This is a genomic window from Paraburkholderia sp. JPY465 (genome assembly GCF_050436725.1).
GTDB classification, from domain to species: Bacteria; Pseudomonadota; Gammaproteobacteria; order Burkholderiales; family Burkholderiaceae; genus Paraburkholderia; species Paraburkholderia youngii.
Window position 1 is genome coordinate 1,420,211 of record NZ_JBNDMT010000006.1, and the last position, 115,343, is coordinate 1,535,553.

A 115,343-nucleotide genomic window follows, 5' to 3' on the forward strand; every position below is an offset into this window, starting at 1 on the left:
GAAGTGCAGACCCTTGCGGCGAGGAGCTTCGCCGTATCGCAGCACGCCGACGAGGGGGCTCGAGCCTGCCTTCGCCATCGCGCCGAGCGCCTTTTCCTCGACCGTCGTCAAGCCGCCTTTCTTGTTGTCGGGCGACGGCTGCGATTCGCGCATATCGACGCCCCGGTCGATCGCGCCTTGCTCCATGTTGCGCACCGCGGAGACGAATGCCGCCTTGACCGTTTCGTCGATGGCCCGTGCAGCGAACAGATGCTCGGCGCCGATGAACTCCGAGGTCTCCGAAATGATGACCGTGCCGCCCTCGGCGATGATCTGGTCGGCCATCCGGCCGATCGTCGGGTTGCAGCTCAGTCCGGAAGTCGTATCGGACCCACCGCACTCGACGCCCACGACCAGTTCGGAAACAGGACACGGCTCGCGGCGCAAGCGGGATGCGGCAATCGAAAGGCGCATCGCCTTGCGTGTGCCTTCCGCAATGCAGGCGATGGTGCCGTTCGGCTGCAGATGCACCGTTTCGACCGCTTTCCCGGTGGCGCGGATGCGGGACGCCACTTCTTCGGTGGACGATTCTTCCAGTCCCACCAGCAGGACGCTTGCGATATTCGGGTTGCGCCCGAGACCGGCCAGCGATTCATAGGCGAAATCGAGATCCGCGCCGAACTGCCCGCGCACGAACAGCGTCGTGACCGGGATCGTGCCTTCGACCGCCTCACTGATCGTGCGCGTAACGGGATTGCAGTTATCCATGACGGAAATCACCGCAACCCAGTTGCGCACGCCAACGGCGCCGTTTTCGCGTCGATAGCCAAGGAATGTTTTCATCACGTAGTTACCTCGTTTTCAGATCACCGCGAGCGCGGGTGGAATCGACGTTATGAACATGGGTGTGCTCGCCAACCCGGAGCGCGCGGCGAGCAGTACCGATGACCTGGCCGTACTTGAGTACCTTGGCGCCTTCCGTAGTCGGTGCGATGCAGACTTTGTGGCCAAAGGGGACGTCCTGCGTCAGGGTCACCTGGCCGGTTACTTCTCCCTGCAGGACGCAGGTTTCCCCTTCCTGTCCGGGGTCCAGCAGTGTTGCCACGTTGTCGGTGGCATGAAGCACGATGGCGCGAGGCATTGGTTAAACTCCTATATAGATCTATGAACTAGCGTAGGACCGGTGGATCCAGCGAATCGCGTTTGAAATTGCGCGAATCCGTGGAAACAGAATAGGTCGAGTTCGCGAAGTCCTATATAGGTATTTTCCATGGTCCTATATATAAGTTGTTGACACTCGAAGGGGGCGCGACTATCTTTGACTCAACGAAAGCAATCCGCCGACTGCGTCAACGAGGCGCGAATATTCGTCGGAAAAAAGCGCTAGCGGGTCGCAAAGCGGACCAGACAGAACGAGTTCTTCAAAGGAGACGACGTCGATGAAAGCAGTGCGTGTAATACCGGCCCCGTCGGGCGGCATCGTGGAGGTGCAAGACATCCCGGTCCCGGTCGTTGGCGCGGGACAGGTTCTGGTCAGGGTGCGCGCGGCCGGCCTGAATCGTGGCGAGATCAATCAGGCTCGCGACCTGCGCTCGGGCAATACGATCATCACGGGCGTCGAATTTGCCGGGGAAGTGGCGGCAGTCGGAGAGGGCGTCAGCGGCTGGCGCGAGGGCGATCGCGTGATGGGACACGGCAAGGGTTGCCAGGCCGAGTACGTGCTCTCTGATCCCCGGGCCTTGATGGCGGTGCCGGAAGGGCTTTCCTGGATCGAAGCGGCGGCTTTCCCGAACGTGTTCATCACCGCGCACGACGCCGTGATCACCAATGGGGAACTGCGCGCAGGCGAGTCGGTGCTGATCAACGGCGCCTCGGGCGGCGTTGCGATGGCGGCGATTCAGATCGCGTCCGTATGGGGTGCCAAGCCCGTGATGGCCCAATCGCGCTCGGCCGCGAAGCTCGATCGGCTGGCCGAATTCGGCGTCGACGTAGGCATCGACTCGTCGCACCAATCACAGCTCGATGTGGTGATGGCCGCCACCGACAAGCGAGGGGTCGATCTGATCATCGACACCGTGGGCGGACCGGTCTTCGAGGCGAACATGCAAAGCCTCGCGGTCAAGGGTCGGCTCGTCAACATCGCCCGACTCGGCTCGGCCACCGCTCAGATCGATCTGAGCCAGCTCTGGCTCAAGCGTTTGAAGCTGATTGGCGTGACGTTCCGCACCCGTACCGAGGAGGAGCGGCTGCAGTGCATCGAGGCATGCGCGCGCGACTTGCTGCCCCATCTCGCAGCGGGCCGCATCGGCCTGCCGATCGATCGCACCTTCGCAATGGATGCGATCGGCGAAGCACATGCCTACATGCTGCTCGATCAACATATCGGCAAGATTGTCCTCACCACAAACTAAACCTCAAGCAGAGGAAAAGGAGATATTCATGGGTATCCAGATCACTCCGCTCACCGGTTCGGTGGGCGCGCGCGTCGAAGGCATCAACCTCAACGAACCGGTCGACGTGACGAACTTCGAAGTGCTGCATCGCGCGTTTCTCGACTACGGTGTGCTCGTATTTCGCGGCCAGCGGCTGCAGCCTTCGGCTCACGTCGAGTTCGCCAAACTCTGGGGCAAGCCTGCGCAAAACAATCCGCTCGATCCGAGCGTGCCGGGCTTTCCGGGACTTATCCAGGTAACCAAGATTCCGAAGGAAACGGCGTCGACCGAGGCGTGCCACTCCGATTCGATCTATACACCGGTGCCACCGAAGATCTCGATCCTGTCGGCAGTCGTGGTACCGCACGGCGGCGACACGATGTGGTGCAATCAATACCTTTCGTACGAGCGCTTGTCTCCGACCATGCAGCGCATGCTCGAAGGTCTGCGTGCGCGGTTCACGGGGCTGCGACTGGCCAGAATGCGAGGGATCGACAAGATTCCCGAGGCGGTCCACCCGATCGTGCGCACGCATCCGGAGACGCGCCGCAAGGCCCTCTACGTCGGCCACCGTGAGACCGCCCAGCAGATCGAAGGGATGACCGTCGCCGAAAGCCGCCCGTTGCTCGACTTCCTGTACGAACACTCGACCACGCCGGACAACGTATACCGCCATATGTGGCAGGAAGGCGACGTCGTCATGTGGGACAACCGCTGCACCATGCACTACGCGGTGCACGACTACGGCGAGGCTGAACGCGTGCTCAACCGCATCACCCTCGAGGGCGAAGTGCCGGTCTGACAGGAGCCGATGTAGAACGAATGCGCTTTCGACATCAATTTATTTCGGACGTCGAATGATGAGACGTGCGGCATATCGCGCGCCGTTCCCGGCGCGCGAAGACCGCATCGTCAGGTGAACCACAGAGACTATCGGCGCAGGTAAGCGCAAGGTGAGGTCTGAAATGCAGATTGGAGTGCCCGCCGAGTCGCGGGGTCAAAAATCGCTCGTCGCGGCAACGCCTGAGACGGTCAAGATGCTCGTGTCGCAAGGACGCAGCGTGACCGTCGAGTCGGGTGCCGGTGAATGCGCGCACTACACGGACGACGCTTACCGCAAAGCGGGCGCGCAGATCGGGGATGCGGCGGCGGCCTTCGGCGCGCAAATCGTGCTGAAAGTTGCATCGCCGACTGAATCCGAACTGTTGCTGATGAAACGCGGTTCGGTGCTGGCGGGCATGCTCGACCCGTTCAATACCGACAACACCCGCCGTCTTGCCGACGCGGGGCTGACTGCGTTCGCGCTCGAAGCCGCGCCCCGCACGACGCGCGCGCAAAGCCTCGACGTGCTGTCGTCGCAGGCGAACATCGCGGGCTACAAGGCGGTCCTCGTCGCGGCGGAGCACTATCCGCGCTTCATGCCGATGCTGATGACAGCCGCGGGCACGGTGAAAGCCGCACGGGTGCTGGTGCTCGGTGCAGGCGTCGCGGGACTTCAGGCGATTGCGACGGCCAAGCGCCTCGGCGCGGTCATCGAAGCGTCGGACGTGCGCCCCGCAGTGAAAGAGCAGATCGAATCGCTCGGCGCGAAGTTTCTCAACGTGCCCTACGAGACCGACGAAGAGCGCGAGGCTGCGGCAGGCACGGGCGGCTATGCGCGGCCGATGCCGGCGAGCTGGCTGCAACGCCAGACGGCGCTCGTGCACGAAAAGGCGAAACAGGCCGATATCGTGATCACGACGGCGCTGATTCCCGGGCGCGACGCGCCGACCTTGATCTCGTCCGAAACGGTGCAGGCGATGAAGACGGGCTCCGTCATCGTCGATCTTGCCGCGGGACGCGGGCCGGCCATCGGCGGACATCGAGGCGGCAACTGTCCGCTCACCGAGACCGACAAGGTCGTCGTCACGGAGAACGGCGTGAAGATCGTCGGCTACACGAACCTGGCGGCGATGGTGCCGACCGATGCGTCCTCGCTCTACGCGAGGAACCTTGTCGACTTCCTGAAGCTGATCGTCACGAAAGACGGCACGCTCAATATCGATCTCGCGGACGACATCGTCGCGGCAACCCTGCTCACGCACGAAGGCGTGGTCAAGCGCAACGGATGAGGGGAGCGCAATGGAAGTTATCAATCACACGGTGATCAACCTGATCATCTTCGTGCTGGCGATTTATGTCGGCTACCACGTCGTCTGGAACGTGACGCCGGCGCTGCATACGCCGCTGATGGCAGTCACGAATGCGATCTCCGCGATCGTGATCGTCGGGGCGATGATTGCCGCGGGCCTCACGCTCGGCGGCGCGGGCAAGTTCTTCGGCACGGTCGCCGTCGGGCTCGCCGCGGTGAACGTGTTCGGCGGCTTTCTCGTCACGAGACGCATGCTCGAAATGTTCAGGAAGAAGGAACCGAAGAAACTGGCCACTGGCGGCAAGGAGGCCGTATGACGTCCTTTGATTTCGTGAGCGCGAACGTCGTCACGCTCTTTTATCTGCTCGCGTCTGTCTGCTTCATTCAGGCGTTGAAGGGGCTCTCCAACCCGAAAAGCGCACGCGCCGGCAATGCATTCGGTATGGCTGGCATGGCGATCGCCATTCTGACGACCGTCGCGCTGATCGCGAAACAGGCCGCATCGCTCGGCTCCAACCTTGCTTTGGGACTGGCGCTTCTGTTTGCCGCGTTAGTCATCGGCGGCGCGGTCGGTGCGTTCGTCGCCGCGCGGGTGGAGATGACGAAGATGCCGGAGCTCGTCGCCGCGATGCACTCGCTGATCGGCGTGGCCGCCGTGTGCATCGCGTACGCGGTCGTGTCGGAACCCGCGGCATTCGGACTTGGTGTCCAGGACGCGCCGCATGCGGGCTTCATCCCCTACGGCAACCGGATCGAACTGTTCATCGGCACGTTCGTCGGCGCGATCACGTTCTCGGGTTCGGTGATTGCGTTCGGCAAGCTGTCGGGCAAATACAAATTCCGCCTGTTTCAAGGCGCACCCGTCGTCTATCCGGGCCAGCACCTGATCAATCTCGTGCTCGCGCTGGCGATGATCGGCTTCGGCGTGATGTTCTTCCTCACGCAGTCGTGGCTGCCGTTCATCGTCATGACGATCATCGCGTTTGTGCTCGGCGTGTTGATCATCATTCCGATCGGCGGCGCAGACATGCCGGTGGTCGTGTCGATGCTGAACTCGTACTCGGGCTGGGCGGCGGCGGGCATCGGCTTCTCGCTGAACAATCCGATGCTGATCATCGCCGGCTCGCTGGTCGGGTCGTCGGGTGCGATCCTGTCGTACATCATGTGCCGCGCGATGAACCGCTCGTTCTTCAACGTGATCCTCGGCGGCTTCGGCAACGAGCCGGGCGCGGCCGCGGGCGGCGCGGCGGAGCAGCGTCCGGTGAAATCGGGTTCGGCCGATGACGCGTCGTTCATGATGGGCAACGCCGAAACCGTCGTGATCGTGCCGGGCTATGGGCTGGCCGTGGCGCGCGCGCAGCATGCGTTAAAAGAGTTGACCGACAAGCTGGTCGAGAAGGGCATCGAGGTGAAGTACGCGATCCACCCGGTGGCCGGCCGCATGCCGGGGCACATGAACGTGCTGCTCGCCGAGGCCGAAGTGCCGTACGACATGGTCTACGAGATGGAGGACATCAACGGCGAGTTCGGCCAGGTCGACGTGGTGCTGGTGCTCGGCGCGAACGACGTGGTGAATCCGGCCGCGAAGAACGATCCGAAGTCGCCGATCGCGGGCATGCCGATCATCGAGGCGTACAAGGCGCGCACGGTGATCGTCAACAAGCGCTCGATGGCGGCCGGCTACGCCGGGCTCGACAACGATCTCTTCTACATGGACAAGACCATGATGGTCTTTGGCGATGCGAAGAAGGTGATCGAGGACATGGTCAAGGCCGCGGCGTGACGGATCGGACGAGGAAAACTCATGGCAGAACTTTATCTCGTGCGTCACGGCCAGGCATCCTTTGGCGCGAGTGACTACGACGTGCTGTCCGAGGTCGGCGAGCGTCAGGGGGTCTGGCTCGGCGAATACTTCGCGCAGCTCGATCTGAACTTCGACCGCGTGATGACGGGCGGCATGCGCCGCCACAGACAGACACTCGACGCAATCTGTCGCGGCATGGGTCGTTCGTTCGGGCCGGTCGAGCAGCATGCCGGCTTGGACGAGTACAACTTTCAGGCGCTCTTCGACGGACTGGATGACTCACATCAGGATTTGAAGGCGTGGCGCGGTGCTTCCCGGCAAGAGTTCTACCGGAGCCTGAAGCGGGTGCTGCAACTGTGGTCGAAGGATTTGATCCGCAGTCCGATTCCGGAGACATGGCGGGAGTTTCAGCATCGCGTCGAAGCGGCGAGGCAGGCGATCCAGCAGAGCCCGGCTGAGCGGGTGCTGGTGGTGACCTCGGGCGGTGTGATGGCGGCCATCGCGCAACAGGCGCTGCAGGCGCCGGCCGACGCCGCGATTGCGCTGAATCTGCAGATCCGCAACAGCAGCTTTTGCCGGTTCTTCTTCAATCGGGATGCGTTTCACCTCGCCAGCTTCAACAGCGATCCGCACCTCGATCGCGCAGACCGGCGCCGCTTCCAGACTTTTGGTTAATTGAGAACAGGGTGAAACGATGACGAACGACGCCATGCAAATAGATGTGGGAACACTTGCCCCGTATCTCGAGCGGACGATCGAAGGGTTCAACGGGCCGGTCAGTGCGCAGAAGTTCGCGGGCGGTCAGTCGAATCCGACCTTCCTGCTGAAGGCGGCCAGCGGCAACTACGTGTTGCGCCGCCAGCCCGGCGGCCCGCTGCTGAAGTCGGCGCATGCGGTGGATCGCGAGTTCCGCGTGCTCGAGGCATTGACGAAAACGGACGTGCCGGTCGCGCGCGCATATCACCTGTGCACGGATCGCGATGTGATCGGCACGATGTTCTACGTGATGAGCTTCGAGGAGGGACGCATTTTCTGGAATCCCGCATTCCCGGAGATTTCGCGTGACCAGCGAGGCGAGTATTACGACGCGATCGTGCGCGCGATGGCGACCTTGCACGACGTGGACGTCGATACGGTCGGTCTGTCCGACTATGGCCGGGCCGGAAATTACTTCGAGCGTCAGATCAATCTGTGGACGAGGCAGTACCGGGCGTCGGAGACGAGCCGTATCGACGCGATGGAGAAGCTGATCGCGTGGCTGCCGCTTCATTACCCCGCCGACGACGGAACCCGCTCGCTCGTGCACGGCGATTTCCGCGTCGACAACCTGATCTTCGATTCGCAGCAGTGCCGGATCAAGGCCATGCTCGATTGGGAATTATCGACGCTGGGCAATCCGCTTGCCGACCTGGCTTACTTCTGCATGTGTCTGCGGCTTCCCGCCAATGGGCCGGTCGCGGGCCTTCAAGGAATGAACCGGGCTGCGCTGGGTATTCCGGACGAGAAGGCGATCGTCGCGCGGTACTGCGAATTGCGCGGCATTCCGGGAATCTACGGCTGGTCCTTCTATCTCGCGGTCAGCTTTTTCCGCCTCGCCGCCATCGCACAGGGCGTCAAGAAACGTGCGATGGAGGGCAACGCTTCGCATGCCAACGCGGGCGCAGTCGGCGAAATGGTGGAACAACTCGCGCAGATGGCAGTGAGCGCGCTGGAAGAGCAAAGCTGACAGGCTGCGGAGGAGCGCACTGCGCAAACGGGTGACGCCCCAACGAACATGAATCATCGACAGGAGTACGGAGCAGCATGAGCACCAAACTTTTCGATCTGAGCGGAAAAATCGCGCTCGTCACGGGGGCCAGCCGAGGCATCGGTGAAGAAATCGCCCGGTTGCTGGCGGAGCAGGGCGCGCACGTGATCGTGTCTAGCCGCAAGCTGGAAGAGTGTCTGGCCGTCGCGGAGAAGATCCGCCGCGAGGGCGGCAACGCCGAAGCGCTGGCCTGCCACGTGGGCCGCATGGAGGACATCGCAAGAACGTTCGACTACATTCGCACGCACCATGGGCGCCTCGACATACTCGTGAACAATGCGGCGGCCAACCCGTATTTCGGGCACATCCTCGATACCGATCTCGCGGCATACGACAAGACCGTTGAAGTGAACATTCGCGGCTATTTCTTCATGTCCGTGGAAGCCGGCCGATTGATGCGCGAGCATGGCGGCGGCGCCATCGTCAACACCGCTTCGGTGAATGCGCTGCAGCCGGGCGATATGCAGGGCATCTATTCGATCAGCAAGGCGGCGGTCGTCAACATGACGAGGGCGTTCGCCAAGGAGTGCGGCCCATTCGGGATTCGCGTCAATGCGCTGCTTCCCGGCCTGACGCGGACGAAGTTCGCCAGCGCGCTGTTCGAGACCCCGTCGATCTACGAAGAGTGGATGAAAAAGATCCCGCTTCGTCGTCACGCTGAGCCGCGCGAGCTTGCCGGCGCGGTGCTGTATCTCGTGTCCGATGCCGCGAGCTACACCAATGGGGAATGCCTGGTCGTGGACGGCGGGCTGACCATCTAGTGAAAGGAGTCGCCGCCGCTATATCGTCGCGACCGGATCGGTGCACGGTTTTGACGCGGCAGGCGAACGAAAGGAGACACGATGCAATTCGATTACACACCGAAGGTCCGAGAGCTGCAGTCGAAGCTGCTCGATTTCTTCGAGACTCATATCTATCCGAACGAGCACCGGTACCAGGCCGAGATTCAGGCCAATCGGCAAGCCGGCAACGCGTGGATTCCGACGCGCATTATCGAGGAACTGAAGCCGCTCGCACGCAAGGCCGGACTTTGGAATCTGTTCCTGCCGCGCTCGCCACGCGCGCCGGAAGGTCTTTCGAACCTCGAATACGCGCCGCTGTGCGAAATCATGGGACGGGTGCCCTGGTCGCCCGAAGTGTTCAACTGCTCGGCACCGGACACGGGGAATATGGAAACGCTCGAGCGTTACGCGAGCGAGGCATTGAAGGACCGCTGGCTGGAACCGCTGTTGCGCGGCGAGATTCGGTCTGCGTTTCTGATGACGGAGCCTGCAGTCGCCTCGTCGGATGCGACGAACATCTGCTGCCGCATCGAGCGCGACGGCGATCACTACGTGATCAACGGGACCAAGTGGTGGTCGTCGGGCGCCGGAGACCCGCGTTGCAAGATCTACATCGTGATGGGCAAGACCGATCCGGACGCGGAGCGTCATCAGCAACAGTCGATGATCGTGGTGCCGGCCGATGCGCCGGGTATTACGGTCAAGCGCTATCTGCCCGTGTTCGGGTACGACGATGCGCCTCACGGCCATATGGAAGTCGAACTGAAGGATGTGCGCGTGCCCGTGGCGAATCTGCTGCTCGGCGAGGGCCGCGGCTTCGAGATTGCACAAGGCCGGCTCGGGCCGGGCCGCATTCACCACTGCATGCGCAGCATCGGCGCCGCCGAACGTGCGCTCGAATTGATGTGCGAACGCAGTCTCAGCCGCGTGGCGTTCGGCAAGCCGCTGGCCGAGCAAGGCGTGACGCAGGAACGCATCGCCGAAGCGCGCTGTGAGATCGAAATGGCACGCCTGCTCACGCTGAAAGCGGCGTGGCTGATGGACACGGTCGGCAACAAGGCGGCGCGAGCCGAAATCGCGATGATCAAGGTCGTCGCGCCGAACGTGGCGCTGAAGGTCTTGGACTGGGCGATCCAGTTGCACGGCGCCGCGGGGGTATCGGACGATTTCCCGCTGGCCTATGCGTGGGCGAACCAGCGCACGCTTCGGCTGGCGGACGGCCCGGACGAAGTGCATCGCAACGCGATCGCCCGGCTCGAACTCCAGCGGCATTCTCGACGAGACCGCAGTTGACGGGCGCTGTAAAACAGTTCTGATCTCAGGAGTCGGGCATGCAAAGGGAAGTGGTGGTTGTCGGCGGTGTGCGCACCGCGATTGGAAAGTTCGGCGGTAGTCTCAGGGATCAGCCGCCCACCGCGCTCGGCGCATTCGTCGCACGCGAGGTGCTGGCGCGCGCAGGCGTACAGGGCCAGGACGTCGGTCGTGTGGTGTTCGGCAACGTGATCGCCACCGAGCCAAGGGATCTCTATCTGGCCCGGGTCGCGGCGCTGGATGCCGGCGTCTCCGAGGAGACGCCGGCAATGACGGTGAACCGTCTGTGCGGCTCGGGACTGGAAGCGGTCATTTGCGCTGCTCAGGCGATTCTGCTCAGTGACGCCGAGGTCACGCTCGGCGGTGGTGCGGAGAATATGAGTCGCGCGCCTTATCTCGCGACAGACGCTCGTTTTGGCGCGCGGATGGGCGACAGCCGCCTCGTCGACATGATGCTCGGTGCGTTGCACGACCCGTTTCATTCGATTCACATGGGCATCACCGCCGAGAATGTCGCGCGCAAGTACGGCATCACGCGAGAGCAGCAGGATGAGCTCGCGCTGGAGTCGCATCGGCGCGCGGCGCGGGCCATCGCGGAGGGACGTTTCGCAGATCAGATCGCCGCGTTGAAGAGAACCGTGAAAGGGCAAACCACGGTGTTCGATACCGACGAGCACGTGCGCGCCGACCTCGGATATGACGAGCTTGCCGGTTTGCGTCCCGCGTTCGTCAAGGAAGGCGGCACCGTGACGGCAGGCAATGCCTCGGGCATCAACGACGCGGCAGCGGCGCTTCTGATGATGGACGCCCAAACCGCCAGCACGCGCGGGATCAGCCCGCTCGCGCGCCTCGTTTCATACGCGCACGCGGGAGTGGTTCCGCAGTACATGGGCATCGGTCCCGTGCCCGCGACGCTCGCTGCGTTGAAGCGCGCGGGGCTGCATGCGTCGGATCTCGATGTGATCGAGTCGAACGAGGCGTTCGCGGCACAGGCGTGTGCGGTGACGGGGATGCTCGAACTGGATCCGCAGAAAGTCAATCCCAATGGGTCGGGCATCTCGCTCGGCCATCCGATCGGCGCCACCGGTGCGCTGATCACAGTCAAAGCCCTCCATGAGCTCGAACGAATCAATGGACGCTATGCGCTCGTGACCATGTGTATTGGAGGCGGGCAGGGGATTGCGGCGATATTCGAGAATCTTCGGCGCGCCTAGGCTCGTCGATCGCAGGGGAACAACATGTCAATCGAAACGATCAGCGTGATCGGTGCAGGTGCGATGGGCAGCGGTATCGCCCAGGTGGCCGCCGTTGCCGGCCTGGATGTCGTGGTCATCGACGTAACCGAAGCCGCGCTGGAAAAAGGTCTTGCCGCAATCAAAGCTGGCCTGGAGCGGCTGGTCAGCAATGCGAAGCTAGACCACGCAGCGCGAGAAGCCGCTCTCGCGCGCATCCAGATATCGACCGACTATGAGCGGCTCGCGAACAGCGATCTGGTTATCGAGGCGGTCACGGAAAACGTCGAAATCAAGCTCGGCATTCTGAAGCGAATCGAATCGGTCGCCAACGGGAAGGCCGTTATCGCCACGAACACCTCTTCGATATCGATCACGACGCTGGCCGCATCGCTAGCGGATCCTACACGGCTCGTCGGGATGCATTTCTTCAATCCGGTGCCGACCATGCAGCTCGTCGAGATCATCTGCGGTCTGCAAAGCAGCGCAGCGGCCGCTGAAGCTGTCGTCGATCTGACGCGACGTCTCGGCAAGACCGCGGTTCGAGTCAAAAATTCGCCGGGTTTCGCCGTCAATCGAATTCTCGTTCCGATGATCAACGAAGCCTTTTTCGTACTCGCGGAGGGCGTGGCGACCGCGGAGGAAATCGATGCCGGAATGCGGCTCGGCGCCAACCATCCGATTGGTCCGCTTGCGCTCGCGGATCTCGTGGGGCTCGACGTGTGTCTTTCTGTGATGGATGTCCTTCACAGCGACATCGGCGATCCGAAGTACCGCGCATGTCCGCTTCTGAGAGAACTGGTTCGTGCCGGACGGCTCGGTCGAAAGACCGGTCGCGGCGTGTTCCAGTACGACTCATCGCCCCCGGAACGACGCTCGCGTCTCGTCAGCGACCCGAACGACTCGGTGCGGCCGGACGTAGAAGAAGTCATGAATTGATGGCTTTTTGCATTCTTTTGGAGTTCGCTAATATGAAGCAGTCCACGATCAAAGCCACACTATCGTTCAGCGATAACTCGCCGAGCGTTGAAATGCCGATTTACAAGGGCACGATTGGCCCGGATGTCATCGACATTCGCAAACTGTACGGCCAGACCGGCAAATTCACGTACGACCCGGGCTTCATGTCGACGGCGGCGTGCAATTCGGCGATCACCTACATCGACGGCGACAAGGGCGAACTGCTCTACCGCGGCTACGCGATCGACAACCTCGCGCAGAACGCCGACTTCCTGGAAACCTGCTATCTGCTGCTGAAGGGCGAACTGCCGAACGCGCAGCAGAAAGCCGAGTTCGAGAACACCGTCAAGCAGCACACGATGGTGCACGAGCAGATGCAGTTCTTCTTCCGCGGCTTCCGCCGCGACGCGCACCCGATGGCGATTCTGGTTGCCGCGGTCGGCGCGCTGTCGGCGTTCTATCACGACTCGCTCGACATCAATAACCCGCGTCACCGCGAAGTGTCGGCGATCCGCATGATTGCGAAGCTGCCCACGCTGGTCGCGATGGCGTACAAGTACAGCATCGGCCAGCCGTTCGTGTATCCGAAGAACGACCTGTCGTACAGCGCAAACTTCATGCGCATGATGTTCTCGAACCCGTGCGAAGAGTACGTGGTCAACGACGTGCTGGTGCGCGCGCTCGACCGTATCCTGATCCTGCACGCGGACCACGAGCAGAACGCGTCGACGTCGACCGTGCGTCTCGCCGGTTCTTCGGGTGCGAATCCGTTCGCGTGTATCGCGGCCGGTATCGCATGTCTGTGGGGCCCGGCGCACGGCGGCGCGAACGAAGCCGCGCTGAACATGCTGGAAGAAATCGGCTCGGTCGACAACATTCCCGAGTTCATCAAGCAGGTGAAGGACAAGAACTCGGGCGTGAAGCTGATGGGCTTCGGCCACCGTGTGTACAAGAACTATGATCCGCGCGCGAAGCTGATGCGCGAAACCTGCCACGAAGTGCTCGAAGAACTGGGCCTGCACGACGACCCGCTGTTCAAGCTCGCGATGGAACTCGAAAAGATCGCGCTCGAAGACGAATACTTCGTGTCGCGCAAGCTGTACCCGAACGTCGATTTCTACTCGGGTATCGTGCAGCGCGCGCTGGGCATTCCGACGTCGATGTTCACGTGTATCTTCGCGATGGCACGCACGGTCGGCTGGATCGCGCAGTGGAACGAAATGATCGCCGATCCTGAGCAGAAGATTGGTCGTCCGCGTCAGCTGTTCGTCGGCGAGGGTAGGCGTGTGGTTGGCCAGTGCGGCGAAGCTCGGGCAGGTGATCAAATGCGGCAACCGGGTGAGAGTGAGTAACGCCAGGATGTGCGTGCGATGTGCTGGCAAGCGGCAAGCCGCTCGGCCGCAACGAATCTTTGAGTGCAGCGTCGTGAGATGGAACCGGCGCACTGACATTCTGGCCTCGATAGAGGAAGCGTCGGTCAGGACGCTGATCGGTTGGCCGCCGTTGTGCGCCAACCCATTTGGCGTCAACAGGAGAGAACTATGCTAGGGAAAAAGCTTCTTGTCGCTGCGGCCGGTGTGCTCGCACTAGCGGCGACCGCAAATGTCTTCGCACAGGCAAGCGACGCCGGCACGGCGGCATCGAGCGCCAAGTCGGCAAAGCAGGCCAATCGAGCGCTCGCCAGGGAGGTCCGCCGCGCTCTGTCCAGGACGAAAAACCTGAACATCAGCAACATCAATGTGCGGGCGAACAATGGCGCGGTCACGCTCGCGGGTACCGTGCCAGACGCTACGATGATCGATAGGGCTGGCGAGGTTGCCAAGGGAGTCGCCGGAGTCAGTTCCGTGAAAAACACGGTTTCCATCCGCCCGCCAGGGCAGTAGCAGGTCCGAGGGTGAACGTGTCCGTGTGCATTGGCGCACACCACCCTTGACCGGCAGTCGCACGGCACTAGGACGTCAAGACGATCGCCGACTTCAGACGAGATAGCGGCCAGGCCATACGCAACGATTGCCGGCAATTTGTGATGCTTCGGGTTAACGCCGGTTGGCGCGAAAACCTAAAACCATGGCGCCTGATCATCAAAGCGCATCGCGGGATTGCCTTATCGTGTGTGTGACCGAATCGCCGATGTTTCGAGCGGTATTTCATAGGCGCCCGCGTGTCCCGTTCTTGCAGCGACGAACCATCACATGCCCGGGCACGCGCGCTTCTGCCGGGATGCGAGCGCCGCGCCCCGTCCCGCTGACGCTGAGTTATTCGATGAGCCGGGACTTCCTGAGTACCGGGTATGCAGATGGAGCGCGCCGGCATGATCGTTGACGCGCGGTACTAACGAGTTTGGGAAACTATACGAAATGATTTTGTGTTTCACACGGACCAGCCTGCTGGGCCACGCCGATCGCGAGGATACTCCTCGATGACCTCTTCTGACCAAATCCTGAATGAGAAAGGCTGCAGTGAAGGAGGCGAGCGATCCGTCCTCAAGATCGAAACGTTCTTCGACTTCGTTTGCCCCTGGTGTCTGATCGGCAAGCGCAATCTGGATGTGGCCGTTTCGCGTTTCGAAAGCTCGCGGCCCGATGTGCGCGTATCGGTGCAGTGGCGTTCTCACCAGTTGCTGCCCGGCATGCCTGTCGAGGGTTTGCCCTACCAGGCGTTCTATCGCGATCGTCTTGGGAGTGCGGAAGCCGTGGCGGCGAGGCGTGCGCAGGTGCAGCGAGCAGGCGATGACGCGGGCATCAAATTCGCCTTCGACCGCATCGAGGTGATGCCGAACACCGCCGCTGCGCACGAACTTGTGACCTTCGCGGCGAGCCGTGGAACCGGCGTGCAGACGACGGAATTGATCGACCGGATTCTCACCGCCTACTTCATGGAAGGCGAGAACGTTGGCGACAGCGAGGTCCTCGCGCGCCTTGGCCTCGAATTCGGCCTCGAGTACACGAGTCTGACGGCACACCTGACGGCGTCAAAGCGTGCCGCGAATCTCGCCGGCCAGCGACGCTCGTTCGGCGACGCGAAGGTGAGCGGCGTGCCGCATTTCGTGTTCAACACGCACTACTCGCTGTCGGGCGTCTATTCGCCAATGGCGTTGGCAAGTGCCATGACGCTTGCCGTCGCGAATTGAAGTCGTACGGCAACGTCGCGCGCATACGTTTTGATCCCGTCTGCGTGGACCGCAAAAAGGCCGGAGTTATCCGTCATGAAAGTGCGGATAGCGGGGCGGGCCATCGCGACGCTGCACGCGGCGCGCGCTTGCGGCGGACAAGCTCCCGGGCACCGCGCTCGATGTCTTCGAGCACCACCTGACGGCGGCCGACCGGGAGCGGCTTCATGCCGAATTCATCCATGCATGCCTCACAGGCGACGGCCCGAACGAGGCGGACCGCAATGACCTGGGCGGTGCCAGCTCATAGCGTTCCGGCCGCCGGCGACGACTCGGGTTTGCCCCTAGTTCGCGATAAACAAATGGAATTGCTTTTCGACGAATTTTGATTGGATTTCCAACGGATGCGGACATATCGTGCGTCAGTCCAATGCCGCAATGCGTGCGTTCGGATCGAAAAACGGCCTCGCCGATAGAACAAAACATCCAGGAGACTTACCTTATGGAGCAATCCTCTACGGCGCCGCGTGTGCCGGAGTCGGGCGCTAGTGGCGCTCAGAACATCGCTTCCAACGACCAGGCTTCGCCAAGGGTGCGGCGAATTCAGCGTACCGCGCTTGTTTTGCTCCTCCTGAGCGGGGTCATCAACTATATCGATCGCGCAACGCTGTCCATCGCGAACCCGCTGATCCGGCACGATCTTGGACTCTCGGTCGCGGAAATGGGCCTGCTGCTTTCGGCGTTTCTCTGGGCTTATGCGTTTGCGCAACTGCCAGCGGGCGCGCTGGTCGATCGCTTCGGCGCGCGCGTCATGTTAACCGTCAGCCTGGCGACATGGTCGGTGGCGCAAGCGTTCGGCGGCGTCGTGAACAGCTTCGGCCAGTTCTTCACCGCTCGCATGGTGCTGGGAATAGGGGAGGCACCGCAGTTTCCAACGGCGGCCAAAGTCGTTCGCGACTGGTTCGGCAAAAAAGAGCGCGGCGCCGCGACCGGCATCTGGAACAGTTCGTCGACGCTTGGCACTGCAATATCGGCGCCTTTGCTGACGGTCTTAATGTTGACCGTGGGATGGCGATGGATGTTCGGCATCATGGGAATCGCGGGCCTCCTCGTTGCACTGTGTTTTTTCCTCGTGCATCGCGACCCGCATCACGTCGACTTGACGCCGCGGGAGCGCGCGCATCTATCCGACGTCGATGGGGAAGCCCAGAGCCGTCCGACATGGCGCGAGTGGCGCCGTCTGTTCGACTTCGGCACCACGTGGGGCATGCTGCTTGGATTCTTCGGCACGATCTACGTCTTATGGCTTTACAACGCGTGGTTGCCGACGTATCTGCAAATGGAACTTCACCTGACTATTGCGAAGTCGGGATGGGTGGCTGCGGTTCCCTATCTCTTTGGCGTGGTGGGCAGTCTCTCTGGCGGAAAGATTTGCGATGTGCTCGCGCGGCGAGGGGTATCGGCAATCAACAGCCGGAAGTACCCAATGGCGGCCTCGCTTGTCGGTGTCGCCGTGTTCACGGCACTGACCGGTCTCACGCACAGCGCAACGCTGGCGGTCGTGTTCATCTCGATCTCGATGTTGCTGCTGTATGTCTCTAGCAGTGCGGCCTGGGCGACGGCGTCCGTTGCTGCGCCCGCCAATTGCACCGCGTCCATCGGCGCCATGCAGAATTTCGGGGGCTACTTCGGGGGCGCGCTGGCACCGGTGGTCACGGGCTTCATCGTGCAGCAAACACACTCGTTCCAGCCCGCGCTGTTCGTAGGGGCGGGTGTTGCCGCTGTCGCGGTGATCGGCTATTGGCTACTCGTACGCGGCCCAATACCGCCGGCCGCGCTTACCCGTGATGTGTAACGGCAAAACGACGCTACCGCGGGCGAGGGTCTGGGGCTCTCGCTCTAATCAGTCAGGTAGTGCGGCAGGAAGCCGGATTTCATAGCGCTGCGCGCAGGCCTCAAGCGCCGGGGCGATCGTCGGGTGCAGTGCCACTCCGTCGCGCAGTTGCTCGCGCTTGAGGCTGAGTCCGCGATCTCCCGGCATCCGCACACCTGCCGTTCCGGGGCGCGGCGGATTATCTCTGCATGCATCGCCGAGCCAGTCCATCTGCCGCGCGAACGCTCCGAGACCGCCAAAAGCCGCCGGATCGTATAGCGACAGAAACACGGTGGCGCCCCATCCATCGGCAGGATCGGCTCGACCGTGGCCTGCCAGGCCTCCCGTCAGCGCCTCGATCAACAACGCCAGCCCGAAGCCCTTATGCCCCCACGTCATGCCGCCAATCGGTAAGATGGATCCCGGGGGCTCAGCGGAGAGCACGCCGGGATCTCGGCTGGGCTGCCCGTCCGCATCGAGAAAGCATGCTTCCTCGAAGAGTTGTCCCGCTTTATGTTGGCGCGCGGTCATGCCGTTCGTCACGGTCGACGAGGAGATATCGATCAGAAACGGCGTGCCCGAGGTTGGAATGCCCGCCGCGATCGGATTAGGTGTAAATACGGACCGCGTGCCGCCGTGAGGGGCCACGCTTTGCACCGCCGGGTCGGAACTGCTGAGCAAGATCATGAATCCTTCGGCAGTGGCGTTCTCCAGATAACTGGCAAGGCATGCGATGTGGTGGCTTCGCCGAATCACCAACGTCGCGCTGCCATACTTCCTCGCCCGCGGCGCCAGCGTTTCGATGCCATTGACAACCAGCCACGGGCCCGGAAGACGCCGACCGTCCCACAACACGCTGCCGCCCCGGTCTGAAACGACCTCGGGCTCGCCGTAGCAGGTCATCGTCGCGTTTTCGATCTCACGGATATATGCGGGCAGCAACGCAAGGCCGTGCGTGTCATGTCCCATCAAGTCACCGTCTACGAGCGTACGAGCGACTGTGCGCGCTTTGACGTCCTCCATTCCGACCCTGACCAGCAGACGCTGTGCGAAGTCTTGCAGTTCATCGGCGGAGTAGCGGACTGATGTATTCATCGTGATTGGGTCAGTGAGGGTGATTGTTCGAAGATTGCCGGGTCGGAAATGCCCGACGCGCTTCGGATTGTCGTTTGAGCTTTTGATAAGCGTCCAATTGCGAATTGAGTAAAATCAATTCCATCTGGTTATGAGTTTGTCTGTGTTTACCCTATGCCGCAAGATTGCACCCTCTCCGTTACCCAACTGCTGACAAAGCTGCGCTTCAGGCATCTCCAGTTGCTTGAACTGCTCGGGCGTAGCCGCAACCTCCGTATCGCGGCTGAGCAGATGCACGTCACGCAGCCGGCCGCCACGAAGATCCTGAGCGACCTGGAGGCGATGTTTGGTGCGTCGCTGTTCGACCGGCTACCGCGCGAAATGCGGCCGACCGATCTCGGTACGCTGTCCGTGCGCTATGCGAGCACGACGCTGTCCGCTCTGGGCAAGTTTTCGAGCGAGTTCGCGACATTGAAGAATGGCGGCTATGGTCATCTCACGGTCGGCTTCATTCCGGCTTCCGCCGCACAACTCGTCACCACCGCCATCAAGGAGATCCAGCGCCGACGCCCGAGACTCGTCATCAAGCTGGTCGAGCAAAGTAGCGATCAACTCGCGACATGGCTTGAGGAAAGGCGACTAGATGTGATGATTGGGCGCCCGACAGAGCCACGACATGAAGCGCTTTTCAATGTGGTCGATTTATTGGCGGAGCCGGCGCGTGTGGTCGTCGGGCAGCATCATCCGTTGCTAAAGCAGCGGCGCATCGGGATCGCCGACCTGGGCGAGTGGCCGTGGATCTTGTATCCGCAAGGCACAGCCATGCGGCAGCTGTTCGAAGAGACGTTCGCGGCGGCTGCCATGGTCGCGCCTGTGGGCATCGTGGAAACCCCCTCGATTTTTTCGACGCTAGAGTTGCTGCAGGCCACCGACATGATCTCCCTTCAACCAAAGGCAGCGATGGACAGGTACGTCAAGCATGGCCTTCTAGGTTATCTGGACGTGCCGATACGGCGGACAATGTCGAACTACAGCGTCATTACACGAAAAGACGAAGCTGCTTCGCAAGCGGTGAACGAATTCGTTGCCATCCTCTTCGCAATAGCCGCGCAATGCTAGGTTGGTCAACGTGACGGTCGTGAGAGTACGTTTCCCAATTGCGTAACCAGGCACAGTGTCGGCATTATCTTCATGTGCTTGCTGGTAAACCTCGGGTGTCACGGTCTCAGCATCTAGCTGCCTGGTGTACGACGCAGTTCGGCCTCACGCTCGCGAAGTCGGCGAGGTGGACCGCTGCATCGGTTTTCGGCGTACCGGTTGCCATCTGAACCCACCTTCGTCACGTATCAGATGGGCGCGCTCATTAATCGATCCAACGACCGTTGTTCAATCGACGGGTGCCACGATTCGCGGACGGCACGAACGGTTGAATCCGCATCGTCATTCGGCCGGCGATCGCGCTCCACTCGCTCGCAGGATCATGCTCACCACTTCTTCCGTAGTCGCCTCGAAGCGCTTCGTCGCTAGCGCGCGCTTGCCCGAGAGCGCGCATATCTGTGCCTCGAAATCGGCATAGTGCTGAGTGGTTGCCCAGATCATGAACAGTAGGGTCGGCGGATCGACGGGCGCGAGCAAGCCTTTGGCAATCCATCGCTCGATCAGCTTCACACGTGTGTCCATCCACGGCTTCACGCGTTCGAGCAGGATCTCCTGCATATGCGCCGCACCGCTGATGATTTCGTTGGCCCACACCTTCGAGCCGAGCGGGCGGCGCCGTGACAGGGCCATCTTGGCGCGTACGTAGCCGCCTATCGCCTCGACCGGATCGTCGCTTGCATCGAACACGTTGGCGGCCGCGTTCCATTCCTCGAAAACATCGTCGAGTACGCGCCAGTAGAGCGCGAGTTTGGTCGGGAAATAGTAGTGCAGATTGGCCTTCGGCAAGCCCGCGCGCTCGGCGATCAGCGCCGTGCTCGCGCCTTCGAAACCGCGTTCGGCGAACACGGCTTCGGCACATGCGAGCAGGTGAGATTCATTCGACGCGCGAATCGCGGCTTTGCGCCGGCCGGGCCTATGCGTTGCGTCAGCGGTTGGCTGCGCCAGCGCCGTGCCACGCGTCCCGAAGGGCACGGGTCGCGCGGTGGGTTCGTCGTTGCGCATAGTGTTCGGTCCATTCGAAAGAAATGAGAAGCGCGTCGGCCGCGCGCGTGCCGGCTTCATTGTAGCCACGATGCAAGTGCGTCGCGTATTCACCTGCGTCGGCAGAAGCGCGCAAGTCGGACGTCCGCGTGCTTTTCGCGCACTGCAGCATCGATGGCACGGTTCTCGCTCGTAACTCCGCATTGAATTAGCGAAGTTTATCGTCTAAAACCTGTCCAATCGGACAGGATTCGAAGGGCGGGATTTCAGGAGCCGCATAGTGCTATCCAGGCGTGCACCGCGATGGCTCTTCGCGCCCCAAACGGTGGCGTGCAGGCACGTTTGACGAACACGGACAGGAGGACACGTATGAACGCAGTAAGCGAAGCCGCGCTGACGACCGCGATCCACGTGAACGGCCAGCGCTTGTGGGACAGCCTGATGGCGATGGCGAAGATTGGCGCGACCCCCAAGGTCGGCGTGTGCCGTCTCGCGCTGACCGACCTCGACAAGCAGGGCCGCGATCTCATCGTGCAATGGGCGAAAGAGGCGAACTGCACGGTGAGTGTCGACCAGATGGGCAACGTGTTCATGCGCCGCGCGGGGCGTGACAACGACCTGCCGCCCGTGATGACCGGCTCGCACGCCGACTCCCAGCCGACGGGCGGCCGCTTCGACGGTATCTATGGTGTGCTCGGCGGGCTCGAGGTGATTCGCTCGCTGAACGATTACGGCATCGAAACCGAGCGGCCTGTTGAAACGGTGATCTGGACCAACGAAGAGGGCTCGCGCTTCGCGCCGGCGATGGTCGCCTCCGGCGTATTTGCCGGCGTGTTCACGCTCGAGTACGGGCTTTCGCGCAAGGACGTCGACGGCAAGACCATCGGCGAGGAATTGCAGCGGATCGGCTATGCGGGCGCAGTGCCGTGCGGCGGTCGCAAGATTCACGCTGCGTTCGAGCTGCACATCGAACAAGGGCCAATACTCGAGGCCGAAAACAAAACGATAGGCGTGGTCACCGACGCGCAAGGCCAGCGCTGGTACGAAGTCGTGCTCACGGGGCAGGAGGCGCACGCGGGGCCTACGCCCATGCCGCGCCGCCGCGACGCGTTGCTGGGCGCCTCGCGTGTGGTGCAGCTCGTCAATGAAATCGGCCTGCATCACGCGACGCTCGCGTGCGCGACAGTTGGCATGATGCAGGTGCATCCGAACTCGCGCAACGTGATTCCCGGCCGCGTGTTCTTCACCATCGACTTTCGCCATCCGCAGGACGAAGTGCTCGCGCAGATGGACGCCGAACTGCGCGAAGGCATCGCGAAGATCGCGCAACAGGGCAAGCTGGAAGCCGAAGTGGAGCAGATTTTCTACTACGCGCCCGTGCCGTTCGACGAGGCGTGTGTGAAGTCCGTGCGCGCGGCGGCCGAGCGCTTCGGCTATTCGAATCGGGACATCGTGTCGGGTGCAGGTCACGACGCGTGCTATCTCGCGACGGTCGCGCCGACCTCGATGGTGTTCGTGCCGTGCATCGACGGCATTAGCCACAACGAAGTCGAGGACGCGACGATCGAATGGATCGAAGCCGGCGCGAACGTGTTGCTGCACGCGATGCTCGAACGCGCGAGCGAACCCGGCTGACGCACGACGATTGAACGCTAGCGGTCTCAGCGCCGCGCTGTCTTTCCAACGATTCCCCTGTACCGGCCGCGCGCATCACGCGCACGGCCGGCGGACCCGTGTTTTGCCTCGCAAGGAGCACCCGGATGTCCCAGACCACCTCGAATGCCGCCGACGGCATCGCCGCAGGCCGTCTCAGCGCCGAGCAGCTCGGCTGCAATTTTGCCGACGTCGCGCCGCCGCTTTCCGCGAACGCGGCCGTGATCGCGGCCGACCGCTGTCATTACTGTTACGACGCACCCTGCGTAAACGCGTGCCCCACGGGCATCGACATTCCCGGCTTCATCCGCAAGATCGGCAACGGCAATCTGAGGGGGGCGGCGCGCGACATTCTGAGCGCGAACCCGCTGGGCGGCATGTGCGCGCGAGTGTGCCCCACCGAAATTCTCTGCGAAGGCGCCTGCGTGAGAAATCATCAGGATGGCGAGCCGGTTCGGATCGGCGCGCTGCAACGTCATGCCACCGACTTCCAGATGGCGCGCGAAGCCGCCGGTGCGCCTGCGCTCTTCAAGCGCGCGAGCGACACGTGCCGTCAGGTCGCGGTGGTCGGCGCGGGTCCCGCGGGTCTTGCCTGCGCGCACACGCTCGCGCTGGCCGGGCATCGCGTGAGCGTCTTCGATGCGGGCAAGCATCCGGGCGGTCTGAACGAGTACGGCATCGCGGCGTACAAGACCGTCGATGATTACGCACAGCGCGAGGTGCGGTGGCTGCTTTCAATCGGCGGGATAGAACTGCGCCAGGGCCAGCGGCTGGGGCATGACATGACGCTAGAGGAACTACGCGCAGCGTACGACGCGGTGTTCATCGGCGTGGGACTCGGCGGCACGCACACGCTGTCCGTCGAAGGCGAAATGCTCGACGGCGTGCTCGATGCGGTGGATTTCATCGCAAGCGTTCGCACGGCCGACGATCTAGCCAGCGTGCCCGTCGGCCGCAAGGTGGTGGTGCTCGGAGGCGGCAACACGGCAATCGACGCCGCCGTGCAAAGCCGCAAGCTGGGCGCGGAGCGGGTGACGCTCGCCTATCGTCGCGGCGCAGCGCAGATGAGCGCCACCTGGGCCGAACTGGAGTTCGCGCGTAGCCAGGGTGTGGCCGTGGCCGAATGGATGAAGCCGCTGCGAATCGTCGGCGACACGCAGGTGCAGGCCGTGGAATTCGAGCGCACCGAGCTCGATATGGCCGGCGCGTTGCGCGGCAATGGGGAGATCGTGCGCGTGGAGGCCGACATGGTGCTGAAGGCCATTGGCCAGAAGCTCTTACCCGCAGGCCTTGATGGGCTGCAACTGACCGACGGAGCCGGGCGCATCGCAGTGGACGCGAACGGCGCCACCTCGCTCACGGGCGTTTTCGCAGGCGGCGACTGTGCCGGCCACGCCGGAACCGATCTGACCGTTCAGGCCGTGCAGGACGGCAAGCTCGCCGCGCACGCGATCGACCGCTTCCTTGCGAACCTGTCTGCGAGAGCCGCCTGAGCCGCGCGAAAGCTACATTGAATCAAGCTAAAACGAAGGAGTCGCATCATGGCCGACTTGCGCTGCACGATTGCCGGCATTCAATCGCCGAACCCGTTCTGGCTCGCTTCCGCGCCGCCCACCGACAAGGCCTACAACGTCAACCGCGCGTTCGAGGCGGGTTGGGGCGGCGTGGTCTGGAAGACGCTCGGGCTCGACCCGCACGTCGTGAACGTGAGTTCGCGCTACGGTGCGACCACCTGGCGCGGCCAGCGCATCGCAGGCCTGAACAACATCGAGCTGATCACCGACCGGCCGCTCGACGTGAACCTCAAAGAGATCGCGCAGGTGAAGCGGGACTGGCCCGACCGCGCGCTGATCGTCTCGCTGATGGTGCCGTGCAACGAGCATGACTGGAAGTGGATCCTGCCGCAGGTGGAAGCGACCGGCGCGGACGCGGTGGAACTCAACTTCGGCTGTCCGCACGGCATGAGCGAGCGCGGCATGGGCGCAGCGGTCGGACAGGTGCCCGAGTACATCGAAATGGTCACCCGCTGGGTGAAAGAAGGCACGCGCCTGCCTTGCCTCGTGAAGCTCACGCCGAACGTCACCGACATTCGTCAGGGCGCGCGCGCGGCGATGAAGGGCGGGGCGGACGGCGTCTCGCTGATCAACACGATCAACTCGATCGTAGGCGTCGATCTCGACGTGATGGCGCCGCTGCCCACTGTGGACGGCAAGGGCACGCATGGCGGGTATTGCGGTCCCGCCGCGAAGCCGATTGCGCTGCACATGGTCGCGGAGATTGCGCGCGACCCGCAAACGCATGGCTTGCCGATCTCCGGCATCGGCGGCATTTCCGACTGGCGCGACGCCGCGGAATTCATCGTGCTGGGAGCGGGCAGCGTGCAGGTTTGCACCGCCGCGATGCACTACGGCTTCCGCATCGTCGGCGACATGATCGACGGCCTGTCCAACTGGATGGACGACAAGGGCTACGCCAGCCTCGACACGATTCGCGGCCGCGCCGTGCCGAACGTCACCGACTGGCAATACCTGAACCTCAACTACGACATCAAGGCACGCATCGATCAGGACCGCTGCATCCAGTGTGGGCTCTGCCACATCGCCTGCGAAGACACCTCGCATCAGGCGATCACCGCCATCCGCGATGGCCAGCGCCACTTCGAGGTGGTCGATGCGAACTGCGTCGGGTGCAATCTATGCATGCATGTTTGCCCGGTCGATCAATGCATCACGATGGAGCGCGTCGATTCGGGCGAGCGCTACGAGAACTGGACCACGCACCCGAACAACCCGGCGCGTGTCGCCGACCCGAAAGCCGCCTGACACGTTGAAGCCGGACCGAGCCGAACCCACGACAAGCGACGGAGAACCCACTTCATGAGCCAGCCCTTAGCCGTCGACGCCACTGCGCGCCGCGCCGAAAGCGATCTATACAACGATGACCTCGCGCCCACCGGCGTCGCGCAGCGCACATGGCGCTGGTATCACTTCGCGGCACTATGGGTGGGCATGGTGATGAACATCGCCTCGTACATGCTCGCCGCCGGCCTCACCGAGCAGGGCATGTCGCCCTGGCAGGCGGTGCTCACCGTGCTGCTCGGCAATCTGATCGTGCTCGTGCCGATGCTGCTGATCGGTCATGCGGGTACCAAGTACGGCATTCCTTATGCGGTGCTGGTGCGAGCATCGTTCGGCACCCAGGGCGCGAAGCTGCCCGCCATGCTGCGCGCCATCGTGGCGTGCGGCTGGTACGGCATTCAATCATGGCTGGGCGGCAGCGCCATCTATACGCTCGCCAACATCCTCACGCACAACGCGCTGGTGGGCAACGCAATGCCGTTTCTTGGCATTTCGATCGGGCAGGCCAGTTGCTTTCTCATCTTCTGGGTGCTGCAGCTGTACTTCATCCTGCACGGCACCGATTCGATCCGCTGGCTCGAAAGCTGGTCCGCGCCCATCAAGGTGGTGATGTGCGCAGTGCTCGTGTGGTGGGCCTGTTCGAGGGCAGGCGGAGTGGGCTCGATGCTGTCGCAATCGTCGCAGTTCGTTGCCGGCGGCAAGAAGGCGGGCCTGTTCTGGGCGACGTTCTGGCCGAGCCTCACGGCCATGGTGGGTTTCTGGGCCACGCTCGCGCTCAACATTCCCGACTTCACGCGCTTCGCAAAAACGCAAAAGGACCAGTTCGTGGGCCAGGCGATCGGCCTGCCCATTCCGATGGCATTGCTCTCGGTGGTCTCCGTGGTCGTGACGTCGGCAACGGTCGTGATTTACGGCAGGGCGATCTGGGACCCGATCGACCTCACGAGTCGCATGGAGGGCGTCGGCGTGGGCATCGCGCTCGTGATCCTCACGCTCGACACGATGTGCTGCAATCTTGCCGCGAACCTCGTCGGCCCAGCCTACGATTTTTCGAGCCTGTGGCCCAAGGGCATTTCGTACAAGACGGGCGGGCTCATCACCGCGGCCATCGCCATCGCGATGATGCCGTGGAAGATCCTCGCGACCACGCAGGGCTACATCTTCACTTGGCTGGTCGGCTATTCGGCGCTGCTTGGGCCGGTGGCCGGCATCCTGATGGTCGACTACTTTCTGGTTCGCAGCACACGCCTCGATACGACCCAGCTCTTCGAGGAAAACGGCGAATACGCGTACTCGAACGGCTGGAACCCGGCGGCCGTGATCGCGCTGATCGCCGGGGTGCTGCCGAACCTGCCGGGCTTTCTGAATGTCGCGTTCCCGAATGTGTTTGCCTCGGTGCCCGACGCGTTCAAAAGCATTTATACCTATGCGTGGTTCGTGGGGCTCGCGATTGCGGCGCTCGTCTACGGCGTGATGATGAAAGTCGGCCGGAGCCGGCGCCCGAGCGTGGCGAGCGCGTGAGCGTTTCAAGCGTCAATGTTCAACTGAAGGAGACTTGGCATCATGGCGATCCTGATTCGAGGCGGCACCGTCGTCAATGCAGACAAGAGTTGGCGTGCGGACGTGCTCTGCGAAAACGGCGTTATCCAGAGCGTCGGTGAAAACCTCGACGCGCCCGCGGGCGCGACCGTGGTCGACGCCGGCGGTCAATATGTGATGCCTGGCGGCATCGATCCGCACACGCATATGGAACTGCCCTTCATGGGCACGACCGCCAGCGACGACTTCTACACGGGCACGGCGGCGGGGCTTGCGGGCGGCACGACATCCATCATCGACTTCGTGATTCCCAACCCGAAGCAGGCGCTGATGGATGCCTTTCGCGAGTGGCGCGGCTGGGCCGAAAAAGCCGCTGCCGACTATGGCTTTCACGTGGCGGTGACGTGGTGGGATGAAAGCGTGCATCGCGACATGGGGCTGCTCGTGAACGAGCATGGCGTGTCGAGCTTCAAGCACTTCATGGCCTACAAGAACGCGATCATGGCGGACGACGAGATCCTCGTGAACAGTTTTGCCCGCTCGCTCGAACTGGGCGCGCTGCCCACCGTGCATGCGGAAAACGGCGAGCTCGTATTTCAATTGCAACGTCAGTTGCTGGCGCGCGGCTTCACGGGTCCGGAGGCGCACCCGCTGTCGCGGCCGCCTGAAGTCGAAGGCGAGGCAGCGAATCGCGCGATCCGCATCGCCCAGGTATTGGGTGTGCCGGTGTACATCGTGCATGTGTCGGCGAAAGACGCGCTCGAGGCGATCACGCGCGCGCGCAGCGAAGGTCAGCGCGTATTCGGCGAAGTGCTCGCGGGGCATCTGGTGATCGATCAGGCCGTTTATCGCGACCCGGACTGGACGCGCGCCGCCGCCCACGTGATGAGCCCCCCGTTCCGTACGCAGGAGCATCGCGACGCGCTCTGGCGCGGACTTCAGGGCGGGCTGCTGCACACCACCGCGACTGACCATTGCGTGTTCTGCGCTTCGCAGAAAGCCATGGGCCGCCATGATTTCACGAGGATCCCGAACGGTTGCGGCGGCGTTGAGGATCGCATGGCGGTGTTGTGGGATCAAGGCGTGAACACCGGCCGGCTCACGCCGAACGAGTTCGTGCGCGTCACCTCCACCAATGCCGCGCAAATCTTCAACCTCTACCCGCGCAAGGGCACGGTGGCCGTCGGTGCCGACGCCGATATCGTCGTATGGGATCCCGAGGCCACGCGCACCATCTCGGTCAAAACGCATCATCAGAACGTGGACTTCAACGTGTTCGAGGGCATGACGGTGCGCGGCGTGCCGACCCACACCGTCTCGCAAGGCGAACTCGTCTGGCTGGACGGCGACCTGCGGGCGCGGCGAGGCGCCGGACGTTACCTGAAGCGTCCCGCGAATCCCGGCTATGTGCAGGCGTCGCGCCTCGCGAGGAGCCTGAAAGAGACGCAGCCCGTGCATCGCGAGGGTGACGCACCACAATAAAAGCGGCGACGCCTTGAGGCACAGCAGGGAAGGTCCAGCGCTCGGCGCGGCAGGATTGGTGTAATGCCGGCTCTGGCGCAAATAGCGCGGGGGCGAATCGGTTAAGGTGTCGGGCTGAACGAATTGAGAACCGACGATCAGCAAGCTGATGGGGCTGGACGAACTGTTCGCCGGCCGCCACTTTGACCGCGATGTGATCATTCTGTGTGTTCGCTGGCACCTGCGCTACAAGCTTAGCCTGCGAGATCTGGTCGAAATGATGGCGGAACGGGGCGTGGCTCTGGCGCACACGACGATCCTGCGCTGGGTGCGGCGCTTTGCGCCGGAGTTCGTCAAACGGTGGAACCGCTTTGGCAGGCCCGCTGGCCAGTCGTGGCGTGTCGATGAGACCTACCTGAAGATTCGTGGTAAGTGGGTTTACCTTTATCGAGCGGTTGATCGGGCTGGCCTGACGGTTGACTTCATGCTCCGTGCAAAGCGCGACGTGGAGGCGGCACAAGCCTTTTTCAGGAAGGCGATCAAACATCAAGGCCAGCCACCAAAGACCATCACGCTTGACGGCTATGCGGCCTCGCACGGTTCGCCACGCAGTGTGACGAACATTTCATCGAGGTGCCACGTGCTACGCGGCTTGCGGTGCGCCGCTTTCGGCGCTTAAACGTTCAAATCTAGCGTGCAGCGCGGTCAAGCGTCAACCTGATCGGATACCGGGTGTGTGATTGCGCACGTAGATATCCACCTGGCATCGCGAGCGCCGCTTGCCCTTATGAGCACGCGGCTCATGGCGGCTAGAAGATCCCGTTCGCAGCAAACACCTCCCACCCCCGCAGGGTTCGCCCCTACCGCAAGTGTAGGGGGTTGACCCATCCCGGACGCCTGCACGCATCTGCAGAATTCATCTACGGGTTCAGGTCGACGGTACCCAGTGAGTGCCCCAACGTAGAGCATGACCTCCAGCGCGGTTCGCGCTGGCTGCCCACTGAACGGAGGTCATATGTTCAGCATTCCAATCTGCCGGAACGGTTTTGCAGCGCTGCTGCTGCTATTCGCGTTGCCATCATTTGCGCAGTCGTTCCGCGTGCAATGTCCAACGACGACGACGCTCCATCCGACCGCATTGCCGGCCGGTGCGGGCGAACCGGCCTACACCGGCCCGTCCGAGACGTTGATCAATCATGCTATTACGCCGACGAATAAGATCAACGGCGCTATCAAGTGCCAGCAGATCTCAGGCGGCGATGGATACGCGACGATGGGCGACGGCACGCAAACCTATATGTTCTCGTTCGGCCCGCTGTCCGGTCTTGCCGACATTCGCAACGGACTGCCCGGCACCGAGTTCGCCTCGGTGTTCAACGTCCAGGGCGATGCGAAAACCAATCCGAACTACAACGGCGCGGTCGGCCTCGTGCCCGACCCGGAATCAGTGCCACCCGGTCAGTTGACGGGTCACGTCGACCCGCGGCCGATCATGGACATCGGCGTGATGAACGGCAACATTCCCGCGCCGACCATGGCCATCGACGAGGACGACGAGTTCTTCCTGACACTCACCAACGTCGGGATGATCATGCGCCCCGACCTGTTCGAGCAGCACACGGTGCACTTTCACGGCTATCCGAACGCGTCCGCGTTCTACGACGGGGTGCCGGATGCGTCGGTGGCGATCAACATCGGTGCGAGCTTTACGTACTACTACCTCGCGCCGGATGCCGGCACTTACTTCTGGCACTGCCACATCACGCCGCCTGAGCATTTGCAGATGGGGATGGTCGGGCAGATCTACGTGCGGCCCAGGCAGAACCGCGTCAAGACGGGGACGCTCTACGCCTCGCTGCAGACGCAGCAGACCGATCCGCGCACGGCATGCGGCAGCGACATTCTGTGTTCGACGCCGCTGCCGCCGCAAAACAGCGTGATGCACGTGAATAACAAGAGCGGCACGCCGACGCTTTACGCCTACAACGATGGCGACGGTTCGACTGCTTACGACGTCGAGTATCCGATCCAGATCCACGGCTTTGATCCGAACTTCCACTTCATCGGCATGACGTTCAATCCTGAGCCATTTGTCGACATGAAGGACAAGCATTTCATGTTGAACGGCCGCAGCTATCCGGACACGGTGACGCCGGGGCCGATGCAGACTCCGGTGGCGGACGGAACGAAGCACTATTCGCAACCGCTGCCCGCACTGGTCAACATTCCGGCCGGCGGCCGTGCGCTGCTCAGAATCTCTGACCTCGACGTCACGGAGTTCCAGACGCTCGCTTCGCTGGGTATTCCGATGCACGTGATCGGCATGAATGCGCGGCTGCTGCGCGACCTGGCTGGCAACGACATGACCTACAACACCAACTCGGTCACCCTGGGCGGCGGCGAGTCGGTCGACGTGATTCTCGACGCGAGCGATACGACCAAGTACGCGCCGGGCTCGGTCTATTACCTGTACACGCCGAACCTCGATCACCTGTCCAACGACGCCGAGAACTTCGGCGGGTTAATGACCGAGGTCCATATCTGCCACTCGGTGGACCCGACCACGAAGTCCTGCTCCTAGGAGAAATACCGTGGCTATTTTCGTCAACGCAAGGGGGATCGCCATGCGTGCGTACCCCGCATGCCTGGCGCGATTGGCACGCTACGCGCGATTCGGCGCCGCGTTGCTGGCGGCACTGATTTGCCTGCATGCGCAGGCCGCCGCGCCGGGCATCACCGGAACGACGTTCAATCTGAGCGCCGAGGCGAACCGTATCAGTCAACCGGACGGTTCGAGCATTTACGCGTGGGGTTACGGGTGCCGCACGGCGCCCGCGGGATTCTCGCCAGCGGGCATTGCGGGCGCGAACTGTCCCAGCATGCAGGTTCCGGGGCCGACACTGATCGTCAAACAGGGCGACGTCGTAACGGTCACGCTTACCAACAACCTGCCGGCCGCCGCGGGCAATACCTCGATCCTGTTTCCGGGCTTCCAGGTATGCGCCGCGGCGCTGAATCCGGACGGCACCTGTCCGGCGACGCAGACCGGCGTGCCGGGTGTGCTGACACGCGAGGCGACCCACGGCAATACGGTCACCTACAGCTTCGTGGCTGCGACGCCGGGAACGCATAGCTACTACAGTGGCACGCAAGGCGATCTGCAGATCGAAATGGGCTTGTCCGGCGCGCTGATCGTGTTGCCGACCAGCTCGCCCGGGACCCTCGCGGTGCCGACGGGCTGCCGCGCCGTATCCTCGACGCTGCCCGACGGACAGCCCGATTACCGGAATGCCGCGGCGGCCTACAACCACAGCGCGACCTGCTACGACCGCGAGTATCTGTTCCAGTTTTCCGAAATGGATCCGCGCATTCACTCGCAGGCGGAACAGCAGGCGGCCAAAGCGTGCACCCAGTCCACCGGTTGTATGACCGTCGAAACCGAGCCCTATCACCCGGCCTATTTCCTGATCAACGGGCGCTCCATGCCTGATGACATGGACCCGAACTACGCGCCGCAATATCCGAATCAGCCGTACAACGGCAATCCGCACATGCATCCCGGCGAACTGGTGCTGCTGCGGGTGATCGGCACGGGGCGCTGGCAGCATCCGTTCCACGAACACGGCAATCACGTGCGCGTGCTGGCGCGCGACGGCAACCTGCTGCTCAGCAAGACGGATGCGACCAAGCTCGCCGGCCCCTTGCTGTTCACGACCACGACCACGCCGGGCCTCGCGATGGACGGCATCTTCTACTGGACCGGCAAAGGCCTGAATTGGGACGTGTACGGACACAAGCCGGGCGATGGCAGCGTCTGCATTCCGGATGCGAACGGCTACTACACCGCTGACCCGAAAGCGCCGAATTACTACGAGTGGTGCGCCGATCACAACAAGGCGCTGGAAGCTCATCCATTTGGCAACGTGGGCAGCGGCGGTCCGGTCACCTTGCCGGATGCGCGTGTGCTGACCAACGGCGCCTGGTTCGGTGGCAGTCCCTATCTCGGGCCCGACGCCACGGCACGAGCGACCGCTTACAACGGAACGACGCCGCCCAGCGGCACGGTTGCTAACTCACCGTCTGCGGAAGCCGGCTTCGCCTACATGTGGCACTCACACAATGAACGCGAGATCACCACGAACAACATTTTCCCTGGCGGAATGATGATGATGATGCTCGTGGATCCACAAGCTTTCACGATCAACGAAGGCAATTAGAGGCGGGGAGAAACGCGATGAGATCCACCCATTTCAAAGGGACGCTCCTCGGTCTGATCAAGGCGGGCGTCGCCGCAACGATTGTGCTCACGGCGAGCGGCATGGCCTGCGCCCAAAGCGTCAGTCTGACGGCGCAGGCCTCGACGATTGCGCTTCCCGACGGACAGGTCGTGCCGATGTGGGGTTACGCCTGTTCAGCGGCGGCGACGGCGCCCGCCACATGCGCGGCGTCGAATGCGGGCGCGGGCGCAAACTGGTCGCCTGTCGTGATCACGGTGCCGCCCGGCTCGCTGACCATCAATCTCACGAACAGTCTGCCGGGGTCGATACCGACTTCGCTTGTCGTGGTCGGCCAACTCGGTGTCGGCCAAGGCACGACGGCGACGAGCACGGCAAGCCCGGTGCATGCGACGCAAACCGCGACCACCTGGCCGATCGCCAGCAGCGCGAGCGGCGCGAGTTTCACGCCGCCCGCCCAGCCGCCGCGTGTGCAGTCGTTCGCCAACGAAGTGACGCATGGAAAGACGACCTCCCTGACCTGGAACAATCTCAGCCCCGGCACTTACCTGATCGAGTCGGGCACGCATCCGTCCATTCAAGGGCCGATGGGCCTGTACGGCGTACTGGTGGTCAGAACGCCGGCCAATGGCTCGACGCGCGCGCTGGCCTATCCCGGCGTCAGCTATGACGCGGACGTGCCGCTCGTGCTAAGCGAAATCGATCCGGTGCAGAACGCCGCCGTGGCATCGGCGGTGACGACGTCCGGCTTCAGCGAAACCACAGTCTGGTCCGGTCAGCCGAACGGTTGCGGCAATCCGTCGTCGTCGACGTATGGCACCTGCTATCCGCCGGCGGTGAACTACGACCCGCGCTATTACCTGATCAACGGCATCGCGTTCGACCGCAACAACGCGGCCGGTTCGACCTTTGCGGCTGCAGCGCCGGCCTCGACGGGGCTCGTGCTGCTGCGCTTCGTCAATGCCGGGCTGCGCATGCACGTGCCGTCCGTGGTGGGCGCGCAAACCGGCAACCCGGCGATGTCCGGCTTGTCGCTGCTGGCGGAAGACGGCAACGTTTTGCCGGGCAATCTGCGGGTTCAGTCGGAGGTGTTCCTCGCTGCCGGCAAAACCTATGACGTGCTGATGAATGCGCCTGCAACGGGCGCACTCGCGTTGCCTGTGTTCGATCGCGAGTTGAGCCTGTCCACCAATAATCAACGCGATGGGGGCATGCAGGGGTATATCAGCGTGAACGGTGGCGCAACGCCGGTGTCGACGGCTGCCAACACCGGCGCCGTGGCCAACCCCGACAAGTATTTCCTCGTGCCCGGCAACACCCTGAGCGTGGCCGATCCCGCACGCGGCGTGATCGCCAACGATGTGGGCGTCTCCGGCGTGCAGGTCAAGACCCCGCCGACAGGCGGCGTGCTCACGCTGAATCAGAACGGCACCTTCACGTATGTGCCGAACAGCGGCACGACGTCGGACAGCTTCGTCTATCAGGCGAACGGCAATCCCGCGCTGACAGCGCTAGTGACACTGGCGCCCTGCACGGCAAGTTCTCATTGCCTGTCCGGCGCACCCGTTGCTCAGGCCGACTCGTACACCAGCAATATCGCTTCGCTCCTGCACATCGGCGCACCGGGCGTGCTCGCCAACGACACTGACCCGTCTGGCCTGCCGCTCACCGCGACCTTGTCGGGTGCGGTAACGGGCGGCACCGTCACGCTGAACGCCGATGGTTCGTTCAACGCCGTACCGTCGGTGCCGCCGAAGGGCAGCTCGACAGCCACGGTCACGTTCCACTACAAGGCGGTCAATTCGCAGAACACGGCTAGCGCACCCGCAACGGTCACCGTGAAGTTCAACGGCGGCAGCGGACTCGCCGTGGCGGTTAAGGACGCGCCGACCGGCACGTTGATCAAGGACTATCGCTGGATCATCGAGGAGGACCGCACGTTCCAGATCGACCCCGCCTGCCAGGTGAACGGCGCCGGGCGTCCGGCTACCTGTCCGCCGTTGCCGGTGCCGAGTCTCGGCACCAGTTTCCATACCAGCTACATGCCGGTGATCGCGTCGGGCTGCGTGGGAACCGTATCGTGCGAGTCCGGGCAGACGGTGCTCGATCCGTCCAGCAACTCGCATCTGCCGGCCGTGTGCGACGTCGGCAACGGAGTATGCCGCACGGACGCGGCGCAACAGACTCCGGTCGATCCGGCGCAAGTCGCGCTCGATCCAACCAGGCATTACTACATTTCGATCCTGCCGGGCGACGCGGGCAACACGTTCTCGCAAGGCTCCGGCACGCCGCAACCGGGGCCGAACGGTACGCAACGGCAATTCGACATCTCGAAGGACTGCCCGTCCGGTCCGGGCGGCGCGGACTTCGCGCCCGGTACCGGCAAATGCGGTCACGCAATGGGCGGCGCGCCGATCGCAGCTGCGCAAACGGCAGTGAACGTGCTGTTGCAACAGACCCCGCTGCAGACCGCGAAAATCTCGGTGTTCGTGTTTGAAGATGACGCGCCGGTCAACGGCGAAGTGGACGTGAGCGGCGGTACGGACGCATTCGGCACGGCGCGCGAACCGGGCCTCGGCGGCTTCGAAATCAAACTCTTCGACGACGCGGGCGGCACGGGCGACCCGACCGGGCAGATGAGCTACGACATGTTCAACATGCCGCTGTCCAACTCGCTGGCCGGAATGAAGGACCCGGCCACCGGTCTCGACGCTTGCCCGATCTCGAAGACGACACATGACGGCATCGTCGGCATGATCCCGACATGCCCGAAATTCGAGTCCGACGGCAAGACACTGTCGCCGCTGGTGGGCCAGGCGATCATCGCCAATCTGATGCCGGGGCGCTATGGTGTGCAAGCGTACCCTGCGGCCGACCGTATCGGACGCGGTGAAGAGTGGCTGCAGACCAACACGCTCGACGGCCAGAAAGCTCACGATGCGTTCATCAAAGTCGGCGGCCCGGCGTACTTCCAGGAATTCGGGCCAGCGGGTTTTCACGTGACGATCGGCTTTGCAAATCCGAAGATCATCAATGCGCGACTGCCTGCTCTTTGCAAAGGCGTGACCTGCAACAACGGCATCAAAGGCCGGATTACCAACCTGCACTACAGCCGGCCGCCTAATGAAAACCTCTATGGCGCCGGCTCGCGCGACTCGCTCAGCTTCACGCAGTGTTATGTGAGCGTCGGCGATCCGGACGGCGAGGATGTTGCGTTCACCAAGTGCGCGGCCGACGGCTCGTTCAGCGTGAGCGGCTTGCCCGACGGCACGTACAGAATCACGGTGTTCGATCAGTGGAACGATCAGATCGTCGACGGGCTGGCGACGGCCGCAGCGGTGAAGGGCGGACAGACGGCGAACGTCGGCGAGCTGTCAGTGCTTCAATGGCACACCAATCTGTACACGCGAACCTTCCTCGATACCAATGGCAATGGCGTGTCGGATGCCAGCAAGCCCGGTGTCGCGCTCGTACCCACCACCATCCGGTTCCGCGACGGCAGCTATTCGAACTTCAATACCACCGACCTGAACGGCTATGCGTCGTTCAACGAAGTATTCCCGCTGTTCAACTGGTACATCGCCGAGACCGATACGACGCGCTACAAGCAGACCGGCGTCCATGCGGTCTACGATGCGGGCGGTCCGCCGGATGGCACGCCCGGCGGCGGCACCTCGACCATTGCGGCTCACTACGCCAACACCAAGGAATCCGCGACGTCGCACCTGCCAACCAACCTGCGCTTTCCCGGCTCGGTGTATTGCAACGACGCGGACTGCAACGATCGCTCAGGCACCAATCCATCGACGGGACGGATCGATCCGCCATGGGTGACGACCATGGGCTGGCAAGGCTTCTCCGGTCAGAGCTCGTTCATCGAATTCGGCAAGGCGCCGTTCGGCCCGACCGAAAACGGCGGCATTCACGGCGAAGTAGTCTATGCGTCGACACGGCCGTTCGACGACCCGGCCCAGCTCGTCCACACGAGCTGGACGCCGAACGTGCCGAACGTCACCGTGAACCTCTATCAGGAGAACGTTGCCGCGGACGGCACCCAGAGCCTCGCGCTCGTGGATACGACCAAAACCAGCAGTTGGGACGACTGGGCGCAGGGCTTCCGCTCGGACGGCGTGCCGAACATGAACTGTCCGGGCCAGGAAACCACGGACCCGTTCTTCTTCACGCTGAAAAACTCGAAGCAGTGGCTCGATTCCCAGCAGCGCGCGTTGCCGGCAAACTCGCAATTCAAGTGTTATGACGGCATGCACGCGTTCAACCAGTTGCAGCCCGCGCCGTATGACGGGATGTATCAGTTCCCGAGCGTGACGGGCCGCAACCCGACCACCGGCAAGCCGACCGGCACGAACTGCTCGATCTGCGTGACCAACCCGTCCGGCGACGGCACGAAGATGCTGCCCGCAGGCAAGTACGTGGTCGAAGTCATCGTCCCGCCGGGTTATGAACTCGTGAAGGAGGAGGACAAGAACATCCTGATCGGCGATAACTACATCGCGCCGGTGACGCAACAGTTCGGCAGTCTCGGCAACATCTTCATCCTGCCCGACCAGGCGGCGGTGAATTCGAGCTACAACGCCAACAATGCGCAGAACCCGACCACGGATCTCGGCATGCAGCCTCGCAACGAAGAGGTCACCGGCGTCATTCAACCTGCCTGGCCGTGCGTGGGCGCGCTGCGGATCGTGCCCGACTACATCAGCCTGTTCCCCGGTTCGCAGGAAGTCGCACCGTTCGCGGGCGCGTCCCGGCATCTGTGCGACCGCAAGGAAGTCACGCTGACCAACCAGATGTCGGCGGTCGCGAAGTTCTGGGTGTTCAGCTCCACGCATGTCGCCGCTCACTTCACGGGCTTCATGCTGGATGACTTCTCGTCGGAATTCGACCCGTACTCGCCGCAGTTCGGTGAAAAGTTCGCGGTGCCGAACGTGCCGGTTTCGCTGAAGGACTTTGCCGGCAACGAAGTGTCGCGTGTGTATTCGGATCAGTGGGGCATCTTCAACGGCCTGAACTATTCGACGTGGCAAGTGAATCCGCCGAACCCGACGGGTTACGCGCCGACCATGATGGTGGCCTGCATGAACGATCCCGACATGCCCGATCCGGCGCATCCCGGCCAGACGAAACGCGATCCGCTCTATAACCCGGCGTACAGCCAGTTCTGCTACGAGATTCCGTTCATGCCCGGCCAGACGCAGTACATGGATACCCCGGTCGTGCCGGTCCAGGCGTTCGCGGACGGCTACAACCAGCCCGACTGCGCGTATCCCGACGCGACCCCGGCCGTCTCGACGGTGACCGGCGACTCGAGCGGCGGCGGGGCGGGTCCGTGGGTCAGTGCGGCCGGCCATGCGCTGACGATCAAATCGCTCGGCGACCAGACCGTGGTCAACCATGCCTATACAGGACCGGCCGCGACCACGGCGCCGTATAACCAGAAGTTCGTCACGCGTCACTATGGCTTCGGGGCCGCGCAGGGCACGGGCACCGTGACGATTGGCGGTGTCGTCGCGCCGGTGACCTCGTGGAGCGACACGCAGATCACGGTGACGGTGCCGAACCTGAGCGCGGCGCAATCGAGCTGCACGATCCAGCAGCGTGGCGTCAACACGACGACGCGTTGCGGTGAACTGTCGATTACGGCCGGCAACGGCAAGAAGTCGATCGATACCGTCACGGTCACGATCGGCGGCAAGGCGCCGACGTATGTGGCTGGCGAGAACGGCACGAGCAACGCCATTCAGAAGGCCATCGATAGTGCAACCCCGGGTGACATGATCATCGTCGGACCCGGCGTCTACAACGAGATGCTGTTGATGTGGAAGCCGGTTCGTCTGCAAGGCGTCGGCGCGAGTTCCGTGACGGTCAACGCGAATCCCCACCCGTCCGGCAAGATGGACCCGTGGCGCAGACAGGTCGACTGCCTGTTCGGCGTGGCGCTAAACGGTGGGCTGATCAGCTCCGGCAACCCGTACGACCCGACCGGAAAGTACTCGTGCAGCACCGCGATGCAACGAAAAGTGGATGCGATTCCGCTGGAACCGACGATAGGCTGGGACAACACGCTCAACGGCAACCTCGGCGAACTGCTGATCGAACCCACGCTGATGGGTGCCTACGAAGGCGCCGCCATCACGGTGCTCGCCAAGGGCGTGCGCGACGTGAACAACGCGGCAGATCCGAACTGCACGGCCAACGGCATCTGCACGCCGCTCACCAGCAGCAACACGGATTGCACTCAGTACCCCAGCAACTTCCTGTGCAATCCGTCGCGGGTGGACGGCATGACCTTCACGAATAGCTCGCAAGGCGGGGGCGGGATCTTCCTGCACGGCTGGAACCACTACACGGAGGTGTCGAACAACCGCGTGTCGAGCAACGCCGGAACGCTCACGGGCGGCATCACGATCGGCCAGGTCGAAGTGCCGGACGGCACGATCGCGGCGAACGGCATCACGCAGTTGCCGTTCGCGTACAACACCCATGTGAACGTGCACCACAACGCGGTGACCGCGAACGCATCGTATGGCGATGAAATCAACTCGACGACGCCTTCGTCCGCAGCCGGTGTGACGTTCTGCTCGGGCGCCGACAACTATCACTTCAACTACAACTGGGTGTGCGGCAATATCAGCAGCGGCGACGGCGGCGGCATCGCTCACTTCGGCTTCAGCTACAACGGCGACATCTCGCACAACTGGGTGATCTTCAACCAGAGCAACAACCCGACGTTGCCCACGTACGGCGGCGGCATCATCGCCCAGGGCGTGCCGCCGGACGGCACCTTCTGTGAAAACTCGACGGTCGACATCGACTGCGCGCCGCAGCTTTCCGACGGCGTCGGCCCGGGCCTCGTGATCGATGGCAACCTGATTGTCGGCAATACCGCGGAAAGCGGTAAAGGCGGCGGTCTGCGCTTGCAGAACATCAACGGCACGGACGTGCAGCGCAGTCCGAACAACCGCAACGCGTGGCACGACGTTAGCGTGATCAACAACATCATCGCGAACAACGTGGCGGGCTGGTCGGGTGGTGGCGTGTCGCTGCAGGACGCGGTGCGGGTGAGCTTCGTCAATAACACGGTGATCTCGAACGATTCGACTTCGTCGGCCGGCGTGCTGTTCAACACGGCGCTGGCTGCACAGGCGAACGTCGGGCCGCCGAACTGCACGACGGTGGGCGCCGAAACGACCTGCAGCCCGATCACGACATCCACGTTCCAACCGTCGGGTCTCGAGGTCGCGCGGCATACGTCGAACTTCATCAGTGCGTTCACGAGCCCGAACGTGGTGTGTCCTGGCAACCTGCCGAACTGCACGAGGTTCTCCAACCCGGTGCTGACGAACAACGTGTTCTGGCAAAACCGCTCGTTCTATATCACCGTGGCTGGACTCAATCCGAACATTCCGGGCCTGCAGAACACGGTCGCACTGAACCCGACGCTGAACCAGTCGGGCCAGAAGACCGGGTATTGCGATCCGCATGCGATGTATTGGGACATCGGCGCGTATGGCGATGTGAAGCCCTCGACTCACGAGTCGGGGGTGACGCTGGCCCCGCAGTATTCGATCCTGACCGATGCCGGCGATTACCCGAACGCGCACAACAGCGGTGCGAATCCGAACGTGGTCAGCCAGTACTGCAACGGTTCGCGTGTGCCGCCTGAAGGTGGCGGTAACGGCTTTGCGGTGCCTCCGGGGATTGCCGACACGGTGCTGCCGAATCCGCTCTTCAGCCTGCTGCCCTCGGCCACGCCGGATGAAGGCAACAACTGGATCAACATGTCGTACGGGCCGCTGTCGCTGTTCAACGCGACGATCCCGTCGGGCACCGCCGGCTACGGCGTGCCGCTCGGCAACTATGCGATCCAGTCGAATTCGCCGGCGGTCAACGCAGCCACGCCGGTTGGTGCGCCGAACCACGACTTCTTCGGCACGGCCCGCCCGCAAAACGGGGGGGTCGATATCGGCGCGGTCGAGTTGCCGCGCACGGGTGGACTTGCCGGTCTCGCTGGGCTGGTGACAGGAAGCAATCTGTCGTTCGGTCCCGCAGGGCTCGACCAGTTGCTGAACGTCATCAACGACGCGACTCAGGTGCAAAGTACCCTGACGGGAGCCTTGCCATGAAACACCCATTGTCGTCGGCGTGGCGCAGAGCATCGCTGCTATCGGGAGTTTGTCTGGCCGCGACCATGCTGGATGCAGCCGCGGCGCAGCAAAACCCGGCGGCCGCGACTTCGGCAGGGGCGTCGCCGTATATGCCGGTGAAAGTGCCGCAGCACGCGCAGCAGCTGTATCAAATGATGCATGGCGTCGACAACCTGAGCGTGCGGCGCACCGCCTCCGGCAATCTGCTGCGCTTCAGCTATCGGGTCACCGACCCGGCGGTCGCGCAGTTACTCGGCGACAAGAACTCGACGCCGTATCTGTATGGCGAGAGAAGTCATGCATTGCTCGAAGTGCCGGTGATGGACACGATCGGCCAGCTTCGCCAGACCGGTCCGCAGGAGGTCGGCCAGCAATACTGGGTGGTGTTCTCCAACAAAGGCAACCTGATCAGGGCAGGCGATCGCGTCAACGTGCTGATCGGCACGTTTCATATCGATGGACTGGTGGTCGAATGATCGCGTCAGCGATCCGCGAAGAAAGGGAGGGGTGAGCCATGAAGCGGTTGTTTTCGATGACGGTCCCGATGGCGGCCTTGCTGGCCGCGGCCCTGATGCCGGCCGCGGCGTCGGCGGCCGACCTGAGCGCGGCGCAGATCGTGGAGCGCAACGTCGCTGCGCGCGGCGGTCTGAAGGCGTGGCACGCCGTCAACACGATAACGATGACAGGACAGATCGACGTGGGCGGCACCAAACCAGTCAAGCTGCCGTTCACGATGACGATGAAGCGGCCGCACAAGAGCCGCTTTGAACTTCGTTTCGACAATCAGACCGCGTATCAGGTCTACGACGGTTCGCAAGGCTGGAAAGTCCGGCCGTTCCTCGGACGAAATGACGCCGAGCCTTATACGTCCGCCGAGGCGAAATCGGCCGCGAACACCGCCGATCTCGACGGCCCGCTGATCGACTACGCGAGCAAGGGCAGCCAGGTCGCGGTGCAGGGCATGGATACCGTGGAGGGCCACCGCGCCTACAGGCTCATGCTGACGACGAAAGATCACACCGAGCGTCATGTGTGGATCGACGCGACGAACTTTCTCGAGCTGAAAATGGATGGCGACCCGCGCAAGCTTGACGGGCGCATGCACAACGTCGCCGTCTACTTCCGCGATTACCACGCGGAAAACGGCCTGGTCGTGCCGCATACGCTCGAGACAATAGTCGCGGGCGTGAAGCAGACCCATCAGATGACGATTCAGCACGTGACGGTGAATCAGGCCGCCGACGATTCGCTGTTCGCCAAGCCGCAACTCGTCATGGTCAAGGTGCCGGCTCGCTAGCGACGGCAGCACACCGGGAGAAGGTCATGAAACGGATTTCTTGGTGGTGGTTGCTGGTGGCGATCGCCGCCGCGTTCGCGCTGGAGCAGATGCCGGCCGCGAGGTCGGACGACAGCCTTGGCACGGAGGAAATCGTCGCGAGGAACGCCGAGGCTCGCGGCGGCGCGGATGCCTGGCGCAAGGTCATGTCGATGGAGTGGGTCGGGCACGTGGACAGTCCGAATGCACCCGCGTCGAATCTGCCATTCATGCTCACGTTGAAACGTCCCGACCTTACTCGCTTCGAGGTCACGGCGGCCAATCAGATGATCGTGCACGTATTCGACGGCAAGGAAGGCTGGAAAGTGCGCCCGTCGGGAAGCGGCGGTCCGGATGTGCGCCCCTATACGAGCGATGAAGTGAAGTTCGCGCGCGACGCGCAGGTCATCGACGGCCCGTTGCTCGATCACGCCGCGAAGGGCATCGACGTCGCACTCGAAGGCACCGACAAGGTCGAAGGACGCGATACCTATCGTCTGTCGCTGCGCTTGCCCTCCGGTGCGACGCGCCACGTGTGGGTCGACGCGCAGAATTTCCTCGATGTGAAGTCCGACCGCGAGGCGCGCGGTCCTTCGGGCCAGCCCGCGATCGTCGAGGTGATGTATCGCGACTTCAGGGACGTGGATGGCGTGCGGATTCCGTTCGTCATCGAAAGCGGCCCGATCGGGACGGATAGGAAAGACCGGCTGGTGATCGACAAGGTCACGCTCAATCCGCCCCTCGACAGATTGACGTTCGCCAAACCTGTTTGGCAGGGGCGGCACGCTTCCGTCACGATCGGCGCCGACACCTCGCCGGCGAGCGGCTCGCCGGTCCGGCCGGTTCCTTAGTCATGCGCCGCGCCGGGTTCTTTGGGGTAGCGGCCGCGCTTGCCGCGCTGCTGCTGGCCGGCGTGCAACTAGCGCGCGGCGCGCCTCCCATCGATGCCGGCGAGTCGATCTACCAGCGCGGCATTGCCGGCTCCGGGGAAGCGGTTCAAGCGAGCCACGATGGCGGCGTGCGCATGCAAGGCGCCGCCGTCGCATGCATGAATTGCCACCGGCGCAGCGGGCTCGGCGCGCGCGAAGGCAACAACACCATTCCGCCGATCAGCGGGCAGTATCTGTTCCACCCGCGGGTTCAGAATCCCGAGGAGCTGGAGATGCCCTACGTCGACGGCATGCGGGCCAATCGCGAGCCGTACACGGACGCGACGATCGCCCGTGCGATCCGCGAAGGCGTCGACTCCGAGGGCAAGCCACTCAGCAATCTGATGCCGCAGTTCGCGCTGAACGACGCGGACATGGCGGCGTTGATCGGCTATCTGAAGCGGCTCGACCGGCGCAGGGCGCCGGGCGTCACGGATACCGTGCTGCACTTCGCGACGATCATCACACCGGACGCGGATCCGGTGAAACGGCGCGGCATGCTCGACGTGCTGGAACATTATTTCGCCGACAAGAACGCTTCGCCGCTCGGTGCAACGCCGCCGCTGCGCACCTCGCGCAAGATGATGTTCATGGTCAACCGGCGCTGGGAGTTGCATGTGTGGGAACTGCACGGCCCACCCGAGACCTGGCACGAGCAGTTGAAAGCGTATCTGACGCAGCAACCCGTATTTGCGGTGTTGTCGGGAATCGGCGGCAAGAACTGGGCGCCCGTTCACGACTTCTGCGAGCAGGAAGCGGTGCCGTGCCTCTTTCCCAACGTCGACGTGCCAGTCGAGACCGACCAGGACTTTTACTCGATGTATTTCTCGAAGGGCGTTCTGCTCGAGGCCGGGCTGATCGCGAAGCGTATTCTCGACGCGAATAGCGGCTCACCGGCTGGCATGGTGAAGACCGTACGCCAGGTGTATCGCGCGGGCGACAGCGGCGAGGCGGCGGCGCTTGCGCTCGCGAGCGCACTGAAGGACCACGGCGTGAGCGTATCGAGCCACAGGCTCGCGCCGGGCGATAGCGTTGCCGAAGCGCTTCGCGGTGCGCGTGGAACAGATGCGCTGGTGCTGTGGCTGCGGCCACCTGATATCGCGGCGGTCGCAGGCAAGCCGCCCGCTTCGACTCAGGTCTTTGTGTCGGGACTGATGGGTGGCCTGGACCGCATACCCTTGCCGCAAAGGTGGCGCGACGCCGCGCGTATCGCCTATCCGGTCGACCTGCCCGAGGGACGGCGCGTGCGTGTCGATTACGCGTTCGGCTGGTTCGCGATCAGGCATATTCAGGTCGTCGACGAGCGCGTTCAGGCGGATACCTATCTCGCGTGCGGGCTGCTCGCCGAGACCCTCAGTCACATGGCCGATGCGTTCGTCAGAGACTACCTGGTAGAACGCGTCGATGACATGCTCGACCATCGGATCCTGACGGGCTACTATCCGCGCCTGACGCTCGCGCCGGGTCAGCGCTTTGCCTCGAAGGGCGGTTATCTCGTTCGCTTTGCGCAACCCGAGAACACGCGTGTCGTTGCCGATGGCGCGTGGATCGTGCCCTAGCAGCCGGGCAGGGCGGCATGACAGCGCCGCCGGCGCGCATCAGCCGCTGACCGTCAGCAGACGCCGGTAGCGGTCCAGCACGCGCGGCACGTACTGACGCGTCTCGGGGATCGAAGGGATGCGATAGCCGGCCTTGATCACGGCGTTCTCGCCCGCGTTGTACGCGGCCAGCGCAAGTTCCATGTCGTCCTGGAAGAGATCGAGCAGGAAGCGTAGATAGCGCGCGCCTGCCAGCACGTTGTCGCGCGGATTGAACATGTTGCCGCCCGAAAAGCGCCGCGCGGTGTCGGGCATCAACTGCATGAGACCTTGGGCACCTTTGTCCGATACCGCATTCGGGTTGTAGCGCGACTCGACGTCGATCACCGCGCGCAGCAGTTCGGGCGCCACGCGAAAGGTGCGGCTTGCTTCTTCGATCACGGCGCTGAATGTGCTGTTTGTACGTTTCGCACTTCGCTCGGGCGGCGGGTCCCCCGCGACGATCACGCGCAGTCCCGCCGTGCCCGGTGTATTGGTCAGGACGATCGCACCTTGGCTGTCGACCGCGCCAAAGATGTCCGCATGCGCGAGCCCAGTTGATGTCATGCCGAGGGTCATCGTGACCGCCCGAAGCGTACTCGCCGACAGCAAAAAAGAGCGCTTGCGCATGTTCGACATCCCTCCGCGTCGTCATTGTGAGTCGCGCAAAAGGACCTGAGCAATGGGGCACCCTCCTACTTTTGGAGGTGCGCCGAGGAGGGTATTTACTGATTTGCAGGAATGTTACATCTGTAACGAATCGTGAGATCCGTCAGGCTTGGCTATTGTTTGTCATTCGCCTCAAGGAAGGAAAATAGTTCCGATGGGGGCGGATGGCGTAGTTTGTGCTACCTCGCATTCGCGAAACACAGGAAGGACGCACTTTATTCCTATTTTTACCAAAATCAGTTTTTCCGTCGAACGTATCTGTTTTGAAACGTTTTTCGCCAACTTAGTTAATCAAACTAAAGGTTGCGTCGTGCTTCCCGACTCTGGAAAAGGTCCTGAGCCAGATGGCGCGAACCTTGCACAGCAAGGCCGCGCGGGCAATCGGATGTGGTCAAAAAATATGTTAAGTCAAAGTAAGGATAGGTTAATTTATTGGAAAGAAATATCCAAGGAATCAGAAAGAAATATTTGAAAGAAGAAAATCGTCCTGCCACAGGCGCTTACGGTTGATGAATCAACCGTCCATGCTCTAACGAGGGAGTGGGGATCGTGAATACCAAATATCGCGTCCTGGTCAGCGAGGATCATGATCTGCTGCGAAAAGGATTGTGCTCGATGCTGTCAGCACAAGGCGAATTTCCTGTTGTCGGAGAGGCGACGGACGGCAAGCAAGCCTGCCAGTTCGCCATGGCGCTCAATCCTGATCTGATCCTGATGGATCTGTCGATGCGCGGCATGAACGGCATCGACGCGAGCGCGGCGATCAAGCGCCGTTCGCCTCACGTGCGTATCCTGGCGCTCACCGTGCATCAAAACGAGGAGTACGTGCGTGAAGCGCTGCGTGCGGGCGTCGACGGTTATGTGCTGAAAGATGTTTCGTTCGACGAACTGATTGTTGCGATGCGCGCGGTGATGCAGGGAAAAAAGCATCTGAGCGCCGATGTGTACGGCTACATGGTCGACTCTTTCATTACCGGCCGCGAAGCAGTGGCGCCGAAGAACGCGTGGGACATTCTCACGGCGCGCGAGCGCAGTGTGCTGAAGCTGATTGCTGAAGGGCGTACCAACCGCCAGGTCGGAGAGTATCTGAACCTCAGCCCGAAGACGATCGAGAAGTATCGGGCGAGCGTGATGCACAAGCTCGCCATCGAGAATCTGACGGAACTCGTGCTGGTCGCGATCAGCATGGGGCTGTTGACTTCGCTCGCGACCAAATGCGCGGAACGCGATTCCGACAAGCCAGTCCAGCCGCCGGTTGCGCATCCGGAGCCGCCAGCGGCACCCGGCGATGTCGAGGAACTGCCAGCGTCGAGGCTCAGTGGACCAGCAGCCGGATGAGGGCAGCGCGCGGGGGTGAGCCGGCGGTGTCCGTCAAAGCGTCCAACTCGCCGATACGAGTGTGCCGATGGCGTCGGAAGAGTGGATCGAGAGAAAGCCACCCTGCGATTCGACACGGTGTTGCATGCCGGCGAGGCCGAGGCCCATCGAACCAATGTCCTCAGGTGACAGGGGGCGCGTATCGTAGCCGGTGCCGTTGTCCTGAACGGTGAGCAGCAGACCGGTGTCGATCCGTTGCAGGGTGAGCCGGATCTCGGTTGCCGCTGCGTGTTTGACGATGTTATTGAGCGCTTCCTGAGCGAGGCGGAAAATGTCCGCCTTCAGGTAGTCGGGCACATCGCGGTCGTCGACGTCGCAGCGGAAGTTCACCGCCAGGCCTTCGGCACTGCGCTCGACGCGCCGGCACAGCGTGCTCAACGCGACGGCGAGACCCAGCCGGTCGAGTGCTAGCGGACGGAGTTCGCCGCATATCTGTCGCATCTCGCCGATCGCCTCGCGGATTTGCAGGACGGTGGCGTCGAGCTTTTGCGCGGCGTCTTCGGCTTGTCCGTGACGCAGGCGCATGCGCGAGTCCTCGACCATCAGCTTGATCAGCGTGAGCGCCTGGCCTAGACCGTCGTGCAGTTCGGCGGCGAGGCGTTGACGCTCGCGTTGCTGACCGATCATCAGATACTTCAGCCGATCGCGGGCCGCCGCTTTGGGGAGATGGACGCCAGGCGCAAGCGAGGCATCGGCTGCAAGGGGTTCCTCGAAGAGCATCAGTTGCGCGGCTTGCCCATCGGGCGGTCTCTGCTGCGCCTCGTCGGACGCGATCGGTTGGCGGTGCAGTAACAGCAAGGTGGGACGGCCATTGCGCAAGGTCAGCATCGTGGTGATCGGAGCAAAGTCGTGAGCGGGATCGACCGATAGCTGGGCGGCGAGCGATGCGCGTTCGCCCTCGGGCGCCATGTCAAGCAGCGAGCGGCCGACGAGTTCGCCGTTCGCGTATCCGAGCAACGCTGCGGCGCTGCGGTTCACCGACAGGAACGCGCCATGCGCCGACAGGATCGCAAGCGCGGCGCCGCGCGCGTCAGTGACGTTGTCCAGTCGCGTTTCGTCGAGTCGCGCCGCGATCCCAAGCTTGCGCATCGCATCGACAAGGTCGCGCAACCTCAGTTGCCGTGCAGCGGGCGGAGGTGCCTGCATGGGATCTCCCCAGCGAGTTTGCTTAAGGAAACCTTAAGCATTGGTTATGAATTGTAGGTCCGCGCACGTCGCTCTGCCAACGGGACAACTACGCACGTCACGCGGGGGACACTCCGCTTTATGCGGGGTGGATGTTACCGCTGGTAGACGTACCCTACCGCGTTTTGGGGGACTTTATCCAATGACGTGCGCGGGCGATTTCATGAGACTGAATTGAACGGCCGGGCGCGTCGCTGTGCTTCTTATCGCGCCATTGCCATTCCATTGTCTCAGGAGACCCCATGAAGACGAACCGCACATGGATGATCCGCGCGCTCGTGCTGACCGGCGCAGGGCTGACAGGCGTCGGCACCGTGGCCGCGACTGCCGAAGACGTCGCCGATGGCGCCGCGATCGAGGTGCAACATCATCAGGCGACGGACATGCAGCCGGCGCCTGCCGGGAAGATGGCCCATGAGATGGCCCACGACACCGCGATGCACATGCATCACCACCATGACATGACCACGGGCACGGTGCGCTCGACTGTGCAATACACACTGCCCGCGGTGACGCTGGTTCGCGACGACGGCAAAGCTGTTTCGCTCCCCGACGAGCTGAACGACGGCCGTCCGGTCATCCTGACGTTCATCTACACGAGTTGCACGACGATATGCCCAATGGTCAGTCAAACCTTCGAGGAATTGCAAGCGAGGCTCGGCGCCGACCGTGACAAGGTTCATCTCGTGTCGATCTCGATCGATCCCGAAGAGGACACGACAGCCCGCCTGAAGGCCTACGCCGCCCGCTTCGATGCCGGCCCCGAGTGGCAGCACTACACCGGCACCGTCGAGGCTAGTATCGCGGCTCAACGCGCGTTCAACGTCTATCGTGGCGACAAGATGAATCACACCGCCGTAGTCTTTTTCCGCGCGGCACCCGGCGAGCCGTGGCTGCGTCTGGACGGTCTCGCAACGCCGGCCGAACTGCTGAGTGCTTACCACGACGTCGTCGCCTCGAACTAGTCATGGCGGGCCGCCAGGAGCGAGCAAAGTGGCGACGACTTATCACGTACTCATCGCCGAGGATCAGCATCTGTTGCGCGGCGGTCTCCGTACGATGGTGTCCTCCCTGCCTGACTACACCGTCGCGGGCGAGGCGACCGACGGTATCAAGGCGTGCAGTCTCGCCTGGGCCATCCGGCCCGATCTGATCCTGATGGATCTCTCGATGCCAGGCATGAGCGGCATCGAGGCCATTACCGTGATCAAGTATCGGATCCCGCAGGTGCGGATCATCGCGCTGACGATCCACAGCAGCGACGAACACGTGCAGGAGGCGTTCGCGGCGGGCGCCGATGGCTACGTGATCAAGGACGCCTCGTTCGAAGAACTCGTCGGCGAAATGCGCCTCGTGATGGAGGGCAAACGCAACCCCGCGTTCGAACAGCATGCCGGGAACGGCGTATCGTGCGATCCGCTGCCAGGCGTTTCGCGCCATGCGCAGCTATGGCACACCTTGACCGCTCGCGAACGCGCGGTGCTGAGGCTTGTCGCGGAAGGCTGCACCAATCGGCAGGTCGGCGAGTATCTGCAACTCAGCCCGAAGACCATCGAAAAGCACCGCGCGAGCCTGATGCGCAAGCTCGACGTGACGAACGTCACCGGCCTCGTGCTGATCGCGCTCGACATGGGTGTGCTGCCGTTGTCGAAACCGGCGCGCGCGCTCGATCGCTTCCTGTGAACGACGCGGGAACTGGAGGGTCTTTACCCATCCCTTTGGTCTGGTCTCCCTACTTCTTGCCGGTGTCCACCTGAACAAGAATGAGTAAAACGGCTCTGGTGTTATCGGGCCGGTGGGTCGACAGAAAGGGGGCACCGTGCGCAACGAATCTTTCCCGATCAGGGCCGCCATGCGCAGCAGCGTGACGTTCCCTCCAGGCATTGGCGATGCACGTCGGCGCAACGGCGGTTTCACGCTGCTCGAACTGCTCGTGGTCATGGTCATCATCGGCTTGCTCGCGGGGCTGGTCGCGCCGCGCTATTTCGAACAGGTTGGCAAGTCGAACACCAAGATCGCGCGGGCCCAGATCGACTCGTTGAGCAAGGCGCTCGATCAATACAGGCTCGACATGGGCGTCTATCCGACGACCGAGGAAGGCCTTCAGGCTCTGATGACCAAACCTCAGGACGCAACGAACTGGAGTGGCCCGTATCTGCAGAAAGCGGTGCCGCCGGATCCGTGGGGTCGCCCCTACCATTACCGCTCGCCCGGCGAGCATGGCGACTACGACCTGTACTCGCTTGGTAAGGACGGCAAGGCGGGCGGCACCGGTGAGAACACGAACGTCACGTCCTGGTAGTGCGGCTCTCAGCGAGGAGAATCGACGTGAAGTACCTGCTGCGCGGCTTCGATACCAGCGGTTCAGTGCAGACGCTTCGCGTCGACTGCGATTCGTCCGCAGCCGCAATAGCGCTCGCGCGCGCAAGGGGATTGCGCGTGGTGTCGGTACGCGCGCAAGCGCGAGGTCAGCGCCGGTCTGGCTGGAGCGCAATGCCGGGCGCGAAATTCAACGTCGAGCTGTTCGCGCGCGAACTCGCGGCATTGCTCGATGCCGGCGTCGGCGTGATCGACGCATTGCGCACGCTACGCGGCAATGAGCGCCGCGAGGCGTCGGCGGAGATCTATGGCGATCTGCTGCGGCAGCTCGAAGAAGGGCACTCGCTGTCCGCGGCGCTCGAGCATGCTAGCCGCGTGTTTCCCCCTATCCTCGTGGCGTGCGTGAAAGCCAGTGAACAGACCGGCGGTCTTGCCGACAGTCTGACGCGCTATTCACGCAACAGTGCGCTGCTTCACGAACTGCGCGGCCGCGTGGTGTCGGCCGCGATCTATCCATCCGTGCTACTGCTCGTAGGCGCGGCCGTCGTGCTGTTTCTGCTGGGTTTCGTCGTGCCGCGCTTTGCGACCCTGCTCGAGCATAGCGGACGCGAGCTGCCGCTGCTCTCACAGTTGCTGATGGCCTGGGGCGGCATGGTGCATGCCCACGGAATGGCCATCACTGTGGGCCTCGCCGTGGTGGCGGTGACGGTCGGCGTCGCGCTGCGCCGGGTCGCGGCGCGCAACTGGATCGCGGATCGCCTGCTCGCATTGCCGGGGATTGGTCTGCACTTCCGCGTGTTTCGCCAGTCGCAGTTTTTTCGCACTACAGCGATGCTGGTCGAAGGCGGCATTCCCGCCACGCGTGCCTTCACACTCGCCAGTGGACTTGTGAGCCGGGCCGATCAGACGGCCGTGGAAAGTGCCATGCAGCAGGTACGCAATGGCGCGAGGATCTCCGACGCGTTCCAGCAAGCGGGTCTCGCCAACGCGATTACCTATCGCTTGCTGACCGTCGCTGAGAAGACCGGTGGCCTGGGTCCTGTTCTCGACAGAATCGCCGCATTCCAGGAAGCGCAAGTGTCGCGCACGATCGATCTGATTTCACGACTGATCGAGCCGGCGATGATGATTTTCATCGGCGTGGTGATCGGAGGGATTGTCGTGTTGATGTACATGCCGATCTTTGAAATTGCGTCGAGCATCCAGTAGGCCGTGTCGAGGGGAAACGCATGGATACGATCAGCGAGGCACCGCAATCTCAGGGCGTTGAATTGCGTGACGCGCTGCGCGCGCTCAGCGACACGCACGGCTCGGGCATTCGCGCACTGGAAGAGTTGATGGTGCAGGCGTCGCTAAGCGCCGACGAAATGGTGGTTCGGCTCGCCGGGCAGTTCCGCATGAAGTCGATCGGCATGCAGGAATTGAACCGGCTGGAAGCGGATTTCGAGGTACTGCCGTTCGTCGAAGCCACCACCCGGCTGTGCGTGTGCTTTCGCGAGCCGGATCAGAACGGCGCGCTGCTGTTCGTGATCGCCGATCCGCTCGACGCCCGCACGCGCGGCGTGATGGAGCACCGGATGCGTGCGCGGCCCACTTCGCGGTACAGCTGGGCGCTGGCGAGCGTCGGTGACCTCACCGCGTGGCTCGCCATGCGCGAAAAAGACGTGCGCGCGATGGATTCGCTCGCCCTCGACGATGAGGTGCAGCACACCGCCGATCCCGCTTCGCTCGCGCTGACGTTGCAGGGCATCAGCAGCGACGACAGCGCCGTGGTGCGTCTGCTCAACTCCACCATCTACGACGCGTTGAAGATGATGGCGAGCGACATCCATCTGGAATGCCGTGCAAACGGGCTGAAGATCAAGTGCCGGGTGGATGGCGTGCTGACCGTGGTCGGCCGTGCCGAGGGACGCGATGTCGCGGACCAGGTGCTGTCGCGCGTGAAGGTCATCTCCGAACTCGACATCGCGGAGCGCCGCGTGCCACAGGACGGTCGCTTCAAGGCGGTGTACGCGGGCCGCGAAATCGACTTTCGCGTGTCGATCATGCCGAACCAGTTCGGCGAAGATGCGGTCCTGCGCATTCTCGACCGTTATCAGCTTTCGCAGGCGCCGGGCGGATTGACACTCGAAACACTGGGATTTCGTAGCGACGACACGCGCTTCATGCGCTCGGTGGCGTCCATGCCCTACGGAATGCTGCTGGTGACGGGGCCGACGGGCAGCGGCAAAACGACGACGTTGTACGCGATTCTCACCGAGATCAACGACGGCCTGGAAAAGATCGTCACGATCGAGGACCCAGTCGAATATCAACTGGGGGACATCCTGCAGATACCGGTGAATGAAGCGAAGGGACTGACGTTCGCCCGCGGATTGCGATCGATCCTGCGGCACGATCCGGACAAGATCATGGTCGGTGAAATCCGCGATCCTGAAACCGCGCAAATCGCCGTGCAGGCGGCGTTGACCGGACACCAGGTGTTCACGACGGTGCACGCGAACAACGTGTTCGACGTGATAGGCCGCTTCACGAACATGGACGTCGATCCGTACAGCTTCGTGTCGGCCCTGAATGGCGTGATTGCGCAGCGGTTGTTGCGCCAGTGCTGTGCCGACTGCGTGGTGGACGACACGGTCGATCGAGACACATTGGCCCGTTCCGGCATCGATCCGGACAACGTGGGCAGCTACCGCTTTCGCCACGGCGCTGGCTGCGCGGCTTGCCGTGGCAGCGGCTACCGCGGGCGGCGCGCGGTCGCGGAAACGCTGCGCATGAACGACGAGTTGCGGCAATTGTTATCGGAGCGCGCGCCACTTGGGCACATCAAGGCGGCCGCACTGCGCTATGGGATGCAGACCATGCGCACGGCCGCGCTCTTGCTCGTGAAGCAGGGCGAAACCACACTCGAGGAGATCAACCGTGTCACCATGGTTGAATAGTCCGCTCGCCATCGGCGTCGGTACACGCGAACTGGTCATGGCGGCGACGGCGCCGCGCTGGAGGGTTGCGCGCCGTCATGCCGCAGCGCTTGCGGAACCCACGAGCGTTGCCATTCCCGATGAGCAGTGCTTCACCGAAAGAGGCGTACTCGACGCGTTGAACATTGCATTAGCCGCGGACGCCGGGCAGACGGCGCGCACGGTATTGGTCAAACGCCGGGCGCACATCATGCTGGACGATTTCTGGGCGAGCCACGCCATCTTGCGCGGCGACTTCCGCACACTGAGCGCAAGCGAAACCAACCAGATCGTGCTCGCTCACTTCTCTGATCTGTATGGCATCGAGGCCGAGTCCGTGCAGGTGCGCTTTTCGGTGCAGCGCGGGGGCCACGCGGTCTTCGCGAGTGCCATCGCTTGCACGCTGCACGACGGCATCCACGATGCGGGGATGGCGGCGGGCGTCGACGTCCGGTCTCTCAAGCTATGTCTGCCAGAATTGCTCAATCGCGTGCAGGACGCCGCCGGCGCCGGCGCCGGCACGGCGCTGCTGTTGTTCGTCGCGGACACGCTGATGCAGGCTGTGCTGTTCGAGGAAAACCGTTGGGTCGCCTATGACTCGCAGCGTATTTTTCCCGGCGACGCTAGCGACGCCGAGCGGATCGCCGCACGCGCCGAACAGTCGTTCGAGCGTCTCGCCGGACGAACGAGCGGGAAACGCGAAGAATGCAGAATATGTCTGTGCGGCGCCGAATTGGATCCTGCGCCATTCGAGGGGCGCTTTTGCGCGACGCAGAGCGTCGCGCAACCGGCGATGGACAAGCCGGTCGCGTATCGTTTGATGGAGGCCGCGCGATGATGCCCCGCCTTCACATCGATTTTGGCCGCCGCCGCTTGCAGGGCGCTCCCGCGGGGATGGTGCTGCTGTGTGTCGCCAGCCTGTTGTTGCTGGTGAGTGGTGAACGGCTCTGGCACGCCTACGACGAAAGCGACCGCGTGCAAGCGCAACAGGACGCGCAGCGGCACCGGCTGTTTGCGGAATCGCACTCCGCGAAGACGCCGCCAACGCCTGCCACGCGGCTCGCGGAAAACCAGAGCCTCGCGGTGTTGCGCGAGTTGACCGTGCCGTGGCAGGACCTGCTGTCGATCGTCGAGGACTATCCGGACCACGACGTCGCGCTGATAGGCATCGATCAGAGTCCTGCGCAAAGCCAGATCCGTATCACCGCGGAAGCGAAGAACTTCGACGCAATGATCGCGTACCTCCGGTATCTGCAGGGCAGTGTGCTGCTGCGCGAAGCCGTGCTCAACGATCACGTTATCGAAACCAATGTGCCTGGCACGCCGGTGCGCTTTCAGATTACCGCCGTCTGGAGAAAGTCATGAACGGCGCTCAGATGGAGGACAGGTTGCTCACGTGGCGTTTCGAGCTGCGGCGCACGCTCGGACTGCCGGGCTTGCTCGGCGCATTGCTGCTGGGGGCGGCGGCGGTGGTCGCCGTAGCGGCTATGCGAGTCGACGCAAACGTCGATTCGCACGAGCTGCGCGACTCCGAGCGTCTTGCGCACCCCGCCAGGGCGCGTCATGCCGACGCCGAGCGTGCGGCGGTTGTCGACGCGGTTTCACTTCATGCGTTACCCGAACTGTTCCCGGGTTTCGCGCAGAGCGCCGACGATATTGCGACGATCCTCGCCCAGGCGCACGACAGCAACCTGACGCTCGGCTCGGCCGAGTATCTCGTGACCAACGATTCAAGCGCGCATTTTGTGCGCTATCAGATGCTGCTGCCGGTCAAGGATCAGTATGGTGCGATCCGGCGTTTTCTGGCGTCGGTGCTCAATAACGTACCGAACGCGGCGTTGCGCGAGATCCATGTCGAACGCCCCGCGGTAGATGGCAACGTACTGGATGCGCGGGTGCGCTTTGAACTCGTCTATCGGGCAGCGCAGCCATGAAGCCCGATCTCGTCGGCCGCGTGTTGCTGATGGTCTGCGCGATCGCTGCGGTAGGGATGTCTTTGCGTGAGCTGAAAGCCGTGCTGTGCACGCCGACGGTCGTGACTGCGATGACAGGCGCACTTCGCAGCGGGGCTGCGCTGCGGATGGTTGCCTTGCATCGCGACGGGGCGGCGCGTGCGGCCGGTGCGGTGCCGGCTGCTGCGCCGGCCGTGGCAAGTGCACCGAATGTCGCGAGTGTGGCGAGCCCAGTGAAAGCAGCGAATCCGGCAAGCATGACGAATGCGACAAACGCCGCGAGTTCAGCAATTTCAGCAAGTTCGCCGACTCCTGTCAAAACGACCGGGTCAGCGAAATCAGCAGCGACAGCGCGCGACAAACTCCGCGCGCTGCGTACGCCACTCTCGCTTGAATCCGCGAACAATCCGTTCGCCGCGTCGTCGTGGCTGCCGCCACCGCCGCCCGTGGTCGTGGCCCCCGCGCCACCGGAGCCCGTTGCGCCGCCCACCGCGCCGCCCGTGCCGTTTACCTATCTCGGCGAACTCGACGCCAAAGCGGCAAAACCCCAGGTTTTTCTCAGCAACGGCGATCGCCTGCTGATCGTTTCGCCGGGTGAAGTCATCGACGGGCAGTATCGCATCGAGTCGATTTCGGAGAGTGGCGTCGTGCTGACTTATCTGCCTCTCAATGAGAGACAGGTACTAACCACTCAAGCGAAGGACAATAAATGAAAACCGCACGCAACCGGGGTGAAAGCCGCCACGGTGACAGCGGCTCGTGGAAACATCTGTCCGCTGCCAGATCGCCTCGCGACCAGCGTCCCACCGTCAATTGGGCCGCGGGGCGGCTCGCGTTGCTGAGCATCGCAACCATGCTTGCCTTCAGCGGCTGCATTCATCCGCCGACCCGTGAGAGCGATCCGACCAACGCCGAGTTGCAGCTCAACTATCTACGCGACCGCGATCATAAGGTCAATGCGCTGCTCGACGAAGCCGACCAGTTGCGTCAGAGCTATCAATTCGATCTGGCGATCCAGAAGCTCTACGCGGCCAGCCGGCTCGATCCGAACAGCGAACGAGGGCGCAATATCGGCGCAGCGATCGATCGGGATCGCCGCGATCTGGTCTCGCTGCAGGAGGCCGACCGGATGATGCAGCGAGGTTCATATACGTTGGCTTCCGAACGCATTCACCGCGTGCTGGCCCAGAATCCAACCAATGCGATGGCGCTGCAGATGGCGAAGGAGATCGACGAAAAACGGCAGCAGCAACGTGCGGCGAAAGATGAGGACATTGCGGCTTCGTCGATCATGCGCACACCGGTGACGCTGCAGTTCCGCGACGCGAATGTGCGGATGGTGTTTGAAGCGTTGTCGAGGACCTCGGGCTTGAACGTGATCTTCGATCGGGACGTGCGTGCCGATCTGAAGACCACGATCTTCGTGACCAACGCGTCGCTGCAGGACACGGTCAACATGATCCTGATGCAGAACCAGCTCGACAAGAAACAGCTCAACGCGAACACGCTTTTCATCTACCCGGCTACCGCCGCGAAGCAGCTCGAATACCAGGAGCTGAAAGTGCGCACATTCCAGTTGTCGAACGTCGAAGCCAAGCAGGTCCAGTCGCTATTGAAAAGCCTGTTGAAGATCAAGGAGGTCGTCGTCGACGAGCGCGCCAATACCGTCACGATCCGGGGCACGCCGGATACGATTCGCGTCGCCGAGGAAATGATCGCGGCGCAGGATCTGCCGGAGCCCGAGGTGATGCTGGAAGTGAAGGTTCTGGAGGTGTCCCACGACCGGCTGACCGACCTCGGTATCGAGTGGCCTAACACATTTACGATGTCGACGCCGTCTACCGTGGACACGTGGGGCGCGTTGCGTCATTTGCCGCTCAATGCATATAACGTCAGCGGTCTGTCGGCCACAGCGAACTTCAAGCTCAGCGACGTCGATGCCAACCTGCTGGCGAGTCCGCGCATCCGCGCGCGCAACAAGGAAAAGGCGCGGATTCTGATTGGCGACAAGGTACCGGTGATTTCGAGTTCGAGCACGCCGAGCACGAGCGGGCCGTCTTACGCACAGACCATTCAGTACCTCGATGTCGGCATCAAGCTCGAGGTCGAGCCACAGGTCTACCGTGACGGCGACGTGGGCATGAAGCTGAACCTCGAAGTCAGCAACATCACCAAGACGATTTCCAGCAGTAACTCGTCAACGGGGCTCACTTCGCTCGCCTATCAGATCGGCACGCGCAGTGCGTCGACGAGTCTGCGGGTGCGCGATGGCGAGAGCCAGATCCTCGGCGGCCTGATTCAGGATGAGGACCGCGTGACCGCCGACAAAGTGCCGGGGCTCGGACAGTTGCCCGTGCTCGGGCGCCTGTTCTCGAATCACAACGGCGACCACTTGAAGACGGAAATCGTGCTGCAGATTACGCCGCATATCGTGCGTCCGCAGCAATCCGCCGACGCCGATACGCAAGAGCTGTGGTCGGGGACCGACGTGAATGTGCATGCGGAGCAGTTGCGGCTCGATCCGGTGGGCGCCGAGGCGGCTCAACAGGTGCCGGTCCCCGCGGTGCGTGCGCCCGGCAGTGTCGGAGGCGGCACGACAGGGGCGTCACGCGATTCCCAAGCCGCTGCGCAGGGTTCCGGCACGGTGCCGCCGACCAGTTCGTTCGGCCAACTGCCGCCGGCGCCGCGCACCACGCCTCCGCCCGCGCCCTACGGTGGCCGTTTCTCGACACTGCCGAGCGTGCCAGCGGCGCCGCCGGGCCCTGTGGCGGTTCCGGGAGCGGAGCAGAGCGGGGCTGAGAGCGCTGCGGCCCCAGACGCGAATGCGGCACAGCCAGGCACTCAGGCTCAGGCCCCCGCGGCCGCTCCTGCACCCGCTCAAGCGCCGGCTCCGCCGCCCGCCTTTCCGCCGGGGAACGTCGTGATGCCGCCAGGGGATATGCCGAGCGACAACCCGCTGCGTCCGATTCAGAACGGTGGTTACTGAGCCATGAAAGCGCAGGCGGACGCATTGGCTTCGCGTGGCCGGTCGGGCGCTCGCCAGCGCGGTTTCACGCTGATCGAGCTGGTGATTACGCTGGCGCTTGTCGGCATCCTGGCGCTCGCGATCATGCCGTTCTCGGAACTGATCGTGCAGCGTCAGAAGGAGCAGCAACTGAGCGCGGCGCTGCGTGAGATTCGCACCGCACTGGACGCTTACAAGGAAGCGAGCGACACCGGCCTGATCGAGCGGGAGGCGGATGCATCCGGCTATCCGCCCTCGCTGACCGTGATGGTGACGGGCGTGAAGAATGCGAAAGATCCCAAAGGCGGCTTGCTGATGTTTCTTCGCCGCGTGCCCCGCGATCCGTTCTTTACCGGGGACGCGGATATTGCGGCCGAGGACACGTGGAACGTGCGCGCCTTCGGCGAGGCACCGAATCCAGGTGAGGGCGGTGACGCGGACAACGGCTCCGCCGGCAATTCGCGCGCCGGTAAGGACGTGTTCGACGTGACATCGAAATCCGATCGGGTCGGCATCAACGGCATTCCATACAAACAGTGGTGAGCCGCATCATGACAACCGTGCGCGCGCGTAAAGCCACAGGCTTCACATTGATCGAACTGGTGGTCGTCATGGCGATCATCGGTCTGTTGCTGACGGTTGCATTGCCCCGTTACATGCACAGTATCGAGCGCGGCAAGGAGCAGGTGCGTCAACAGAACCTGGCAGTGATGCGGGACGCCATCGACAAATACTATGGCGACAACGGCCAATACCCGGACACGCTCGACGATCTGGTGACAAGGCACTATCTGCGCGCAATTCCGGTGGACCCCATCAACGGTGACGATAAATGGGCGGCGGTGGCATCGCCTGACGAGAGCAAGACGGGTGTCTACGACGTCATGCCGGCGAGCAGTCCGCAGGGGATGCCGAAAGATCGGGCGGGAGCGGCGCAATGAGCGATGTGAGCCCGCGGGCAATCCGACGTCACCCTGTCACTCGCGAAAATGGAATGGTTCTGCTGGCGCTCCTGATTGCGCTGATGCTGATGTCGATCGCATTGATGGGCGCGCTCGACGTGTGGTCGCTTGAGCGGCAGCGCGAACGGGAGCGGCAACTGCTGTTCGTAGGCAATCAGTACCGGCTCGCGATTCTTCGCTACTACCGCGCTGGAAGGGCGCTGCCGGCGTCGATCGACGAACTGCTCGACGACTCGCGTTTTCCGGCGCCGCTGCATCATTTGCGCCGCGCCTATCCGGATCCGGTGACGGGTAAGAACGATTGGGTTTTGATGCAACAGGGCGCGCGTATATACGGCGTGTATAGCAGTTCCACCGACTTGCCGATCAAACACGCTGGTTTTCCGCTTCTCTATCAGGACTTCGAAAATCAGAAGACCTATGGCGGCTGGCAGTTCTTCTATTTGCCGCCGGTCGTGCGTAACTACACGAACACGAACACGAACACGCTGAGCGCGCCGTCGAAGCCGCCAACCTCCTTCGATCCTCTGAACGGCTCGTTGCCCACTTTCAATGGGCGCAGCATGGGCGGCTTGCGCTGAACAGACAGTGGCCCAGTTGCAGCGGAAGATGGAAATCATCATACAGACGATTGCTCCCGTCCATCGTTCACGATGTAGATATCGGTGTCACGGACATGCGCTGCAAACAATGTCCGACGCCTGCGTTACAACGGCAACCATCGCCAGTTTTAATGCGCCGGCCCTAGGCGCAACGCGCCAAGTTTTTCGTAGCATTACCTGAATTCGCCTATAACAAGGACAGAACAGGTGGTAAACATGCCACGACCGGCTCTCGAATTCCCTATTGGATATCCGCAAAGCACCGTCAGCTCCTCGGACACAAGTCCCGAGGAGGCTCCATGCGTCAGTTCGAGCCACCTGTCACGACAGTTCGACCAGCCGGGAGACACGACATGAAGATGATTGGTTTGCTGGGACTGTTGGCGAGTGCCGCTGTGCAGGCTCAGGTCACCCTGCCGTTGCCGCCGGCATTCCCGACCACCCTGCCGTTGCCGCCAGGATACCCAACGCTGCTTGGGGTCTCGTGTGGCGGCGTGAATGTGACCAGCTATGTCACGGGATTCGACGAGAACGGGTATATCCGTGGCGAGGTGTACGCGTGGACCCGCTGCGGCAGTTCGGGGCGCGGCGGCGGCTATCACAGCCAGACCTATCAGTCCTGGCACACCATCCTGTGGGACCTGCGCCAGAACTACAAACTGCAGCCTTATGACAACCTGGTTCCGGACCCTGCATTCACGGCAACCGATGCGTCCGGCAATAGCATCCGAAACACATGTTCCGTTACAACCGACGGGCAGCCGGCCTGCGTCGCCAGTGCCTATATCTATTATGTTCCGCCCACTATGACGCCGATTTCGGACACCGTGACCGCCAACCCCGTGTGTGGGCAATAGCCGCCGCTAGACACTGTTGTTAATCAAGGGCATACGCGTGAAGAAACGGGACTGTGCCAAAAGCGGGGGCTGGATTGGGGTCTGCGAATATGACTGAAGGTAGTGTTAATAGCGCCCAATGAACTCCGACTCTTCTTAAGTGCCTTCCGTTCTCCAATTGCGAATCAGACTGTGCGGCGCCAGGCCGCCGGTCTCGCAGCGACTGCATCAGCTCAAGTCGTTCTACGGCATCCGCAACGTGGAGGATGTCGCGACGTGTCTGAACGGATACGACCAGACCGCCTACCCGGAAGGCACTGAGTGGCGTTTCACGCGCCTCTATTTTTTTCGATCACCCGAAGCACCACGTCGACGAGCGATTGCTCGGCTGAGTTTCGAGGTAAAGCAGAGACCCAAAGGCAGACAGGCGGCAGAGATCTGAAACGGCGATGCAAAGCAAATCACTTTTGCTTGTTTTTCGAGCCGTTCAAAGCGCCTTAGTATCCATGACTCTTACAATAAAACAGGTTAACTATGAGCTTGCGAAACAGGTGGTACGGATACGCTTTCGGGGTATTGATCAGTTCGACCACGATGTGCGCCGGCATGCTTGCCGCGCAGGCCGAGCCCAACCACGGTGGCACGCTGACATGGCTCGTCACCCCGGAGCCGGCGTCGATCGTCCCCTTGACGACCACTGCCGGCGGCAACGCGGAGATCGGTCCCAAGGTGGTTGAGGGGCTGCTGACCTACGATAAGAATCTGAATCCGCAACCGCTGCTGGCGACCGCATGGTCGGTCGGTAAAGACGGGCTCGAGTATCGCTTCACGCTTCGCCGGGGTGTGAAGTGGCACGACGGTAAGCCCTTCACGTCCGCCGACGTTGCGTTCTCGATTCTCACGCTCAAGCAGGTGCATCCGCGGGGCCGAAGCACGTTCGCGAACGTGACCGACGTAAAGACCCCGGACCCCTACACCGCGGTGATTGAATTGTCGAAGCCGGCGCCGTTCCTGCTGACCGCGCTAGCGGGCACCGAATCGCCGATCATCCCGAAACATCTGTACGAAGGCACGGACATCGTTTCGAGCCCATACAACAGCGCTCCGGTCGGCACGGGCCCGTTCATCTACAAGTCGTTCGTGCATGGCAGCTATATTCTTCTCGAACGCAATCCGGACTACTGGGATAAACCGAAGCCGTACATCGACAAGATCCTCGTGCGCTTCCTGCCCGATGCTGCCGCTCGTGCGGCGGCGCTCGAATCCGGCGCGGCCAACCTCGGGGACCAGGCGATTCCGCTGTCGGATGTGAAGCGCTTCGCGACGCTGCCGAACTTCACCGTGGATACGACCAACTGGCCGTACGTCAGCAACCACCAGCAGCTGATCTTCAATCTGGACACGCCGGTTCTTAAGGACAGGGCGGTACGCAAGGCCATTTCGCAAGCGGTCGACGTCAATGCATTGAACCGGGTCGTCTGGTATGGCTATGGCCAGGTGTCCGCGGCCGCAATCGGCGCGGCGAATACGAAGTACCACGACGCCGATATTCACTACTTCCCCTACGATGTGGCCCAGGCCAATGCGGCGCTCGACGCCGCTGGATTGAAACGTGGACCGGACGGCAAGCGCTTCAAACTGCGCCTGCTCTTCAACCCGTTCCAGGACCCGCGTGCCGCCGATTTCGTGCGGCAATCGCTCGCGCGAATCGGCATTGACGGCGAGGTCGAAAGCTACGATTTCGCGACCTACGTGAAGAAGGCCTACACCGATCGTGCCTTCGACATCACGCTCGAAGCACTGTCGAATGCATTCGACCCGACGGTTGGCGTGCAGCGGGTGTTCTGGTCGAAGAACTTCAAGGTCGGGCTGCCGTTCTCGAATGCCGCGCATTACTCCAGTCCGGAAGTCGATCGACTTCTGGAAGCAGCATCGGTGGAAACGGACGATGCAAAGCGCCGGCAGCTATTCATACAGTTCCAGCAACTCGTTCATGACGACATCCCATCGATCGAGTTCGGTGCAAATCCCAATATCACGATCGTTGCGAAGAAAGTGAAGGACTACGCGCCGACGGGTGAGGGGATTCGTGGCAGTTTCGCCGATCTGTATATTCAGCCGTAAAGCGGTTCGCTAGCGGCTATGGGACGCAAGCGCCGCTCGCTTCGCGCCTCGCGAAGCGCCAATGCGGCCTCCCGACCTTCGTCCTAACGTCACCCGACGACACTCGGGTGACATCTCTTTGGCAGCCGCCCGCGATACGACAAGCGGGCGCGACGGCTTTGCGCATTCTCCCTGGGCACCCGCGCTATCGCAATCGCTCACATCGCAAGCATTTCTGATCTTTGAAGCGCGCCGCGTTCGCAGCACGGCTCGCCTGTTGCTTTAGCGTGCCTTGGGCCGTTCGGACAAACGCGGCCGTCGCTATGTCTGCGGTTGCGCACCGTGCTCGCGCAAATTCTCGCAATGTGCGCCGCACATCGAGGTCGCGGCATTTTCATTGCAGACACGCGAATAACGTAAGCGCAAATCGGTTGTTATCCGCGCCGATGCGCGTCCCTATACTGGCACGCTGTCCTGTCGATGAAATCCGACGCCCGGCGCACGTATGCCGGTCTGCCTGTCCAGTATGAGGAACGACGAATGGCTGAATCCGATCAACATACCACCGCTGCGCACGAGCGCCTAAGAACCGCGCTGGCGTCGCTACCCGCGCTCGCGCATGCCCTGGCGCAAGACGCCGCGTCACGGGAAGCGCGCCGCGAATTGCCGTTCGACGGTTTCGCATTGTTCCGCCGCTCCGGTCTCGCACGCCTGCGCCTGCCGCTCGAATGGGGCGGACTCGGAGGTTCGCTCGAAGACGAGTTCGAGCTCATCGCGACGCTTGCGGCCGCGGACAGCAATCTCGCGCACGCGCTACGCATCCACTTCGACCAGGTCGAAGCATTACTGCTGTCGCCACGCACGCCGTTCAACGAGATCCAGATTCAGCGCATCGCCGATGGCGCGATTTTCGGCGGCGCCTCGACTGAGCTGGGCACCTCGCGCCCCGGCGAAATCACGACCCAGTTGCGCCGCGACGGTGCGCACTACCGCCTAAGCGGCCGCAAGTACTACGCGACCGGCACGGCGTTCTCCGACTTCGCGCGCCTGAACCTGCAGGACGAGAACGGCGACCCGGTGCTCGCCATCGTGCCGGTGAAGCGCGAAGGCTTGCGTGTGCTAGACGACTGGGACGGCATGGGGCAACGCATGACGGCAAGCGGCAGCCTCGAATTCGACAACCTGCTGGTTCGCGACGACGAAGTGACGCCGCGCGTGCAGACGACGCTTGTTGGGCGTCATGGCGGAGCGCTGCGGCAACTGCATCTGGTGGCGGTGGCGGCAGGCATCGTGCGCAACGTCGTCGCCGATGCGAAGCACTACGTGTTGCGGCATGGCCGCCCCGCGTTGCACAGCCCCGCGCCTTCCGCGCGCGAGGATGCCTTCATCCAGCAGGTAATCGGCGATCTGGGCGCGCACAGCCATACGATCGATGCGCTCGTGCGCGATAACGCATGCGTGCTCGACCGCTCGGCGCGGGCAATCCGCGAGGGCGCCGCCGATGCGCCCGAGCTCGTGCTGAAGGGCGCACTCGCGACTGCACGCACTCAGCTGGTGGTCAGCAAGCTCGCGCTTTACGCGGCGGAGCGCATGTTCGAGGCGGGCGGCGCGTCGGCGACGTCGCGCGCGCACAACTACGACCGGCACTGGCGCAATCTGCGCACGATTTTCAACCACAACCCGCTGTTGCATAAGGCTCGCGTGATCGGCGATTACGAGCTGAACGGCGTGACGACGCATCTGACGGAAGGACGTGTGTCCTAGCCAACGCCGAGTGGGGCATATCAATCCGCGATTCTCCTGGTGGCGAGATAGCGCCGCCAGCCTGCCAAGCAGTCTGGTTGCACATTTTTTGAGGAAACCTGCGCAATGAGCCGAGACCTTCTGATCCTGCTGGAACCGGGATTCACCGACCCGCATCATCCCGGCGAACGCTTTATCTGTCCGCATGGCGCGCCGATCGAAGGGCTGCTTGCGAGCGACCCCGCGCGCGTAAGACGGCTCGACGTGCTGCGCGTGCCATTCGAGCGGCCTCGCAAGGCCGTGATCGAAGCGCTCGATGAAGCGCATCAGGGGCTGCCCGCGCTCGTGTTCGGCGACGAACAGCCCGCGCCCGCCGATGCGGACTCGCTCGGGGAGCGGCGCTTCGTCACCGACCCGCGCCGCATCCTCGACCTGCTTGCCGAGCGGCACGGTTTTCCGAAAGTCCACTGATCCAACGCGAGGTCATCGCCGATGAGTCGTCTTCCGGCACGCGCCGCGCGGCGCCGCCTGCATCTGAACGTCAACATTCTGCACTCGGGTTTCGTGCCCTCGGCATGGCGGCTTGACGAGGCCGAGCCACGCGCGTTCGTCGATGCGGATCACTACGTGCGCGTCGCGCGGATCGCCGAGGCGGGCAAGCTCGACGCGGTATTCCTCGCCGACAATGCAGCGATCGTCGACCAGATCGACTTCCGCCCCATCACCGCGCTTGAACCGACGGTGCTGCTCGCCAGCATCGCGGCGGCGACGACGCACATCGGCGTGATCGGCACTGCGTCGACCAGCTACAACGAGCCGTACAACATCGCCCGGCGCTTTGCGACGCTCGATCACGTCAGCAACGGCCGCGCCGGCTGGAACGTCGTGACCACCGCCGACCTGCCATCGGCGCGCAATTTCGGCCGCGACGCGGTACCAAACCATGCGCAACGCTACGAGCGGGCCGCCGAATTCACAGAGGTGGTCAAGGCGCTATGGGATAGCTGGGAGGACGACGCGTTCGTCGGCGACAAAGCCGGCGGCCGTTTCGTCGACGTTGCAAAAGTGCATGCGATCGCGCATCGCGGCCGCTACTTCGACGTACAAGGGCCGCTGAACCTGCCGCGCTCCCCGCAAGGGCATCCTGTGGTGGTGCAGGCGGGGGCGTCGGCAGATGGCCGGGAGCTGGCAGCCCGTCATGCAGAAGCGGTCTTTTCCGCGTCGCAATCATTCGAGGAATCGGCGGCTTACCGGCGCGATCTGAACGAGCGGGCAGCCGCCTATGGCCGCCCGCCCGTCAAGGTGCTCGCCGGTCTGACGACGATCATCGGCGCGACTCACAGCGAAGCATTGCGCCGGCGCGATGAACTCGTCGAGCAGATTCCGTGGCGCTACAGCCTGAACCGCCTCGCGGGTACGCTAGGCATCGACGTAGAGCGTCTGACGCTCGACGCGCCGTTGCCCGACGATCTCGCGCTGCCCGGCGGCGGCAACGGAAACCACACGTTCTTTCACGCGACGCTCGCCGAGGCGCGCCGTCATGGCCACACCGTACGAGAGCTGATCCGTGCGCTGGCGGGCGGCACCGGTCACCGGGTGATCGTCGGCACGCCAGAGCAGATCGCGGACGACATCGAGCTCTGGTTCGACGGCGGCGCGGCCGACGGCTTCAACCTGATGCCCGATGCGCTGCCCGGCGGGTTACGAGATTTCGTCGATGGGGTCGTGCCGATCCTGCAGCAGCGCGGCATCTTTCGTAGCGAATACGAGGGCACGACGCTGCGCGAGCACCTCGGACTGGACCGTCCACCGAACCCGCAACGCTGGCGCGACAGCGCATAGGCTGCGCCACCGTACCGCCAGATCAACGACTCGCACAGATCATGAGCCAACGCAAAGGACATCTGCGCCTCGGCGCGTTTCTCTATCCGACCGGACATCACATCGCCGCGTGGCGTCATCCTGACGCGCGCGCGGATGCCGGCCGCGACCTTCGCCACTACGTGCAGCTTGCCCAGGCAGCGGAAGCCGCGAAGTTCGATCTGATTTTTCTCGCCGACGGCTCGGGCACGCGCGGCGACAATGTCGATTTCCTGAGTCGCACCGCGCATAGCTATGTGGCCCAGTTCGAGCCGATCACGCTGCTCTCGGCACTGGCCGGGTTGACCGAACGTATCGGCCTCGTCGGCACCGCTTCGACGACCTTCAACGAGCCGTATCACATCGCGCGCAAGTTTGCGTCGCTCGATCACATCAGCGCGGGGCGCGCAGGATGGAATCTGGTCACGTCGTCGAGCGCGCACGAGGCGAAGAACTTCGGCTTCGACGAACATCTCGCGCATGCGCGGCGCTACGAGCGCGCCGTCGAATTCGCGGAAGTGGTCGACGGACTGTGGGACAGCTGGGACGACGACGCGTTCGTGCGCGACAAGACAGCGGGACGCTACTTCGATCCCGCGAAACGCCATGTGCTCGATCATCGCGGCGAGTTCTTCAACGTGCGCGGACCGCTGAACGTCGAACGCTCGCCGCAGGGTCGGCCCGTCGTCGTGCAGGCCGGGTCGTCGGAAGCGGGCAAGGCGCTCGCGGCGCGCACCGCGGAAGTCATATTTACCGCGCAACAGACGCTCGAAGACGCAGTCGCGTTCTACGCGGACGTCAAGGGCCGCCTCGCGCAATACGGTCGCGAGCCCGACGACCTGAAGATCATGCCGGGCGTGATGCCAATCGTCGGCGAGACCGAGCGCGAGGCGCGCGAAAAGTTCGATGCGCTGCAGGCACTGATCGACCCCGCGGTCGGTCTTGCGCTGGTGTCCACGCTGAGCGGCGGCTTCGATCTGTCGGGCTATCCGCTCGACGGGCCGATCCCCGAACTACCCGAAACCAACGCGAGCAAGAGCCGCCAGTCGCTGACCCTCGAACTGGCGCGGCGCGAGAACCTGACGATCCGCGAGCTTTATCTGCGCGTGGCTGGCGCACGCGGGCACTGGCAACTGGTCGGCACGCCGCAGCAGATAGCTGATGCGCTCGAGGAACGTTTCGTCAACTACGGCGCAGACGGCTACTACGTGATGCCGGCGTTGCTTCCCAACAGTCTCGACGACTTCATCCGGCTCGTGCTGCCGGAATTGCGGCGCAGAGGCCTGTTTCGCCACGAATACGAAGGCCGCACGTTGCGCGAGCATCTCGGCTTGCGACAGCCGGTGTCGCGCTACCAGCGTGAAGCCGTGACGGATTGAATCAGGATCGGGGCAGGGCACACGAAGCGATTGCGGCCTGCCCCCTCAAAACAACGCGCCGCGCATCGACGGTCGCGATGCGCGGCGCGTTGCGCCGACGCCTCACGGCGTCAGCAGGCTCGAGCAGTTCGATTAGTAGTCGAAGCCGGGACCGCCGGCTCCAGGTCCCGCCGGCGACGCAGCCGGTGCCGCATCTTTCGGCGCTTCGTGCACGGTGGCGTCGGTCGTCAACAGCAGGCTCGCCACGGAGGCGGCATTCTGCAGGGCCGTACGCGTGACTTTCGTCGGATCGACCACGCCGGTTTCGACGAGGTCGCCGTATTCGCCCGTGGCGGCGTTGTAGCCGTAATTGCCGCTGCCTTCGGCCACCCTGGCGACGATCACGCTCGGTTCCTCGCCCGCATTGGCGACGATCTGACGCAACGGTTCTTCGAGCGCGCGACGCACGATGTTGATGCCGGCGTTCTGATCCGCGTTCGCGCCCTGAAGTGCGGCGATCGCCTGCTTCACTCGAATCAGCGCGACACCGCCGCCCGGCACGATGCCTTCTTCGACAGCGGCGCGTGTCGCGTGCAACGCATCATCGACGCGGTCTTTTTTCTCCTTCACCTCGATTTCCGTCGCGCCGCCCACCTTGATGACGGCGACGCCGCCCGCGAGCTTCGCCACGCGTTCCTGCAGCTTTTCACGGTCGTAATCCGAGGTTGCTTCCGCGATCTGCGCGCGAATCTGCTTGACGCGAGCTTCGATGCTGGCCTTCTCTCCGGCGCCGTCGATAACCGTGGTGTTTTCTTTGCCGACCTCGATGCGCGCGGCCTCGCCGAGTTCGGCGAGCGTCGCTTTCTCGAGCGTCAAACCGGTTTCCTCAGCGATGACCTGGCCGCCGGTGAGGATCGCGATGTCTTCGAGCAGCGCCTTGCGCCGATCGCCGAAGCCTGGCGCCTTCACCGCGACCGTCTTCAGAATGCCGCGAATATTGTTCACGACGAGCGTCGCGAGTGCTTCGCCTTCGACGTCTTCCGCGATGATCAGAAGCGGCCGGCCGGACTTTGCGACCTGTTCCAGTATCGGCAGCAGATCGCGAATGTTCGCGATCTTCTTGTCGTGCAGAAGCACGAATGGTTGTTCGAGTGCGGCGAGCTGCCGGTCCTGGTTGTTGATGAAGTAGGGCGACAGATACCCTCGGTCGAACTGCAGGCCTTCCACGACGTCGAGTTCGTCCGCGAGCGACTTGCCGTCTTCGACGGTGATCACGCCTTCCTTGCCGACCCGGTCGATCGCTTCGGCGATGCGCTGGCCGATCGATTCTTCACCGTTCGCCGAGATCGTCGCAACCTGGGCGATCTCCTTGCTGGTGGTCGTGGGCTTGCTGATCTTCTTCAGTTCGTCGACGGCCGCGGCGACGGCCTTGTCGATGCCGCGCTTCAGATCGAGAGGATTGAGGCCCGCCGCGACGTATTTCTGGCCTTCGCGCACGATCGCCTGTGCGAGCACGGTCGCGGTGGTCGTGCCGTCGCCCGCGGCGTCGCTGGTCTTGGACGCGACTTCCTTGACGAGCTGCGCGCCGATGTTTTGCACCTTGTCGGCCAGCTCGATTTCCTTCGCGACGGACACGCCGTCCTTCGTCACGACCGGGCTGCCGAAACTGCGTTCGAGCACGACGTTGCGGCCCTTCGGCCCGAGCGTCACTTTCACCGCATTTGCGAGCAGGTTGACGCCTTCAACCAGTTTGGAACGCGCGTTGTCGCTGAAAGCGACTTCTTTGGCTGCCATGTTTGCTTTCTCCTCAAATTTGAACGACTGCGACGATATCTTCCTCGCGCAGCACCAGCAGTTCGTCGCCGTCGACCTTTACCGCCTGGCCTGAGTACTTGCCGAACAGCACGCGATCGCCGACCTGCAGGTCCGGTTCGACACGCTTGCCATCGTCACCGCGGCGGCCGGGACCGACAGCGAGGATCTCGCCCTGGTCGGGCTTTTCCGCGGCGCTGTCGGGGATCACGATGCCAGACGCGGTGCGGGTCTCCTGACCGAGACGCTTGACGATCACTCGATCATGTAAAGGACGTAGGCTCATCTGTTATTTCCTTCCTGATAGGTAGCTGTTGACAATGCGCTCCACGGCGCCAGATTCAGGACGGTAAGTCGGCGCCAGCGCAAATCCAACCAATGTTTGCGCATATGAAAAGCACTCGAGGAAGGAAATCGATTCGTCCGTACGCAGCGCATCAGGCATAAAGCGCCTGCATACGGCGGACTTTGACCGTCGCTGCTGTCGGTCTGCAAATTGAAATCGAGTTGCCGCCAGGCAGCGTCAGCGCGGCCGCATTACACTGGCGCGACCTGTTCCCGATTGAGGTCGATTCATGTCACGTCAGCTTCGCCTCGGCGCCTTCATGCGCCCCACGACGATCCACACCGGTGCATGGCGCTATCCTGGCGCCTATCCTGATGCCAACTTCAATTTTGGGCATCTGAAGCGTTTTGCGCAGACGCTCGAGCGTGGCCGCTTCGATGCGTTCTTCATGGCCGACCACCTCGCGGTGCTCAACATGCCGCTCGACGCCCTCAGGCACAGCCACACGGTCACCTCGTTCGAGCCGCTCACGCTGCTGCCCGCGCTCGCGGCGGTCACCGAGCGGCTGGGCCTCGTCGCGACCGCGTCCACGACCTTCGACGCGCCGTACCACGTTGCAAGGCGGTTCGCCTCGCTCGACCATATCAGCGGTGGCCGCGCTGGATGGAATCTCGTGACGACATCGAATCCAGACGCGGCGCTCAATTTCGGCCTCGACGAGCACGTCGAACACGACGAGCGCTACCGGCGCGCGCGCGAGTTCTTCGACGTGGTCACAGGTCTGTGGGATAGCTGGGCCGACGACGCTTTTATCCGCGACACGGCGAGCGGAACATTCTTCGACCCGCAAAAGCTGCACGTGCTGAACTACAAAAGCGCGAACTTCTCGGTGCGCGGTCCGTTGAATATTGCCCGGCCGATTCAGGGCTGGCCCGTGATCGTGCAGGCGGGCTCATCGGAGGCGGGACGGCAGATTGCCGCGGAAACGGCCGAAGTCGTGTTCACCGCGCAAACCACGCTGGCCGACGGGAAGCGTTTCTACGCCGACGTAAAAAGCCGCATGGAGAAACTCGGCCGCTCGCGCGATCACATGAAGATTTTGCCGGCGGCTTTCGTCGTGGTGGGCGATACGCTCGAAGAGGCGCGCGAAACGCGTGAGCGGCTCGATACATTCGTCCACTACGAGAGCGGCATCGCTTCGTTGTCGATCGCGTTGGGGCATGATGTATCCGGTCTCGATCCGGACGGCCCGTTGCCGGAAATTCCCGAGACCAACGCAAGCCGTACCGCGCGGCAACGAGTCGTGGAATGGGCGCAGCGCGATGGATTGACAATCCGTCAGCTCGCGCAGCGCATCGGCGGATACTCCGGGCTGGAGATGATCGGCACCGCCCGGATGATCGCAGATCAGATGGAGCAGTGGTTGCTGGAAGAAGGCTCCGACGGATTCAACGTGATGTTCTCGCATCTTCCGGCCGGCCTCGACGACTTCGTCGACAAAGTCATTCCCGAGTTGCAGAAGCGGGGGCTGTTCCGGCGCGAGTACGAAGGCAAGACCCTGCGCGAGAATCTTGGGCTGCCACGACCTGCGAACCGGTTCTTTGCCTCATAAGGCGAATCGCGCGGGGCCGCATCGGCAGGCGGCCCGCGCGAATGTGCGTGCCGCTACCTGGCCGCCAGTGCGGGCTTGCTGCCAAGCAGCGCCCACTGTCCGTTCTCGACGACGAGATTGACGCTTTTTACACCGATCACGCGTCGAGTCGCCGGATCGAACGTCGCCTTGCCGAAGACGACGCTCGGCACGTCATGCAACTTCGCGAGCGCATCACGCACGCCATGGCGATCGAGTCCGCCGGTGCGCAACGCGTAAGCGGCAATGATCGTGGCGTCGTAGGCGAACGCATTGAACGCGTCGGGCTCGTGATGATATTTCGCCTGGAAGTCGCGAACAAAGCGCTGGACTTCAGGGCTCCGGTCACCGGGGAAAAAGCTCGTGTTGGTGGTCACGCCGTTTACGGCATCGCCGCCGAGTTCCATGAATTTCGGCGAGTACACCGAACTCGCCGCGACGATCGGCAGCGTGATGCCGCCCGTGCGGGCCTGACGCACGATCTGCGCGCCGTCCGAGTAGTACGAAATCAGCACGAGCGCGTCAGGCTTGGTATCGCGCACGCGCAGCAGCGTCGCGCGAAAGTCCTTATCGGTGGGCTGGTAACCTTCGGTTGCGATTACCTGCGCCCCCCGTGCGGCTGCTGCCTTCACGAACACGTCCTTGCTCGCGCGGCCCCAGTCGGTGTTCTGGAACAGCACGGCGACTCGCCTGAAGCCCTGCTTGACGGCCAGATCCGCGAGCAGCGGTTGCGCATCCGCCTGGCTGACCGACGGACTCCAGATGAAGTCGCCGCCTTTCGTGAAGTCCGGGTGCGAGTTGGTAAAGCCCAACTGGACGAGGCCCGCGCGTTGATAGATCGGCGAGGCCGCCATCGAAGCGGGGCTCGAAAAGTCGCCGAGTTCGATCAGGATGCGCTTGTCGTCGACGAACTTCTGCGCAATCGCGACCGCCTGGCGCGGATCGCTCTGGCTGTCTTCGAACACGTACTGCAGCGGATGGCCGTCAATGCCGCCGTCGTGGTTGATTTCATCGAGCGCGAGGTCGAAGCCGGCTTTCCACTGTGCGCCGTATTGCGCGTTCGGACCCGTCAGCGGTCCGCTGACGCCGAAGAAAACCGGCTCGCCGCTGGCAGGCGCCGCAGAAGAAACGGCGGAAAGCGAGAAAACGATTACCGCGCCGGCGAGCGTGAAAAGTCGCCGGTGCAGCGCGGAGAAACGCGAGGCATACATGACGGATTCTCTCGTAGTGAGTGGGACTGCAAGTCTCTAACGCATCGCATCGTGCGGCAACGAAGCGATTGTCATATTCATTCGCTGGGGACCGCACTACTGCGAAGTCGACGCGGCGGCCCCGGTCAAGCCGGAAACACCGGTTCGCCCGGCGTCAGCATCAAGCGGTTGGCCCAGGCAAAGATCGCAATCGCGTGGCTGAGATCGAGAATCTGCGCATCGTCGAGCCCCGCGCGGCGAAGCGCATCGAGCGATTCCGGCGTGAGCGCCTGCGGCTGCAACGTGAGATCGATCGCGTAGCGCACGATGGCGCGCTCGCGTTCGGTCGTACCCGCCGTTTCAGGCGCGGCGAAGATCTGCTGGATGACGTCCTCGCGCTTCGCGAGTTGCTGGAAACGCTGCGCATGCACCGACGCGCAATACACGCATCCGTTCACACGAGACCACCGTGCTCGCGAGCTCGCGCTCCGCTCGCGACAATCCGCCCGGCGCATACATGATGCTGTTGAACGCGCCTGATCGTTGCCGCAGGATTTCCGCTTGGTGGACCAGCAACAGGTAGTAATCGGAAGTCTTCGCTTGCGGGTGGCTCGCTTCGAGTACCCGCGGTCTGCTCGGGGGATGCCTGTTCGAGCGCGACTGTATCGAGCCATGCGGACCAGCCGAGGGTCTGCGTCGTAAAGCCGTGATCGGAACTCATGCTCGTGCCTCCAATGCGCGCAACGCGGCGACCACCCGCACCTGGTACGTGACGAACGCGACGAGCTGCGATAGCGCGACGATGGCGCGCGTCGTGAGGCCGGCAGCCTGCAGTGTTGCGAGCGCCGGCTTTCCGGTCGCGGCGGGACGCAGCGTCAAGGCTTCCGTGTGACGCAGGATCGCGACGAGCCGCTGGTCCGTCGTTGCCATCGACGCGGCGGGAACCGCGCGCTGTGCGGCGATTGCATCGAGAAGCGACCTCGTGGTTTCAGTTTGCGCGTCAGCCGCGGCCGCCAGTGTCAGCAGACGCTCGCGATATGCGAGTGCCGTCTGCTCCGAATTCGACAACAGCGCCGCATACCACGCCGCAAAGAGGCGTTCGCGAAGCGTCAGATCGGCGACATCGGTCGAGAAGAGCGCGTCGTGGCTGCCTTGCGTATAACGCGTCGCGTCGCCGCGAAACGCGCGCAGAGCCGCGGTCGCGCCGTCGGGCGCCAATCCCGCGAGTTGCGCGACGAAGTCATCGGCTATGGTGGCGGCCGATAGGGAATCAGCGGATGAAGACATCAGATGTGGGTCCATTAGAGGGCAGCGTTGTCGGCGGCCACCGTGCCGGCAGTGGCATCGGCGTCGTCCCATTCGTCTCCCGCGAGTTCCGCGGTGTCGAAGGCTTGCAGCGCCGCGTAGTGCGTATCGCGGTCGGCGTCGAACAGCATTGCGGCGATCGCGCGCGCGAGCCGCTGCGCGCCGTCGCTGATCGCGGGGATGTCGCCGGCGACCTTGCCGTGCGTCAGACTGGCTGCGTGATTGAAGCAGTGGATGCGCGCGAGCGCCGGGCAGGCCCCGGGAACGCGTTCCTGGAAGGCGAAGTTGCGGTCGAGGTCCGGCGAGCTGGCGAGTTCTTCGTTCGGCAATTCCGCCGCCGGTGTAAAGCGGTCGCGCCAGCGGCGCACGTGCGGCGCAATGGGCGCAAACTCGTCGCGCGTGTCGATTTCCGAGTGAAAGCCGGTCGCGAAGATCAGGTAGTCGAGGGTGTATTGACCTCGGGGCGTGTCGACGACGATCGTGTCGCCTTCGTGGCGCAACCCCGTCAGCGGACTCGCCAGGTGCAGGCGCGCCTGCGCGTGAGCGGCGACCCGCAGCACGCTGTCGCGCGGCGGTGGAGCCTGCGTTTGCGCCGAATAGTGCAGGAAGCGCCACTTCCAGGCGTCGGGCAGATTCGCGAACCCGTGAACGAGACCGGGACTACCGATGCCGGTCAGCTTGTTGATACGGGGCAGCGCGGCGCGCCGCACGAATAGATCGACTCGCCCGGCCCCCGCCTCGAGAGCGCTCGCGGCGTTGTCGAACGCGGATGCGCTCGCGCCGACCACACCGACTCGTTTGCCGCGCAGCGCGGCAAAGTCGATCGGGTCCGACGAGTGCGCGCGCAAGTGCCGCGGAATGTCGCGGGCCACGTCGGGAACGTACGGGCCGCCAAGTCCTTCACGGCCGGTCGCGAGCACGACATGACGAGCAAGCACGGTTTCGCGCCGCGCGTCTTTGCGGTCGTTGACCGCTCCGCGCAACAGCACGAGTTCGATCAGACCGTCGCTGCGCGTCTGCAGTTTCTCTACGCGCGTGTCATTGGAGACCGGCAGATCGAGCACGCGCCGATACCAGCGCAGGTAGTCCATCCATTGCACGCGTGGAATCTTGTAGAGCGCGTGCCATTGTTCGCGGCCGAACTGGGCCTCGTACCACGCGCGAAAGGTCAACGCGGGCAAGCGCAGTGCGGGCCCCGTCAGTTGCTTGGGCGAGCGCAGCGTCTGCATTCGCGCGTAGGTGATCCACGGTCCTTCCTGACCGGCCGGCGCCTGATCGAAGAGCCGCTGATTGTCGATGCCGAGCTGGCGCAATTCGGCGCTCGCGGTCAGCCCGGCCATGCCGGCGCCGATGATGGCCACATCGAGCACACGTTGGCCGGCCGATGTCCGCGCGGGCACCCACGAAGGCGCGGGAAGCTCGAGCCAGGCGAGATCCTCGCGAAGCCGCGCTTCGAGCGCGTTCAGTCCGGCAGCGGCGTGGAAAGGAGTCGTTGCGCTCATGCAGTGGTCCCGATGTCGCGGTGAGTGAAAGTGGGCGATTGGGCGGCGGTTTGCGCTCCATCCGCCTGGTCGTGGGCAACCAGCGCGCCATGCCGTGACGCTGCGTGACGCATGGCTCCGGGCAGCAGCCCGTGCGATACCTCCGCGAGCGCATCGATCATTGCGTTGACGTCGTCGCTGCGGGGACGGCCGGAAAGCGTGACGACACCATACAGAAACGGAATAGGCACATCGAGCGCTTTGACCTCGACGTCCGCGACGCGCATGCCGAACGCGGTCACCGGATCAACGATGGCGACGCCGAGCTGCTGTTGCGCGGCCATCATCGCATTGAGCGACGCATTCGTTTCGAGTGCAACGTGAAGCGGGACGCCGGCCTCGTCGAATGCGCGATCGATGCGGCTGCGCAGCCGATAACGGTTCGCCAGCGTGGCGACCGGCTTGCCCGCGAGCCACGCGAGTCGCAGCACGGCCTCGTGCGCGAGCGGATCGTTTCGGTGCAGCACCGCGACGCAGGGCGCCTCGATGATGTAGTGCACGTCGAGCGCCGCATGATCGAGCGGCAATGTCGCGATGCCGATGTCGGCCGAACGTGACAGCAACGCCTCGACGACCTGCTCGGCGGACGCACTGCGCAATTGCGTGTCGACCCGTGTGCCTGCCTGCGCGAGCTTTGAGATTGCACGTGGCGCCAATGTCGCGGCGAGCGCGGGTGTCGCAACGACGCGCAATGGCATGGTCTCGTCGCGGCCGATCGCCCGCGCGCTGGCCTCGATAGCGGCCAGGCCGATCAGTGAGCGCTCGACTTCGCCATAAAGCCGGAACGCGCGGCTCGTCGGCGTGACGCGAGGTCCTTTACGGTCGAACAACGCGTAGCCGATCTCCTGTTCGAGATCCTGGATTGTTCTCGTGACGCCGGGTTGCGAGCGGCCGAGCATACGAGCGGCCCCGGTCATACTGCCCGTCGACATGACTGCGGAGAACGCTTCGAGTTGATGCAACTCCATGCAATGCCTCATCCATGTGATGGGTGCATTTTATGAGCGCTTGAATGCGCAATTCTTATAATAAATTCCGCTATGTAATTGATGAAAACGACGAATCGCCGACGCCTATGTACTCAATAGCGGTCGGTTGACTACGATCATCGATCGCGGAAAAGTGCCTGAAACAAGGAGTTTTTTGTAATCCGATCCTGTACCGAGGGCGCTTCTAAAGTGCTTCGGCATTCGTCGTCAAAAGCTTTGCCAATGGAATGGAATAAGCTTCGTCGCGTATCTTCGTTGGCCCGCGTCCGCGCGACATGGTTACATGGCCTCACTCAATTCGAATGCGTGAGACCTGTATGGCGATTCTGTGGAACAACAAGCGTGGCGCGATCCGCTCACTGCTTCACCTGGCCGGCGCGCTGGCGCTGGCAACCTGCGGCGTGATGCCCGTGGCGCACGCGGCCGATCCTTACTGGGTCGGCGTGACCGGACCGCTGAGCGGCCAGGATGCGCAGTACGGCGAGCAATGGAAGCGCGGCTTCGATCTCGCGCTCGATCAGATCAACGGCAACGGCGGCATCAACGGCCATCCGCTCAGCTATCAGTTCGAGGACAGCCGCAGCGATCCGCGTCAGGCCGTAGCCATCGCACAGAAGTTCGCCGACGACAAGCGCATCCTGCTGGAACTGGGGGATCTGTCGAGCGGTGCGTCGATGGCCGCGTCGCCGGTGTATCAGCGCGCGGGTCTCGTGCAGTTCGGCTTTACGAATTCGCATCCCGACTTCACGAAAGGCGGCGACTATATGTGGAGTACCGCGATCAGCCAGGCCGAGGAACAGCCGCTGCTCGCGCACTATGTGACCAAAGGACTCGGCTTCAGGAAGATCGCCGTGCTCTATCTGAACACGGACTGGGGTCGCACCAGCAAGGACATCTTCGCAAAGGCCGCGAGCGCGGACGGCGCGCAGGTCGTCGCGGCCGAAGCGTATCAACAGAACGAGAAGGATTTTCGCGCGACGCTCACGCGCGTGCGAAGCGAACAGCCCGACTCAATCGTGCTGATCTCCTACTATTCCGACGGTGCCCAGATCGTTCGCCAGGCGCGAGCGGCCGGTGTGAGCACGCCGATCGCGGCGGTCGGCTCGGTGTATTCACCCAAATTCATCGATCTTGGCGGCCCTGCGGTGAACGGCGTCTACACCGAGTCGAACTTCTTCCCCGGCGATCCGCGTCCTGAAGTACAAAGCTTCGTGCAGCGCTACCGCGCCAGATACGGCGCCGATCCGGACACCTTTGCCGCGCGCGCCTACGACGCGATGATCCTGTCGGGCGAAGTGATTCGCCGCTACGGCGCGGATCGCGCGGCCGTGCGCGACGGCTTTGCGAAGATCAGCGATGTACCGAGCGTGATCTTCGGCAAGTTCAGGTTCGATCCGCAGACGCGCCGCGTGGCAGGCGCGAAGAATCTCGAACTCGTCGTGAAGGACGGCAAATTCGCTCTGTGGGATGGGGCGAGCGCCGTGCATACGCCATGACCGCCTGGTTCGACTACACGGTCAACGGCCTGATCGTCGGCAATATCTATGCGCTGCTCGCGGTCGGCCTCGCGCTGATCTTTGGCGTATCGCATCTGATCAATTTCGCTCACGGCTCGGTGTATATGGTGGGCGGCTTCATCGGCTGGCTATGTCTGACGCGGCTCGGCTTGCCGCTACCCGTGGCGCTGCTCGCGACGGTCGCGGGCTGCGCGCTGCTCGGCATCCTGATCGAACGGCTTGGCCTCAGGCCGCTGCAAGGCGCGGCCCGTATTGCGCCGCTGCTCGCCACCATAGGTATCAGCTTCGTGCTCGACCAGCTCGCGCAGATCGTGTTCGGGCCCGATCCACGTCCTGTGCCGAGTTCGCTGCCCGACTGGACGCTATCGCTTGGCGGGGCCGCCATCGGCTCGCTCGATCTGCTGATTGCGGCAATCGGCATCGGCGCGGCGGGCATGCTTTACCTGTTCCTGCGCTTCACGCGGCTCGGCTGGGCGGTGCGCGCGACCGCGCAGGATCGCGATGCCGCGCAGCAGATGGGTGTCAATGTGAATGCCGTGAATCAGGCCGTGTTTGCGATCGCCTGCGGGCTCGGCGGCCTGAGCGGCTTGCTCGTCGGCATGTACTACAACAGCATCGATCCGGCGATGGGCTTTCAGGCGACGTTGAAGGGCGTCGTCGCCTTGCTGATCGGCGGCCTGGGGAACGTGCCCGGCGCGATTGCCGGCAGCTTGCTGCTCGGTCTGGTCGAGAGCTATGGGGTCGCGTTGTTCGGCACCAGCTATCGCGACCTCTTCGCGTTCGTGCTGCTGCTGGTGTTTCTCGTTTGGCGGCCAAATGGTCTCTTCAGCGCCAGCCGCCGGTTGCCGCCTGAGCCGCTGACCGGCACGTTTCTGTCGAACCGCCGCGCGCTGCACGTTGCTCGTCGCACGATCGTGGCACTGGTGGCGTTCGCCTTCGTGCTGCCGCTCGTCGTGCCGTCGTCGTACGTGCTGCAGACGCTGACCAACGGCTGGATCTATGGGCTGTTGGCGCTCAGTCTGACGCTCGTCGCGGGCACGGTCGGGCAGATTTCATTAGGGCATGCGGCGCTGCTGCTGATCGGCGCTTATGCGTCGGCGCTGCTGTCCGTCAATCTGGGCTGGTCGCCGGCTTTGACGATTCCGCTCGCCGGCCTCATCACCGCGGCGATTGGCACGGTGCTGATTTACCCGTCGTTCAGGCTGCGCGGCCACTATGTGTCGATTGCGACGCTTGGCATTGGTGAAATCATCGGCCTCGTGGTGCTCAACTGGGACAGCCTGACGCGCGGTCCGGTGGGCATCACCGGCATTGCCCCGCTGTCGCTGTTCGGGTGGCAGTTGACGGGCGTGCGCGCCGTCTACTGGTTCACGCTCGCGGTGCTCGTGCTGCTCGCACTGCTGCAGGCGCGGCTCCTGAACTCGCACCTGGGCCGCACGTGGCGCGCGATCCGCGAGGACGACGTGGCGGCGCGCGCGTATGGCATCCGCCCCAATCGCTACAAGGCGATCGCGTTCGCCTGCGGCGGCCTCGCGGCTGGCATCGGCGGCGGGATCGCCGCCCACCTGTACAGCTATATCAACTATCAGACCTTTGACTCTCAAGTGTCGATCCTTGCGCTGACGATGGTCATTCTCGGCGGTCTCGGCAGCGTGATCGGTGCGGTCGCCGGTGCGGTGGCGCTGATCAGCCTGCCGGAACTGTTCCGTTTTGCCGCCGACTACCGGATGCTGATTTACGGCATGATTTTGTTGCTGCTCGTGCGCTTCCGGCCGCAAGGGCTGTTCGGTTCGGTATGACGGAGGCGACCATGACATCTTCTTTGCCACGCGGCACGGATATCCTGTTCGACGTGCGGCGCGTTACGCGCCGTTTCGGCGGTCTCGTGGCTGTCGACGAGGTGAGCCTGTCGGTTGCGCGCGGCGAATGCGTGAGCGTGATCGGTCCGAACGGCGCCGGCAAATCCACGCTGTTCAATCTGCTGTCCGGTATCGACGCGCCGGACGCCGGCGAGGTGAGATTCGCCGGCGAAGACGTGACCGGCATGGCGCCCGAGCAGCTTGCCGCGCGCGGCGTCGCCCGCACGTTCCAGCATGGACGGGTATTCGGCAATCTGAGCGTGCTCGATAACGTGCTGATCGGCGCGCACGCAAGGCTTGCGATGACGCGCTGCGGCTGGCCGGTGGTGGGGGCATTTGCGGAAGCGTTGCGCGCGCTGATCGGGCCTGCATCGGTACGTCGCGAAAACGCCGCGCTGCGTGAAGAAGTGACGACGCTGTTGGCCCGCTTCGGTACGCGCCTGTCGCCGCGACTCGATCAGCCGGCGCACAGCCTGTCCTATGCGAACCGCCGGCGTGTCGAGATAGCGCGTGCGCTAGCGCTGCGGCCGCGCATCCTTCTGCTCGACGAACCGACCGCCGGCATGAACGAGTCCGAAACCGCCGAAATGCTCGAACTGATACTCGAACTCAAGCGCGACGGGCTCACCATCCTGCTTATCGAACACAAGCTGGACCTGGTGATGCAGCTTTCCGATCGCGTGCTCGTGCTCGAAGACGGCCGCAAGATCGCTTCCGGCCTGCCGGCCGAGGTGCGCGAGGACCCCGCCGTGATCGAGGCCTACCTTGGACACCGTCAGGTCGGCGCGGCTGCCGGCCGCAACGAAACGGCGGCAGCATGAAGACATCAAATCTGCATCTGCTTGCGCCGAACCCATTAGCCTCCACACAAGCCGCCATGACCGAGCCGCTGCTGAAACTCGAACAGATCGACACGTTCTACGGACAGATCCAGGTGCACTTCGGCGTGAATCTCAGCATCGGGCGCGGCGAGATCGTCAGCCTGCTGGGCGGCAATGCGAGCGGCAAATCGACGGCGATGAAGGTGATTCTTGGACTGCACAAACCGCGAGCCGGCACCATCAGCTTCGACGGTAAGCCGTTGAACGGTCTGCCGACTTCGCAGATCGTGCGGCGAGGCATCGCTTCGGTGCCGGAGGCCCGGCGGCTTTTCGGCGACATGACCGTGCGCGAAAACTTGCTGATGGGCGCGTTCACGCGCAACGACCGCGCGGGCATCGGCGAGGACTACGAACGCATGCTCGAACTTTTTCCGCGCGTGAAAGAGCGGCTGACCCAACGGGCCGGCACGCTTTCCGGCGGTGAACAGCAGATGCTGGCGATGGCGCGCGCGTTGATGAGCCGCCCCGCGCCGGTCTGCATGGACGAGCCGACGATGGGCCTGTCGCCGTTATACGTCGACAAGGTGCTCGACCTGATCCAGACCATCAACCGGCAGGGCATCACGTTCTTCATGGTCGAGCAGAACGCGAGCCTCGCGCTGCAGATCGCGCATCGTGGCTACGTGCTGCAGACGGGGCGCATGGTGTTGTCCGGCACCGCGAGCGAATTGCTCGGCGACCAGCGCATTCGCGACGCTTATCTCGGCGGATCGCTGGCGGCGCAGACGGCGTCGTGAGCGGCGCCGGATCGCCTGGTGTTTCGCTCGCCGCGCGACGCTATCGATCGCGTCGGATCGACGGGTTTGCTACCAGTTCGATGATGGCGCCATGGGCGAGCGTACGCTCGAGGCGCCGCGCGGCGCCATCGACGTACGTCTCCAGGGCGACCGCGAAAACCCCTTCGCCGCGCGAGGCGAGGTGGTGCCGAAGGTCAGCGGCAAGACCTTCGGCTGGCGGACGGGTTTCGCGGGCCGGGCTTGCAAGCGTGAGCGTCGTCGCGCCAAGCGACAGGATCGCCAATGCGACGTCGTAACCAGGCAGCGGCGCGCGCTGCACGTCGGGTTCTCCGAGCAGCGCGCGATATCGTGCGAGGCTCGCATCCAGGTCGTGCACCGCGAGCGTAATGTTCGCGACGCCGTGCGCCCCGTTCGCATGATGGCGAACGTCGCCTTCGGCCACGCGCAGGTGGCGCGGCGTCACGTCGCCGCACAGGAACGGCAGATCCGCGCTCGACGGCTTGCCGATCTGCCATTCGAGGCGCTCGCCATCGGGACGCAGACGTCCGCCGGCTAGGGGGCCGTCGTAAGCGAGACCTCGTTCGCGTGCCGCGGCGATGGTGCTGGCAACCGATTGCGGCAGCAGCGCGTAGTCGACGAAACCATCTCCTATGCGACGGCTAGCGTCCCACCAGCGATGCTCCGGTGCGTCGCGCAGAAAGGCGATGAGTTCGACGTAGCTGCCATCGGCGAAACCGATCAGCGCGTTATGTGTGGCGCCGTCGGCGTGCGTGCCGCCGCGTTGCACGGTGAAGCCAAGCGTAGTGAAATCGGCGATGGTCTGCTCGAGATCCTGCACGCGGATCACGATGTGGTCGATTGAAAGAGACATGACGAGCGAGGTCCACAGTAGGGTGGTCCGAGTATGCGAAGCCTGCCGCCAAAACGCTAGTAATGGATTGTCGATTGCATAGCGCCGCAACTGGATTAGGCTCCGTCGCGCAAGATGCGATCGGACTGCTCGATGAGGAATCCGTCTTTCTTCGGTGGCGTGCTTTGCATATGCCGAACGATTGGTTCTTTTACTGCGACTGCGGCTTTATCGTAAGCGCTGCACGAGCGGCAAGCCGCTCGGTACTTTGACGCGGCCAACGTGACTCGGCCGAAGCACCAGGATATGAATTACATGGCACGGCTGAATCGACGCGACTTTCTGATTTCCTCAGGCGCTGCTCTCGCGGCCGCCGGCATGCCGGCACGCGTGTTCGCACAAGGCAGCGCAGCATCGGTGCCGAAGCGGGGCGGCACGCTGAATATGCTGATCAATCCGGAACCGCCAGTGCTGGTGTCGATCTTTCAGACCACCGGGCCCGCTCTGGTCGCGAGCTCCAAGGTGCTCGAAGGCTTGCTCGCATACGACTTCGATCTGCGTCCACGGCCGCAATTGGCAACCGCGTGGGCAGTCAGTCCTGACGGCTTGAAGTACAGCTTCACACTACGCGAGAACGTCAAATGGCATGACGGGCAGCCATTCACGTCGACGGACGTAGCGTTCTCGATCGAATTGTTGAAGACGGTGCATCCGCGCGGACGCAGCACTTTCGCCAATGTCACGCGCGTATCGACGCCGGACGCCCGGACCGCGGTGATCGAATTGTCGAAGCCGGCGCCCTATCTGTTGAAGGCACTGTCGGCCGGTGAATCCCCAATCGTTCCAAAGCATCTGTATGCGTCGGGCGATCCGCTGTCCAACCCGCACAATAACGCGCCAATCGGCACCGGGCCGTTTCGCTTCAAGTCGTGGACGCGCGGTGCCAGCATCGTCTATGAACGCAATCCGGACTACTGGGATGCCGGCAAACCGTACATCGACAGTCTCGTACTGAAGGTGATTCCCGACGCCGCCGCGCGATCCGCCGCGTTCGAGACAGGCGCGCTCGATCTGGGCGGCGAAAATCCAGTACCGCTCACCGATTTGCCGCGCCTCACTCAATTGCCGCAGCTGGTTGTCGAAACGCGCGGCTATCGGTTCCTCGAACCGCTGTCCGAGATCGACTTCAATCTGCAACATCCGATCCTCGGCGACCTGCGGGTGCGCCAGGCGATCGCGCATGCGATCAATCCGCAAGTGGTGCTGCGCACGGTCGCGTATGGCTACGCCGACTTGTCGCCGACACCGATCACGCCGGGCTCGCCCTATCACGACGGCAAACTCGCACCGTACCCGTTCGATACTGCCGCCGCCGAAAAGCTGCTCGACGCGGCCGGCTATCCGCGCAAGGCGGGCGGGGTGCGCTTCGGTCTCACGCATGATTTCCTGCCGTACGGCGACATGTACCGCCGCCAGGCCGATTACGTGAAATCGGCACTCTCTCGCGTTGGCATCGACGTGACAGTGCGCTCTCAGGACCTGCCCGCTTTTCTGAAGCGCGTGTATGCCGACCGCCAGTTCGATTTCACCAGCATCGGCGTCAATACGCTATTCGATCCGAGCGTCGGCGTGCAGCGGCTCTACTGGTCGCAGAACATTCGGCCGGGCGTGCCGTTCTCGAACGCGCCGCACTACAGCAATGCCGAGGTCGACCACCTGCTCGAGAGCGCCGCGATCGAAACCGACGAAAACAAACGCGTCGCGCTTTATCAACAATTCCAGCAGATCGTCTATCGCGAGCTGCCGATTCTCAACCTCGTCGCACCTCGCATGGTCACGCTCGCGAACCGGCGCGTTCACAACCATACCGTGTCCGCGCAAGGCCTCGAAGGCAATCTGGCCGACGTCTATCTGAGCGCATGACAGGAGCGACACGATGAGCAGGGGTTTGCGTTTTGCCGCGATCGCGCGGCGTACCGCGTGGCAGGCGCTACCGACGGTGATCGGTATCGTGATCCTGAACTTTTTCCTGCTGAAGCTGATGCCGGGCGACGCCGCGGATGTGCTGGCCGGCGAAGCCGGCTCGGCGACGGTGGAAACGATGCAGGTATTGCGCGCGAAGTTCGGCCTCGATCAACCGGTGCTGCACCAGTTGTGGTCGTACCTCGCTCATCTGTCGCACTTCAGTCTGGGCTATTCGCCGCGCTACGATATGCCGGTGATGCAACTGATCCTCTCGCGCCTGCCTAATACGCTGCTGCTGATGGGCGTCGCGCTATCGGTCGCGATCGTCGTGGGCGTAGTGCTCGGCGTGGTGATGGCGCATTGGGCCGGCAGATGGCCCGATCGCGTGCTGTCCGTCGTGGCTATGCTGTTCTACTCGACACCCGGCTTCTGGATCGGTCTGCTCGCGATCGTGCTGTTCTCGGTGCATCTGGGCTGGTTGCCGAGCGGCGGCAATATCACGCTCGGCGCGCAGCTTCACGGCGCCGCCTACGTGATCGATGCGCTGAAGCACGTGCTGCTGCCTGCCGCGACGCTGGCGACGTTCTTCATCGCGATCTACGCACGGCTTACGCGCGCGGCGATGCTCGAAGTGCAGCGCCAGGACTTCGTGCGTACCGCGCAGGCCAAGGGCTTGCATCCGTGGCGTGTGACGGTGCGGCATGTCCTGCGCAACGCGCTGATGCCGCTCACAACGATGGTCGGCATTCACTTTGGCACCTTGCTGGGTGGCGCCGCGGTGACCGAAACGGTGTTCAGTTGGCCAGGACTGGGCCGCCTCGCGCTCGATGCGGTGATGGCGCGTGATTTCAGCGTGCTGCTCGGCGTGCTGCTGCTGTCGTCGATGCTCGTGATCCTGGCGAATGTGCTGGTCGATCTTTTGCAGGCGTGGCTCGATCCGCGCGTCGCGTGATCGCACGCACCGGCGATTTCTCCCCCAAGGCATACATGGCTTCCGACTCTTCCAATCTGGTTTCCACGCCGCCCGAACCGCGTGCTTCCACATGGCGGCGTCAGCTTGGCGGCGCGCTATTCGGTTTCCGGCGCGACGGCGCGGCGACTGCCACGAACCACGCTCCGCACGGTGCGGCGGGGCTCGGCGTGTGGCGCGCGCTGCTGCGCAATCGCTCGGCGCTCGGGGGTTTCGCGCTGCTCGCGGCGTTCATCGCGCTTGCGCTGGGCGCGGGACATCTGTTTCCGGGCGATCCGCTCGATATGGTGGCGGCGCCGTTCGTATGGCCGGGCACCGATCCGCAATACTGGCTCGGCACGGATTCGCTCGGACGCGACGTGGCCGCCGGCATTGCGCACGGCGCGCGCGTGTCGCTGCTGATCGGCGCGAGCGCGGCCAGCATCGGGCTCGTGATCGGTACGCTGGTTGGCGCGACGGGAGGTTTCTTCGGCGGGGTGATCGACGATGTGCTGGTGCGCATTACCGAACTCTTTCAAACCGTGCCGTCTTTTCTGCTGGTCATCGTGATCGTCGCGATTGGTCATCCGAGCGTGACGATCATCGCGCTGGCGATCGGCATTGCGTCATGGCCCACCGTTGCGCGGATCGTGCGGGCCGAATTTCGCAGCCTGCGCCGTTCGGACTTCGTGCTTGCCGCGCGCAGCCAGGGCTTCAGCAACGCACGCATCATTTTTGGCGAGATTCTGCCGAACGCGTTGCCACCGGTGATCGTGACCGCGTCCGTGATGGTGGCGAGTGCGATCCTGATCGAGTCGTCGCTGTCGTTTCTCGGCATGGGAGACCCGAACGTGGTCAGCTGGGGCGGCATGATCGGCGCGGGCCGTGACTCGTTGCGTACCGCCTGGTATCTGACGGCCGTGCCAGGTGCCGCGATTGTTCTGGCGGTGCTCGCGCTGAACCTGCTCGGCGACGGTCTGAACGACGCGCTCAATCCGCGCCTGCGGGAACGAGCTTGAAGAGCCCGCGGCTCACGCGGCTCACAATGTAATCGAGGACGCTCTGTGGCAAACCTGCTTGAAGTACGCGATCTGCGCGTCAGTTTCGGCACGCACGAAGCGGTGCGCGGCCTGAGTTTCGACATCGCGCAAGGGGAGACGCTGGCGCTCGTCGGCGAATCCGGTTGCGGCAAATCGGCAACGGCGCTGTCGCTGATGCGTCTCGTGCCCGCGCCGGGACGCGTGACGGGTAGCTTGCGCTTCGATGGCCATGAGCTGCTCGACCTGTCGCCGCGCGAAATCCGCCAGGTCCGCGGCCAGCAGATTTCGATGATTTTCCAGGAGCCGATGACGTCGCTCAATCCGGTGCTGTCGATTGGCGCTCAGATCGTCGAGACCTTGCGTCAGCATGAAGATCTGTCGAAGGCGGCCGCGTTAAAGCGCGCCGTCGAATTGCTCGAACTCGTGCAGATCCCCGAGCCGCAACGCCGGGTGTTCGACTATCCCCACGAGTTGTCCGGCGGGCAGCGGCAGCGGGTGATGATCGCGATGGCGGTGGCATGCCGCCCGCGTCTGCTGATCGCGGATGAGCCGACCACGGCGCTCGACGTCACGATTCAGGCGCACATTCTCGAGCTGCTCGACGGTTTGCGGCGGGAGCTGTCGATGTCCTTGTTGCTGATCACCCACGACCTCGGCGTCGTCGCGAAGCATGCGGATCGCGTGGCCGTGATGCTGGCGGGCGAAAAAGTCGAAGAAGCGCCGGTCGCCCGGCTCTTCACGCAGCCGCAGCATCCTTACACGCGGGGTCTGCTGGGCGCGTCGCTGAATCTCGCGGACGATCTGCACTATCGCGGCTGGAAGCTGCCGGAAATCCGTCATGGCATCGCCGAAGACGGCGGGCCTTCCTTTACCGTGCTGCCGCGCTCGCCGCGCGCCGGGCTCCATGTGGCGGATGTCAAAGCGGACGCGCACAGCAATGCGTCATTGGAAGGCAACGCAGTGAGCGCCACGCCGTTGCTCGAATTGCAGGATCTGCGCGTCGACTATCCGCAGCGGCGCGGCCAACCCGCACTGCACGCGGTCGATGGCGTGTCGCTGACGATCGCGCGCGGCGAGACGGTCGGCCTGGTGGGCGAATCCGGCTGCGGGAAATCGACGCTGTCCAAAGCGATCCTGCGGCTCGTGCCGGCTACCGCGGGAGCAATCCGCCTGCGAGGCACCGATCTCGCGCCGCTGGGTGAACGCGAATTGCGGCCGTTGAGGCGCCATGTGCAAATGGTGTTTCAGGACCCGTATTCGTCGATCAATCCGCGCCGCACCGTGGCCGAGATTCTCGACACCGTGCTCGTGGTGAATCGGATCGGTAACGCCCAGCAGCGCCGCACACGCATCGCCGCGATGCTGGACCGCGTCGGCTTGCCCAGTTCGGCGCTCGGCCGCTATCCGCACGAATTCTCCGGCGGGCAGCGGCAGCGCATCGGCATTGCGCGGGCACTGGTCCTCGAACCGGATCTGCTGATCTGCGATGAACCGGTTTCCGCACTCGACGTGTCGATTCAGGCGCAGATTCTCAATCTGCTGGTCGATCTGAAGCGCGACCTCGGGCTCGCGTACCTGTTCATCTCGCATGACCTGTCCGTGGTGCGCTACATCGCCGACCGGGTGCATGTGATGCAGGCAGGTCGGATCGTCGAAAGCGGAGACCACCGCGATATCTGGCGTGCGCCGCAGCATCCCTACACCCGTACGTTGCTCGACGCGATTCCGGGCAAGACCTTCGACGACGCGCGGGCGGCTTGACCTCACCCGTCGCGCGATGGCGACGGCCTACGCCCCATATCCGGGCGGCACGACAAAACCGCCATACGCTTGTTCAAGCAAATGCGCGAACGCGATCGGCGTACGGTCTTCGAGCCACGGGCCAACGGCTTGCGCACTGACGGGCAAGCCGTCGTCATCGAGACCGAGCGGAAAGCTGGTGGCCGGCAACCCCGGCAGCACGGGCAGACCCGCCCAATGAAAGAAATCGAGGAAGCGCACGTCCCGCACGCCGTCGTCGAAGGCGACCGGATAGGTGCGCTCGTCTTTCGGCTCCTGATGGTTGTGACGGAACGCGGCGACCGGAGCGACCGGCGTGACGATCACGTCGAATGCTTTGAAAAGCCGCTCCCACTGGTGACGCAATGCATGGCGTTGCTCGTCGGCTTTGAGCCAGTCGCGGTGCGCGAGGTATGGCGCCCTCAGCCACGCGGCGTCGGCGCTCTCGTTAGCGGGGGCAAGCGCCGCGAGGCGTTGTCGAGCCGCTTCGCTCGGCACAGGCGGTTCGGCGAGCGACGAGCCGAGCAGCGTCCGGTACAGCGCATGCGCACGCACCAGATCGGGTAGGAGCCCCTGCGGCAGATCGGCGGGGCGGCTTACATACACGCCCTGCGTGCGCAACCGCTCGACCACGCGCTCGATCACGAGGCGCTCGGACAGGCTGCGTTGCGTGCCTGGCCATGTGTCGAGCACGAGCACCCGGAACTCGGCGAGCCGTGCGTGGCGCGCAGGTGGCAACGTGGCGCGCCATGCCTTGGACGTCAGCGGATCGCGGTTGAGCAGCAGATCCAGTGCGAGTTCGAGATCAGCCGCGCTGCGCGCGAGCGGGCCCGCCACGCTGAGATCGCGTGCGGACGCACGTCCTCTCGGCACACCGCTGCCGGCGAGCGACACGAGGCCGTAGCTCGGCTTATGGCCAAAAACGCCGGTGAAGTGCGCGGGAATGCGAATCGAGCCGCCGATATCCGAGCCCAGTTCGAGGGCGACATAGCCGGCCGCGAGCGCCGCCGCCGAGCCGCCCGACGATCCCCCGGGCGTCCTTTCCAGATCCCACGGATTGCGCGTCAGCCCGTAGACTTCGTTATAGCTTTGCAGATCTGCGAGACCGAGCGGCACGTTGGTCTTGCCAATGATCACCGCGCCCGCTTCACGCAACGCGGCGACGGCGAGCGAATCGCGTTCGGCGCGATTATCCGCGTAGGACGGGTTGCCGACACTAGTAACTAGCCCGGCAACATCGAACGATTCCTTCACTGTAATCGGCACGCCGAGCAGCGGCCGTCGCTCGCCACGCGTAAGCGCCGCGTCGGCTTCGCGGGCGGCGTTGCGCGCTGCGTCGAAGTCACGCGCGACCACGGCGTTCAATACGTCATCGAAGCGCGCGATGCGAGCGAGGCTGTGTTCCAGCAGGTCGACCGCGGAAACGCGGCCCTCGGCCAGCGCGTCGGCTTGTTGCTTCGCGCTCGCAAAGGTCAGCGCATTCAGTAGCGCGGATTTCGGGTCGTCCAGTTCTGGTGTGCTCATTGTTCGAGGCCCTCGTCGGTTTGTCAGGTTTTCGGTTCGATCCAGGTGTCGGAGAAATCGCCGGCGGTCAGGTCAATACTATTGTTCAGGTTGTGCACGCGCGCGTGATACACCTGCAATGCCGAGGGCACCGTAACGAGCGGCAACACCGGCAGGTCGCGGCCGACGATCTGCTGGACTTCCTTGAACGCGGCCGCGCGCCTTGTCTCGTCGGTTTCGGTCGCGGCCGCGCGAAACAACTCGTCCACTTGCGGGTTCTGATAATGCGACGCGTTGATCCAGATCAGCGGATGCCGGACGCCGTCCGACCAGTAGATGCGCTGCACGCCGACGGTCGGGTCATACAACCGGCCGAGACCATTCAGGTTCAAATCGAATTCGCGTGCCGTGTACGCGCGGCGCAAATAGGTTGGCAGGTCGCCGTCGAGAATCGTCGCCTTGATGCCGATGCGCGCCAATGCGGCGCGCAGATACTCCGCCGCGCGCCGAAAATCCGCGCCGCTGATGTAGTTGATCTTCAGCGCGAAGCGTTGACCGTCCGCCTGCTTTGGATAACCCGCTGCGTCGAGCTGACGGTTCGCGGCGTCGATGTCGAACGGATAGTGGAACGTGCTGTCGTCGTAGTAGGCCGCCAAGACGGCTGGCACCGGCGAGTCGACCACACTCGCGCGCCGGTAGAACACGTTGTCCTTGATGAAGTTCCGATCGATCGCATGCGCGATTGCCTTGCGAACCGGAAGCTGCGCAAGCACCGGATTTTCCAGGTTGAATTCGAGGAAGGCCGCGTTGTTCAGGTACGCGTCGTAGCTGTCGTCGATTTTCAGATACGGCACTTTCGCGAGCCGCCCGAGATCGGCCAGACCTACATTGGCCGCGGCGTCGACTTCGCCCGTTTCGAGCGCGGCCGAGATGGATGCCTGGTCGGGCACGATCCGATAGACCACACGGTCGAGATGCGGCGCCCCCGCGCGCCAGTAGTTCGCATTTCTGCGCAGGCTGATGTGACTGCCGCGCACCCACTCATCGAACACGAATGGACCGGTGCCGATCGGCGCGCTCAGATTGGGGCTCGTGAGCGGATCGCCGTCGCCATAGCGATGCTGCGGCACGATCGGCAACTCCGCCGACGACAAAGCCTTGATCAGATACGGCGTTGGTTTGCCGAGTACGATCACGGCCGTCAACGGATCGGGCGTGTCGACGCGTTCGACGTTCGCGAGCGTGATGCGCCCGCGCGGACCGAGACGTTTTTGCGTGAGGATCGAGTAACGCACGTCGGCCGATGTGAAGTTCTCGCCGTCGTGCCACTTCACGCCGGGCCGCAGCCTGAACGTATAGTGCAGACCGTCGGCACTCGTGCTCCACGCGATGGCAAGCAACGGCTGCGGCCTGAACTGCGCGTCATAGCGCAAGAGTCCCTCGGTGATTTTGGCGCTGATGTTGCGGATCACCGTGTTGGTGTCGAGCAGCGACACCAACGACGGCGGTTCCTGTTGCACTGCGTAGGTCAGCGTTCCGCCCTGTACGGGCGCGGCGTTGGCTCCGGCAAGCGCGCTCGACGAAGCAGCGGCGCTGGCCGCATGTGCGAGGCGCACCGAGGAGTCCAGCGCGCCGGCGGACAGAAGCGCCAGTGAGCTCTGGATGAAATGCCGGCGATCTAAGCGCATGGCTAACCCTGTTGAAGCGGCGTCTGGACGGCTTCAACCTCGCCGTGACGCGCGAGGCGACCAAAAAATGGATGCCCCGGATCGTTGAAACCCGGCGTGGACGGATGTCCGCTCGTCACGAGCGAATCGACGAAGGCTTCGTCTTCAGCGTTCAGGCGGTAGGCGAGCGCGGGCAGATAGTCCTGCCACTGCGCCTCGGTGCGAGGCCCGGCGATCGTCGAACTGATGTAGCGGCTATTGAGCACCCACGCGAGCGCGAATTGACCGGCAGAAAGACCGCGGGCCTGCGCATGCTCACGCACGCGCCGCGCCAGTTCGAGCGATTCGGGACGCCACTCGGTCTGCTGCAAGCGCCGGTCGCTACGCCCCGCGCGGGTGTCGGCGCCGGGCGTCGCGCCCGGTTCGTATTTGCCCGTCAGCACGCCGCGCGCGAGCGGGCTATACGAAATGACGCCGAGCCCGTAACGATGCGCCGCCGTCAATTGCTCGGCTTCGGCCTGGCGGTTCGCGATGTTGTAGAGCGGCTGGCTTGCGATAGGCGCGTCGAGTCCGAGCGCCTGGGCGGTATGGCTGAACTCGGCGATCTTCCACGCGCGATGATTGGACAGTCCGTAGTAGCGCAGCTTGCCAGCGCGGATCAGCTCGTTGAGCGCGCGCACGGTTTCTTCGACCGGCGTCTGATGATCTTCGCGATGGATGTACAGCAGGTCGATGTAGTCGGTGCCGAGCCGCTGCAGGCTCGCATCGACGGCGCGCGCGATATGTTTGCGCGACGCACCTCGCGCATTGACGTCGCGCTCATCGAGCGGATTGGCGAATTTGGTCGCCAGCACCCAGCGCTCGCGCTGTGCGGAAATCGCGCGGCCGACCACGCGTTCCGACTCGCCTTTGGCGTAGACGTCGGCGGTGTCGATCGAATTGACACCCTGTTCCAGCGCCTGTTCGATGATACGTGCAGCGGTGGCCTCGTCCGTGGGGCCGCCGAACATCATCGTGCCCAGAGTCAGTGCCGAGACCTTGATACCGCTGCGACCGAGTTGTCTGTATTCCATGAGAGTCGAATTCCGTGAGAGAGTTTGAGGCGAAAGCGTTTTAGCGTTGCAGCCAGACGTCGGCGAAACTCGCCGACACGCCGTCCGGGCCCGTCGTATGGTTATGGACCGCGCGCGAGTACACGGTCAGGTATTGCGGCGACACCAGGTTGATGTCCGGAAGATCGTGTTCGAGAATGCGCTGAATCTGCGAGAAGAGCTGCTTGCGTCTGCCTTCATCGGTTTCTTCGGCGACCTGCGTGAACAGCAGGTCGATCTGCGGGTTGCTATAGTGCGATCCGTTCGTGAACGGCACGCCGCGCCGGAAGTTGTTGCTCGTATAGAGCCGCGCTACGCCGACCACCGGATCGAACAGGTTGCTCATGCCGTTGATCGAAAAGTCGAAGTCGCGATCGGTATAGATACGTTTCAGATACGCGGGCAAATCCTGGCTGCGCACGGTGACCGCAATGCCGACCCGCGCCAGTGCGGATTTCACATAAGCGGCGGTGCGCGTGGGCAGATCGCCGATCGGCAGCGGGTCGACGGTCAGCGCGAAACGCGTACCGTCCGCCTTGCGCGGATAGCCGGCTTCGTCGAGCAGCGCGTTGGCGCGCTCCACGTTGAACGGATACGGCGTAGGTGCCGGGTCGTAGTAGGGGCTCGTCGGAATGATCGGACTGGCGAGCGGCGTCGCATAGCCGTAGAAGATTACCTTGCGGATCACGTCGCGATCGAGCGCCGACGCAATCGCCTGACGCACTTCGAGTTTCTTCAGTACAGGGTTGTCGAGATTGAACTCGATGCGCGTCACACCAGCCTGGAACTCATAGCCGCGCTGGTCGAGCGCGAGCTTCGGATTGCTTTTCAGCCGCTCGATATCTGAGAGCGGCACGGGCGTGTCGCCGCTCAGGTCGACGGAGCCGTCTTCGAACGCGACAGTGCGCGCGGCCGGATCGGTGATGACCTTGACGACGATCTTGTCGAGCAGGGGCTTGCCCTTGTCCCAGTAGTCGTCGTTGCGTGCATATTCGACGTAGCTGCCGCGCACCCACTTGACGAAGCGGAAGGGGCCCGTGCCGATCGGCGCGTTATTGGCTGGGTTGGTCAGCGGGTCGGTGCCTTCGTAAATGTGTTTAGGCACGATCGGCGTTTCCGACGACGAGAACGCCTTGATCAGATACGGCGCGGACTTCGACAGCGTGACGACGACTGTATAAGGGTCCGGCGTCGTCACAGCGGTGACATTCGCGAAGGTGGTTTTGGCGCGCGGGTGGACTTGCCTGAGCGTCTGGATCGAATACGCGACATCGGCGGACGTGAAGGGCTGACCGTCATGCCATTTCACGTCGTGACGCAAATGAAAAACGTATTTGCGGCTGTCGTCGCTGACTTCCCACGACGTCGCGAGCGAAGCTTTCGGCTGCAACCTGAAGTCGTATTCGAGCAGACCTTCGACGACTTTTGGACTGACCTTCAGCACATTGGTCGCGGTCGTCGCGAGATCGACGAGAGCGGTGGGCTCCGGCGTGACGACGAAATTGAGTGTGCCGCCGCGCGTTTGGGCGTGAGCGTGAGAAACAGAGAACGCGACGACGAGCGCGGCCGCGAATCCGAGCGCGCCATTGACAAGGCGCGCGCCGCGCCGGCGCGGCGCCGCCTGCGATGTGACGTATGCCATCGTATGGTTGTGCGAGAAGAGAGAAGGGAAGAAAGCGGGAACCCGCTCAGACCGTGGCGTGAGCAGTCGTGTCACGGCGCGCGAGTGCGCCACGCAGAGGCGCGGGATCGACCCACGCGTCGAAATCGAAGTCCGTTGGAATGAATCCCCACTTGAACAGGAAATGCTTGAAGTCGGCGAGCGCCGCCAACGCTTGCGGATCGAGTCCGATGCTCAATTGCCGATGTAGCCCGCCCGGATAGGCTCGCTCGACCCAGTGCTCCGCGCTGCGCGTTTCGCGCGCCACGTAGCGCGCAATGTCGCCGGCATGGCGTTGCGCCCAGTCACCCGCGTCCAGCGTGCGGGCCAGCACCCGCTCGACCAGATCGGGGCGCTCGCGCAGCAGTTGCGCGTCGACGGTCAACGGCCGCGGCGTACCATTGTTCGCGTGCAGCAGCCGATTCGGCTGGGCGCTGATATCGATCAGGATCTTCGCGTTCAGCAGGTTTGCGATATCGAGCCCGGTCGCGCCTTTGACGAACACGACGTCGGCCTCGCCGCGCAGCAGTGCTTCGGCTTCGCGGGCGAATTCGTGAGAGCGCTGCGCGTCCAGCCAGTCGGCGAGCGGGGCATCGGCAGCGGGCTTGGCGTCTTCGAGGCCGCGCGGCGTATGCGGGAGGTCGACCAGATCGACGTCTTCGAGTTGCACGCCAAGCGCGCCGAGCAATGACGTGAAGCCACGCAGGGCAGTCGCGCGATGGAAGTCGACCACGCTTGCGCGTGTATTGAGCGGAAAGCCGAAGCGGCGTCCTGCAAGCGCTTGCGCGCTGGCATCGAGTTGCCGGTCGAGCGTGATCAGCGCCTGGAATTCATCCACCCAGCTCACGCCGATCAGTCGCGTATCGCTGCCTTGTGAGCGCGCCCATAGCGCGGGAATATTGCCACCCTGCCGAAACGACCATGGCTGCGTGTGCGTGAAGTGCGAGCGCCGCACGGTGGCGTCGTCGGCGTCCTGGAGCGCTTTGACGTCGATGCCGTCGGCGGCGAATTCCTGTTCGAGCCAGCCTTTCTGTATGGTTATGCCGAACGGCGTCGGGGCAGGGCAGCGGGTGTACCAGAGTCGGCTCATTCAATCACCTTTGCATTCGGAGATGGCGGGGCAGTCAGAGGCGCAGGCCCGCTTCACGTAGCAGCGGGAGCACGCGCGCGCCAAAGAAGTCGAGGTCCGGCTGGAAGTCGAAGAAGCTCAACTGCACGCCGTCGATACCCGCGCGATGCAGGCGCACGATGTATTCGGCAATCTGCTGCGGCGAGCCGACGATCGAGATGTTGCCGCCGACTGCTCTCGCGGCCGCCTGGTTTCGCTGCTCGGCATTGCCTCGCCATGCGTGGGCGTCACTATCGAAGCGATGGAAGCTCCCTTCGTCGCCATGCGCGACGATCGCGTCGCGATAAGCGAGTGCTTCGGCTTCGGTGTCGCGGCAAATCACCATCGGATTGATCAGAGTGCGGACTTTGCGTCCGTACTTCGCGGCCGTCGCCTTCACGCGCGCCGTGTGGGCCGGCAACGCCGTCAGCGCCGCTTCGATTTCAGAGCCAGCGGGGCTGGTGATGAACACGACGTCCGAGTAACGCGCGGCGAAGTCGATCCCTGCATCCGATCCCGTCGCATTCACGAGCAGCGGGCGCCCGTATTGCGGCTTTGGCGTGACGAACGCCTTGTCGAGCTTCCAGCTCGACAGCTCGGGAACGAAGCTGAAGTTCTCCGGTTGTGACCAGAGCTGTTGCACCGCGTCGAGAAACTCGCCCGCCAGTTCATAGCGTCGGTCATGTTCGATGCGCTGCCAGCCGAACATTTCGTGCTCGACCGCGCGATGGCCGGTCACGACATTGATGCCCCAGCGCCCCTTTGAAATGTGATCGAGCGTCGCGGAGAACTTCGCGAAGTGCAACGGATGCCACGGGCCATAAAGCACATGGCTGGTAGCAACAAGAATGATGCGTTCGGTGCGCGCGGTCATCGCCGCGAGCGACATGAACGAGTCGAGGGCCTGACCGTTGAACACGCCACCATAGCCGCCCTTCGGCAGCCACTGGGACAGCGCGAACACCAGATCGAAGCCGAGGCTCTCAGCTTTTTGCACGAGCGCCAGGTTGTAGTCGAAGTTCCAGTCGGTCGTGCGAGGCAACGTCGAGGCGCTCCAGCCACCTGCCTGAATCGGCAGGAATAGGCCGAGCAGCAACGGCTGCTCGAGCGCCCGGGCAACCGGACTATCGTTGAATTCGACAGGCGAGCGCACCGGTACGAAGGGCGTAGCGTCGCGCTTGCTGTCCAATGACTGCGCCGGCGCTTGCGGTTGAGCGGCGAAAATGGATTGGGTCACAGTTATTGTCCGTGCCGTTTGACGTAAAAGGCGCTTGTTCTTTCAAGCGCTCGGCTATCTTGCATAGTGGTTGGCGCCTGGCGCGCGAATCACACCTGAAAGCAAGGCATGAGGGATCCCGATAACACAGTAGATCACGCAAGGTTTGCAACGCAAAACAATGAATTCTTCTTTTCATTTGAGGCATTGCACTGCTCTGTGGACGTCAGTCAGCGCTGCTCGTTCCAGAGGATGTGGAAAGCGCCGCGGCGACTTCCTCGGAATGCGCCTTTGCCCAGGCAGCCGCTTCTTTGGAACCGTCGATATCCTCGCGGAGGACCAGAATGCCCTCGCGGTTCGGCCCCGACGGTTGTGCGGCGATCTAGTCGTTATGTCCGCCTGGCGCCTGCTGGACGATGCAGCCCACGTTGCCGGAGTTGCCGAATGCTCGCGTCGCGAGCGCGCACGTGGGTTTCAGGTCTGACCGGTGGGTGAAGGACGCACGCCGTTAAGATAGAAGTTGCCAACAGCGGCGTATTTCCAGCGCACCGGATCATGCACGGTGTGAACTCGCGCGTTGCGCCAGTGCCGGTCGAGATTGAGCGACGGATGCGTCGAGCGGGTTCCGGCCAATTCGAACAGCTTGCTGCTCGCTTCGATTGCGATTTCGGTAGTCAATGCCTTGGCTTGCGCTACGGCGATGGACGCGGCCGCAATCGAGTCTGGCCCAATATCGGCGAGACAGCGATCGATCTCGCGACCGGCGCGTTCCATCATCGCTTCGGCCGCGTGCAGACGCGTCGTCAATTCGCCAAGCTGATGGATCACATAGGGATCGGCGCTGAGGGGCGAGATGGCGCTCGACGACGAAGCCGCGTCGCGTTCCCGAATAAAGGCGATCGTCGCATCGATTGCGGCGCGCGCAATGCCCGCGTCGATGCCGACATGGCTGATCTGTGTGACCGCGTTTTGCGGCCAGTGCGCGTAGCTTTGGTGAATCGGTAGCACGTTGAGCGCGGGCACCCAAACATCGTCGAAAATCACAGTTCCGCTTGCCGTGGTTTTCTGCCCGAAGCTTTGCCAGTCGTCGATGATCTTCATGCTTGGGTGACCGGCCGGCACCACCGCCACCGTGCGGCGTCCTTCCTGGTCCTGACCGATGGTCGACACATAGTCGGCGAAAAGCGCGCCGGTCGAATAGAGTTTGGTGCCGGACAGCCGGAAGCCGTCTTGATCCGGTGTGATGGTCATCGCGGAGCCGCCTGGTTGCCGTCCGCCGACGTCGACATTCGCATTGCCAAAGCGAGCACCGCCCAGAATCTCGCCGAGAAAGAACGACCGCTGTCGCGCGTTGCCGGTTTTCCAGATCCAGAACACCGCGCTGTTATGGTTCTGCTGGATCTGCGCGATCGACGGGTCGGCTTGCGCGAGGATCGCGAATACGCGCGCAACCGTCGCGTATGAAACTTGTGCTCCACCGTATTCGCGCGGCACCGTCATGGCCCACAGTCCCGCACCGGAGCAGGCATCGAGCTCGGCGAAAGGCAGGACGCGTTCGCTATCGCGACGCGCCGCGTCGAGCGCGAAGCGCTGGGCGAGCGTTCGCGCGGTGTGCAGCGCTTCATCGTCGGATTTGAGAACGTGCGCCGGTGAATAGGCGCGTGCGGTAGCTCGGGCGCTCTCCTGGAACACGACGTCTGAAGCGTGGGCGGTCATCGACGACTCCTGGGCAGTGCATTCGGGAACGGGGCTAAGGCTTAACGCGGGATCGCCTTTAAACGAGTGATGCGGTGTCGGCTTCTTCCGAGGTCACGACGACGGCTCAGTGCCTGTGGCGAAAGAAAATCGGTTTTTACAGACATAACGATGCTTTGACATACAACGTTCGCTTTAGAGCAGAACCTCTCTAAGGCAGCGCTGAGCAAAAAAATGTACCGGTAAATGAATCCATTGGACAACAAACAATAATTTCTATTCTTATATGCGCCTTGATCGGGAGACAGCGAAACCGATACATGGATGTAAGCAAAGCAGAATCGCTTCGTTGGTGTATCCACGGTAGCTGGCTATGCTTTTCGGCGAATCCTACTCGCAGTTTCAACGATCGATCGGACCATTCATTCATGACGACGCTAAACGAGTACCTTCAGCACAAACGCATTGCGTGGCTCGCGAAACGCGAAGCGGCGCGCAACGACCCGGATATCAAGGCTAACCAGCTGAAAGCCAATGTGCGTGCCTTGGGACGCAGTGGCGTACGCGAAATCCGCATTCGTGACTTTCAGGTCATCAGCGACAGCCCCGCTGATTTCGCCGGCTACAACCTCGGACCAGCATCGCCTGAATTACAGCTCGGTGTGCTGGGAAGTTGCCTCACGCATATCACGCTGATTCAGGCTGCCGAGCGGCAGTTGCGGATCGATTCAATCGATGTGGAAGTGACCGGTGAACAGCATCCGCTCGCACAGCAACCGGGTTTCGAGCATGTGCCGATCTTTCCGCACAACCTGCGCTATACGCTCGATATCGTGTCGCCGGAGTCACCCGAAGCGATTCGCGCGCTGCATGAAGCGGTGGAGGCGGTTTGCCCGATCTACAACCTGCTGAAAAACCCGCAGTCGATCGTCGGTGAATTGCGGCACGTCAGCGCGGCGTAGCTAGCGTTCCATGCGCGTGGCGTTCTGCGCGTTGCACGGCGCCACGTCACCAATACCCCGACGCACGTCGCGCGACAAGCGCCGCGACCAAGGAGAGAAATGATGAGTGCAGCCCGCATTACGGAGGAAGCCGAATTCCAGATCAGCCCGCTGTCGGCGCATATCGGCGCCGAAGTCAGCGGAGTCGATCTGACCCGACCGCTTGATCAGAAACAGGTTCGGGCGATCCGCGCCGTATTGCTGAAGTGGCGCGTCCTGTTCTTTCGCGAGCAGTTTCTAAGCCACGAGCAGCACGTTGCGTTTTCCGCGCAATTCGGCGAACTGACGGTCGGGCACCCGGTATTCGGCCACGTCGAAGGGCACCCACAGGTCTACTCGATCTCGAAGTTTCGCAAGGCGACGCGCTTCGAAGGGCAACCACTGCTGCGGCCATGGACAGGCTGGCACACCGACGTGACGGCCGCCGTCAATCCTCCGTTTGCGTCGATTTTGCGCGGTGTCACGATTCCGCCGTACGGTGGCGACACGCAATGGACGAACCTCGTCATAGCCTATGAAAAGCTGTCCGAACCGCTGCGCAAGTTCGTCGACGGTCTGCGCGGCGTGCATCGCTTTGCGCCGCCGCAAGGCGTGAAAGGCACTGACGCGTTTGCGTCGGCGGTCGAGCAGCATACCCTCGTCAGCGAGCATCCGATTGTGCGCGTGCATCCCGAGACCGGCGAGCGCGCGCTATACGTGAGCCCCGGCTTTCTTAAGCAGATCGCCGGCGTCACGCCGCGCGAAAGCCAGGTGCTGCTCGAACTGCTGTGGGAGCACGTCACGCGACCGGAATTCACCGTGCGCTTCAAATGGGAAGCCGGCAGCGTGGCGTTCTGGGACAACCGCACGACTGCACATCTCGCGCCGACCGACATCTTCGATCTCGACTTCGACCGTCAGTTGTATCGCACGACGCTCGTTGGTGACGTGCCGGTCGGGCCAGACGGAAGGCCGTCGGTGTCGCTCGAAGGTTCGCCGATGGGAGCGGCCGCAGCCATTGCGCTGAACTGAGCCGCAGGTCGCTCGTGGGGCGGTCGAGTTCGTTGAAGCGCGCGCCGCGAAGCCCGGTGACGGCGACGCGCCCCGCAAGCGGCGCGCTCAGAGCGCGAAACGGCCTTCCGCGACGAATGTCGGTAGCGGATTGCGCGGGCTCGGCGTCTCGCGCTTTTGCAGGGCTTCAGGCAACGAAGCCTTGTCGCCAGCGCGGCCGATGGCGACGGCCGCCTCGATCGCATAGTCCTCGGGGATCGCGAGTTCCGCGCGGATATGCTCGCGTTCAATGCCGGCAAGGCCGTGTGCCTTCCACCCCGAGAGGCTTGCCTGCAGCGCGAAATAACCCCACGCGGCGCCTGTATCGAACGAATGCGACGCGAGCGGAACTTCCGTTGCGGCCCCCGGTGGCGCGAACGTGCGCTTCGACAGCACGATCAGGATCGCGGCGGCATGTTGTGCCCAGCCGCGGTTGAACTCGTTCAGGAAGCCCAGAAAGCGCGTCCAGTGCTCCGTGTCGCGGCGCGCATAGACGAACCGCCACGGCTGCGAGTTATACGAGGAGGGCGCCCAGCGGGCCGCTTCGAGAAAGGTTAGCAACGTCGATTCTGGAATGGTGTCGTTCGTGAACGCGCGCGGCGACCAGCGTTCGAGAAATTGCCTGTCGATCGGATACTCGGCGGTACGGGAGTTCGAGGTGGTCATGTTTGTGCCATTGAGGGGAGAGAGGGGCGATGCTTACGCGTGTACGCCCGCCGGAGTCAGGACGGCGACTGGCGCCACGCCGCTGTCCGCGCGTGCAGTGCACATGAACAACCGAGCGAAGCGTGTTCGCTCAGCGCATGCATCTTGAGCCGCAACGGCATCCTGCCGGACGATGCGCGTCTCAATGCGCATTCGGCGGCTCGCCGGCGTGCCCTGGTCAGGAAGCGGCCACCGCGAGTTCCCTGCGTTCCCGCGCTGTCTGCGTATAGCGATTGACCGGACGCGCCAGCCCCAGATGCTCGCGCAGCGTGCTGCCCGTGTACTCGGTGCGAAAAAGTCCACGGCGCTGCAATTCCGGCACGACCGTATCGGCGAATTCGCTGAGTCCGCCCGGCAGCCACGGCGACATGATGTTGAAGCCGTCCGCACCTTCCTCTTCGAACCATTGCTGCAACTGGTCGGCGATGCTCTGCGGCGTGCCGATCACCTGCTGGTGTCCGCGCGCGCCCGCGATGCGTAGATACAGATCGCGGATCGTCAGGTTGTCGCGCCGTGCGAGGTCGAGCAGCAGCCTTTGCCGGCTCTTGCCGCCATTGGTTTCGGGTAGCTCCGGCACAGGTCCGTCGACGGGATATTGCGACAGGTCGATGCCGCCGGACATGTTCGATAGCAACGCGAGACCGACCGCCGGATCGATGAGCTCCTGCAACGCGTCGAACTTGTCGCGCGCTTCCTGCTGCGTCTTGCCGATCACCGGGAAGATGCCCGGCATGATCTTCAGGTGTTCGGGCGCGCGTCCGTAACGCGCGAGCCGTCCTTTGACGTCGCGGTAGAACTGCTGCGCTTCGTCGAGCGTCTGATGCGCGACGAAAATCACCTCGGCCGTTTGCGCAGCCAGCTCGCGCCCGGCTTCCGACGCGCCCGCCTGCACGACGACTGGCCAACCCTGCGGCGAACGCGCGACGTTCAGCGGTCCGCGCACGCTGAAATGCTTGCCGCGATGGTCAAGCACATGCAGTTTGTCGGCATCGAAATAGATGCCGCTCGCCTTGTCGCGCACGAACGCGTCGTCTTCCCAACTGTCCCACAAACCCGCGACCACGTCGTAGAACTCTTTCGCGCGCTCGTAGCGCACCGCGTGATCGAGGTGTTTGTCACGGCTGAAATTGTGCGCTTCCGTTTCCGTGCTGGAGGTGACGAGGTTCCAGCCCGATCGGCCACCGCTCAGATGATCGAGCGACGCGAATTTGCGCGCGACGTTGTACGGCTCGTTAAAGCTGGTCGACACGGTCGCGATCAGCCCGATGCGCTCCGTCACGACCGACAGCGCGGCCAGCAGCGTCAACGGCTCGAAGTGATCGGCGCGCGCGGTGCGCGACAGCGAGGGCAGATGCGTATCGCGCACGCTGACGCTGTCCGCGAAAAAGATCGCGTCGAATTTGGCCTGCTCGGCGATGCGCGCGAGCTGCGCGTAGTGGGCGAAGTCCAGGCCCCCCGCCGCATGCGTGTCGGGGTGACGCCACGCGGCGATATGATGGCCCGTCTCCATCAGGAATGCACCGAGGCTCATCTGTCGTTTATGTTGTGATGCTGCGCTCACTGCTCGCTCCTTGTGACCGACGTTGAGGAAAGATCGTGTTGATCGGCGCAGATGTCAGCGTGCGTTTTCGGCGCGCTCCGAGAAATCCGCGAGGATCCGTTCGCGCAACTGCACGAAACGCGGGTCGCTGCGGTCACGCGGCCGCGGCAAGCCAACCTGCGTAATACGATTGATACGGCCGGGGCGCGGCGCCATCGTCACCACGCGATCGCCAAGATGGATCGCTTCGTCGACGTCATGCGTGACGAGGATCATCGTGATGCGCTCGCTGTTCCAGATCCGCTGCAACTCGTTTTGCAAACGTGTGCGCGTGAGGGCGTCGAGCGCCCCGAATGGTTCGTCGAGCAACAGCACGCGCGGGCGATTTACGAGCCCGCGCGCAATCGCCACGCGCTGCGCCATGCCGCCGGAAAGCTGATGCGGATACGCATGCTCGAAGCCTTGCAGTCCGACGAGTGCGACGTGCTCGGACACCGCGTCGCGCTTCTGCTGCGGCGAAAGCGGCGCGTTGCGCAGCGCGGCGAGAATATTCTGCGAGGCTGTGAGCCACGGAAACAGCCGGTGATCCTGAAACACGATGCCGCGTTCGAGCGACGTATCGTGCACCCGCTCGCCGTCCACGCTGATCTCGCCGCGATAGTCGGTGTCGAGTCCGGCGACTAGCCGCAGCAGCGTCGACTTGCCGCAGCCGCTGGCGCCGAGCACGCTAATGAATTCGCCGGCCGCGATGTCGAGTGAGATGTCATCGAGCACGAGCAGGTCGTCGTCCGCATCGGGTTGGCGCGCATAGCGCTTGCTGACGCCGCGGATGCGGATGCCTTCGGAAATCGTGGTGGTCATGAGTTCGCTTCCTGTTGTTGAGCCGCTTCAAGCTACGGCGCGTTCGCGCGGCGCACCGCTGCGGCGCGCGATCACTCGTCGCTCGACGCCGCGCGCCAGTGCGTTGAGCGCCCAACCCGTCAGTCCCACGACGATGATGCCGAATAGCACGAGGTCCATCCGGAACTGCTCGCTGCCGTCGATCAGCATATTGCCGATGCCGCTGCCTGCAACGAGCAGATACTCGGCGCCGAGCGTCGCGAGCCACGAATAGATGAGCCCCAGATAGAGACCGGTGAAAATCGACGGTAACGCGGCGGGCAGAATCACGTAGCGGATCAGCTGGATGCGCGAGTAGCGCAACGCGCGCGCGACCTCGATATAGCGGCGCGGCACCGCATGGATGGCGTCGCAGGTATGGGCGGCGACCGGCAGCAATGCCGCGAGCGACAGGAACACGACCTTCGCCATGTCGCCGAGGCCGAACCAGACGGAGATCAGGGGGATCCACGCGAACAGCGAGATCTGCTTGAACGTATCGAACGTCGGCCCGATCAGCCGCGTCGCAAGGCGCGAGAGCCCGAGCGCCGAGCCGAGCAGCAGGCCGCCCGCCGTGCCGATGACGAATCCGCTCGCCTCGCGCGCCAGCGAAGCCGACAGCGCGCGCAGCAATGCACCGCTTTCGACTTGCTGCCACGCGGTGTGTGCGACATCGGCGGGGCTCACGAGCAGGCCGCTCTTGACGATATGCAACGCCGACACGAGCCACCAGGATGCGAACACCGCGAGCGGCAGCACCAGTCCGCGCCAGTTGAATGTGCCCAGGCGCTTCCGAAGCGCTGACACGCGAGTTTGCCTCGCCGGCGCTTCGCAACCGCATGGCGGTGGAGCACTTCGCCGCGGCTCAAGGAAGCGGCGCAGCGCGTCGGAAGCAGAAGTGAGTGACATGACAAGTCCCCGAACTACAGCGCTTACTCGCGAAACGCCGAAGGTTGGCCGCGCCGCAGCCGCGCTTCGAGCGCATCGAGCAGACGGTTGATCGCAAAGCCGATCGCGCCGACGATCACGACGGACGCCATCACCAGATCGAGTTGAAAGAGCTGTCGTCCATTGACGATCAGATAGCCGAGCCCTTCTGACGACGCTACCAGTTCGACGACGACCAGCGCTAGCCATGCTTTCGTGAACGCGAGCCGCACGCCGGTGGCGAGCGTCGGTACGGCGGCGGGTAGCACGACGTATGCGATGCGCTGCCAGCGGCCATAGCCGAATCCGCGCGCGACTTCATCGAGCGCGGCGGGCGTCTGGCGAAAGCCCTGCATGGCACTCAGCGTGACGGGCACGAGCGCGGCGTGCGCGATCAGGATGTATTTGAGCGGCTCACCGACGCCCACGAGCAGCAGCAGTAATGGCAGCCAGCCGAGCACGGGAATCTGCACGAGCGCATTGAAGCCCGGCAACGCATACGATTCGAGCGTTCGCGACATACCGAGCGCCGCACCGATCAGGAAACCGGCCAGCGTGCCCGCGCCGAAGCCCAGCAGCACGCGCTGCAGGCTCACGACCGTGTGGTGCGCGAGGTCGCCGCTGCGCGCGAGTTCGTACAACGTGTCGAAGACCATCTGCGGCGGCGGCAGAATTTGCGGCGCGATCCAGCCGCGTTCGCAGCCAACGGTCCACAGCGCGAACAGCGCGGCGGGCAGTAGCCACGGTGCGAGATGCCAGCCTACGGCGCGTGCGCGTCGCTGCAGGTTTGCGCGTGCCTTCGGGTTGCTGTCGTTCGCTTTGGCCGCGGGGCGCGCGGTTGCGTGCGCCGCGGCGTGGGACCATTCGCCAAGCACCTTGCTCATTGTCGACTCCGGTCATCCGAGGGGTTTGCCTTGCGCGTCGTAACGCGTCCAGTAGTGGTCGAGCGACTGGCTGTGCAACGCGTTGTCGAGATAGCGCGGCTCGAACCAACCGTCGACGTCGACGGGCTGCCGGATCAGCTTGAGCCTCAGCGCATCGCCCGCCACGGCCTTGTAGCGCGCGACGATGAAAGGATCGATCAGCGGCGAGTTGCGCGACTTCAGCGGCTGGTTCGCGAGCTCCGACTGCCACGACGCGTAGCTGACGCCGCTCTTCGCCCATAGTTTGAACAGCGCGTCGCGGTTCGCTTCATCGGACGACCATTGCGCGCCTTTGACAAACACGTTGACGACCCGTTGCACGATATCGGGATGGGCGCGATCGAAATCGTCGATCACTAGCAGGTGCGATTGCCGGGTGAACTGTGGACCGGCCGTCTGCGATTCGAAGACGATCCTGGCGAGACCTTGGTCGCGCAGTTTGTAGAGGTGATAGTCGCTGACCGACGCGTCGATGCCCTTGGAGGACAGCGCCGCGAGCGCGCTGGCCGAATCGAGATTGATCACGCGCAGATCGCGCTCGTCGAGCTGGTTTGCGGCGAGCAGGTTGTCCGCGACGATCTGCAGGTTGGTGCCCCGAAAGATCGACACGCGCCGACCCTTCAGATCCTTGATTGTCTGCACGGGCGAGTCGGGCGGCACGGCGATCTTGACGCCGACCCGCACACCCGATTCGAGCAGGATGCGCGTCTTCAATCCGTTCGCGCGGCCGAGCACGGACGGCAGATCGCCCTGAAACGCGAAGTCGAGCGACTTGTCGGCAATGGCCTCGTTGACAGCGGGGCCCGCGCCCTTGAAGAAGAGCCATTCGACCTTGATGCCGTCGGCGGCGAACTCCTTTTCGAGCAGTTGAAGCTGCTGCACGGTGGCGGCGGGCGAGCCGCCGAAGGTTGGGGGGTCGCCGGCACCTTGCTGCGCGACGCCGATGCGGATCACCGTTGGCTTGTCCGCGTGGGCGGCCGATGCCGTGAATGCCAAAGCTGCGGCGAGTAATGTGCACTTCAGCAGTGAGAGGATTTGCAGAAGGTTCCGAGAGCTCTGGTTAGCCATTGGTCGGGGCGACGTGTAGCGCGGCGTGGTCGTGGAATGCTCATTCTTGTCGACGCTGTTGCTCGGGACAAGAAAGCAATGCAGCTATGTATATGCGCTGCCATGCTTTTCGGACCGGAGAGAGAACCGTTGCCCAAAGGAGCCGTTGGGACAGGTAAATACGTGTCGCAGCGCGGGTGCATCACTTTGAACGAAGTCGGCATCGCGTATAGCATGGCATCCACTAGACGGGAGGACGCGGGGCGCTAGCAACGAAGCATTTCGCTGATTCTTAGCAGTGAGCGTGCAATGGCGCTTGGCGCTCGCCACGCGGCCACGCCACGAGTCATTTCAACCCTGCCACTGCGCGCCGACGCGCCAACACCCTCACCGCAAGCAGACACCCGCCCATCACGGTCAACGACAACACCGTCGTCATCGTGCCGAGCGCATATATGACCGGCGTCGTCACCGACGTGGTGAGCCCCTGAAGCTCGAGCGGCAGCGTGTTCTGATCGCCGATCGCCTGCGAGGTGCGAGCGATCTCGTCCCATGACAGCGTGAAGCCGAACATCGCGACGCCGACCACCGACGGTCCGATGATCGGCAGCACGACATGCAGGAAACTCTGCCACGGCGTCGCGCCCAGATCGCGCGACGCCTCTTCATAGGCCGGATTGAAGCGGTTGAACACCGCGAACATCACCAACAAACCGAACGGCAGCGTCCACGTCAAATGCGCTCCGAGCGCGGAAGTGAACAGGCCCATCGACGTCGTATAGCTATCGGAAAACGATTGATACCCCCATGCCGACGCGAGGTACTTCACCCCATTATCGAGCAGCCGGAACGTCAAACCGATCCCAAGCGACACAATAATGGACGGCATGATCAGACTCGCGACCGACACGTAGAACACCGCCGTGTCGCCGCGAAACTTTCGACGAAAGGCGAGGCCCGCCGCCACTGAAAACAGCACCGTCAGCACCGTGACCGCCAGCGCGAGCCGCACGGATCGTCCGAACGCGCCCCAAATATCAACATCGCCGACGCCGTCGCGCAACGCGGCGAACCAATGCAGCGAGACACCGCGCATCGGAAACGTCAGGCCGCCCTCGGGGCCCTGAAAGGACAGAATGAATATCGTAATCACCGGCCCATACAAGAACAGCACGAACAGGCCGAACAGCAGCGCAAGCCAGTAGAAACTGGCTGGACGGCGTTCCCGATGCTTGACGCGAATGGCCTGCATTTTCACAGCTCCTTGCGGATATCGACGACCCGCGTCAAACCCCACACGATCATCAGTACGACGGCGAGCAGAATGATCGCATTGGCTGCCGCTGCGGGAAATTGCAGGTAGCCGGTCTGCACCTGAATGACTTTGCCCACCGATGCAATCTGTTGCCCGCCCATCACGCCGACGGTCAGAAAATCGCCCATCACGATCGTGATCACGAAGATCGAGCCGATTACGATGCCCGTCTTCGACAACGGCAGGACCACGTCGCGTACCACCTGCCAGCTGCTCGCACCGGCATCGCGCGCGGCTTCGAGCAGCGACCGCTCGATGCGCATCATCGCGTTGAAGATCGGCACGATCATGAAGAACGTGTAGAGATGGACGAACGCGAGCACCACCGAGAAGTTAGAGTACAGCAGCCATTCGAGCGGCTGGTCGATCAGATGCGCGCCGAGTAGCACCTGATTGACGAGGCCATTGCGGCCGAGCAGCGGCATCCACGAAATCATCCGGATCACGTTGGAGGTCCAGAACGGAATCGTGCAGACGAGGAACAGCACCGTCTGCATGCTCGTCGTGCGTACGTGAAACGCGAGAAAGTAGGCGATCGAAAAGCCCAGCAGCAAGGTCATTGCCCACACGATCGCGCAGAACCTGAGCGTCGACCAGTACGTCTTGAAGGTCACGCAAACGTCCGTCATCGACGAACAGCCGTTGAAGATCGCGGTGTAGTTCTTCAGCGTGAACGCGGGAATGATCTGGTATTCGTTGAAGTCCCAGAAACTGACGATCAGCGTGATGACCAGCGGCACGACGAAAAACAGCAGGAAGGTCAGCGACAGCGGCGTCGCCTGCAACCATGCCGGTGCGCGGCGATGTTTGACGGGCGTGTCCTGCGCGTGCGAGGGAAGGTCGATGGTTGCCATGGGCGGGTATCTATCGAATGACTGCGCGGCGCATCGCTGCGCGAGAACGAGAAATGACTACGCTGCTCAAAGGAGCCGTGCTTGCCGGCGCGTCACACCCCGGCAAGCACATCGAGCCGCGGCGTCGATCAGGCCGCGATGAACTCGTTCCACTTCTGAACCATGTAGATGTTCTCGTCCATCACCGCGTTCCAGCACGCAATCGCACTCATGCGCTGGGTGTATGAACCGCCGTCCCGCACGGCGCCGGCCTTTTCGAGCAGTTGGCCGTCCGGCGCCTTGATGTCCTGCGCGGCCGCTTTGCCTTCGATCCAGTAGTCCCATTCGTACTGCTGCATGTGCGTCTTCGCGGTCTCGATGACGCCGGGGTAGTAGCCCTGGCGCATCAGGTAGGCGCCGGCCCAGCCGTCCTGGAACCAGTTGACGAATTCGTACGCGGCGTCGAGCTTCTTGCCTTGCAGCGAGCGCGGAAAGCCGAAGCCCGAGGCCCACGAGCGATAGCCTTCCTTGAGCGGCTGAAATTTACACGCGATGCCCATCGTGCGCACCTTCGTCACCGCCGGCGACCACATCGACTGGATCACCACTTCGCCCGACGCCATCAGGTTCACGCTTTCGTTGAAGTCCTTCCAGAACGCGCGGAATTGGCCAGCATGCTTGGCGTCGATCAGGATCTTGATGGTCTGGTCGATCTCGGCCTTGGTCATATTGCCTTTGTCGCCGTATTTCATGTGACCCATCGCTTCGATCGCCATCGCCGAATCCATGATGCCGATCGCGGGAATGTTCAGCAGCGCCGCCTTGCCTTTGAACTGCGGGTTGAGCAGTTCTGCCCAACTGTCGATCGGGCGCTTGATCAGGTCAGGACGAATGCCGAGCGTGTCCGCGTTATAGGTGGTGGGGATCAGCGTCATCCATTCGGTCGGCGTCGCTGAGAACTCGGTCGAGCGCGGGCCGGTCAGGAACATCACCTTCTTTGGCGCGGTGCCCTGGTCGCCGATCTTCTTGCCGTTGACTTCACCGCGCGTCAACACGGGCGTGATCTTGTCGGCGAGCTTGATGCGTTTGGCGTCCATGCCCGCGAGCGTGCCGGCAGGAATCAGCTTCTTGAGCGCGAAGTATTCGGTGTCGACAATATCGAACGAGTTGGGTTGCGTGATGATGCGCTTGGCGACGTCGTCGGTGGTCACTGGCACGTATTGAATCTCGATGCCGGTGTCTTCCTTGAATTTCTTCGCGATGTCGGCACTCTGATTGACCGCGGTGCCGAGGTAGCGCAACGTGATCTTTTCCTGCGCATGCACGTACGGAAAGCCGGCAATGCCGGCCGCCGCCACCGCGCCCTTGATGAACGTGCGGCGCGACAGGCCTTTTTCCTTCACGTCGGCTGCGGCCACTGCCGGGCTCTCGTTCGTTTCACTCATTGCTTTCTCCTCAGTTGACGTTCAATTCGCGCTTATTCGACGTTCGGTTCACTGCATTGCGATCCGCTGCGATGCAAGTACTCAGGCTGCCAGCGGATGCGCGTCCCGCTCGTTCCACCAGATCACCACGCGCGCGTCGGGACCGAGCCGTGTCGCGTCGTAGTCGCCGTCGCTCACGAGCGAGATCAATTCGGGCGAGCCGTCGAGCGGGTCGAGCGTCATGCGCAGATGCGTGCCCTGGTATTCGGTTTCACGGACCCTGCAGGGTACGCCGCCAATGCGTGTCAGGCCGCTCTCGCCGCCGGCGTTCTGCACTGGCGTGACGCCGTGCGGCACCACGCGCAGATGGTCGGCGCGCACGGTAAACAGGTGGCCATTCGTATTGAAGACGTTATGGCCGCCGAGGAAGCGGGCCACGAATTCGGTACACGGACGGTTGAATACTTCGTGCGGTGTGCCGCTCTGCTCGATACGGCCATGGCTCATCACCACGACGAGATCGGCCAGCGCCATCGCTTCTTCCTGCGAGTGCGTGACATGCACGAAGGTAATGTCGAGATCCTTCTGCCAACGCTTGAGCTCGGCGCGCATCTGCACGCGCAGAAACGGGTCGAGCGCGGAGAGCGGTTCGTCGAGTAGCAGGCAGCCCGGTTGATTCAGTAACGCGCGCGCGAGTGCCACGCGTTGCTGCTGGCCGCCGGATAACTGGGCTGGTTTGCGCTCGGCATACGCGGACATCGCGACCAGTTCGAGCAGTTCGGCGGCGCGCTTGCGCCGCACGTCCTTCGCGACGCCGCGCACCTTCAGGCTGAATGCGACGTTGTCGAGCGCGCTCAGATGCGGGAACAGCGCGTAGTTCTGAAACACCATTGCGGTGCCGCGCGCGGCGGGTTCGGCGCGCGTGACGTTGCGGCCCGCGATCAGAATGTCACCTTCAGTGACGGATTCATGACCGGCGATCATGCGCAAGGTCGAGGTCTTGCCGCATCCGGACGGGCCGAGCAGGCAACAGTACTGGCCGCCGGCGATGCGCAGGTCGATCGCGTCGACGGCCAGCGAATCGCCATATTGCTTTGACACGTGGACCAGTTCGATATCGGCGGCTTTGGTTTCGAGCACCGTTGAAGCAGGCTGAATCATGAAGGATGTGTCCTCGTGAACGGCGAACAGTGGGGTGGGGCACGCGTCAAATCAATGCGCCGCCCATGCGAAGCCATGCAAACGCAAGACGTGTGCCATCCTTCGAATTGTGACGCTCGCGATTGCCGACGTACCGTTGTGCTTAACGTCTACGAGTTGGCTCACATATTGCAAACGATCCGCAGCGTCGATCGTTTGCGATCAGAAAGGATGGGATTGCGCGATCACGGTGCGTCTTCGATCCGTCTCGGGGCATGAACTGACCAATCGGGTTCATCCATTACGTGTCGTGGCGCTTTTCGACATCGACGATTTCTTGCTCATGAACGACACACGGAACATGCCCGTAGCAGAGAACCGCGCGCGTCAATCGCTTGCCACGCATGGCCGCTTTGCCTACCGCCCTATCACCGACAGTGACGCGTTCCGCTGGCCTGGCGACACCGGACTCGCGGTCTATCTTGGCTTCAACATCGAGCACTTTGCGTTCGGCGAAGGCCTCGGTGCGGCACTCGGTCCGCTCTCGCCGCAACCGGATGTGCTGAACCATAGCTGGCGCGAGTACGGCAATCGCGTCGGCGCGTGGCGCTGCATTGAACTGTTCGATCAGCTCGCGCTGCCCGCGGGCACGCTCATCAATACCGCGCTCTACGACCACTGTCCTGAACTGATCGAGGCTTGCGTCGCGCGTGGCGATGAACTGATCGGCCACGGCCACACGAACGCGCACCGGCAGAGCGACCTCGACGAAAGCGGTGAACGCGAGCTGCTTTTGCATTGCTACGAACGGATCGCGGAAGAATCCGGTACGCCGCCGCAAGGCTGGCTGTCGCCGTGGATTTCGGAGTCGCATCTGACGCCCGATCTGCTGGCCGAGACCGGCTATCGCTACACGTTGAACTGGTGTCACGACGACCGCCCCGTACGAATGGCCACGCGTGGCGCGCCGCTGTGGTCGATTCCGTATCCGCAGGAACTCAACGATCTGCCGATGATGGTGGGCCGTCACATGGACGGCCGCGCGTTCGCCGACATGATCGTCGATCAGTTCGACGAGATGCTCGAACAGGCGAATCGCGGCGCGCAAGCGCAAGCGCTGGTGATGGGCATCGCGCTGCATCCGTATCTGGTCGGACAGCCATACCGGTTGCGGCATCTGCGCCGCGCGCTCGAACATATCGCCACGGCGCGCGCACGAGGCGATGTGTGGATCACCACTCCTGGCGAGATCGCGAGTCATATGGACGGTCTGGAGCGGGCCGGCATCGTGCGCCCGGCCGTCGCATGAGCGCGAAAGCCGGCGCGGCCACCGCGAAGAAAAACGCCGGTGACGACACGGATATCAACGCACGCATCTATCAGTCGATCTTCGACGGCGTGATGAATCATCGTTTGATTCCCGGCACGAAGTTACCGGAGCCCGAACTGTGCCAACTGTTCGGCGTGGGCCGCGCGGTCGTACGTCGTGTGCTGGAAAAGCTCGCCTATGACGGCATCGTCGTATTGCGGCCGAACAAGGGCGCGGTAATCGCCGAGCCCTCGCCCGAGGAAACGCGCGAGATATTCGAGGCGCGGCGCTCAGTCGAACGGACGCTGGTAGAGCTTGCCGTGCAGCGCGCGAGTGCGACGGACATCAAGGCGCTGCGGCAACAACTCGCGAGCGAGCATGACGCCATGCACCGCTACGACCAGCCTTCGTGGGCGACGCTCGCCAGCGGCTTTCATATGCGCATCGCCGCGCTGGCCGGCAATTCGATCCTGCAGAATTATCTGAAGGAACTGGTATCGCGCTGTTCGCTGATCGTCGGGGTGTACGAGCCGCCGGGGCATGCGCCGTGCGAGCACGCCGAGCATGCTGCGATTGTCGACTGCATCGAGGCGCGCGACTCGGCGGGCGCAATGGGGCATATGGAAGCGCATCTGCGCGATCTCGAAGAACGCATTGAAACCTCGCGAATGCGCGGCGAGAAAAGCCTCGGCCAATTGCTCGGCATCATTGAGCACGCGACTACGAACCAGGCGGCCCGACATGGAAATTGATTTCGAAGCGATCACCGAATACCAGCGCTACAAGCTGATGGCGAGCCTGATCGTGCCGCGTCCGATCGCGCTCGTCACCACGCTCGGCGCCGACGGTACGATCAACGCCGCGCCGTTTTCGATGTTCAATATGCTCGGCGAAGAACCGCCGATCGTGATGATCAGCATTAACCGCGCGGCGGACGGCACGCTGAAGGACACGGCGGTCAACATCGTGCGGACCGGCGAGTTCGTCGTGCATCTCGCCGACGAGACGATCGCCGAAGAAATGCATCGCTGCGGTGAAAGGCTGCCGCCCAACATCAGCGAACTTGTCGAGGTCGGCTTGACGCCGGTGCCGAGCTCGTGCGTTGCGCCGCCGCGCATCGCCGAAGCGCCGGTTGCGTTCGAGTGCACGATATGGGAGACGCTGGAGACCACCACCCGGCAGATCTTTATTGGCCGCGTACATCGGCTGCATGCGCGCGACGGGTTGATCGACACCGAAACGTGGCGCGTGCGTTTGCAGCACTACTTTCCGGTGGGCCGTTTCGGCGCGAGCGACTATGTGACGACGCGTGACCGTTTTACGTTGGGTTGACGCTGACGTTGACGCGTATGGACCACAAGCGTTAGCCCGTTCAGCGATCAACGCGCGTATAGACGCGCTTGCGTTAGCTGGCGAATCACTGCGTCTGGACCTTGTGCGTAGGCCGCCACGTAGGCGAACCTGAACGGCCCGCGTGAACCAGCACGCGGGAAAGAACCCACGCGCCGATCCATCACACGGTGAGCGCGCGGCCATCGCTGCGCGGATCGTGCGCGCCTGACACCGCGCCGTGCGCATCGATGCGTATCACACCAGGGTGACCCGCCAGCGGACTCTGCGTCGGGATCGCGCTCACCTCGTGGCCGCGCGCGGCGAGCGCCGCGAACACGTCGGCGCCTGCGTCTTCTTCGAGCTTCAACTGCATCGCGCGTGTCGGAGAACGTCTTGCCGAGCAGAAAACGCGGACGGGCGAGTGCGGTGAGCGGGTCCATCCCGTAGTCGATCAGCCGCGTGAGAATGGCGGCGAGCGTTTGCGGCTGACCGTCGGCGCCTTGTGTGCCGAACAGCAGGTACGGGCGGCCGTCTTTCAGGTACATGCCGGGGTTGAGCGTATGAAAAGGGCGCTTGCCCGGCTGCACCGCGTTGTGATGCGCGGGGTGCGTGCTGAACGACGCGCCGCGGTTGTGCCACAGAATGCCGGTATCGCCCGCGACTACGCCGCTGCCCCAGTCGAAGTAGACCGTTTGCAGCACGCTGACGCTGCGGCCCTGGCTATCCGTCGCGCCGATGAACACCGTGTCGCCCGGATGGAACACGTGTGGCCACTCGCGCGCTCGATGTGGGTCGATCGAACGAGCATGGGCGTCGAGCGTCGCGGGCGACAGCATCTGCTCGACGGGCACGGTGTTGAACTCGGGATCCGATACGAAGCGGTCACGGTCGACGAACGCGCACTTCACCGCTTCCACCAGCAGGTGATAGTAATCGGCACTCCCTTCGCGAATCGCGCCGATGTCGAAGCGATCCAGCGTGCCCATGATTTGCAGCGTCGTCACGCCTTGCGTAGGCGGACGCAGGCTCACCAGTTCGCCGCCGCGATACGCGACCCGCAGCGGTGCTTCGTCGCGCGCGCGCGTTCTCGCGAGATCGCTCGAAGTGAGCGGCGAACCGGCCTGCTGCAAACCGCGCGCGATGCGCTCCGCCAGTTCGCCTTCATAAAACTCGCGTGCGCCGAAACGGGCAATCCGCTCGATGCTCTTTGCCAACGCCGGTTGTGTGAAACGCTCGTGGACAGCGGGAATCCTGCCGTGCGGAGCGAAGGTTGCCGCAAAGCCCGGCAACGTATTCAGTTCGCCGACACGCAGGCTTTGCCAGAAATGCTGCGACGGCGTGACGGGAAAGCCGTCGCCGGCATAGTTGAGCGCGCGGTCGAACAGCGACGACCACGACTGTGTGCCGCCCCATGCGCCTTTGCTGATCTCGTATGCGTGCTGCCATGCATCGACGGTCGCTGCGGTGGTGAGCGCGGATGCCGCGCCGCGCAACGGGATCGCGCCGTCGAACGCGGGCAGTTGCGCCGGGGCCTGGCCGATGCCCGACAGCGTGCGCAAGGTTCCCTCGCGGTCGCCGATTACCCAGAACGCGTCGCCGCCGAGTCCTGTGAAATGCGGATACGTCACGCACAGCGCGGCACCGATCGCGATAGCCGCTTCGATCGCATTGCCGCCGGCGCGCAACACGTCGCGTCCGGCCTCGCTCGCCAACGCGTGGGGGCTGGTGACCATGCCGCCGGTCGGGCCGGCGAGTCGCGTGTCGCGCATCGATCGCTGCTCCGTTACAGGAGACGAGCCGCGCGTGAGCTCGTCGGAGTACGGATTATATGTTCACGGAGCGCATCGAAAAAAATCGATGCCGATCTGCAACGCTCTCGATAGAGAGGAGCACGCAGCACATGTCGTTTCAGTGCGAAGTGCTGCCGGATCGGGCACGCATAGGGACGCTCGGCTGCGAACAGCGACTCGATACCGTGGGTTAGTCATACGACGCCCACCTCATGAAAGACAGTGCGCGGTACTATCTTCGTCGGCCCGTCACGTATACGCCTGTCCCATGGAACTGAAGCAGATCCAGTACTTCATCGCGCTTTTCGAAGAAGGCACCGTCACGCGCGCCGCCAGGCGGCTCAACATCGCGCAACCGGCGCTCAGCATGCAGATCGCCAAGCTCGAAACGGAGATTCGGCAGAAGCTCTTCGAGCGGGGGCCGCACGGCATGGCGCCGACCGAAGCCGCACGGTTGATGTACCGCCTTTACACGCCGATCATGCGCGACATCGATCACGCACGCGAACACCTGAGCCGTCGCGATGTCATCGTGACGGGCCGCGTGTCGCTGGGAATGGTGTCGTCGGAGGCGCAGAGCGTATTGC

General features: G+C 63.2%; 94 protein-coding genes and 5 pseudogenes (2 of these 99 running past the window's edge). 65 read left to right on the forward strand and 34 right to left on the reverse strand.

Annotated features, from left to right (window positions below; genetic code table 11):
* Both QFZ94_RS39930 and QFZ94_RS39935 read right to left on the reverse strand, forming a co-directional pair.
* A protein-coding gene (locus tag QFZ94_RS39930; RefSeq protein WP_368581502.1) for a UxaA family hydrolase crosses the window boundary here: on the reverse strand, positions 1-825 show its 5' portion. Its footprint begins 330 nt before the window's first position; only the first 825 of its 1,155 coding nucleotides appear in the window; it begins with the start codon at positions 823-825; its stop codon lies off the left edge, out of view.
* Positions 826-829: 4 nt separating this feature from the next.
* Complete coding sequence (locus QFZ94_RS39935; protein ID WP_368592638.1) at positions 830-1,120, reverse strand: UxaA family hydrolase; 291 nt, start codon at positions 1,118-1,120, stop codon at positions 830-832.
* Positions 1,121-1,418: 298 nt separating this feature from the next.
* Here QFZ94_RS39935 and QFZ94_RS39940 point away from each other — a divergent pair, with 298 nt between their 5' ends.
* The 14 genes and pseudogenes from QFZ94_RS39940 (at position 1,419) to QFZ94_RS40005 (ending at position 15,568) form a co-directional block, all read left to right on the forward strand.
* A complete protein-coding gene (locus QFZ94_RS39940; RefSeq protein ID WP_429463460.1) occupies positions 1,419-2,390 on the forward strand; it encodes a zinc-binding dehydrogenase in 972 nt (323 codons plus the stop codon).
* Between the two features lie 28 nt (positions 2,391-2,418).
* Entirely contained in the window at positions 2,419-3,213 is a 795-nt protein-coding gene (locus QFZ94_RS39945; RefSeq protein ID WP_429463462.1) for a TauD/TfdA dioxygenase family protein, read from the forward strand.
* Between the two features lie 163 nt (positions 3,214-3,376).
* Complete coding sequence (locus tag QFZ94_RS39950; RefSeq protein ID WP_429463464.1) at positions 3,377-4,522, forward strand: Re/Si-specific NAD(P)(+) transhydrogenase subunit alpha; 1,146 nt, start codon at positions 3,377-3,379, stop codon at positions 4,520-4,522.
* 10 nt (positions 4,523-4,532) lie between these two features.
* Positions 4,533-4,859, forward strand: coding sequence for an NAD(P) transhydrogenase subunit alpha (locus QFZ94_RS39955; RefSeq protein ID WP_410848414.1), 327 nt, complete (start codon positions 4,533-4,535; stop codon positions 4,857-4,859).
* A gap of 14 nt (positions 4,860-4,873) precedes the next feature.
* Positions 4,874-6,325, forward strand: coding sequence for an NAD(P)(+) transhydrogenase (Re/Si-specific) subunit beta (locus QFZ94_RS39960; protein ID WP_429463691.1), 1,452 nt, complete (start codon positions 4,874-4,876; stop codon positions 6,323-6,325).
* 21 nt (positions 6,326-6,346) lie between these two features.
* Positions 6,347-7,021 carry a histidine phosphatase family protein gene (locus tag QFZ94_RS39965; RefSeq protein ID WP_429463466.1) on the forward strand — a complete coding sequence of 225 codons (675 nt, stop codon included), beginning with the start codon at positions 6,347-6,349 and terminating at the stop codon, positions 7,019-7,021.
* 19 nt (positions 7,022-7,040) lie between these two features.
* On the forward strand, positions 7,041-8,072 hold the full coding sequence (locus QFZ94_RS39970) for a phosphotransferase (RefSeq protein WP_429463468.1): 1,032 nt from the start codon (positions 7,041-7,043) through the stop codon (positions 8,070-8,072).
* Positions 8,073-8,149: 77 nt separating this feature from the next.
* Complete coding sequence (locus tag QFZ94_RS39975) at positions 8,150-8,914, forward strand: SDR family oxidoreductase (RefSeq protein WP_368581510.1); 765 nt, start codon at positions 8,150-8,152, stop codon at positions 8,912-8,914.
* Positions 8,915-8,995: 81 nt separating this feature from the next.
* Complete coding sequence (locus QFZ94_RS39980; RefSeq protein ID WP_429463471.1) at positions 8,996-10,228, forward strand: acyl-CoA dehydrogenase family protein; 1,233 nt, start codon at positions 8,996-8,998, stop codon at positions 10,226-10,228.
* Positions 10,229-10,266: 38 nt separating this feature from the next.
* On the forward strand, positions 10,267-11,460 hold the full coding sequence (gene bktB, locus QFZ94_RS39985; RefSeq protein WP_429463473.1) for a beta-ketothiolase BktB: 1,194 nt from the start codon (positions 10,267-10,269) through the stop codon (positions 11,458-11,460).
* A 24-nt stretch (positions 11,461-11,484) separates the two neighbouring features.
* Positions 11,485-12,330, forward strand: a pseudogene (locus tag QFZ94_RS39990) (3-hydroxybutyryl-CoA dehydrogenase); the annotation flags it as partial.
* Between the two features lie 119 nt (positions 12,331-12,449).
* The gene (gene gltA, locus QFZ94_RS39995; protein WP_429463475.1) at positions 12,450-13,790 is read left to right on the forward strand and encodes a citrate synthase; all 1,341 of its coding nucleotides are present in this window, start codon (positions 12,450-12,452) and stop codon (positions 13,788-13,790) included.
* A gap of 189 nt (positions 13,791-13,979) precedes the next feature.
* Positions 13,980-14,321, forward strand: coding sequence for a BON domain-containing protein (locus QFZ94_RS40000; protein WP_368581514.1), 342 nt, complete (start codon positions 13,980-13,982; stop codon positions 14,319-14,321).
* Positions 14,322-14,857: 536 nt separating this feature from the next.
* Complete coding sequence (locus tag QFZ94_RS40005) at positions 14,858-15,568, forward strand: DsbA family oxidoreductase (protein ID WP_429463477.1); 711 nt, start codon at positions 14,858-14,860, stop codon at positions 15,566-15,568.
* 73 nt (positions 15,569-15,641) lie between these two features.
* Here QFZ94_RS40005 and QFZ94_RS40010 read toward each other — a convergent pair whose 3' ends face one another.
* Positions 15,642-15,791, reverse strand: a complete 150-nt coding sequence (locus QFZ94_RS40010) for a hypothetical protein (RefSeq protein WP_429463479.1) — start codon at positions 15,789-15,791, stop codon at positions 15,642-15,644.
* Between the two features lie 258 nt (positions 15,792-16,049).
* Between QFZ94_RS40010 and QFZ94_RS40015 the strand changes: the two genes are divergently transcribed.
* Positions 16,050-17,402: an MFS transporter gene (locus tag QFZ94_RS40015; protein WP_429463481.1), complete on the forward strand. Its 1,353-nt coding sequence runs from the start codon at positions 16,050-16,052 to the stop codon at positions 17,400-17,402.
* 48 nt (positions 17,403-17,450) lie between these two features.
* Here the strand turns inward: QFZ94_RS40015 and QFZ94_RS40020 are convergent, their stop codons facing one another.
* Complete coding sequence (locus QFZ94_RS40020; protein WP_429463483.1) at positions 17,451-18,515, reverse strand: Ldh family oxidoreductase; 1,065 nt, start codon at positions 18,513-18,515, stop codon at positions 17,451-17,453.
* Between the two features lie 153 nt (positions 18,516-18,668).
* Here QFZ94_RS40020 and QFZ94_RS40025 point away from each other — a divergent pair, with 153 nt between their 5' ends.
* The gene (locus QFZ94_RS40025; protein ID WP_429463485.1) at positions 18,669-19,613 is read left to right on the forward strand and encodes a LysR family transcriptional regulator; all 945 of its coding nucleotides are present in this window, start codon (positions 18,669-18,671) and stop codon (positions 19,611-19,613) included.
* 321 nt (positions 19,614-19,934) lie between these two features.
* On the opposite strand, the gene QFZ94_RS40030 is transcribed toward QFZ94_RS40025, so the two are convergent.
* On the reverse strand, positions 19,935-20,654 hold the full coding sequence (locus QFZ94_RS40030) for a TetR/AcrR family transcriptional regulator (RefSeq protein WP_368581518.1): 720 nt from the start codon (positions 20,652-20,654) through the stop codon (positions 19,935-19,937).
* A 348-nt stretch (positions 20,655-21,002) separates the two neighbouring features.
* Between QFZ94_RS40030 and QFZ94_RS40035 the strand changes: the two genes are divergently transcribed.
* The 6 genes and pseudogenes from QFZ94_RS40035 to QFZ94_RS40060 form a co-directional block, all read left to right on the forward strand.
* Complete coding sequence (locus QFZ94_RS40035; protein WP_429463487.1) at positions 21,003-22,268, forward strand: Zn-dependent hydrolase; 1,266 nt, start codon at positions 21,003-21,005, stop codon at positions 22,266-22,268.
* A gap of 125 nt (positions 22,269-22,393) precedes the next feature.
* Complete coding sequence (locus QFZ94_RS40040; protein WP_429463489.1) at positions 22,394-23,779, forward strand: NAD(P)-dependent oxidoreductase; 1,386 nt, start codon at positions 22,394-22,396, stop codon at positions 23,777-23,779.
* Between the two features lie 48 nt (positions 23,780-23,827).
* Positions 23,828-25,108, forward strand: coding sequence for an NAD-dependent dihydropyrimidine dehydrogenase subunit PreA (gene preA / locus QFZ94_RS40045; RefSeq protein WP_410848424.1), 1,281 nt, complete (start codon positions 23,828-23,830; stop codon positions 25,106-25,108).
* A gap of 54 nt (positions 25,109-25,162) precedes the next feature.
* On the forward strand, positions 25,163-26,665 hold the full coding sequence (locus tag QFZ94_RS40050; RefSeq protein ID WP_429463492.1) for an NCS1 family nucleobase:cation symporter-1: 1,503 nt from the start codon (positions 25,163-25,165) through the stop codon (positions 26,663-26,665).
* 42 nt (positions 26,666-26,707) lie between these two features.
* On the forward strand, positions 26,708-28,165 hold the full coding sequence (gene hydA / locus QFZ94_RS40055) for a dihydropyrimidinase (protein ID WP_429463494.1): 1,458 nt from the start codon (positions 26,708-26,710) through the stop codon (positions 28,163-28,165).
* 148 nt (positions 28,166-28,313) lie between these two features.
* Positions 28,314-28,760, forward strand: a pseudogene (locus QFZ94_RS40060) (IS6 family transposase); the annotation flags it as partial.
* On the opposite strand, the pseudogene QFZ94_RS40065 reads toward QFZ94_RS40060, so the two are convergent.
* Positions 28,742-28,813, reverse strand: a pseudogene (locus QFZ94_RS40065) (IS6 family transposase); the annotation flags it as partial. The pseudogenes QFZ94_RS40060 and QFZ94_RS40065 sit on opposite strands and share 19 nt — an antisense overlap.
* A gap of 346 nt (positions 28,814-29,159) precedes the next feature.
* Between QFZ94_RS40065 and QFZ94_RS40070 the strand changes: the two are divergent.
* Genes QFZ94_RS40070 through QFZ94_RS40100 form a run of 7 tightly spaced genes read left to right on the forward strand, consistent with a single transcriptional unit; the run spans position 29,160 to position 44,344 of the window.
* Complete coding sequence (locus QFZ94_RS40070) at positions 29,160-30,725, forward strand: multicopper oxidase domain-containing protein (protein WP_368581524.1); 1,566 nt, start codon at positions 29,160-29,162, stop codon at positions 30,723-30,725.
* A 43-nt stretch (positions 30,726-30,768) separates the two neighbouring features.
* Positions 30,769-32,361: a multicopper oxidase domain-containing protein gene (locus tag QFZ94_RS40075; RefSeq protein ID WP_368581692.1), complete on the forward strand. Its 1,593-nt coding sequence runs from the start codon at positions 30,769-30,771 to the stop codon at positions 32,359-32,361.
* A gap of 17 nt (positions 32,362-32,378) precedes the next feature.
* Positions 32,379-40,520: an Ig-like domain-containing protein gene (locus QFZ94_RS40080; protein ID WP_429463496.1), complete on the forward strand. Its 8,142-nt coding sequence runs from the start codon at positions 32,379-32,381 to the stop codon at positions 40,518-40,520.
* On the forward strand, positions 40,517-41,017 hold the full coding sequence (locus QFZ94_RS40085; protein WP_368581526.1) for a hypothetical protein: 501 nt from the start codon (positions 40,517-40,519) through the stop codon (positions 41,015-41,017). The genes QFZ94_RS40080 and QFZ94_RS40085 overlap by 4 nt, the downstream gene beginning before the upstream one ends.
* Before the next feature lie 38 nt (positions 41,018-41,055).
* Entirely contained in the window at positions 41,056-41,838 is a 783-nt protein-coding gene (locus tag QFZ94_RS40090) for an outer membrane lipoprotein-sorting protein (protein WP_368581527.1), read from the forward strand.
* 26 nt (positions 41,839-41,864) lie between these two features.
* A complete protein-coding gene (locus QFZ94_RS40095; RefSeq protein WP_368581528.1) occupies positions 41,865-42,707 on the forward strand; it encodes a hypothetical protein in 843 nt (280 codons plus the stop codon).
* A gap of 2 nt (positions 42,708-42,709) precedes the next feature.
* On the forward strand, positions 42,710-44,344 hold the full coding sequence (locus QFZ94_RS40100; protein WP_429463499.1) for a c-type cytochrome: 1,635 nt from the start codon (positions 42,710-42,712) through the stop codon (positions 44,342-44,344).
* 39 nt (positions 44,345-44,383) lie between these two features.
* Here QFZ94_RS40100 and QFZ94_RS40105 read toward each other — a convergent pair whose 3' ends face one another.
* Positions 44,384-44,992: a lytic transglycosylase domain-containing protein gene (locus QFZ94_RS40105; protein WP_429463501.1), complete on the reverse strand. Its 609-nt coding sequence runs from the start codon at positions 44,990-44,992 to the stop codon at positions 44,384-44,386.
* Positions 44,993-45,185: 193 nt separating this feature from the next.
* Here QFZ94_RS40105 and QFZ94_RS40110 point away from each other — a divergent pair, with 193 nt between their 5' ends.
* Together QFZ94_RS40110 and QFZ94_RS40115 are read left to right on the forward strand one after the other, a co-directional pair.
* On the forward strand, positions 45,186-45,503 hold the full coding sequence (locus tag QFZ94_RS40110) for a hypothetical protein (protein WP_429463504.1): 318 nt from the start codon (positions 45,186-45,188) through the stop codon (positions 45,501-45,503).
* A gap of 77 nt (positions 45,504-45,580) precedes the next feature.
* Positions 45,581-46,369, forward strand: coding sequence for a response regulator (locus QFZ94_RS40115; RefSeq protein ID WP_176108491.1), 789 nt, complete (start codon positions 45,581-45,583; stop codon positions 46,367-46,369).
* Positions 46,370-46,402: 33 nt separating this feature from the next.
* Here QFZ94_RS40115 and QFZ94_RS40120 read toward each other — a convergent pair whose 3' ends face one another.
* A complete protein-coding gene (locus QFZ94_RS40120) occupies positions 46,403-47,554 on the reverse strand; it encodes a histidine kinase (protein ID WP_429463506.1) in 1,152 nt (383 codons plus the stop codon).
* Positions 47,555-47,976: 422 nt separating this feature from the next.
* Between QFZ94_RS40120 and QFZ94_RS40125 the strand changes: the two genes are divergently transcribed.
* The 19 genes from QFZ94_RS40125 to QFZ94_RS40215 all read left to right on the forward strand — a co-directional run bounded on the left by QFZ94_RS40125 (position 47,977) and on the right by QFZ94_RS40215 (position 67,313).
* Entirely contained in the window at positions 47,977-48,558 is a 582-nt protein-coding gene (locus QFZ94_RS40125; protein ID WP_429463694.1) for an SCO family protein, read from the forward strand.
* A 28-nt stretch (positions 48,559-48,586) separates the two neighbouring features.
* Positions 48,587-49,276 (forward strand): response regulator, encoded by a 690-nt coding sequence (locus QFZ94_RS40130; RefSeq protein ID WP_410848433.1) that lies wholly within the window; start codon positions 48,587-48,589, stop codon positions 49,274-49,276.
* A 169-nt stretch (positions 49,277-49,445) separates the two neighbouring features.
* Positions 49,446-49,895, forward strand: a complete 450-nt coding sequence (gspG, locus tag QFZ94_RS40135) for a type II secretion system major pseudopilin GspG (protein ID WP_429463696.1) — start codon at positions 49,446-49,448, stop codon at positions 49,893-49,895.
* A 26-nt stretch (positions 49,896-49,921) separates the two neighbouring features.
* Positions 49,922-51,121 carry a type II secretion system F family protein gene (locus QFZ94_RS40140; protein ID WP_368581534.1) on the forward strand — a complete coding sequence of 400 codons (1,200 nt, stop codon included), beginning with the start codon at positions 49,922-49,924 and terminating at the stop codon, positions 51,119-51,121.
* Between the two features lie 20 nt (positions 51,122-51,141).
* Entirely contained in the window at positions 51,142-52,854 is a 1,713-nt protein-coding gene (locus tag QFZ94_RS40145) for a GspE/PulE family protein (RefSeq protein WP_429463509.1), read from the forward strand.
* The gene (locus tag QFZ94_RS40150) at positions 52,835-53,710 is read left to right on the forward strand and encodes a hypothetical protein (protein WP_429463511.1); all 876 of its coding nucleotides are present in this window, start codon (positions 52,835-52,837) and stop codon (positions 53,708-53,710) included. Before QFZ94_RS40145 ends, QFZ94_RS40150 begins: the two co-directional genes overlap by 20 nt.
* Complete coding sequence (locus tag QFZ94_RS40155) at positions 53,707-54,237, forward strand: PilN domain-containing protein (protein WP_429463513.1); 531 nt, start codon at positions 53,707-53,709, stop codon at positions 54,235-54,237. Before QFZ94_RS40150 ends, QFZ94_RS40155 begins: the two co-directional genes overlap by 4 nt.
* Positions 54,234-54,806 (forward strand): hypothetical protein, encoded by a 573-nt coding sequence (locus tag QFZ94_RS40160; RefSeq protein WP_429463515.1) that lies wholly within the window; start codon positions 54,234-54,236, stop codon positions 54,804-54,806. The genes QFZ94_RS40155 and QFZ94_RS40160 overlap by 4 nt, the downstream gene beginning before the upstream one ends.
* Complete coding sequence (locus QFZ94_RS40165; RefSeq protein WP_429463517.1) at positions 54,803-55,537, forward strand: hypothetical protein; 735 nt, start codon at positions 54,803-54,805, stop codon at positions 55,535-55,537. Before QFZ94_RS40160 ends, QFZ94_RS40165 begins: the two co-directional genes overlap by 4 nt.
* Complete coding sequence (locus QFZ94_RS40170) at positions 55,534-57,810, forward strand: secretin N-terminal domain-containing protein (protein ID WP_429463519.1); 2,277 nt, start codon at positions 55,534-55,536, stop codon at positions 57,808-57,810. The genes QFZ94_RS40165 and QFZ94_RS40170 overlap by 4 nt, the downstream gene beginning before the upstream one ends.
* A gap of 3 nt (positions 57,811-57,813) precedes the next feature.
* Entirely contained in the window at positions 57,814-58,371 is a 558-nt protein-coding gene (locus QFZ94_RS40175) for a type II secretion system protein (protein ID WP_176108502.1), read from the forward strand.
* 8 nt (positions 58,372-58,379) lie between these two features.
* Positions 58,380-58,769 carry a type IV pilin protein gene (locus QFZ94_RS40180; RefSeq protein WP_429463698.1) on the forward strand — a complete coding sequence of 130 codons (390 nt, stop codon included), beginning with the start codon at positions 58,380-58,382 and terminating at the stop codon, positions 58,767-58,769.
* A 53-nt stretch (positions 58,770-58,822) separates the two neighbouring features.
* Positions 58,823-59,371, forward strand: a complete 549-nt coding sequence (locus QFZ94_RS40185; protein ID WP_429463522.1) for a type II secretion system protein — start codon at positions 58,823-58,825, stop codon at positions 59,369-59,371.
* 374 nt (positions 59,372-59,745) lie between these two features.
* Complete coding sequence (locus tag QFZ94_RS40190; protein WP_368581543.1) at positions 59,746-60,249, forward strand: hypothetical protein; 504 nt, start codon at positions 59,746-59,748, stop codon at positions 60,247-60,249.
* 513 nt (positions 60,250-60,762) lie between these two features.
* Complete coding sequence (locus QFZ94_RS40195) at positions 60,763-62,352, forward strand: ABC transporter substrate-binding protein (RefSeq protein ID WP_429463524.1); 1,590 nt, start codon at positions 60,763-60,765, stop codon at positions 62,350-62,352.
* 519 nt (positions 62,353-62,871) lie between these two features.
* Positions 62,872-64,095 (forward strand): acyl-CoA dehydrogenase family protein, encoded by a 1,224-nt coding sequence (locus QFZ94_RS40200; RefSeq protein WP_429463526.1) that lies wholly within the window; start codon positions 62,872-62,874, stop codon positions 64,093-64,095.
* A gap of 105 nt (positions 64,096-64,200) precedes the next feature.
* On the forward strand, positions 64,201-64,545 hold the full coding sequence (locus tag QFZ94_RS40205) for a DUF3088 domain-containing protein (RefSeq protein WP_429463528.1): 345 nt from the start codon (positions 64,201-64,203) through the stop codon (positions 64,543-64,545).
* A 21-nt stretch (positions 64,546-64,566) separates the two neighbouring features.
* Positions 64,567-65,916: an LLM class flavin-dependent oxidoreductase gene (locus QFZ94_RS40210; protein ID WP_429463530.1), complete on the forward strand. Its 1,350-nt coding sequence runs from the start codon at positions 64,567-64,569 to the stop codon at positions 65,914-65,916.
* Between the two features lie 41 nt (positions 65,917-65,957).
* A complete protein-coding gene (locus QFZ94_RS40215) occupies positions 65,958-67,313 on the forward strand; it encodes an LLM class flavin-dependent oxidoreductase (protein WP_429463532.1) in 1,356 nt (451 codons plus the stop codon).
* 132 nt (positions 67,314-67,445) lie between these two features.
* On the opposite strand, the gene groL is transcribed toward QFZ94_RS40215, so the two are convergent.
* Entirely contained in the window at positions 67,446-69,086 is a 1,641-nt protein-coding gene (groL, locus tag QFZ94_RS40220; RefSeq protein WP_368581548.1) for a chaperonin GroEL, read from the reverse strand.
* Positions 69,087-69,099: 13 nt separating this feature from the next.
* A complete protein-coding gene (locus QFZ94_RS40225) occupies positions 69,100-69,390 on the reverse strand; it encodes a co-chaperone GroES (protein ID WP_368581549.1) in 291 nt (96 codons plus the stop codon).
* A 289-nt stretch (positions 69,391-69,679) separates the two neighbouring features.
* Between QFZ94_RS40225 and QFZ94_RS40230 the strand changes: the two genes are divergently transcribed.
* On the forward strand, positions 69,680-71,002 hold the full coding sequence (locus QFZ94_RS40230) for an LLM class flavin-dependent oxidoreductase (protein ID WP_410848444.1): 1,323 nt from the start codon (positions 69,680-69,682) through the stop codon (positions 71,000-71,002).
* Positions 71,003-71,055: 53 nt separating this feature from the next.
* Here QFZ94_RS40230 and QFZ94_RS40235 read toward each other — a convergent pair whose 3' ends face one another.
* The 5 genes and pseudogenes from QFZ94_RS40235 to QFZ94_RS40255 all read right to left on the reverse strand — a co-directional run bounded on the left by QFZ94_RS40235 (position 71,056) and on the right by QFZ94_RS40255 (position 76,024).
* Positions 71,056-72,231: an ABC transporter substrate-binding protein gene (locus QFZ94_RS40235; protein WP_410848445.1), complete on the reverse strand. Its 1,176-nt coding sequence runs from the start codon at positions 72,229-72,231 to the stop codon at positions 71,056-71,058.
* A gap of 125 nt (positions 72,232-72,356) precedes the next feature.
* Positions 72,357-72,931, reverse strand: a pseudogene (locus QFZ94_RS40240) (peroxidase-related enzyme).
* Positions 72,928-73,497 carry a CMD domain-containing protein gene (locus QFZ94_RS40245; protein WP_429463535.1) on the reverse strand — a complete coding sequence of 190 codons (570 nt, stop codon included), beginning with the start codon at positions 73,495-73,497 and terminating at the stop codon, positions 72,928-72,930. Before QFZ94_RS40245 ends, QFZ94_RS40240 begins: the two are co-directional and overlap by 4 nt.
* A 14-nt stretch (positions 73,498-73,511) precedes the next feature.
* Positions 73,512-75,017, reverse strand: coding sequence for an NAD(P)-binding domain-containing protein (locus QFZ94_RS40250; RefSeq protein WP_429463537.1), 1,506 nt, complete (start codon positions 75,015-75,017; stop codon positions 73,512-73,514).
* Positions 75,014-76,024, reverse strand: a complete 1,011-nt coding sequence (locus QFZ94_RS40255; protein WP_429463539.1) for a LysR family transcriptional regulator — start codon at positions 76,022-76,024, stop codon at positions 75,014-75,016. The genes QFZ94_RS40250 and QFZ94_RS40255 overlap by 4 nt, the downstream gene beginning before the upstream one ends.
* A 338-nt stretch (positions 76,025-76,362) precedes the next feature.
* On the opposite strand from QFZ94_RS40255, the gene QFZ94_RS40260 reads away from it, so the two are divergent.
* The 4 genes from QFZ94_RS40260 to QFZ94_RS40275 are packed head-to-tail and all read left to right on the forward strand — an operon-like array spanning position 76,363 to position 81,039.
* Positions 76,363-77,541, forward strand: a complete 1,179-nt coding sequence (locus QFZ94_RS40260) for an ABC transporter substrate-binding protein (RefSeq protein ID WP_429463541.1) — start codon at positions 76,363-76,365, stop codon at positions 77,539-77,541.
* Positions 77,538-79,361: an ABC transporter permease gene (locus tag QFZ94_RS40265; protein WP_429463543.1), complete on the forward strand. Its 1,824-nt coding sequence runs from the start codon at positions 77,538-77,540 to the stop codon at positions 79,359-79,361. Before QFZ94_RS40260 ends, QFZ94_RS40265 begins: the two co-directional genes overlap by 4 nt.
* Before the next feature lie 11 nt (positions 79,362-79,372).
* Positions 79,373-80,242, forward strand: a complete 870-nt coding sequence (locus QFZ94_RS40270; protein WP_429463545.1) for an ABC transporter ATP-binding protein — start codon at positions 79,373-79,375, stop codon at positions 80,240-80,242.
* Positions 80,239-81,039 (forward strand): ABC transporter ATP-binding protein, encoded by an 801-nt coding sequence (locus QFZ94_RS40275; RefSeq protein WP_429463547.1) that lies wholly within the window; start codon positions 80,239-80,241, stop codon positions 81,037-81,039. The genes QFZ94_RS40270 and QFZ94_RS40275 overlap by 4 nt, the downstream gene beginning before the upstream one ends.
* 40 nt (positions 81,040-81,079) lie before the next feature.
* Here QFZ94_RS40275 and QFZ94_RS40280 read toward each other — a convergent pair whose 3' ends face one another.
* Complete coding sequence (locus QFZ94_RS40280) at positions 81,080-81,910, reverse strand: VOC family protein (RefSeq protein ID WP_429463549.1); 831 nt, start codon at positions 81,908-81,910, stop codon at positions 81,080-81,082.
* A gap of 294 nt (positions 81,911-82,204) precedes the next feature.
* Here QFZ94_RS40280 and QFZ94_RS40285 point away from each other — a divergent pair, with 294 nt between their 5' ends.
* From QFZ94_RS40285 to QFZ94_RS40300, 4 genes are read left to right on the forward strand one after another with little or no spacing between them, the layout of a single operon-like run.
* On the forward strand, positions 82,205-83,812 hold the full coding sequence (locus QFZ94_RS40285; RefSeq protein ID WP_410848454.1) for an ABC transporter substrate-binding protein: 1,608 nt from the start codon (positions 82,205-82,207) through the stop codon (positions 83,810-83,812).
* Between the two features lie 13 nt (positions 83,813-83,825).
* Positions 83,826-84,806 (forward strand): ABC transporter permease, encoded by a 981-nt coding sequence (locus QFZ94_RS40290; protein WP_018436397.1) that lies wholly within the window; start codon positions 83,826-83,828, stop codon positions 84,804-84,806.
* 35 nt (positions 84,807-84,841) lie between these two features.
* Complete coding sequence (locus QFZ94_RS40295; RefSeq protein WP_429463552.1) at positions 84,842-85,822, forward strand: ABC transporter permease; 981 nt, start codon at positions 84,842-84,844, stop codon at positions 85,820-85,822.
* A gap of 45 nt (positions 85,823-85,867) precedes the next feature.
* Entirely contained in the window at positions 85,868-87,604 is a 1,737-nt protein-coding gene (locus QFZ94_RS40300; RefSeq protein ID WP_429463554.1) for an ABC transporter ATP-binding protein, read from the forward strand.
* Between the two features lie 27 nt (positions 87,605-87,631).
* On the opposite strand, the gene QFZ94_RS40305 is transcribed toward QFZ94_RS40300, so the two are convergent.
* The 7 genes from QFZ94_RS40305 to QFZ94_RS40335 all read right to left on the reverse strand — a co-directional run bounded on the left by QFZ94_RS40305 (position 87,632) and on the right by QFZ94_RS40335 (position 97,583).
* Positions 87,632-89,146: an amidase gene (locus QFZ94_RS40305; RefSeq protein ID WP_368581565.1), complete on the reverse strand. Its 1,515-nt coding sequence runs from the start codon at positions 89,144-89,146 to the stop codon at positions 87,632-87,634.
* 23 nt (positions 89,147-89,169) lie between these two features.
* The gene (locus QFZ94_RS40310) at positions 89,170-90,813 is read right to left on the reverse strand and encodes an ABC transporter substrate-binding protein (RefSeq protein WP_429463556.1); all 1,644 of its coding nucleotides are present in this window, start codon (positions 90,811-90,813) and stop codon (positions 89,170-89,172) included.
* Between the two features lie 2 nt (positions 90,814-90,815).
* On the reverse strand, positions 90,816-91,865 hold the full coding sequence (locus QFZ94_RS40315; protein WP_429463558.1) for an aldo/keto reductase: 1,050 nt from the start codon (positions 91,863-91,865) through the stop codon (positions 90,816-90,818).
* Positions 91,866-91,905: 40 nt separating this feature from the next.
* Positions 91,906-93,525: an ABC transporter substrate-binding protein gene (locus QFZ94_RS40320; protein WP_429463560.1), complete on the reverse strand. Its 1,620-nt coding sequence runs from the start codon at positions 93,523-93,525 to the stop codon at positions 91,906-91,908.
* Between the two features lie 46 nt (positions 93,526-93,571).
* A complete protein-coding gene (locus QFZ94_RS40325) occupies positions 93,572-94,633 on the reverse strand; it encodes an ABC transporter substrate-binding protein (protein WP_429463562.1) in 1,062 nt (353 codons plus the stop codon).
* Between the two features lie 34 nt (positions 94,634-94,667).
* Positions 94,668-95,876, reverse strand: a complete 1,209-nt coding sequence (locus QFZ94_RS40330) for an LLM class flavin-dependent oxidoreductase (RefSeq protein WP_410848507.1) — start codon at positions 95,874-95,876, stop codon at positions 94,668-94,670.
* A 465-nt stretch (positions 95,877-96,341) separates the two neighbouring features.
* Positions 96,342-97,583 (reverse strand): SfnB family sulfur acquisition oxidoreductase, encoded by a 1,242-nt coding sequence (locus tag QFZ94_RS40335; protein ID WP_429463564.1) that lies wholly within the window; start codon positions 97,581-97,583, stop codon positions 96,342-96,344.
* A 407-nt stretch (positions 97,584-97,990) separates the two neighbouring features.
* Here QFZ94_RS40335 and QFZ94_RS40340 point away from each other — a divergent pair, with 407 nt between their 5' ends.
* Together QFZ94_RS40340 and QFZ94_RS40345 are read left to right on the forward strand one after the other, a co-directional pair.
* Positions 97,991-98,524, forward strand: coding sequence for an OsmC family protein (locus tag QFZ94_RS40340; protein ID WP_429463566.1), 534 nt, complete (start codon positions 97,991-97,993; stop codon positions 98,522-98,524).
* Between the two features lie 102 nt (positions 98,525-98,626).
* Entirely contained in the window at positions 98,627-99,574 is a 948-nt protein-coding gene (locus tag QFZ94_RS40345) for a TauD/TfdA dioxygenase family protein (RefSeq protein ID WP_429463568.1), read from the forward strand.
* Positions 99,575-99,661: 87 nt separating this feature from the next.
* On the opposite strand, the gene QFZ94_RS40350 is transcribed toward QFZ94_RS40345, so the two are convergent.
* The 10 genes from QFZ94_RS40350 to QFZ94_RS40395 form a co-directional block, all read right to left on the reverse strand.
* Entirely contained in the window at positions 99,662-100,258 is a 597-nt protein-coding gene (locus QFZ94_RS40350; RefSeq protein WP_429463570.1) for a nitroreductase family protein, read from the reverse strand.
* A 217-nt stretch (positions 100,259-100,475) separates the two neighbouring features.
* Positions 100,476-101,828: an LLM class flavin-dependent oxidoreductase gene (locus QFZ94_RS40355; RefSeq protein ID WP_429463572.1), complete on the reverse strand. Its 1,353-nt coding sequence runs from the start codon at positions 101,826-101,828 to the stop codon at positions 100,476-100,478.
* Positions 101,829-101,912: 84 nt separating this feature from the next.
* On the reverse strand, positions 101,913-102,698 hold the full coding sequence (locus QFZ94_RS40360; RefSeq protein WP_429463574.1) for an ABC transporter ATP-binding protein: 786 nt from the start codon (positions 102,696-102,698) through the stop codon (positions 101,913-101,915).
* A gap of 27 nt (positions 102,699-102,725) precedes the next feature.
* Complete coding sequence (locus QFZ94_RS40365) at positions 102,726-103,625, reverse strand: ABC transporter permease (protein ID WP_410848468.1); 900 nt, start codon at positions 103,623-103,625, stop codon at positions 102,726-102,728.
* Positions 103,626-103,648: 23 nt separating this feature from the next.
* Positions 103,649-104,527, reverse strand: a complete 879-nt coding sequence (locus QFZ94_RS40370) for an ABC transporter permease (RefSeq protein WP_429463577.1) — start codon at positions 104,525-104,527, stop codon at positions 103,649-103,651.
* Positions 104,528-104,539: 12 nt separating this feature from the next.
* Positions 104,540-105,634, reverse strand: a complete 1,095-nt coding sequence (locus tag QFZ94_RS40375) for an ABC transporter substrate-binding protein (protein WP_429463579.1) — start codon at positions 105,632-105,634, stop codon at positions 104,540-104,542.
* Between the two features lie 325 nt (positions 105,635-105,959).
* Positions 105,960-106,865, reverse strand: coding sequence for an ABC transporter permease (locus tag QFZ94_RS40380; protein WP_410842383.1), 906 nt, complete (start codon positions 106,863-106,865; stop codon positions 105,960-105,962).
* 2 nt (positions 106,866-106,867) lie between these two features.
* Positions 106,868-107,782, reverse strand: coding sequence for an ABC transporter permease (locus QFZ94_RS40385; protein ID WP_429463581.1), 915 nt, complete (start codon positions 107,780-107,782; stop codon positions 106,868-106,870).
* A 128-nt stretch (positions 107,783-107,910) separates the two neighbouring features.
* Positions 107,911-109,206, reverse strand: coding sequence for an ABC transporter substrate-binding protein (locus QFZ94_RS40390; RefSeq protein ID WP_429463583.1), 1,296 nt, complete (start codon positions 109,204-109,206; stop codon positions 107,911-107,913).
* An 81-nt stretch (positions 109,207-109,287) separates the two neighbouring features.
* On the reverse strand, positions 109,288-110,346 hold the full coding sequence (locus QFZ94_RS40395) for an ABC transporter ATP-binding protein (protein ID WP_429463585.1): 1,059 nt from the start codon (positions 110,344-110,346) through the stop codon (positions 109,288-109,290).
* Between the two features lie 322 nt (positions 110,347-110,668).
* On the opposite strand from QFZ94_RS40395, the gene QFZ94_RS40400 reads away from it, so the two are divergent.
* Genes QFZ94_RS40400 through QFZ94_RS40410 form a run of 3 tightly spaced genes read left to right on the forward strand, consistent with a single transcriptional unit; the run spans position 110,669 to position 112,966 of the window.
* The gene (locus QFZ94_RS40400; RefSeq protein WP_410848474.1) at positions 110,669-111,634 is read left to right on the forward strand and encodes a polysaccharide deacetylase family protein; all 966 of its coding nucleotides are present in this window, start codon (positions 110,669-110,671) and stop codon (positions 111,632-111,634) included.
* A complete protein-coding gene (locus QFZ94_RS40405) occupies positions 111,631-112,386 on the forward strand; it encodes a GntR family transcriptional regulator (protein ID WP_429463587.1) in 756 nt (251 codons plus the stop codon). Before QFZ94_RS40400 ends, QFZ94_RS40405 begins: the two co-directional genes overlap by 4 nt.
* The gene (locus tag QFZ94_RS40410; RefSeq protein ID WP_429463589.1) at positions 112,376-112,966 is read left to right on the forward strand and encodes a flavin reductase family protein; all 591 of its coding nucleotides are present in this window, start codon (positions 112,376-112,378) and stop codon (positions 112,964-112,966) included. Before QFZ94_RS40405 ends, QFZ94_RS40410 begins: the two co-directional genes overlap by 11 nt.
* 181 nt (positions 112,967-113,147) lie before the next feature.
* Here QFZ94_RS40410 and QFZ94_RS40415 read toward each other — a convergent pair.
* Positions 113,148-114,735 (reverse strand): annotated as a pseudogene (locus QFZ94_RS40415) (gamma-glutamyltransferase family protein).
* Between the two features lie 289 nt (positions 114,736-115,024).
* Between QFZ94_RS40415 and QFZ94_RS40420 the strand changes: the two are divergent.
* Positions 115,025-115,343, forward strand: partial view of a LysR family transcriptional regulator gene (locus QFZ94_RS40420; RefSeq protein ID WP_368581584.1) — the beginning only. Its footprint extends 602 nt past the window's final position; the window shows 319 of its 921 coding nt (coding positions 1-319); it begins with the start codon at positions 115,025-115,027; the stop codon falls past the right edge of the window.

Coding starts and splice junctions, on each gene's coding strand:
- QFZ94_RS40225 (WP_368581549.1), bottom strand. CDS start 69,390: ATGAGCCTACGTCCTTTACATGATCGAGTGATCGTCAAGCGTCTCGGT.
- QFZ94_RS40120 (WP_429463506.1), bottom strand. CDS start 47,554: ATGCAGGCACCTCCGCCCGCTGCACGGCAACTGAGGTTGCGCGACCTT.
- QFZ94_RS40145 (WP_429463509.1), top strand. CDS start 51,142: ATGGATACGATCAGCGAGGCACCGCAATCTCAGGGCGTTGAATTGCGT.
- QFZ94_RS40315 (WP_429463558.1), bottom strand. CDS start 91,865: ATGGAATACAGACAACTCGGTCGCAGCGGTATCAAGGTCTCGGCACTG.
- QFZ94_RS40320 (WP_429463560.1), bottom strand. CDS start 93,525: ATGGCATACGTCACATCGCAGGCGGCGCCGCGCCGGCGCGGCGCGCGC.
- QFZ94_RS40325 (WP_429463562.1), bottom strand. CDS start 94,633: ATGAGCCGACTCTGGTACACCCGCTGCCCTGCCCCGACGCCGTTCGGC.
- QFZ94_RS39945 (WP_429463462.1), top strand. CDS start 2,419: ATGGGTATCCAGATCACTCCGCTCACCGGTTCGGTGGGCGCGCGCGTC.
- QFZ94_RS40085 (WP_368581526.1), top strand. CDS start 40,517: ATGAAACACCCATTGTCGTCGGCGTGGCGCAGAGCATCGCTGCTATCG.
- QFZ94_RS40005 (WP_429463477.1), top strand. CDS start 14,858: ATGACCTCTTCTGACCAAATCCTGAATGAGAAAGGCTGCAGTGAAGGA.
- gltA (WP_429463475.1), top strand. CDS start 12,450: ATGAAGCAGTCCACGATCAAAGCCACACTATCGTTCAGCGATAACTCG.
- QFZ94_RS40070 (WP_368581524.1), top strand. CDS start 29,160: ATGTTCAGCATTCCAATCTGCCGGAACGGTTTTGCAGCGCTGCTGCTG.
- QFZ94_RS39970 (WP_429463468.1), top strand. CDS start 7,041: ATGACGAACGACGCCATGCAAATAGATGTGGGAACACTTGCCCCGTAT.
- QFZ94_RS39975 (WP_368581510.1), top strand. CDS start 8,150: ATGAGCACCAAACTTTTCGATCTGAGCGGAAAAATCGCGCTCGTCACG.
- QFZ94_RS40105 (WP_429463501.1), bottom strand. CDS start 44,992: ATGCGCAAGCGCTCTTTTTTGCTGTCGGCGAGTACGCTTCGGGCGGTC.
- QFZ94_RS39955 (WP_410848414.1), top strand. CDS start 4,533: ATGGAAGTTATCAATCACACGGTGATCAACCTGATCATCTTCGTGCTG.
- QFZ94_RS40370 (WP_429463577.1), bottom strand. CDS start 104,527: ATGAGCAAGGTGCTTGGCGAATGGTCCCACGCCGCGGCGCACGCAACC.
- QFZ94_RS40395 (WP_429463585.1), bottom strand. CDS start 110,346: ATGATTCAGCCTGCTTCAACGGTGCTCGAAACCAAAGCCGCCGATATC.
- QFZ94_RS40235 (WP_410848445.1), bottom strand. CDS start 72,231: ATGTATGCCTCGCGTTTCTCCGCGCTGCACCGGCGACTTTTCACGCTC.
- QFZ94_RS40290 (WP_018436397.1), top strand. CDS start 83,826: ATGAGCAGGGGTTTGCGTTTTGCCGCGATCGCGCGGCGTACCGCGTGG.
- QFZ94_RS40375 (WP_429463579.1), bottom strand. CDS start 105,634: ATGGCTAACCAGAGCTCTCGGAACCTTCTGCAAATCCTCTCACTGCTG.
- QFZ94_RS40155 (WP_429463513.1), top strand. CDS start 53,707: ATGATGCCCCGCCTTCACATCGATTTTGGCCGCCGCCGCTTGCAGGGC.
- QFZ94_RS40185 (WP_429463522.1), top strand. CDS start 58,823: ATGGTTCTGCTGGCGCTCCTGATTGCGCTGATGCTGATGTCGATCGCA.
- QFZ94_RS40125 (WP_429463694.1), top strand. CDS start 47,977: ATGCAGCCGGCGCCTGCCGGGAAGATGGCCCATGAGATGGCCCACGAC.
- QFZ94_RS40090 (WP_368581527.1), top strand. CDS start 41,056: ATGAAGCGGTTGTTTTCGATGACGGTCCCGATGGCGGCCTTGCTGGCC.
- QFZ94_RS39935 (WP_368592638.1), bottom strand. CDS start 1,120: ATGCCTCGCGCCATCGTGCTTCATGCCACCGACAACGTGGCAACACTG.
- QFZ94_RS40175 (WP_176108502.1), top strand. CDS start 57,814: ATGAAAGCGCAGGCGGACGCATTGGCTTCGCGTGGCCGGTCGGGCGCT.
- QFZ94_RS40210 (WP_429463530.1), top strand. CDS start 64,567: ATGAGTCGTCTTCCGGCACGCGCCGCGCGGCGCCGCCTGCATCTGAAC.
- QFZ94_RS40340 (WP_429463566.1), top strand. CDS start 97,991: ATGACGACGCTAAACGAGTACCTTCAGCACAAACGCATTGCGTGGCTC.
- QFZ94_RS40205 (WP_429463528.1), top strand. CDS start 64,201: ATGAGCCGAGACCTTCTGATCCTGCTGGAACCGGGATTCACCGACCCG.
- QFZ94_RS40265 (WP_429463543.1), top strand. CDS start 77,538: ATGACCGCCTGGTTCGACTACACGGTCAACGGCCTGATCGTCGGCAAT.
- QFZ94_RS40095 (WP_368581528.1), top strand. CDS start 41,865: ATGAAACGGATTTCTTGGTGGTGGTTGCTGGTGGCGATCGCCGCCGCG.
- gspG (WP_429463696.1), top strand. CDS start 49,446: ATGCGCAGCAGCGTGACGTTCCCTCCAGGCATTGGCGATGCACGTCGG.
- QFZ94_RS39950 (WP_429463464.1), top strand. CDS start 3,377: ATGCAGATTGGAGTGCCCGCCGAGTCGCGGGGTCAAAAATCGCTCGTC.
- QFZ94_RS40270 (WP_429463545.1), top strand. CDS start 79,373: ATGACATCTTCTTTGCCACGCGGCACGGATATCCTGTTCGACGTGCGG.
- QFZ94_RS40405 (WP_429463587.1), top strand. CDS start 111,631: ATGAGCGCGAAAGCCGGCGCGGCCACCGCGAAGAAAAACGCCGGTGAC.
- QFZ94_RS40020 (WP_429463483.1), bottom strand. CDS start 18,515: ATGAATACATCAGTCCGCTACTCCGCCGATGAACTGCAAGACTTCGCA.
- QFZ94_RS40165 (WP_429463517.1), top strand. CDS start 54,803: ATGAAGCCCGATCTCGTCGGCCGCGTGTTGCTGATGGTCTGCGCGATC.
- QFZ94_RS40035 (WP_429463487.1), top strand. CDS start 21,003: ATGAACGCAGTAAGCGAAGCCGCGCTGACGACCGCGATCCACGTGAAC.
- QFZ94_RS40100 (WP_429463499.1), top strand. CDS start 42,710: ATGCGCCGCGCCGGGTTCTTTGGGGTAGCGGCCGCGCTTGCCGCGCTG.
- QFZ94_RS40305 (WP_368581565.1), bottom strand. CDS start 89,146: ATGAGCACACCAGAACTGGACGACCCGAAATCCGCGCTACTGAATGCG.
- QFZ94_RS40260 (WP_429463541.1), top strand. CDS start 76,363: ATGGCGATTCTGTGGAACAACAAGCGTGGCGCGATCCGCTCACTGCTT.
- QFZ94_RS40250 (WP_429463537.1), bottom strand. CDS start 75,017: ATGAGCGCAACGACTCCTTTCCACGCCGCTGCCGGACTGAACGCGCTC.
- QFZ94_RS39965 (WP_429463466.1), top strand. CDS start 6,347: ATGGCAGAACTTTATCTCGTGCGTCACGGCCAGGCATCCTTTGGCGCG.
- QFZ94_RS40025 (WP_429463485.1), top strand. CDS start 18,669: ATGCCGCAAGATTGCACCCTCTCCGTTACCCAACTGCTGACAAAGCTG.
- QFZ94_RS40345 (WP_429463568.1), top strand. CDS start 98,627: ATGAGTGCAGCCCGCATTACGGAGGAAGCCGAATTCCAGATCAGCCCG.
- QFZ94_RS40350 (WP_429463570.1), bottom strand. CDS start 100,258: ATGACCACCTCGAACTCCCGTACCGCCGAGTATCCGATCGACAGGCAA.
- QFZ94_RS40245 (WP_429463535.1), bottom strand. CDS start 73,497: ATGTCTTCATCCGCTGATTCCCTATCGGCCGCCACCATAGCCGATGAC.
- QFZ94_RS40275 (WP_429463547.1), top strand. CDS start 80,239: ATGAAGACATCAAATCTGCATCTGCTTGCGCCGAACCCATTAGCCTCC.
- QFZ94_RS40410 (WP_429463589.1), top strand. CDS start 112,376: ATGGAAATTGATTTCGAAGCGATCACCGAATACCAGCGCTACAAGCTG.
- QFZ94_RS40400 (WP_410848474.1), top strand. CDS start 110,669: ATGAACGACACACGGAACATGCCCGTAGCAGAGAACCGCGCGCGTCAA.
- QFZ94_RS40080 (WP_429463496.1), top strand. CDS start 32,379: ATGAGATCCACCCATTTCAAAGGGACGCTCCTCGGTCTGATCAAGGCG.
- QFZ94_RS39940 (WP_429463460.1), top strand. CDS start 1,419: ATGAAAGCAGTGCGTGTAATACCGGCCCCGTCGGGCGGCATCGTGGAG.
- QFZ94_RS40040 (WP_429463489.1), top strand. CDS start 22,394: ATGTCCCAGACCACCTCGAATGCCGCCGACGGCATCGCCGCAGGCCGT.
- QFZ94_RS40365 (WP_410848468.1), bottom strand. CDS start 103,625: ATGTCACTCACTTCTGCTTCCGACGCGCTGCGCCGCTTCCTTGAGCCG.
- QFZ94_RS40285 (WP_410848454.1), top strand. CDS start 82,205: ATGGCACGGCTGAATCGACGCGACTTTCTGATTTCCTCAGGCGCTGCT.
- preA (WP_410848424.1), top strand. CDS start 23,828: ATGGCCGACTTGCGCTGCACGATTGCCGGCATTCAATCGCCGAACCCG.
- QFZ94_RS40180 (WP_429463698.1), top strand. CDS start 58,380: ATGACAACCGTGCGCGCGCGTAAAGCCACAGGCTTCACATTGATCGAA.
- QFZ94_RS40200 (WP_429463526.1), top strand. CDS start 62,872: ATGGCTGAATCCGATCAACATACCACCGCTGCGCACGAGCGCCTAAGA.
- QFZ94_RS40215 (WP_429463532.1), top strand. CDS start 65,958: ATGAGCCAACGCAAAGGACATCTGCGCCTCGGCGCGTTTCTCTATCCG.
- QFZ94_RS40310 (WP_429463556.1), bottom strand. CDS start 90,813: ATGCGCTTAGATCGCCGGCATTTCATCCAGAGCTCACTGGCGCTTCTG.
- QFZ94_RS40380 (WP_410842383.1), bottom strand. CDS start 106,865: ATGCAGGCCATTCGCGTCAAGCATCGGGAACGCCGTCCAGCCAGTTTC.
- QFZ94_RS40195 (WP_429463524.1), top strand. CDS start 60,763: ATGAGCTTGCGAAACAGGTGGTACGGATACGCTTTCGGGGTATTGATC.
- QFZ94_RS40335 (WP_429463564.1), bottom strand. CDS start 97,583: ATGACCGCCCACGCTTCAGACGTCGTGTTCCAGGAGAGCGCCCGAGCT.
- QFZ94_RS40390 (WP_429463583.1), bottom strand. CDS start 109,206: ATGAGTGAAACGAACGAGAGCCCGGCAGTGGCCGCAGCCGACGTGAAG.
- QFZ94_RS40355 (WP_429463572.1), bottom strand. CDS start 101,828: ATGAGCCTCGGTGCATTCCTGATGGAGACGGGCCATCATATCGCCGCG.
- QFZ94_RS40110 (WP_429463504.1), top strand. CDS start 45,186: ATGGGGGCGGATGGCGTAGTTTGTGCTACCTCGCATTCGCGAAACACA.
- QFZ94_RS40230 (WP_410848444.1), top strand. CDS start 69,680: ATGTCACGTCAGCTTCGCCTCGGCGCCTTCATGCGCCCCACGACGATC.
- bktB (WP_429463473.1), top strand. CDS start 10,267: ATGCAAAGGGAAGTGGTGGTTGTCGGCGGTGTGCGCACCGCGATTGGA.
- QFZ94_RS39980 (WP_429463471.1), top strand. CDS start 8,996: ATGCAATTCGATTACACACCGAAGGTCCGAGAGCTGCAGTCGAAGCTG.
- QFZ94_RS40010 (WP_429463479.1), bottom strand. CDS start 15,791: ATGGATGAATTCGGCATGAAGCCGCTCCCGGTCGGCCGCCGTCAGGTG.
- QFZ94_RS40075 (WP_368581692.1), top strand. CDS start 30,769: ATGCGTGCGTACCCCGCATGCCTGGCGCGATTGGCACGCTACGCGCGA.
- QFZ94_RS40170 (WP_429463519.1), top strand. CDS start 55,534: ATGAAAACCGCACGCAACCGGGGTGAAAGCCGCCACGGTGACAGCGGC.
- QFZ94_RS40160 (WP_429463515.1), top strand. CDS start 54,234: ATGAACGGCGCTCAGATGGAGGACAGGTTGCTCACGTGGCGTTTCGAG.
- QFZ94_RS40030 (WP_368581518.1), bottom strand. CDS start 20,654: ATGCGCAACGACGAACCCACCGCGCGACCCGTGCCCTTCGGGACGCGT.
- QFZ94_RS40255 (WP_429463539.1), bottom strand. CDS start 76,024: ATGGAGTTGCATCAACTCGAAGCGTTCTCCGCAGTCATGTCGACGGGC.
- QFZ94_RS40190 (WP_368581543.1), top strand. CDS start 59,746: ATGAAGATGATTGGTTTGCTGGGACTGTTGGCGAGTGCCGCTGTGCAG.
- QFZ94_RS40385 (WP_429463581.1), bottom strand. CDS start 107,782: ATGGCAACCATCGACCTTCCCTCGCACGCGCAGGACACGCCCGTCAAA.
- QFZ94_RS40000 (WP_368581514.1), top strand. CDS start 13,980: ATGCTAGGGAAAAAGCTTCTTGTCGCTGCGGCCGGTGTGCTCGCACTA.
- hydA (WP_429463494.1), top strand. CDS start 26,708: ATGGCGATCCTGATTCGAGGCGGCACCGTCGTCAATGCAGACAAGAGT.
- QFZ94_RS40280 (WP_429463549.1), bottom strand. CDS start 81,910: ATGTCTCTTTCAATCGACCACATCGTGATCCGCGTGCAGGATCTCGAG.
- QFZ94_RS40015 (WP_429463481.1), top strand. CDS start 16,050: ATGGAGCAATCCTCTACGGCGCCGCGTGTGCCGGAGTCGGGCGCTAGT.
- QFZ94_RS40295 (WP_429463552.1), top strand. CDS start 84,842: ATGGCTTCCGACTCTTCCAATCTGGTTTCCACGCCGCCCGAACCGCGT.
- QFZ94_RS40050 (WP_429463492.1), top strand. CDS start 25,163: ATGAGCCAGCCCTTAGCCGTCGACGCCACTGCGCGCCGCGCCGAAAGC.
- QFZ94_RS40360 (WP_429463574.1), bottom strand. CDS start 102,698: ATGACCACCACGATTTCCGAAGGCATCCGCATCCGCGGCGTCAGCAAG.
- groL (WP_368581548.1), bottom strand. CDS start 69,086: ATGGCAGCCAAAGAAGTCGCTTTCAGCGACAACGCGCGTTCCAAACTG.